Annotated in this window: 116 protein-coding genes (2 of these 116 only partly in view); 71 read left to right on the top strand and 45 right to left on the bottom strand. The window is 67.0% G+C overall.

Annotated features, from left to right (window positions below; genetic code table 11):
- Positions 1 to 2,514, top strand: the 3' portion of a protein-coding gene (locus ACTIEY_RS17795; RefSeq protein WP_439520481.1) for an LAGLIDADG family homing endonuclease. The gene continues 1,053 nt to the left of window position 1, outside the view; 2,514 of the gene's 3,567 nt are visible here — the last part of the coding sequence; the start codon falls outside the window, past its left edge; the stop codon is at positions 2,512 to 2,514.
- Between the two features lie 3 nt (positions 2,515 to 2,517).
- Here ACTIEY_RS17795 and ACTIEY_RS17790 read toward each other — a convergent pair whose 3' ends face one another.
- From ACTIEY_RS17790 to ACTIEY_RS17780, 3 genes are all read right to left on the bottom strand, one after another.
- Positions 2,518 to 3,219, bottom strand: a complete 702-nt coding sequence (locus ACTIEY_RS17790; protein WP_439520480.1) for a fumarylacetoacetate hydrolase family protein — start codon at positions 3,217 to 3,219, stop codon at positions 2,518 to 2,520.
- Between the two features lie 6 nt (positions 3,220 to 3,225).
- A complete protein-coding gene (locus ACTIEY_RS17785) occupies positions 3,226 to 4,284 on the bottom strand; it encodes a cupin domain-containing protein (RefSeq protein WP_439520479.1) in 1,059 nt (352 codons plus the stop codon).
- A 94-nt stretch (positions 4,285 to 4,378) separates the two neighbouring features.
- Positions 4,379 to 5,587: a 3-hydroxybenzoate 6-monooxygenase gene (locus ACTIEY_RS17780; RefSeq protein WP_439520478.1), complete on the bottom strand. Its 1,209-nt coding sequence runs from the start codon at positions 5,585 to 5,587 to the stop codon at positions 4,379 to 4,381.
- Positions 5,588 to 5,695: 108 nt separating this feature from the next.
- Between ACTIEY_RS17780 and ACTIEY_RS17775 the strand changes: the two genes are divergently transcribed.
- Genes ACTIEY_RS17775 through ACTIEY_RS17765 form a run of 3 tightly spaced genes read left to right on the top strand, consistent with a single transcriptional unit; the run spans position 5,696 to position 8,047 of the window.
- Positions 5,696 to 6,172 (top strand): MarR family winged helix-turn-helix transcriptional regulator, encoded by a 477-nt coding sequence (locus ACTIEY_RS17775; RefSeq protein WP_439520477.1) that lies wholly within the window; start codon positions 5,696 to 5,698, stop codon positions 6,170 to 6,172.
- Positions 6,173 to 6,197: 25 nt separating this feature from the next.
- On the top strand, positions 6,198 to 6,695 hold the full coding sequence (locus ACTIEY_RS17770) for a hypothetical protein (RefSeq protein ID WP_439520476.1): 498 nt from the start codon (positions 6,198 to 6,200) through the stop codon (positions 6,693 to 6,695).
- A complete protein-coding gene (locus ACTIEY_RS17765; protein ID WP_439520475.1) occupies positions 6,695 to 8,047 on the top strand; it encodes a GAF domain-containing protein in 1,353 nt (450 codons plus the stop codon). Before ACTIEY_RS17770 ends, ACTIEY_RS17765 begins: the two co-directional genes overlap by 1 nt.
- 9 nt (positions 8,048 to 8,056) lie before the next feature.
- Here ACTIEY_RS17765 and ACTIEY_RS17760 read toward each other — a convergent pair whose 3' ends face one another.
- From ACTIEY_RS17760 to ACTIEY_RS17745, 4 genes are all read right to left on the bottom strand, one after another.
- On the bottom strand, positions 8,057 to 8,800 hold the full coding sequence (locus ACTIEY_RS17760) for a hemerythrin domain-containing protein (protein ID WP_439520474.1): 744 nt from the start codon (positions 8,798 to 8,800) through the stop codon (positions 8,057 to 8,059).
- A gap of 169 nt (positions 8,801 to 8,969) precedes the next feature.
- Positions 8,970 to 9,374 carry an alternative ribosome rescue aminoacyl-tRNA hydrolase ArfB gene (gene arfB / locus ACTIEY_RS17755; RefSeq protein WP_439520473.1) on the bottom strand — a complete coding sequence of 135 codons (405 nt, stop codon included), beginning with the start codon at positions 9,372 to 9,374 and terminating at the stop codon, positions 8,970 to 8,972.
- A gap of 31 nt (positions 9,375 to 9,405) precedes the next feature.
- On the bottom strand, positions 9,406 to 9,942 hold the full coding sequence (locus tag ACTIEY_RS17750; RefSeq protein ID WP_439520472.1) for a cytochrome b/b6 domain-containing protein: 537 nt from the start codon (positions 9,940 to 9,942) through the stop codon (positions 9,406 to 9,408).
- Positions 9,939 to 10,196 (bottom strand): PepSY domain-containing protein, encoded by a 258-nt coding sequence (locus ACTIEY_RS17745; protein ID WP_439520471.1) that lies wholly within the window; start codon positions 10,194 to 10,196, stop codon positions 9,939 to 9,941. The genes ACTIEY_RS17750 and ACTIEY_RS17745 overlap by 4 nt, the downstream gene beginning before the upstream one ends.
- 136 nt (positions 10,197 to 10,332) lie before the next feature.
- Here ACTIEY_RS17745 and mnmA point away from each other — a divergent pair, with 136 nt between their 5' ends.
- The gene (gene mnmA / locus ACTIEY_RS17740; protein WP_439520470.1) at positions 10,333 to 11,484 is read left to right on the top strand and encodes a tRNA 2-thiouridine(34) synthase MnmA; all 1,152 of its coding nucleotides are present in this window, start codon (positions 10,333 to 10,335) and stop codon (positions 11,482 to 11,484) included.
- 90 nt (positions 11,485 to 11,574) lie between these two features.
- A complete protein-coding gene (locus ACTIEY_RS17735) occupies positions 11,575 to 12,003 on the top strand; it encodes a YciI family protein (protein ID WP_439520469.1) in 429 nt (142 codons plus the stop codon).
- Here ACTIEY_RS17735 and ACTIEY_RS17730 read toward each other — a convergent pair.
- Positions 12,000 to 13,358 (bottom strand): DUF3422 family protein, encoded by a 1,359-nt coding sequence (locus tag ACTIEY_RS17730; RefSeq protein ID WP_439520468.1) that lies wholly within the window; start codon positions 13,356 to 13,358, stop codon positions 12,000 to 12,002. The two genes, ACTIEY_RS17735 and ACTIEY_RS17730, sit on opposite strands and share 4 nt — an antisense overlap.
- Entirely contained in the window at positions 13,355 to 13,861 is a 507-nt protein-coding gene (locus ACTIEY_RS17725; RefSeq protein WP_439520467.1) for an NUDIX hydrolase, read from the bottom strand. The genes ACTIEY_RS17730 and ACTIEY_RS17725 overlap by 4 nt, the downstream gene beginning before the upstream one ends.
- A gap of 103 nt (positions 13,862 to 13,964) precedes the next feature.
- Here ACTIEY_RS17725 and ACTIEY_RS17720 point away from each other — a divergent pair, with 103 nt between their 5' ends.
- The 5 genes from ACTIEY_RS17720 to ACTIEY_RS17700 all read left to right on the top strand — a co-directional run bounded on the left by ACTIEY_RS17720 (position 13,965) and on the right by ACTIEY_RS17700 (position 19,349).
- Positions 13,965 to 15,098: an NAD(P) transhydrogenase subunit alpha gene (locus ACTIEY_RS17720; RefSeq protein WP_439520466.1), complete on the top strand. Its 1,134-nt coding sequence runs from the start codon at positions 13,965 to 13,967 to the stop codon at positions 15,096 to 15,098.
- 10 nt (positions 15,099 to 15,108) lie between these two features.
- Positions 15,109 to 15,432, top strand: coding sequence for an NAD(P) transhydrogenase subunit alpha (locus ACTIEY_RS17715; protein WP_439520465.1), 324 nt, complete (start codon positions 15,109 to 15,111; stop codon positions 15,430 to 15,432).
- Positions 15,429 to 16,853, top strand: a complete 1,425-nt coding sequence (locus tag ACTIEY_RS17710) for an NAD(P)(+) transhydrogenase (Re/Si-specific) subunit beta (RefSeq protein ID WP_439520464.1) — start codon at positions 15,429 to 15,431, stop codon at positions 16,851 to 16,853. The genes ACTIEY_RS17715 and ACTIEY_RS17710 overlap by 4 nt, the downstream gene beginning before the upstream one ends.
- Before the next feature lie 64 nt (positions 16,854 to 16,917).
- Positions 16,918 to 18,594, top strand: a complete 1,677-nt coding sequence (locus tag ACTIEY_RS17705; protein WP_439520800.1) for a long-chain-fatty-acid--CoA ligase — start codon at positions 16,918 to 16,920, stop codon at positions 18,592 to 18,594.
- Positions 18,594 to 19,349, top strand: a complete 756-nt coding sequence (locus ACTIEY_RS17700; protein WP_439520463.1) for a 5'-methylthioadenosine/adenosylhomocysteine nucleosidase — start codon at positions 18,594 to 18,596, stop codon at positions 19,347 to 19,349. The genes ACTIEY_RS17705 and ACTIEY_RS17700 overlap by 1 nt, the downstream gene beginning before the upstream one ends.
- Before the next feature lie 77 nt (positions 19,350 to 19,426).
- Here the strand turns inward: ACTIEY_RS17700 and corA are convergent, their stop codons facing one another.
- Both corA and ACTIEY_RS17690 read right to left on the bottom strand, forming a co-directional pair.
- Entirely contained in the window at positions 19,427 to 20,413 is a 987-nt protein-coding gene (gene corA / locus ACTIEY_RS17695; protein ID WP_439520462.1) for a magnesium/cobalt transporter CorA, read from the bottom strand.
- Between the two features lie 183 nt (positions 20,414 to 20,596).
- Entirely contained in the window at positions 20,597 to 21,877 is a 1,281-nt protein-coding gene (locus ACTIEY_RS17690) for a patatin-like phospholipase family protein (RefSeq protein WP_439520461.1), read from the bottom strand.
- A gap of 65 nt (positions 21,878 to 21,942) precedes the next feature.
- Between ACTIEY_RS17690 and ACTIEY_RS17685 the strand changes: the two genes are divergently transcribed.
- From ACTIEY_RS17685 to hprK, 4 genes are all read left to right on the top strand, one after another.
- The gene (locus tag ACTIEY_RS17685) at positions 21,943 to 23,166 is read left to right on the top strand and encodes an MFS transporter (protein WP_439520460.1); all 1,224 of its coding nucleotides are present in this window, start codon (positions 21,943 to 21,945) and stop codon (positions 23,164 to 23,166) included.
- Between the two features lie 182 nt (positions 23,167 to 23,348).
- The gene (hpf, locus tag ACTIEY_RS17680) at positions 23,349 to 23,678 is read left to right on the top strand and encodes a ribosome hibernation-promoting factor, HPF/YfiA family (RefSeq protein WP_086125741.1); all 330 of its coding nucleotides are present in this window, start codon (positions 23,349 to 23,351) and stop codon (positions 23,676 to 23,678) included.
- Positions 23,679 to 23,820: 142 nt separating this feature from the next.
- A complete protein-coding gene (locus ACTIEY_RS17675; protein WP_439520459.1) occupies positions 23,821 to 24,291 on the top strand; it encodes a PTS sugar transporter subunit IIA in 471 nt (156 codons plus the stop codon).
- A 6-nt stretch (positions 24,292 to 24,297) separates the two neighbouring features.
- Positions 24,298 to 25,248, top strand: a complete 951-nt coding sequence (gene hprK / locus ACTIEY_RS17670; protein ID WP_439520458.1) for an HPr(Ser) kinase/phosphatase — start codon at positions 24,298 to 24,300, stop codon at positions 25,246 to 25,248.
- 3 nt (positions 25,249 to 25,251) lie between these two features.
- Here the strand turns inward: hprK and fur are convergent, their stop codons facing one another.
- A complete protein-coding gene (gene fur, locus ACTIEY_RS17665; protein ID WP_439520457.1) occupies positions 25,252 to 25,692 on the bottom strand; it encodes a ferric iron uptake transcriptional regulator in 441 nt (146 codons plus the stop codon).
- A gap of 199 nt (positions 25,693 to 25,891) precedes the next feature.
- On the opposite strand from fur, the gene ACTIEY_RS17660 reads away from it, so the two are divergent.
- The 7 genes from ACTIEY_RS17660 (at position 25,892) to holA (ending at position 32,767) form a co-directional block, all read left to right on the top strand.
- A complete protein-coding gene (locus ACTIEY_RS17660) occupies positions 25,892 to 26,422 on the top strand; it encodes an outer membrane protein assembly factor BamE (protein ID WP_439520456.1) in 531 nt (176 codons plus the stop codon).
- Positions 26,419 to 27,231 carry a 4-hydroxy-tetrahydrodipicolinate reductase gene (dapB, locus tag ACTIEY_RS17655; protein WP_439520455.1) on the top strand — a complete coding sequence of 271 codons (813 nt, stop codon included), beginning with the start codon at positions 26,419 to 26,421 and terminating at the stop codon, positions 27,229 to 27,231. Before ACTIEY_RS17660 ends, dapB begins: the two co-directional genes overlap by 4 nt.
- Positions 27,228 to 27,905 carry a MotA/TolQ/ExbB proton channel family protein gene (locus ACTIEY_RS17650; RefSeq protein WP_439520454.1) on the top strand — a complete coding sequence of 226 codons (678 nt, stop codon included), beginning with the start codon at positions 27,228 to 27,230 and terminating at the stop codon, positions 27,903 to 27,905. Before dapB ends, ACTIEY_RS17650 begins: the two co-directional genes overlap by 4 nt.
- Positions 27,902 to 28,336: an ExbD/TolR family protein gene (locus ACTIEY_RS17645; RefSeq protein WP_439520453.1), complete on the top strand. Its 435-nt coding sequence runs from the start codon at positions 27,902 to 27,904 to the stop codon at positions 28,334 to 28,336. The genes ACTIEY_RS17650 and ACTIEY_RS17645 overlap by 4 nt, the downstream gene beginning before the upstream one ends.
- Positions 28,337 to 28,445: 109 nt before the next feature.
- Positions 28,446 to 31,151, top strand: a complete 2,706-nt coding sequence (gene leuS, locus ACTIEY_RS17640) for a leucine--tRNA ligase (protein WP_439520452.1) — start codon at positions 28,446 to 28,448, stop codon at positions 31,149 to 31,151.
- A 10-nt stretch (positions 31,152 to 31,161) separates the two neighbouring features.
- Complete coding sequence (locus ACTIEY_RS17635; RefSeq protein WP_439520451.1) at positions 31,162 to 31,701, top strand: LPS-assembly lipoprotein LptE; 540 nt, start codon at positions 31,162 to 31,164, stop codon at positions 31,699 to 31,701.
- A gap of 13 nt (positions 31,702 to 31,714) precedes the next feature.
- A complete protein-coding gene (gene holA / locus ACTIEY_RS17630; RefSeq protein WP_439520450.1) occupies positions 31,715 to 32,767 on the top strand; it encodes a DNA polymerase III subunit delta in 1,053 nt (350 codons plus the stop codon).
- A gap of 101 nt (positions 32,768 to 32,868) precedes the next feature.
- On the opposite strand, the gene ACTIEY_RS17625 is transcribed toward holA, so the two are convergent.
- On the bottom strand, positions 32,869 to 33,828 hold the full coding sequence (locus ACTIEY_RS17625; RefSeq protein WP_439520449.1) for a helix-turn-helix domain-containing protein: 960 nt from the start codon (positions 33,826 to 33,828) through the stop codon (positions 32,869 to 32,871).
- Between the two features lie 189 nt (positions 33,829 to 34,017).
- On the opposite strand from ACTIEY_RS17625, the gene ACTIEY_RS17620 reads away from it, so the two are divergent.
- The 6 genes from ACTIEY_RS17620 to ACTIEY_RS17595 all read left to right on the top strand — a co-directional run bounded on the left by ACTIEY_RS17620 (position 34,018) and on the right by ACTIEY_RS17595 (position 40,377).
- Positions 34,018 to 35,214 (top strand): amino acid ABC transporter substrate-binding protein, encoded by a 1,197-nt coding sequence (locus ACTIEY_RS17620; RefSeq protein ID WP_439520448.1) that lies wholly within the window; start codon positions 34,018 to 34,020, stop codon positions 35,212 to 35,214.
- A 148-nt stretch (positions 35,215 to 35,362) separates the two neighbouring features.
- The gene (locus tag ACTIEY_RS17615) at positions 35,363 to 36,265 is read left to right on the top strand and encodes a branched-chain amino acid ABC transporter permease (protein ID WP_439520447.1); all 903 of its coding nucleotides are present in this window, start codon (positions 35,363 to 35,365) and stop codon (positions 36,263 to 36,265) included.
- 1 nt (position 36,266) lies between these two features.
- Complete coding sequence (locus ACTIEY_RS17610) at positions 36,267 to 37,295, top strand: branched-chain amino acid ABC transporter permease (protein ID WP_439520446.1); 1,029 nt, start codon at positions 36,267 to 36,269, stop codon at positions 37,293 to 37,295.
- Positions 37,285 to 38,085 (top strand): ABC transporter ATP-binding protein, encoded by an 801-nt coding sequence (locus ACTIEY_RS17605; protein ID WP_439520445.1) that lies wholly within the window; start codon positions 37,285 to 37,287, stop codon positions 38,083 to 38,085. The genes ACTIEY_RS17610 and ACTIEY_RS17605 overlap by 11 nt, the downstream gene beginning before the upstream one ends.
- Positions 38,082 to 38,900: an ABC transporter ATP-binding protein gene (locus tag ACTIEY_RS17600; RefSeq protein WP_439520444.1), complete on the top strand. Its 819-nt coding sequence runs from the start codon at positions 38,082 to 38,084 to the stop codon at positions 38,898 to 38,900. Before ACTIEY_RS17605 ends, ACTIEY_RS17600 begins: the two co-directional genes overlap by 4 nt.
- 22 nt (positions 38,901 to 38,922) lie before the next feature.
- Positions 38,923 to 40,377 carry an aldehyde dehydrogenase gene (locus ACTIEY_RS17595; RefSeq protein WP_439520443.1) on the top strand — a complete coding sequence of 485 codons (1,455 nt, stop codon included), beginning with the start codon at positions 38,923 to 38,925 and terminating at the stop codon, positions 40,375 to 40,377.
- Positions 40,378 to 40,397: 20 nt separating this feature from the next.
- On the opposite strand, the gene ACTIEY_RS17590 is transcribed toward ACTIEY_RS17595, so the two are convergent.
- Positions 40,398 to 41,384, bottom strand: a complete 987-nt coding sequence (locus ACTIEY_RS17590; RefSeq protein WP_439520442.1) for a TraB/GumN family protein — start codon at positions 41,382 to 41,384, stop codon at positions 40,398 to 40,400.
- A 101-nt stretch (positions 41,385 to 41,485) separates the two neighbouring features.
- Between ACTIEY_RS17590 and ACTIEY_RS17585 the strand changes: the two genes are divergently transcribed.
- Positions 41,486 to 41,959 (top strand): CreA family protein, encoded by a 474-nt coding sequence (locus ACTIEY_RS17585; RefSeq protein ID WP_439520441.1) that lies wholly within the window; start codon positions 41,486 to 41,488, stop codon positions 41,957 to 41,959.
- Here the strand turns inward: ACTIEY_RS17585 and ACTIEY_RS17580 are convergent.
- Entirely contained in the window at positions 41,937 to 42,599 is a 663-nt protein-coding gene (locus ACTIEY_RS17580) for a glutathione S-transferase (protein WP_439520440.1), read from the bottom strand. The genes ACTIEY_RS17585 and ACTIEY_RS17580 overlap by 23 nt on opposite strands.
- Positions 42,600 to 42,650: 51 nt before the next feature.
- Between ACTIEY_RS17580 and ACTIEY_RS17575 the strand changes: the two genes are divergently transcribed.
- The 9 genes from ACTIEY_RS17575 to ACTIEY_RS17535 all read left to right on the top strand — a co-directional run bounded on the left by ACTIEY_RS17575 (position 42,651) and on the right by ACTIEY_RS17535 (position 51,384).
- Entirely contained in the window at positions 42,651 to 43,127 is a 477-nt protein-coding gene (locus ACTIEY_RS17575; protein WP_439520439.1) for a hypothetical protein, read from the top strand.
- A 21-nt stretch (positions 43,128 to 43,148) separates the two neighbouring features.
- On the top strand, positions 43,149 to 44,429 hold the full coding sequence (locus tag ACTIEY_RS17570) for a glutamate-5-semialdehyde dehydrogenase (RefSeq protein ID WP_439520438.1): 1,281 nt from the start codon (positions 43,149 to 43,151) through the stop codon (positions 44,427 to 44,429).
- A 24-nt stretch (positions 44,430 to 44,453) separates the two neighbouring features.
- Positions 44,454 to 44,729 (top strand): DUF2277 domain-containing protein, encoded by a 276-nt coding sequence (locus ACTIEY_RS17565; protein ID WP_439520437.1) that lies wholly within the window; start codon positions 44,454 to 44,456, stop codon positions 44,727 to 44,729.
- Between the two features lie 90 nt (positions 44,730 to 44,819).
- Positions 44,820 to 46,112 (top strand): glutamate--cysteine ligase, encoded by a 1,293-nt coding sequence (gshA, locus tag ACTIEY_RS17560; protein ID WP_439520436.1) that lies wholly within the window; start codon positions 44,820 to 44,822, stop codon positions 46,110 to 46,112.
- A gap of 132 nt (positions 46,113 to 46,244) precedes the next feature.
- Positions 46,245 to 48,113 carry a potassium transporter Kup gene (locus ACTIEY_RS17555; RefSeq protein WP_439520435.1) on the top strand — a complete coding sequence of 623 codons (1,869 nt, stop codon included), beginning with the start codon at positions 46,245 to 46,247 and terminating at the stop codon, positions 48,111 to 48,113.
- Positions 48,114 to 48,248: 135 nt separating this feature from the next.
- Positions 48,249 to 49,439 (top strand): benzoate/H(+) symporter BenE family transporter, encoded by a 1,191-nt coding sequence (locus ACTIEY_RS17550; RefSeq protein ID WP_439520434.1) that lies wholly within the window; start codon positions 48,249 to 48,251, stop codon positions 49,437 to 49,439.
- Positions 49,436 to 50,383, top strand: a complete 948-nt coding sequence (gene gshB, locus ACTIEY_RS17545; RefSeq protein ID WP_439520433.1) for a glutathione synthase — start codon at positions 49,436 to 49,438, stop codon at positions 50,381 to 50,383. Before ACTIEY_RS17550 ends, gshB begins: the two co-directional genes overlap by 4 nt.
- Entirely contained in the window at positions 50,380 to 50,721 is a 342-nt protein-coding gene (locus ACTIEY_RS17540; RefSeq protein WP_439520432.1) for a VF530 family DNA-binding protein, read from the top strand. Before gshB ends, ACTIEY_RS17540 begins: the two co-directional genes overlap by 4 nt.
- Positions 50,722 to 50,925: 204 nt before the next feature.
- Positions 50,926 to 51,384 (top strand): hypothetical protein, encoded by a 459-nt coding sequence (locus ACTIEY_RS17535; RefSeq protein WP_439520431.1) that lies wholly within the window; start codon positions 50,926 to 50,928, stop codon positions 51,382 to 51,384.
- Between the two features lie 45 nt (positions 51,385 to 51,429).
- Here ACTIEY_RS17535 and ACTIEY_RS17530 read toward each other — a convergent pair whose 3' ends face one another.
- Complete coding sequence (locus ACTIEY_RS17530) at positions 51,430 to 52,119, bottom strand: extensin-like domain-containing protein (protein ID WP_439520430.1); 690 nt, start codon at positions 52,117 to 52,119, stop codon at positions 51,430 to 51,432.
- 143 nt (positions 52,120 to 52,262) lie between these two features.
- On the opposite strand from ACTIEY_RS17530, the gene ACTIEY_RS17525 reads away from it, so the two are divergent.
- Both ACTIEY_RS17525 and ACTIEY_RS17520 read left to right on the top strand, forming a co-directional pair.
- The gene (locus ACTIEY_RS17525) at positions 52,263 to 52,820 is read left to right on the top strand and encodes a chlorite dismutase family protein (protein ID WP_439520429.1); all 558 of its coding nucleotides are present in this window, start codon (positions 52,263 to 52,265) and stop codon (positions 52,818 to 52,820) included.
- An 84-nt stretch (positions 52,821 to 52,904) separates the two neighbouring features.
- Positions 52,905 to 53,402, top strand: a complete 498-nt coding sequence (locus ACTIEY_RS17520) for a VOC family protein (protein ID WP_439520428.1) — start codon at positions 52,905 to 52,907, stop codon at positions 53,400 to 53,402.
- A 7-nt stretch (positions 53,403 to 53,409) separates the two neighbouring features.
- Here ACTIEY_RS17520 and ACTIEY_RS17515 read toward each other — a convergent pair whose 3' ends face one another.
- Together ACTIEY_RS17515 and ACTIEY_RS17510 are read right to left on the bottom strand one after the other, a co-directional pair.
- Positions 53,410 to 54,537, bottom strand: coding sequence for a sensor histidine kinase (locus ACTIEY_RS17515; RefSeq protein ID WP_439520427.1), 1,128 nt, complete (start codon positions 54,535 to 54,537; stop codon positions 53,410 to 53,412).
- 126 nt (positions 54,538 to 54,663) lie between these two features.
- On the bottom strand, positions 54,664 to 54,861 hold the full coding sequence (locus tag ACTIEY_RS17510; RefSeq protein ID WP_439520426.1) for a hypothetical protein: 198 nt from the start codon (positions 54,859 to 54,861) through the stop codon (positions 54,664 to 54,666).
- Between the two features lie 189 nt (positions 54,862 to 55,050).
- Between ACTIEY_RS17510 and ACTIEY_RS17505 the strand changes: the two genes are divergently transcribed.
- On the top strand, positions 55,051 to 55,311 hold the full coding sequence (locus ACTIEY_RS17505) for a hypothetical protein (protein ID WP_439520425.1): 261 nt from the start codon (positions 55,051 to 55,053) through the stop codon (positions 55,309 to 55,311).
- A 23-nt stretch (positions 55,312 to 55,334) separates the two neighbouring features.
- Here ACTIEY_RS17505 and ACTIEY_RS17500 read toward each other — a convergent pair whose 3' ends face one another.
- Positions 55,335 to 55,493 (bottom strand): hypothetical protein, encoded by a 159-nt coding sequence (locus ACTIEY_RS17500; RefSeq protein ID WP_439520424.1) that lies wholly within the window; start codon positions 55,491 to 55,493, stop codon positions 55,335 to 55,337.
- 453 nt (positions 55,494 to 55,946) lie between these two features.
- Here ACTIEY_RS17500 and ACTIEY_RS17495 point away from each other — a divergent pair, with 453 nt between their 5' ends.
- Entirely contained in the window at positions 55,947 to 56,201 is a 255-nt protein-coding gene (locus ACTIEY_RS17495; RefSeq protein ID WP_439520423.1) for a ParD-like family protein, read from the top strand.
- Positions 56,201 to 56,992: a type I methionyl aminopeptidase gene (gene map / locus ACTIEY_RS17490; protein WP_439520422.1), complete on the top strand. Its 792-nt coding sequence runs from the start codon at positions 56,201 to 56,203 to the stop codon at positions 56,990 to 56,992. The genes ACTIEY_RS17495 and map overlap by 1 nt, the downstream gene beginning before the upstream one ends.
- A gap of 21 nt (positions 56,993 to 57,013) precedes the next feature.
- On the opposite strand, the gene ACTIEY_RS17485 is transcribed toward map, so the two are convergent.
- Positions 57,014 to 57,895 carry a LysR family transcriptional regulator gene (locus ACTIEY_RS17485; RefSeq protein ID WP_439520421.1) on the bottom strand — a complete coding sequence of 294 codons (882 nt, stop codon included), beginning with the start codon at positions 57,893 to 57,895 and terminating at the stop codon, positions 57,014 to 57,016.
- Positions 57,896 to 57,999: 104 nt separating this feature from the next.
- Here ACTIEY_RS17485 and ACTIEY_RS17480 point away from each other — a divergent pair, with 104 nt between their 5' ends.
- Positions 58,000 to 58,896 carry an NmrA family NAD(P)-binding protein gene (locus ACTIEY_RS17480; RefSeq protein ID WP_439520420.1) on the top strand — a complete coding sequence of 299 codons (897 nt, stop codon included), beginning with the start codon at positions 58,000 to 58,002 and terminating at the stop codon, positions 58,894 to 58,896.
- A 44-nt stretch (positions 58,897 to 58,940) separates the two neighbouring features.
- Here ACTIEY_RS17480 and ACTIEY_RS17475 read toward each other — a convergent pair whose 3' ends face one another.
- Positions 58,941 to 59,342, bottom strand: coding sequence for a hypothetical protein (locus tag ACTIEY_RS17475; RefSeq protein WP_439520419.1), 402 nt, complete (start codon positions 59,340 to 59,342; stop codon positions 58,941 to 58,943).
- Between the two features lie 136 nt (positions 59,343 to 59,478).
- Here ACTIEY_RS17475 and ACTIEY_RS17470 point away from each other — a divergent pair, with 136 nt between their 5' ends.
- The 4 genes from ACTIEY_RS17470 to ACTIEY_RS17455 are packed head-to-tail and all read left to right on the top strand — an operon-like array spanning position 59,479 to position 65,502.
- Positions 59,479 to 62,904 carry a response regulator gene (locus ACTIEY_RS17470; RefSeq protein WP_439520418.1) on the top strand — a complete coding sequence of 1,142 codons (3,426 nt, stop codon included), beginning with the start codon at positions 59,479 to 59,481 and terminating at the stop codon, positions 62,902 to 62,904.
- Between the two features lie 15 nt (positions 62,905 to 62,919).
- Positions 62,920 to 63,756: a CheR family methyltransferase gene (locus ACTIEY_RS17465; RefSeq protein ID WP_439520417.1), complete on the top strand. Its 837-nt coding sequence runs from the start codon at positions 62,920 to 62,922 to the stop codon at positions 63,754 to 63,756.
- A complete protein-coding gene (locus ACTIEY_RS17460) occupies positions 63,753 to 64,334 on the top strand; it encodes a chemotaxis protein CheB (RefSeq protein ID WP_439520416.1) in 582 nt (193 codons plus the stop codon). The genes ACTIEY_RS17465 and ACTIEY_RS17460 overlap by 4 nt, the downstream gene beginning before the upstream one ends.
- A gap of 10 nt (positions 64,335 to 64,344) precedes the next feature.
- Complete coding sequence (locus ACTIEY_RS17455) at positions 64,345 to 65,502, top strand: hybrid sensor histidine kinase/response regulator (protein ID WP_439520415.1); 1,158 nt, start codon at positions 64,345 to 64,347, stop codon at positions 65,500 to 65,502.
- Here the strand turns inward: ACTIEY_RS17455 and ACTIEY_RS17450 are convergent.
- From ACTIEY_RS17450 to ACTIEY_RS17430, 5 genes are all read right to left on the bottom strand, one after another.
- The gene (locus ACTIEY_RS17450) at positions 65,499 to 65,882 is read right to left on the bottom strand and encodes a response regulator (protein ID WP_439520414.1); all 384 of its coding nucleotides are present in this window, start codon (positions 65,880 to 65,882) and stop codon (positions 65,499 to 65,501) included. The two genes, ACTIEY_RS17455 and ACTIEY_RS17450, sit on opposite strands and share 4 nt — an antisense overlap.
- 105 nt (positions 65,883 to 65,987) lie before the next feature.
- Positions 65,988 to 66,965, bottom strand: a complete 978-nt coding sequence (locus tag ACTIEY_RS17445; RefSeq protein WP_439520413.1) for a PDR/VanB family oxidoreductase — start codon at positions 66,963 to 66,965, stop codon at positions 65,988 to 65,990.
- Positions 66,966 to 66,973: 8 nt separating this feature from the next.
- Positions 66,974 to 67,978 (bottom strand): Bug family tripartite tricarboxylate transporter substrate binding protein, encoded by a 1,005-nt coding sequence (locus ACTIEY_RS17440; protein WP_439520412.1) that lies wholly within the window; start codon positions 67,976 to 67,978, stop codon positions 66,974 to 66,976.
- 27 nt (positions 67,979 to 68,005) lie between these two features.
- Complete coding sequence (locus tag ACTIEY_RS17435) at positions 68,006 to 68,917, bottom strand: TauD/TfdA dioxygenase family protein (RefSeq protein ID WP_439520411.1); 912 nt, start codon at positions 68,915 to 68,917, stop codon at positions 68,006 to 68,008.
- An 11-nt stretch (positions 68,918 to 68,928) separates the two neighbouring features.
- Positions 68,929 to 70,227 carry a Rieske 2Fe-2S domain-containing protein gene (locus ACTIEY_RS17430; protein ID WP_439520410.1) on the bottom strand — a complete coding sequence of 433 codons (1,299 nt, stop codon included), beginning with the start codon at positions 70,225 to 70,227 and terminating at the stop codon, positions 68,929 to 68,931.
- Positions 70,228 to 70,349: 122 nt separating this feature from the next.
- Here ACTIEY_RS17430 and ACTIEY_RS17425 point away from each other — a divergent pair, with 122 nt between their 5' ends.
- Positions 70,350 to 71,261: a LysR family transcriptional regulator gene (locus ACTIEY_RS17425; protein ID WP_439520409.1), complete on the top strand. Its 912-nt coding sequence runs from the start codon at positions 70,350 to 70,352 to the stop codon at positions 71,259 to 71,261.
- Between the two features lie 186 nt (positions 71,262 to 71,447).
- On the top strand, positions 71,448 to 71,798 hold the full coding sequence (locus ACTIEY_RS17420) for a cupin domain-containing protein (protein WP_439520408.1): 351 nt from the start codon (positions 71,448 to 71,450) through the stop codon (positions 71,796 to 71,798).
- Positions 71,799 to 72,034: 236 nt separating this feature from the next.
- Here ACTIEY_RS17420 and ACTIEY_RS17415 read toward each other — a convergent pair whose 3' ends face one another.
- The 6 genes from ACTIEY_RS17415 to ACTIEY_RS17390 form a co-directional block, all read right to left on the bottom strand.
- Positions 72,035 to 72,862 carry an ABC transporter permease gene (locus ACTIEY_RS17415; protein ID WP_439520407.1) on the bottom strand — a complete coding sequence of 276 codons (828 nt, stop codon included), beginning with the start codon at positions 72,860 to 72,862 and terminating at the stop codon, positions 72,035 to 72,037.
- A gap of 5 nt (positions 72,863 to 72,867) precedes the next feature.
- A complete protein-coding gene (locus tag ACTIEY_RS17410; RefSeq protein WP_439520406.1) occupies positions 72,868 to 73,683 on the bottom strand; it encodes an ABC transporter ATP-binding protein in 816 nt (271 codons plus the stop codon).
- 7 nt (positions 73,684 to 73,690) lie between these two features.
- Complete coding sequence (locus tag ACTIEY_RS17405; RefSeq protein ID WP_439520405.1) at positions 73,691 to 74,716, bottom strand: ABC transporter substrate-binding protein; 1,026 nt, start codon at positions 74,714 to 74,716, stop codon at positions 73,691 to 73,693.
- 128 nt (positions 74,717 to 74,844) lie between these two features.
- A complete protein-coding gene (locus ACTIEY_RS17400; protein ID WP_439520404.1) occupies positions 74,845 to 75,609 on the bottom strand; it encodes a class II glutamine amidotransferase in 765 nt (254 codons plus the stop codon).
- A 109-nt stretch (positions 75,610 to 75,718) separates the two neighbouring features.
- A complete protein-coding gene (locus tag ACTIEY_RS17395; RefSeq protein ID WP_439520403.1) occupies positions 75,719 to 77,167 on the bottom strand; it encodes an MFS transporter in 1,449 nt (482 codons plus the stop codon).
- Positions 77,160 to 77,390, bottom strand: a complete 231-nt coding sequence (locus tag ACTIEY_RS17390) for a cysteine-rich CWC family protein (RefSeq protein ID WP_439520402.1) — start codon at positions 77,388 to 77,390, stop codon at positions 77,160 to 77,162. Before ACTIEY_RS17390 ends, ACTIEY_RS17395 begins: the two co-directional genes overlap by 8 nt.
- Positions 77,391 to 77,446: 56 nt before the next feature.
- On the opposite strand from ACTIEY_RS17390, the gene ACTIEY_RS17385 reads away from it, so the two are divergent.
- On the top strand, positions 77,447 to 78,190 hold the full coding sequence (locus ACTIEY_RS17385) for an SGNH/GDSL hydrolase family protein (RefSeq protein WP_439520401.1): 744 nt from the start codon (positions 77,447 to 77,449) through the stop codon (positions 78,188 to 78,190).
- Here the strand turns inward: ACTIEY_RS17385 and ACTIEY_RS17380 are convergent.
- Positions 78,135 to 79,271: an acyltransferase family protein gene (locus ACTIEY_RS17380; protein WP_439520400.1), complete on the bottom strand. Its 1,137-nt coding sequence runs from the start codon at positions 79,269 to 79,271 to the stop codon at positions 78,135 to 78,137. The two genes, ACTIEY_RS17385 and ACTIEY_RS17380, sit on opposite strands and share 56 nt — an antisense overlap.
- A 32-nt stretch (positions 79,272 to 79,303) precedes the next feature.
- On the opposite strand from ACTIEY_RS17380, the gene ACTIEY_RS17375 reads away from it, so the two are divergent.
- Positions 79,304 to 80,113, top strand: a complete 810-nt coding sequence (locus tag ACTIEY_RS17375; RefSeq protein ID WP_439520399.1) for a crotonase/enoyl-CoA hydratase family protein — start codon at positions 79,304 to 79,306, stop codon at positions 80,111 to 80,113.
- Positions 80,114 to 80,120: 7 nt separating this feature from the next.
- Here ACTIEY_RS17375 and ACTIEY_RS17370 read toward each other — a convergent pair whose 3' ends face one another.
- The 6 genes from ACTIEY_RS17370 to ACTIEY_RS17345 all read right to left on the bottom strand — a co-directional run bounded on the left by ACTIEY_RS17370 (position 80,121) and on the right by ACTIEY_RS17345 (position 86,352).
- On the bottom strand, positions 80,121 to 81,707 hold the full coding sequence (locus tag ACTIEY_RS17370; protein WP_439520398.1) for a gamma-glutamyltransferase family protein: 1,587 nt from the start codon (positions 81,705 to 81,707) through the stop codon (positions 80,121 to 80,123).
- A 16-nt stretch (positions 81,708 to 81,723) separates the two neighbouring features.
- Complete coding sequence (locus ACTIEY_RS17365; RefSeq protein WP_439520397.1) at positions 81,724 to 82,560, bottom strand: sulfite exporter TauE/SafE family protein; 837 nt, start codon at positions 82,558 to 82,560, stop codon at positions 81,724 to 81,726.
- Between the two features lie 4 nt (positions 82,561 to 82,564).
- Positions 82,565 to 83,890 carry a TRAP transporter large permease gene (locus tag ACTIEY_RS17360; protein WP_439520396.1) on the bottom strand — a complete coding sequence of 442 codons (1,326 nt, stop codon included), beginning with the start codon at positions 83,888 to 83,890 and terminating at the stop codon, positions 82,565 to 82,567.
- Entirely contained in the window at positions 83,883 to 84,410 is a 528-nt protein-coding gene (locus ACTIEY_RS17355; protein ID WP_439520395.1) for a TRAP transporter small permease subunit, read from the bottom strand. Before ACTIEY_RS17355 ends, ACTIEY_RS17360 begins: the two co-directional genes overlap by 8 nt.
- 16 nt (positions 84,411 to 84,426) lie before the next feature.
- Positions 84,427 to 85,515: a TRAP transporter substrate-binding protein gene (locus ACTIEY_RS17350; RefSeq protein WP_439520394.1), complete on the bottom strand. Its 1,089-nt coding sequence runs from the start codon at positions 85,513 to 85,515 to the stop codon at positions 84,427 to 84,429.
- Positions 85,516 to 85,866: 351 nt separating this feature from the next.
- Complete coding sequence (locus tag ACTIEY_RS17345) at positions 85,867 to 86,352, bottom strand: Lrp/AsnC family transcriptional regulator (protein ID WP_439520393.1); 486 nt, start codon at positions 86,350 to 86,352, stop codon at positions 85,867 to 85,869.
- Positions 86,353 to 86,504: 152 nt separating this feature from the next.
- Between ACTIEY_RS17345 and ACTIEY_RS17340 the strand changes: the two genes are divergently transcribed.
- Entirely contained in the window at positions 86,505 to 87,296 is a 792-nt protein-coding gene (locus ACTIEY_RS17340; RefSeq protein WP_439520392.1) for a M48 family metallopeptidase, read from the top strand.
- Here the strand turns inward: ACTIEY_RS17340 and ACTIEY_RS17335 are convergent.
- From ACTIEY_RS17335 to ACTIEY_RS17320, 4 genes are all read right to left on the bottom strand, one after another.
- Positions 87,238 to 87,543: a hypothetical protein gene (locus ACTIEY_RS17335; RefSeq protein ID WP_439520391.1), complete on the bottom strand. Its 306-nt coding sequence runs from the start codon at positions 87,541 to 87,543 to the stop codon at positions 87,238 to 87,240. The genes ACTIEY_RS17340 and ACTIEY_RS17335 overlap by 59 nt on opposite strands.
- On the bottom strand, positions 87,540 to 88,460 hold the full coding sequence (locus ACTIEY_RS17330; protein ID WP_439520390.1) for a LysR substrate-binding domain-containing protein: 921 nt from the start codon (positions 88,458 to 88,460) through the stop codon (positions 87,540 to 87,542). The genes ACTIEY_RS17335 and ACTIEY_RS17330 overlap by 4 nt, the downstream gene beginning before the upstream one ends.
- 281 nt (positions 88,461 to 88,741) lie before the next feature.
- Entirely contained in the window at positions 88,742 to 90,958 is a 2,217-nt protein-coding gene (locus ACTIEY_RS17325) for a malate synthase G (RefSeq protein ID WP_439520389.1), read from the bottom strand.
- A 132-nt stretch (positions 90,959 to 91,090) separates the two neighbouring features.
- Entirely contained in the window at positions 91,091 to 91,333 is a 243-nt protein-coding gene (locus ACTIEY_RS17320; RefSeq protein WP_439520388.1) for a glutaredoxin family protein, read from the bottom strand.
- 82 nt (positions 91,334 to 91,415) lie between these two features.
- Here ACTIEY_RS17320 and ACTIEY_RS17315 point away from each other — a divergent pair, with 82 nt between their 5' ends.
- From ACTIEY_RS17315 to eutC, 3 genes are read left to right on the top strand one after another with little or no spacing between them, the layout of a single operon-like run.
- A complete protein-coding gene (locus ACTIEY_RS17315) occupies positions 91,416 to 92,231 on the top strand; it encodes a phosphodiesterase (protein WP_439520387.1) in 816 nt (271 codons plus the stop codon).
- On the top strand, positions 92,231 to 93,619 hold the full coding sequence (locus ACTIEY_RS17310; RefSeq protein ID WP_439520386.1) for an ethanolamine ammonia-lyase subunit EutB: 1,389 nt from the start codon (positions 92,231 to 92,233) through the stop codon (positions 93,617 to 93,619). The genes ACTIEY_RS17315 and ACTIEY_RS17310 overlap by 1 nt, the downstream gene beginning before the upstream one ends.
- A complete protein-coding gene (gene eutC, locus ACTIEY_RS17305) occupies positions 93,616 to 94,386 on the top strand; it encodes an ethanolamine ammonia-lyase subunit EutC (RefSeq protein ID WP_439520385.1) in 771 nt (256 codons plus the stop codon). The genes ACTIEY_RS17310 and eutC overlap by 4 nt, the downstream gene beginning before the upstream one ends.
- A gap of 26 nt (positions 94,387 to 94,412) precedes the next feature.
- Here the strand turns inward: eutC and ACTIEY_RS17300 are convergent, their stop codons facing one another.
- Positions 94,413 to 95,159, bottom strand: a complete 747-nt coding sequence (locus tag ACTIEY_RS17300) for an IclR family transcriptional regulator (protein ID WP_439520384.1) — start codon at positions 95,157 to 95,159, stop codon at positions 94,413 to 94,415.
- A 98-nt stretch (positions 95,160 to 95,257) separates the two neighbouring features.
- Here ACTIEY_RS17300 and ACTIEY_RS17295 point away from each other — a divergent pair, with 98 nt between their 5' ends.
- The 4 genes from ACTIEY_RS17295 (at position 95,258) to ACTIEY_RS17280 (ending at position 98,886) form a co-directional block, all read left to right on the top strand.
- Positions 95,258 to 96,178: a hydroxymethylglutaryl-CoA lyase gene (locus ACTIEY_RS17295; protein ID WP_439520383.1), complete on the top strand. Its 921-nt coding sequence runs from the start codon at positions 95,258 to 95,260 to the stop codon at positions 96,176 to 96,178.
- Entirely contained in the window at positions 96,175 to 97,365 is a 1,191-nt protein-coding gene (locus tag ACTIEY_RS17290; RefSeq protein ID WP_439520382.1) for a CaiB/BaiF CoA transferase family protein, read from the top strand. Before ACTIEY_RS17295 ends, ACTIEY_RS17290 begins: the two co-directional genes overlap by 4 nt.
- A 63-nt stretch (positions 97,366 to 97,428) precedes the next feature.
- A complete protein-coding gene (locus ACTIEY_RS17285) occupies positions 97,429 to 98,361 on the top strand; it encodes a LysR family transcriptional regulator (RefSeq protein ID WP_439520381.1) in 933 nt (310 codons plus the stop codon).
- Positions 98,362 to 98,364: 3 nt separating this feature from the next.
- Complete coding sequence (locus ACTIEY_RS17280; protein ID WP_439520380.1) at positions 98,365 to 98,886, top strand: GNAT family N-acetyltransferase; 522 nt, start codon at positions 98,365 to 98,367, stop codon at positions 98,884 to 98,886.
- Here the strand turns inward: ACTIEY_RS17280 and ACTIEY_RS17275 are convergent.
- A complete protein-coding gene (locus ACTIEY_RS17275) occupies positions 98,876 to 99,547 on the bottom strand; it encodes a phosphatase PAP2 family protein (protein ID WP_439520379.1) in 672 nt (223 codons plus the stop codon). The two genes, ACTIEY_RS17280 and ACTIEY_RS17275, sit on opposite strands and share 11 nt — an antisense overlap.
- A gap of 228 nt (positions 99,548 to 99,775) precedes the next feature.
- On the opposite strand from ACTIEY_RS17275, the gene ACTIEY_RS17270 reads away from it, so the two are divergent.
- The 11 genes from ACTIEY_RS17270 to ACTIEY_RS17220 form a co-directional block, all read left to right on the top strand.
- Positions 99,776 to 100,015 carry a phosphopantetheine-binding protein gene (locus tag ACTIEY_RS17270; RefSeq protein WP_439520378.1) on the top strand — a complete coding sequence of 80 codons (240 nt, stop codon included), beginning with the start codon at positions 99,776 to 99,778 and terminating at the stop codon, positions 100,013 to 100,015.
- A 3-nt stretch (positions 100,016 to 100,018) separates the two neighbouring features.
- Positions 100,019 to 101,281, top strand: a complete 1,263-nt coding sequence (locus ACTIEY_RS17265; protein ID WP_439520377.1) for a beta-ketoacyl-[acyl-carrier-protein] synthase family protein — start codon at positions 100,019 to 100,021, stop codon at positions 101,279 to 101,281.
- Between the two features lie 28 nt (positions 101,282 to 101,309).
- Positions 101,310 to 101,594, top strand: coding sequence for a phosphopantetheine-binding protein (locus tag ACTIEY_RS17260; RefSeq protein ID WP_439520376.1), 285 nt, complete (start codon positions 101,310 to 101,312; stop codon positions 101,592 to 101,594).
- The gene (locus ACTIEY_RS17255; RefSeq protein WP_439520375.1) at positions 101,591 to 102,256 is read left to right on the top strand and encodes a hypothetical protein; all 666 of its coding nucleotides are present in this window, start codon (positions 101,591 to 101,593) and stop codon (positions 102,254 to 102,256) included. The genes ACTIEY_RS17260 and ACTIEY_RS17255 overlap by 4 nt, the downstream gene beginning before the upstream one ends.
- Positions 102,257 to 102,318: 62 nt before the next feature.
- Positions 102,319 to 103,677: an AMP-binding protein gene (locus ACTIEY_RS17250; protein WP_439520374.1), complete on the top strand. Its 1,359-nt coding sequence runs from the start codon at positions 102,319 to 102,321 to the stop codon at positions 103,675 to 103,677.
- The gene (locus tag ACTIEY_RS17245) at positions 103,664 to 103,972 is read left to right on the top strand and encodes a 3-hydroxyacyl-ACP dehydratase FabZ family protein (RefSeq protein ID WP_439520373.1); all 309 of its coding nucleotides are present in this window, start codon (positions 103,664 to 103,666) and stop codon (positions 103,970 to 103,972) included. The genes ACTIEY_RS17250 and ACTIEY_RS17245 overlap by 14 nt, the downstream gene beginning before the upstream one ends.
- Entirely contained in the window at positions 103,969 to 104,874 is a 906-nt protein-coding gene (locus ACTIEY_RS17240) for an LpxL/LpxP family acyltransferase (protein WP_439520372.1), read from the top strand. Before ACTIEY_RS17245 ends, ACTIEY_RS17240 begins: the two co-directional genes overlap by 4 nt.
- Positions 104,871 to 105,440 (top strand): LolA-related protein, encoded by a 570-nt coding sequence (locus ACTIEY_RS17235; protein WP_439520371.1) that lies wholly within the window; start codon positions 104,871 to 104,873, stop codon positions 105,438 to 105,440. The genes ACTIEY_RS17240 and ACTIEY_RS17235 overlap by 4 nt, the downstream gene beginning before the upstream one ends.
- A complete protein-coding gene (locus tag ACTIEY_RS17230) occupies positions 105,437 to 107,767 on the top strand; it encodes an MMPL family transporter (RefSeq protein ID WP_439520370.1) in 2,331 nt (776 codons plus the stop codon). The genes ACTIEY_RS17235 and ACTIEY_RS17230 overlap by 4 nt, the downstream gene beginning before the upstream one ends.
- Positions 107,764 to 108,513: an alpha/beta hydrolase gene (locus ACTIEY_RS17225; RefSeq protein ID WP_439520369.1), complete on the top strand. Its 750-nt coding sequence runs from the start codon at positions 107,764 to 107,766 to the stop codon at positions 108,511 to 108,513. Before ACTIEY_RS17230 ends, ACTIEY_RS17225 begins: the two co-directional genes overlap by 4 nt.
- Before the next feature lies 1 nt (position 108,514).
- On the top strand, positions 108,515 to 108,767 hold the 5' portion of the coding sequence (locus ACTIEY_RS17220; protein WP_439520368.1) for a polysaccharide deacetylase family protein. The gene runs 548 nt beyond the window's last position; only the first 253 of its 801 coding nucleotides appear in the window; it begins with the start codon at positions 108,515 to 108,517; its stop codon lies off the right edge, out of view.

Raw genomic sequence — 108,767 nt, 5'->3', positions numbered from 1 at the left:
CGTGAGGGCCACGAGTTGCGCCTCACAGGCGATCACCGGGTTCGCCGGGTGGCCCGCAAGACCCGTTACGGTATAGAGCTGGACTGGACTGAGGCGGCGCGTCTGGCTCCTGGCGATGAAATCCTGATCAACGACCACCGCGCGCTGCGCGGCTGGTCGGGTGGGGGCACGCGCGCTGAGGGGTACCTTCTGGGACTGCTGATCGGCGACGGCACTCTCAAGCTTGACAAGGCCGTGCTGTCGGTCTGGGCACCCGAGTTGCGCGTGGTGGGACGGGACGCCGTGGCATTCGCCACCACCGGCGCGGCCGGCATTGTGAAGGCGGCTGAGGCGGCCGCAGCAACTCTCTCGCACCGAGCGGATTTTCGGGGCTTCCAGCGCCCTGTGGCGGGCCGGGGAGAAGCTCGCCTGGCCAGCGCCGCGTTGCGCGACCTGGCGTTTTCGCTGGGCATGGGCCCTCGCAACAAAGTGATCACGCCCGCCATGGAGCGGCAGTCCTCCGACTTCACAGAAGGCCTGCTGGGGGGTCTCTTCGATGCGGATGGCAGCGCACAGGGTTCGCAGGAAAAAGGTGTGAGCGTGCGCTTGTCGCAAAGCGATGAAGGTCTGCTCCGGACGGTGCAGCGCATGCTGCTGCGGCTGGGCATCGCGTCCCGCCTGTACCGCGAACGACGGCCCGCGGCGCTGCGCAGTCTGCCCGATGGACGAGGTGGCGCACGAGGCTACGCCACGCAGGCCCAGCATGAGCTGGTGATCAGCGGTGACAACCTGCACGTGTTCGCCGAGCGCATCGGTTTCCAGGATTCCGACAAGGCGAGCAAGCTGGAGCAGCTGCTGGCCTCCTACAAGCGAATGCCCAATCGGGAGCGCTTCGTCGCCACCGTGGACGCGTTGCTGGCGGACGGCGAAGAGACGGTCTACGACGTCACGGTGGACGACGTGCACGCCTTCGATGCCAACGGGCTGGTGGTTCACAACTGCGGCGAGCAGCCACTCCCACCCTACGGCTGCTGCGACCTGGGCCCGGTGATCCTCCCGCGCTTCGTGCGCCACCCCTTCGGCTTCGGCGGTCTGCCGGCCTTCGACTTCGAGGCTTTCGAGGCCGCCGTGGCGGTGCAGGTGCGGGCGCTCGACAACGTGCTGGACGTCACCTTCTGGCCGCTGCCGCAGCAGCGCGAGGAATCGGCGGCGAAGCGGCGCATCGGCGTGGGCTTCACCGGCATGGGCAATGCGCTGGCCATGCTGTGCCTTCGCTACGACCGCGCCGAGGGCCGCGCCATGGCAGCGAAGATCGCCGAACGGCTGCGCGATGCGGCGTATGCGGCGTCGGTGGCGCTGGCAAAGGAAAAAGGAGCGTTTCCGAAATTCGACGCCGACGGCTACCTGGCCCCAGGCAGCTTTGCCAGCCGCCTGCCGACGGCCTTGCAGGACGACATCCGCGCGCACGGCATCCGCAACAGCCACCTGCTGTCGATTGCGCCCACCGGCACGGTCAGCCTGGCGTTTGCCGACAACGCGTCCAACGGCATCGAGCCGCCGTTCTCGTGGACCTACCGGCGCAAGAAGCGCGAGGCCGATGGCAGCACCACCGACTACCTGGTGGAAGACCACGCGTGGCGGCTGTACCGCGAGCTCGGTGGCGATGTGGCGCAGCTGCCTGAGTATTTCGTGAACGCGCTGTCGATGCCAGCGTCGGACCACCTGGCCATGATGGAGGCGGTGCAGCCCTTCGTGGACACCGCGATCTCCAAGACCGTGAACGTGCCGGCCGACTACCCGTACGACGACTTCAAGGGCCTGTACCAGCAGGCGTGGCGCGCGAAGCTCAAGGGCCTGGCCACCTACCGGCCCAACCTGATCCTCGGTTCGGTGCTCGACACCGGCGCCACGCCAGAGGCCGCACCTGCCGTGAACTCCACGGTCGACCCGATGCGCACGGTGATCGAGAGCCGGCCCAAGGGTGCATTGCCGGCGGTGGCCGACAAGATCGAGTACTGGACGCAGGAGGGCCATCAGACGCTCTACCTGGTGGTGTCGTTCCTGCCGGTGCCGACGGCCGACGGCACCGGCACCGTGGAACGCGCGATCGAATTCTTCATGCCGGTGGGACAGAGTGGCGAGTCGCAGCAGTGGGTGACGTCCAGCATGCGCCTGCTCTCGCTGGCCGCGCGCGGTGGTTTCCTCGAGCGTGCCCTGCGCGACATGCGCAAGGTGGTGTGGGACCGCGGTCCGGTACGCATGGGCACGCACGAGAAGGCCGACGGCACGCGCGTGCCGATGTGGCACGACTCGGTGGTCGCGGCGATCGCCTATGGCGTGCAGACCCTGATCGCGCAACGGGCCGGCGTGATGTCAGCCGCGGTGCCGGCGTCTGTTTCCGAGCCGGCGGTGGAGGCGACCACGCCGGGAGTGATGCCCGGCAGGAAGTGCAGCGAGTGCGGCGCGCACGCCGTCATCCGCAAGGACGGCTGCGACCACTGCACCCAGTGCGGCCACCTGGGCTCGTGCGGCTGAACGTCAGGCCTTCGGGCCCACGGTCAGGGCGACCTCGCCCACACCTTCCACGCGGCCCGTGATGCGGTCGCCCGGCAGCACGGCGCCCACGCCCTCCGGCGTGCCGGTGTAGATGAGGTCGCCGGGTTGCAGGTGGTAGAAAAGCGAGAGGTCCGCAACGATCTCGCGGATGTTCCAGATCAGCTTGTCCACATCGGAGCGCTGCTTCACCGCGCCGTTGACCGAAAGTTCGATCGCGCCGCGCTCGATCACCACGCCCGGCAGGTGCACGATCTCGCTGCACACCGAGCTGTGTTCGACGTCTTTGCCCAGGTCCCAGGGGCGGCCTTTGTCGCGCGCCACCAGCTGCAGGTCGCGCCGGGTCATGTCCAGGCCCGCTGCATAGCCGTAGATGAGGTCTTGCGCGTCCTCGGCCCTGACGCGAAAACCCGGTTGGCCGATGGCCAGCACCAGTTCCATCTCGAAGTGGTAGTTGTCCGTTTCGCTGGGGTACGGCGTGGTCGCGCCTGAGAGCGTGAGGGTCTGCGGCGCCTTGGTGAAGTAGAACGGCCGCTCCACCGATTTGTCCACCGGCTTGCCCATTTCCACCGCGTGCGCGTGGTAGTTGCGGCCGACGAAGAACAGGCGATGAACGGGGAACAGGTCGGCCTTGCCCCGGACGGGCAGGGCAGCGACGGGGCTGGGTGGGAACAGGTAGGTGGTCATCGGCGGTCAGGGCATGTGGGGCTGGTTGTCGGGACGCACTTCGTAGACGCCGAGCTTGCGGTGCAAGGGTGACTCGTCGGCGATGAAGAGGAAGGCGGGCGAGGTGGCCGATGCGTTGGTGAGCGCGGTGCCGGTGTAGCCGGGAATGCAGCAGGTGTCGGCTTCCTCGAGATCGAACGTCTTTGCGTCCGTGGCCACGCGCGCGCCACCTTCGATCACGTGGAACACCACGGCGGGGGAGCGCGCGGGAAGCCTCAGTGTCTGGCCCGGGCGCAGCATCAACGCATGGAACCCCAGGATGTTCTCCACGTCCTCACCGGTCTCCGGGTTCACATAGGTCACCTGCACGGCATCGACGTCGGGTCGGTCGGTCGCCAGCGACTCCAGCGAGGCCTTTGCATCGGCCCACGGGTAACGCAACATGGGGTAGCGCCTGCCACTGCGCCCGAACACGGGCGTGGGCACCACGCCGCCGCGCGCGTAGGCACGCTCGCCGTGGCCCGGCTTCACGTCCTGGCGGGAGCCGTTCAGGTGGTAGCTGACCTCCAGGTAGTAGGCCAGCGGCAGGTCCAGCACGTCGAGCCAGATCACGGGTTCGGTGCCGTCGTGGCCATGCTCGTGCCACAGGCCCGTCGGCGTCAGGATGAGATCGCCGCGTTGCATGGGGCACTTCTCGCCGTCCACCGTGGTCCAGGCGCCCTTGCCCTCCACCACCATGCGCACCGCGTTGGGCGTGTGCCGGTGGCTGGGTGCCCACTCGCCGGGCATCAGCAACTGCATGCCGAGGTACATGGCGGCGCTGGCCTGCATCTTCTCCAGTGTGTGGCCCGGGTTGGCCAGCACCAGCACGCGGCGCTCGGCCTTTTCGATGGGCGTGAGTTCACCGGCTTTGAGCAGCAGGGGCTTTATGGTCTTGTAGGGCCAGTGCGTGGCCTGCGTCTGGCGCGTGGGGACCGTGGGCGGCAGCACGCCGCGCAGGCTCGGCCACAGCGGCACCAGGTTGAGCGCGCGCAGCTCGGCCACGTAGTCGGCCGGCAGGTCTTCGAGTCGTCCAAGGTCGTTCATGGTGAGTCTCCGGAGAGGGGGGTCTTTTCGAAAAGCGCCGCAGAACCGGCTTTGCCGGGCTGCTGGCGCTGCCCCCTTGAGGGGGTGGCGACCTTCAGGTCGACGCGGGGGTGAGACATGTTTCGACGTTCCAGCCGTACAACCATTCCATGGCGTCGTAAAAGCGCTCGGGCGTGCGTCCGCGCCAGAGGTCGTTGCGAACCAGCCTTTCCACGCCACTGGCGTGGTAGATGCGGCCCATTTCGCGCGAGCTCAACACGATGCGCGCGGTGCGCGCCACGCGCGAGCGCTGGTAGAGTTCGAAGGCCTTTTCGAACTGGTTCCCGTTGACGCGCAAGGCTTCGCCGAGGGTCACCGCATCCTCGATCGCCATGCAGGCGCCCTGCGCCATGTACTGCGTGGTGGGGTGCGCGGCATCGCCGAGCAGCGTGACGCGGCCAAAGCTCCACTGCCCAATGGGCTCGCGGTCGGCTGTGGCCCAGCGCTTCCAGCTTTTCGGCAGGTCGATGAGCTGGCGTGCGCGGGGACAGATACCCTGGAAGTAACTCTGCACTTCTTCCTTGCTGCCTTCGGTCACGCCCCATTCCTCAGTCTGCCGGCTGTGGAAGGTCACGACCACGTTGTACTGCTCGCCGCCGCGCAGCGGGTAGTGGACCAGGTGGCAGTTTGGACCCACCCAGATGCTCGCCGCGTTCCATTGCAGGTCTTCAGGGAAGTCGGCCTTGTCGACCACGGCGCGGTACACCACATGCCCGGTCACGCGTGCTTCATCGCCCACGTACCGATGGCGCACCACCGACTTCACACCATCGGCACCGATCAGCGCGAGACCCCGGTGGGCGTTCCCGTGCTGGTCGTGCACGGTCACGCCCTGCCCGTCCTGCTCGATGCGCACCACGCGTGTGGAGGTGAGGAACTCCACATGGTCGCTGGCCTGCACGCCTTCCAGGAGCGACAGGTGCGCGTCGGCCCGGTGGATCACCGCATAGGGGTTGCCAAAACGCTGACGGAAGGCTTCGCCGGTGGGAATGCGGCCCACCTGGTATTCGTCCAGTGCGTCGTGCATCACCATGAAGTCGGTGTAAACGGCACGCCTGCGGGCCTGCTCACCCACACCGAGCGCGTCAAAAGCATGGAAGGCGTTCGGGCCGAGCTGCATGCCCGCGCCGATCTCGCCGATCTCGGGCGACTGCTCCAGCACTTTGACGCGAAAACCCTGGCGCACTAGAGCCAGTGCCGCGGCGAGACCGCCGATGCCGCCGCCGGCCACCAGCACGGGCAGTCCCGATGCAGTCGAATTCATCCGTGTCTCCTTTATCAGCCGCATGCTAATGATCAGTGTACTGATTGTAGGTGCGGTGCTAGGATTCCGGCAAGTTCCGTTCGTCACCCGCCACGCCACCGTTCCACCATGAAACGCAGCCAGACCCCGGCCATCGATATCGACGACCAACCCGGCCACAACATCCGGCGCCTGCATCAGATCTCGGTGGGCATCTTCCTGCAGGAACTGGGTGAAATCGGCATCACACCCGTGCAGTACGCAGCACTGCAGACTGTCGCCAACCATCCCGGCATCGACCAGCGAACGCTGGCGCGCACCATCGCCCTGGACACGTCCACCACCGGCGGGGTGGTCGACCGTCTGGAAGCCCGCGACTGCCTGGAACGCAAGACATCCCCCGAGGACCGGCGCTCCAGGCAGCTCGTGCTGACGGACGCGGGTCATCGGCTGCTCGCCAATGCAGTTCCCGCCATGCTGCGTGCGCAGGACCAGATACTGGGCCCGCTCAGCGAACGACAGCGCAGCGAATTCATGAAGCTGCTGCGACTGCTCGTGAACACGAACAACGAGCACAGCCGCGCGCCCAGCGAAGCCATGAAGTGAACGCAGGCGCTTTGAATCACTCACCGTGACGCCACCCAGCACGCCCCCGCCATTGAACGCCGACTTCCTGGCCATGATGGTCCGGGGCGTTTCGGTGATCGTGAGCGCCAGCGACCGGGATCTGGTGCCCAGCGTGATGCGTGCCGTCGGCAGCCAGGTCAGCGGTGCGGGTCAACGCATCACGGTCTACCTGAACCGCTCGCAGTCGGTTCAACTGCTGCGCAACGTGGCGGCCACCGACCGCCTGGCCGTGGTCTTCAGTGAGCCCAGCACCCACCGCACGGTGCAGCTGAAGGCGCGCGGCGTGCGCATCCGCGAGGCGGGGAATGTTGATGAACCGGTGTTGCAGCGGTACCTGGCCTCGATGACCCTGGAACTGGGCCGGATCGGCATCGGTCCTGCGCTGGTGGCTGCCATGCTGTCGCACCGACTCGATGATGTGGTGGCCCTGGAATTCAGCCCGGAAGAGGCCTTCGACCAGACGCCAGGCCCGCGCGCTGGCCAACCCATGGCGAGGTCTTGATGGACACGGTGGACCTTGCCGAGGTGCGACCCTGCCTGGAGGGCGTCATCCCCGCCATCATGGCCACTTGCTCGGCCGATGGGACGCCCAACGTGGCCTATATCTCACAGGTGTTCTTCGTGGACGAGCGCCACGTGGCGCTGTCGTTCCAGTTCTTCAACAAGACGCGTCAGAACCTGATGGCCAAGCCGCGCTCCACGGTGCTGTTGTTGCACCCGTTGACCGCGCGGTTCTACAGGCTGCATCTGCGCTATCTGCGCACGGAAGAAACCGGCGCGGTGTTCGAAAGCATGAAGGCGCAGCTCGCCAGCATTGCCTCCCACAGCGGCATGAGCGGTGTGTTCCGGCTGCTGGGCTCGGACATCCACGAGGTGATCGAGGTGGAGCGCGTCGACGGCGATCCGCTGCCAGAACCGCTCGCCCGCCGTGGCATGCTGGGGCTGCTGCGCCGCAGCAGCGCCCGGCTGGCCCACTGTGATTCGCTGGAAAACCTGCTGGACGCGACCATGGCCACGCTGGGCCAGGACCTGGACATCGACCATGCGATGCTGCTCATTCTCGATCCTGCGACCGAGCGGCTCTACACGGTCGCCAGCCGCGGCTACCCGTGGTCGGGCGTGGGTTCGGAAATCGCGCTGGGCGATGGCGTCATCGGCGTGGCCGCCAGGGAGCGCACACCGGTGCGCATCATGCACATGACCAGCGCCTATCTCTACAGCCGCGCCATGCGCGAGAGCCTGCCCGGTGGCGCGGCGGCGCAGCCGGGCACCGACATTCCCTATCCAGGCCTGAGCGAGCCCCATAGCCAGCTCGCGGTGCCCCTGCTTTCGGGCGGACGGCTGCTGGGCGTGCTGTTTGTGGAAAGCCCGCAGGACATGCGCTTTGGTTTCGAAGACGAGGACCTGCTGGTCACGCTCGCCGGGCAACTCGCCGCTGCGATCAACCTGATGCAGGAAAGCGCCGACCCGCCCGCCATGCAGGCGCCGCAACCGGTGGATGCCGCGCCCGTGCCGAGCAGGGTGGGACCGGCTTTGCGCGTGCGCCACTACCGCAGCAACCACAGCGTGTTCGTCAACCACACCTACCTCATCAAGGGCGTGGCTGGCGCCATCCTTTGGAAACTGTTGCAGGACCGCCAGCGGGTTGGACGCAGCGAGTTCACCAACCGCGAACTGCGCCTGGACCCGGCCTTGCGCCTGCCCGATGTGGCCGACAACCTGGAGGCGCGCCTGCTCCTGCTGCAACGCCGCCTGGGCGAACAATGTCCCCAGCTTCGCATCCAGAAAACCGGGCGTGGCTGCTTTCGTTTCGAAGCCCTGGCCCCGGTCACGCTGGAGGACGGGGCCGCCTGAGAGCGTTGCTCAGGCGGTGGCCAGCCCGGGGACCGCAGGAATGGCCAGCCCGCGTGAGAGCTTCGCCCAGTCCCGATCGCTCAGGTGTGGGCGCACGGTGCCCAGCACCGCCTGGAAAGCTTCGGCGGGGGCGCCCTGGCGCATGCCGCCCAGCATGGACAGCCGTTCCTGCGCGTTCAGATGGGGCACCATCCAGCGTGCCACCAACATCGTTTCCGCGGGTGCGATGGAGGTCACCAGCGCCTCGTGCAGGGCCAGCAACTCGAGGTCCGTGTAGGCGTTCCAGAGCGCGCTGTTGTGCACGGTCTCCTCGACGTGCATGTGCTGGAAATTGTCGGCAACGAACAGCGACAGGGCCATGTACAGCGTCCTCAACGCGGTCTCGCGCTCATCGGCAGGGCAGGTGAGCAGGCCCTGGGTGGCGTCCCGCAAGTGCGCAATGTGGTGCAGGTGGCCAACATGGTCCTGGGCCACCTCGGCGCAGACGCCAGGGCAGCGGGCTTCGAGCGCCGGGTGCACGAAGTTGTTCTCGTGTGCCACGTGCGAGGCGCACAACACCAGCAACTCGTCGACAAGGGCCACAGTGCGCGCAATTTCACCGGCATCGTCAGGGTCGGTTCGGCCCAGTGTCAGCAACGCGTCGGTCATGAAGGCGCGCAGCGCCTTGTGAATGTCCGCATACATGTTGAAGCGGCCCTGTCCGGCGCGCGCGGCGGCGGCAACGTGGGCGATTTCGGTGGCGTGGGACTGCATGATGAGATTCCTTCATTTGCGGGTCGGACCCGCCTGTCTCATGGTTGGCGACAACGCCCCATGCGTTGCCTGCCATGAAGAGCAGTCTAGGAATCCAGGTGAGGATTCGCCGCTAAATAGCGCTTAAAGGAATCCTAAAAAAACCTTAAGCGCGCCAAAGCCGGCGGTATCAATCCAGATGGCGCACGCTGCCGCGCAATTGCTTCACCTGTGAACGCGTGGCCTTGCCTTCCAGCCGGCGCTGCTTCGATCCGAACGTGGGCCGGGTGGGTTTGCGCGCCTTGGGCAACGTGGCCACGCTGTCCACCAGCGCTTGCAAGCGCTCCAGTGCCTCCGCCTTGTTCTGCTCCAGGCTCCGGCTGGTCTGCGCCTTGATCACCACCACGCCCTCGGTGGTGATGCGCTGGTCGCTCAGCGCCAGCAGGCGTGCTCTCACGGCCTCGGGCAGCGAAGACCCGTGGATGGCAAAGCGCAGGTGCACCGCGTTGGAAACCTTGTTCACGTTCTGCCCACCCGCGCCCTGGGCGCGGATGGCGGTGAATTCCACCTCGGCGGGATCGACACGGACAGACATGGAGGCAGTGTGCCACGCATGTCAGGTCCGGTCAGTAGCGCTCCTTGGTCCCGGTGGCCATGGCCTTGATGAGGCGCGTGCGTTCGATGCGGCCCATCACCAGCGCCGCCGCCGCGTGCAGTCCGATCAGTGGAACGAGCCAGTCGGCCAGCCCTTCGTGGAGCTCTTGCACCCAACCCACACCCCAGAAGGCGTCGGTGGTCTGCAGCCAGCCCGTGAGACCCAGCGACAGCACCATGGCCATGAGGACCAGCACCATCAGGCCACCGAGCGGGTTGTGCCCCCAGTGATGCTCGGGCTCGCCCCGCAGCAACCCGCGCACATGCCTCGACAGGCGCGCTGGTGTGGGAAAGAAGTCGGCGAAGCGTGCGTACGGCGGACCGACAAAGCCCCAGAGGAAGCGCACCCCCACCCAGGCGGTGGCGGCGTAGCCCAGCCACTGGTGCAGTGCCTCGTCGTCGTCCACCACAAACAGATTGAGCAGCACGCAGGCCACCAGCGACCAGTGGAAGACCCGCACCAGCGGGTCCCACACCCGCCGCGATTCGATGACCCCGCCCTGGCTCACTTCTGTTCCAGGGTCTTGCCGGTGACAGGATCGAAATAGATCTCGACCTTCTTGCCGGCCTTGTCGGTGCCATAGATCTCGTAGCAGTTGCCCTTGGTCACTTTGAAGTTCCTGATCTGGTAGCCCTGGGCCTCCAGGTCCTTCTTGAATGCCGCTTCCGGCTTCCAGCTTTCCTTGGGTGCGCTGCAGGTGGGGGATGCCATGGCCGCACCGGCAACAGCCATCATCAGCGTGGAGAGAACGAGAGATTTCATGGGAAGGTTCCTGTGCAATGAACCCCGCGGAAAGTGCGGGTGAGGGCATTGGAGCGAGCCAACTTGAAGCCAGCCTTAAGCAGGGTTGTGAACCATGCAAGCAGCGGTAACAAGGTCGCGCTGGGATAATCGCGCGATGGCAAGCAAACAGCGCGTGGTGGTGGGATTGAGCGGAGGCGTGGACTCGGCGGTGAGCGCGCACCTGCTCAAACAGCAGGGCTTCGAGGTCATCGGCATCTTCATGAAGAACTGGGAAGACGACGACGACAGCGAATACTGCTCGACGCGCCAGGATTTCCTGGACGCCGCCAGCGTGGCCGACGTGCTGGGCATCGAGATCGAGCACGTGAACTTTGCCGCCGAGTACAAGGACCGCGTGTTTGCAGAGTTCCTGCGCGAGTACCAGGCCGGCCGCACGCCGAACCCCGACGTCCTCTGCAACGCCGAGATCAAGTTCAAGGCGTTCCTCGACCACGCCATGCGACTGGGCGCAGAAAAGATTGCCACCGGGCACTACGCCCGAGTGCACGAGCGCCACGGCGCGTTCGAGCTGCTCAAGGGCAAGGATCCATTGAAGGACCAGAGCTATTTCCTGCACCGCCTCAACCAGGCGCAATTGAGCAAGACCCTGTTCCCCGTGGGCGAGCTGCCCAAGACCGAGGTGCGCCGCATCGCCGCCGAGATCGGCCTGCCGAATGCGAAGAAGAAGGACTCCACCGGCATCTGCTTCATCGGCGAACGTCCGTTCCGCGATTTTCTGAACCGTTACATCGCGAAGGAGCCGGGGCCCATCAAGGACCACAAGGGCCGCGTGCTGGGCCAGCACGTGGGCCTGAGCTTCTACACGCTGGGTCAGCGCCAGGGCCTTGGGATCGGTGGCGTGCGCGAGAAGGGCGCGCAAAAGGGCGGCAACGACCACGCGCCCTGGTTCGTCGCGCGCAAGGACGTCGAGAACAACACGCTGTGGGTGGTGCAGGGCCACGAGCACCCCTGGCTGCTCACCCCGCATCTGCGCGCGCAGGATGCCAGCTGGGTGTCAGGGCGCGCGCCAGAGGCCGAGGCGCTGGCTGCCAAGACCCGCTACCGTCAGGCTGACGCGCCTTGCCACTTTCAGGCCGAGGGCGAATCCGGCTTTGCGCTGGACTTCGCCGATCCGCAGTGGGCGGTGACACCCGGCCAGAGTGCCGTGCTCTACGACGGCGAGGTGTGCCTGGGCGGTGGCGTGATCACCACCAGTTCGCATTCATCGCGCGAAACGGTTCGCAGCGGCTCGCTGTTGCAGGCCTAGGCATCGGCCTGTCGATTTCGGTGCTGCCTGTTCGTCGTGTCTGCAGAGCCGGCGAATGGTCGATCGGCTCCCTACTCAAGGAGAACCAGCATGCGAGTCATGGTCATGGTGAAAGCCACCCAGTCGTCCGAATCCGGCATCATGCCCAGCACCGCCGACATGGCGGCCATGGGCGAATTCAACGAAGCGCTCGTCAAGGCGGGCGTGATGCTCTCCGGCGACGGACTGCACCCCAGCTCACGCGGCAAGCGCGTGCATTTCTCAGGTCCTGGACGCACCGTGGTCGACGGTCCGTTTTCCGAAACCAAGGAGCTCGTGGCCGGCTTCTGGATCTGGCAGGTGAAATCTCTCGACGAAGCGGTGGAATGGGTCAAGCGCTGCCCGAACCCGATGCCGGAAGACTCCGAGATCGAGATTCGCCCGCTGTTCGAAGCCGAGGATTTCGGGGACGAGTACACGCCCGAACTGCGCGAGCAGGAAGACCGGCTGCGCGATGAATTGAAGCAGGCCAAGCGCTAGTCTGCGGGCCTGTCCGTCGGCGCATTCAGCCGGGCGTGGATCCGGCGCGTGGCACGCCACACAACCCAGAGCACCAGCGGAATCATGGCGCCCGCCGCGATCTCCGGGTGAATCGGCAGGCCGGCGGCCTTGCCCGCTTTTGCCAGGTACAGCAACAGGCTGATCACGTAGTACGAGATCGCCGCGATCGAGAGGCCTTCCACCGTGGTTTGCAGGTGCAGCTGCAGTTCCTGGCCGCGCGTGAGTTTGGCGAGCAGTTGCTGGTTCTGCGCTTCGGTGGCGATGTCGACCCGCGTGCGCAGCAGGGCGCTGGTGCGCGCCACGCGTTCCGACAGCGATGTGAGCCGCTGTTCGCTGGCCGCCACCGTGGCCATGGCGGGCGACAGGCGCCGTTGCATGAATTCGCCGATCGTCTGCGTGCCCGGTATGGGTTTCTCGCGCAGCTCGGCAATGCGTTGCGTCACCAGCGCGTCGTAGGCGCGCGTGGCGCCGAAGCGGTAAGTGTTTTCGGCCGTGGCCCGCTCCACGCGCGCGGCGAGCGAAATCAGCTGGTCCAGCAGCTCCTGCTCGGACGCTGCCTTGTTTTCCATCTGCGCGGTGATGCTGGCCAGTTGGCCTTCGGCTTGCGCCAGCGTGGGCGAGAGCGCCTTGGCCACGGGCAGGCCGCGCAGCGCCATGAGGCGGTAGGTCTCCAGCTCCAGCAAGCGCTGCGAGATGCGCCCAGCGCGCGTGTCGCTGGTGCCCGGTGGCGTGATCACCAGTAAGTGCTCGAAGCCAGAAGGCTGGAGCAGGAAGTCCGTGACGGCCCACGAATGACCGCCGCCGAGCTGCGAGGCCACCACCGTGCGACCCCCGAACCACTGCTGGGCGGGCGTCATGAGCGTGGCTTGCGCCGCGGGTGTGGGCTCGGGCAACGCCGCCTGCAGCATGGCCAGCTGGATGGCGGCCACCGTGCGACCTGGAATCTCGCCCAGCCAGCCAGGGGGTGTGGCCAGAAAGTCCTGCAACGGCGGATCGCTCGCACCCAGGCCACAGGCTGGGGGCAGGGGCTGCACGATGGAATAGCGCGTGAACTCGGTGTGGCGCTCCCACTTCAGCGTGCAGGCATCGAAGCGCAGCCGGAGAAAGTTGCCGCGCATCTGCTCAGGGGTGAGCGCCTGCTGGCCGGGCAGCCGGCGCAGGTGCTCGCATTCCTGCTCGCGGCTCACGCCGTCGTTGAGCACCGCCACGAACACCACCAGCGCGGGCAGGTGGATGCGCGCCGACGGCCGCGCGTGCACCTCGTTGTGCAGGTCCTCGCGCAGTGAGTCGTCGCTTGGCAGCAAACGCAGAGCGGACAGGGTGTTTGGCGTCACGGTTCGGCGCTCCTCGGTTGAAGAACCGAGGCGTCGGTCTGGATCAGCTCCAGGGGGAAGCGTTGCCCGGCCAGATGGTCTTCGATGCAGCGCAGCACCAGCGGGCTGCGGTGGCGGGCGGCGCTGGCACGAACCTCGTCGGCCGTCATCCACACCGTGCGCACGATGCCGGTGTCGAGCGTGCGCCCGGCCACCACATCACCCAGACAGCCGCAGAAGGCAAACCGCAAATAGGTGACGTCTTCTGCCGTCCGTCCTTCACGCGCCGGTCGCTCAAAGCGCGAGAGGTACACGCCCACCAGGGCGGTCGGCTCGAAGCGGTGGGTGGTTTCTTCCAGCGTTTCCCGCGCCACGCCTTCGGCCGGGCTTTCGCCAGGGTCCAGGTGGCCCGCCGGGTTGTTCAGGCGCAAGCCCTCGGGCGTGTGCTCCTCGACCAGCAGGAAGCGCCCGTCGCGCTCGATGACGGCGGCCACGGTGACGCTGGGTTTCCATCGGGTGTCCATCGGCGCATTATCCGTGCCGGCTGCGCAACCCATGGGCCGAAACGCGTGTTTCAGGTAAGCTCGCCCCGACTTTCATTCCAACCCCGTGAGTGAGGAGACCCTCATGCTGATAGGCGTTCCCGCTGAGACGACAGTGGGCGAAACCCGAGTGGCGGTCACGCCCGAGACGGCGAAGAAATACGTGGCGCAAGGCCACACGGTGCGTGTGCAAAGCGGTGCGGGGGTGGCCGCCAGCGCCACCGATGCGGCCTATGCGGCCGTGGGCGCCGAGATCACCGATGCGGCCGGCGCCCTGGGCTGCGACCTGGTCCTGAAGGTGCGCACCCCGTTCGACAATGAACTGGCCCAGATGAAACCCGGCGCCACCGTGGTGGGCATGCTCAACCCCTTTGATGCCGCTGGCCTGCAGCGCATGGCCAGCGCCGGGCTGACCGCCTTCGCGCTCGAAGCCGCGCCGCGCACCACCCGTGCGCAGAGCATGGACGTGCTCTCCAGCCAGGCGAACATCGCCGGTTACAAGGCCGTGATGATGGCGGCCGACAAATACCAGCGCTTCTTCCCCATGCTCATGACGGCGGCCGGCACCGTGAAGGCCGCCCGCGTCGTCATCCTGGGCGTGGGCGTGGCGGGGCTGCAGGCCATTGCCACCGCCAAGCGCCTGGGTGCGGTGATCGAAGCGTCCGACGTTCGGCCCAGCGTGAAGGAGCAGGTGGAATCGCTGGGCGGCAAGTTCATCGATGTGCCCTATGAGACGGCCGAAGAGAAAGAGGCGGCAGAGGGCGTGGGTGGTTATGCGCGGCCCATGCCGCCGTCCTGGCTGGAGCGCCAGAAGGCCGAGGTGGCCAAGCGCGTGGCGCTGGCCGACGTGGTGATCTCCACCGCCTTGATTCCCGGGCGCGCGGCACCGGTGCTCATCACCGAGGACATGGTGAAGTCCATGAAGCCGGGCTCGGTGATCGTCGACATCGCCGCCGGCAAGGGGGCCGAGGGTGTGGGCGGCAACTGCCCCCTCACCGAGACCGACCGCACGGTGGTCAAGCACGGCGTCACCCTCATCGGCGAGACCAATCTGGCCGCGCTGGTGGGTGCCGACGCCTCGGCGCTCTACGCGCGCAACGTGCTGGATTTCCTCAAGCTGGTGCTGCCCAAGGACGCCACGGCGGTGCAGGTGCCGATGGACGACGACATCGTGGCCGCCTGCCTCATGACCCAGAACGGCGAAGTCAAGCGCAAATAACGGAGACACCATGGAAGCCGTATCCCCCACCATCCTCAACCTCATCATCTTCGTGCTGGCCATCTACGTGGGCTACCACGTGGTCTGGAACGTCACCCCCGCGCTGCACACACCGCTGATGGCCGTGACCAACGCCATCTCGGCCATCGTCATCGTGGGTGCGATGCTGGCCGCCGCACTCACCGAGACGAACCTGGGCAAGACCATGGGTGTGCTGGCCGTGGCGCTGGCGGCCGTCAACGTCTTCGGCGGCTTCCTCGTCACGCGGCGCATGCTGGAGATGTTCAAGAAGAAGGAGCGCAAGGCGCCCGCGGCTGAGGGGACTCACCAATGAGCATGAACCTTGTCACGCTGCTGTACCTCGTTGCCAGCGTCTGTTTCATCCAGGCCTTGAAGGGCCTCTCGCACCCCACCACGTCCATCCGTGGCAATGTGTTTGGCATGACCGGCATGGCGATTGCCGTGCTGACCACCGCTGCGCTCATCGTCGAGCTCTCCGGGGGCAAGGCCCTGGGCATGGTCTGGGTGCTGGGCGGCCTGGTGGTGGGTGGCGCCATCGGCGCCATCATGGCCAACCGGGTCGAGATGACCAAGATGCCCGAGCTGGTCGCCTTCATGCACAGCATGATCGGCCTGGCCGCGGTCTGCATTGCGGTTGCCGTGGTGGCCGAACCCTGGGCCTTTGCCATCGTGGCGCGGGGCGACCCGATTCCGGGTGGCAACCGGATCGAACTGGCGCTGGGCGCCTTCATCGGCGCGGTCACCTTCAGCGGCTCCGTGATCGCCTTCGGCAAGCTCTCGGGCAAGTACAAGTTCCGCCTGTTCCAGGGCGCCCCGGTCACCTTCGCCGGCCAGCACAAGCTCAACCTCGCGCTGGGCCTGGCCACGGCGTTCTTCATCTTCGGCTTCTGGCATTCGCAGAGCTGGATCGACATCGTGCTGGTCATTGCCCTGGGCTTCCTGCTCGGCGTGCTCATCATCATCCCCATTGGCGGTGCCGACATGCCGGTGGTGGTGTCCATGCTCAACAGCTACTCCGGCTGGGCGGCCGCGGGCATCGGCTTCAGCCTGAACAACTCCATGCTGATCATCGCCGGCTCGCTGGTGGGCTCCTCCGGTGCGATCCTGAGCTACATCATGTGCAAGGCCATGAACCGCTCGTTCTTCAACGTGATCCTGGGCGGCTTCGGTGGGGATGCGGCCGCTGCAGGCGGTGCCAAGGCCGAGGCCCGGCCGGTCAAGAGCGGCAGCGCCGATGACGCCGCCTTCGTGCTGGGCAACGCCGAGACCGTGGTGATCGTGCCGGGTTATGGCCTGGCCGTGGCGCGCGCGCAGCATGCGGTGAAGGAGCTTGCCCACAAGCTCACCGAGAAGGGCATCACCGTGAAATACGCCATCCATCCGGTGGCCGGACGCATGCCCGGCCACATGAACGTGCTGCTGGCCGAAGCGGAGGTGCCGTACGACCAGGTGTTCGAGATGGAGGACATCAACGGCGAGTTCGGCCAGGCCGACGTGGCGATCATCCTGGGCGCCAATGACGTGGTGAACCCGGCCGCGCTGCAAAAGGGCAGTGCCATCTACGGCATGCCGATCCTGGAGGCCTACAAGGCCAAGACAGTGATCGTGAACAAGCGCAGCATGGCCGCAGGCTACGCAGGCCTGGACAACGAGCTGTTCTACATGGACAAGACCATGATGGTCTTTGGTGATGCCAAGAAGGTCGTCGAGGACATGACCAAGGCCATCGAGTGATTGCGGCGCAGCAGTTGCCGCCTGCTGGACCAGAACAAAGAGGAGACAAGGAATGACCGATCCGATGGCACAACGTCCGTGGCTGAGTGCGTACCCAGAGGGCGTGCCGGCTGACATTGACGTGGGCCAGTACGACTCGCTCGTGCATCTGATGGAAGAAAGCTTCCAGAAGCACGCCAGCCGCACCGCCTACAGCTTCATGGGCAAGGACGTGAGCTTTGCGCAGACCGACAGCCTGTCCCAGGCGTTCGCGGCCTACCTTCAGGGCAAAGGCCTGGTCAAGGGTGATCGGGTCGCGATCATGATGCCGAACGTGCCCCAGTACCCGGTCGCGGTGGCGGGCATCCTGCGTGCCGGCCTGGTGGTGGTCAACGTCAACCCATTGTACACACCACGCGAGCTGGAGCATCAGCTCAAGGACTCGGGTGCCAAGGCCATCGTGATCATCGAGAACTTCGCGCACACGCTGGAGCAGTGCATCGCCAACACGCCGGTCAAGCACGTGGTGCTCACCGCCATGGGCGACCAGCTCGGACTGCTCAAGGGCGCGCTGGTGAACTACGTGGTGCGCAGCGTCAAGAAAATGGTGCCCGCCTTCAACCTGCCGCAGGCCGTTCGCTTCAACGACGCCATGGCCAAGGGCGCGCGCGGCACCCTCAAGCGGCCGGAGATCAAGCCCGACGACATGGCCGTGCTGCAGTACACCGGCGGCACCACGGGTGTCTCCAAGGGAGCGGTGCTGCAGCACCGCAATGTGATCGCCAACGTGCTGCAGTCCGAAGCCTGGAACAACCCGGTGATGAAGAAGGTGCCTGCCGGCGAGCAGCCCACCAGCGTCTGCGCGCTGCCGCTGTACCACATCTTCGCGTTCACGGTGAACATGATGCTGGCCATGCGCACCGGCGGCAAGACCATTCTGATTCCCAATCCGCGCGACCTGCCCGCCGTGTTGAAAGAGCTCAGCAAGCACACCTTTCACAGCTTCCCGGCGGTGAACACGCTCTTCAACGGGCTCGCCAACCATCCGGATTTCAACACCGTCAACTGGCGCAACCTCAAGGTGTCCGTGGGGGGTGGCATGGCGGTGCAGAGCGCAGTGGCCAGACTCTGGCTGGAAAAAACCGGTTGCCCCATCTGTGAAGGCTATGGCCTCTCGGAGACCAGCCCCTCGGCCAGTTGCAATCCGACCACGAGCACCGAGTACAGCGGCACCATCGGCGTGCCGCTGCCCAACACCTGGATGAAATGCCTGGACGACGACGGCATCGAAGTGCCGCAAGGCCAGCCGGGCGAGATCGCCATCAAGGGCCCGCAGGTGATGGCGGGCTATTGGCAACGCCCGGACGAGACCGCCAAGGTCATGACGGCGGACGGGTACTTCAAGTCCGGCGACGTGGGCGTGATGGACGCGCGCGGCTACTTCCGCATCGTCGACCGCAAGAAGGACATGGTGCTGGTGAGTGGCTTCAACGTCTATCCCAATGAGGTGGAAGACGTGGTGGCCCAGCTCGAGGGCGTGATGGAGTGCGCCGTGGTCGGTGTGCCGGATGAAAAATCGGGCGAAGCGGTGAAACTCGTGATCGTCAAGAAGGACGACGGCCTCACCGAAGCCCAGGTTCGCGATTACTGCAAGAGCCATCTCACCGGCTACAAGCAGCCCAAGGTGGTGGAGTTCCGCACCGAACTTCCCAAGACCCCGGTGGGCAAGATCCTGCGGCGCGAGTTGCGCGACAAGAAGTAGTGGCAGGCCCCACCGCCCTTGTCAGCGCCCTGCACGAAGAGCTGGCGGCCGTCCTCGGGCTCATGCCCGACGAACAACAGCAGGTCTTCGGTGGGCGCAGCTTCTGGCGAGGGCACCTGCATGGCCACGACGTGGTGGCCGTGCTCTCGGGCATCGGCAAGGTGGCCGCCGCCACCACCGCCACCGCGCTCATCGAACGCTTTGGCGTGCAGCGCATCGTGTTCACCGGCGTGGCCGGTGGGTTGGCGCCTGGCGTGCGGGTGGGTGATGTGGTGGTGGCGCGGCAGTTCCTGCAGCACGACATGGACGCCTCGCCCATCTTTCCGCGCCACGAGGTGCCGGGCTATGGACGATCCACGTTCGATGCCGACACCGCGTTGACCGATGAACTGGTGCGCGCCAGCGAGCAGGTGCTGCGCGAGTTGCCAGCCACGCTGGGCCTGGACGTGACCAAGGCCTTCGGCCTGGATGCCCCCCGTTGCCACCAGGGCCTGCTGCTCAGTGGCGACCGCTTCGTGTCGACCACCGCCGAAAGCACCACGTTGCGCACGGTCTTGCCCGATGCGCTTGCGGTGGAAATGGAAGGCGCGGCTGTTGCCCAGGTCTGCCACGACTACGGCGTGCCGCTGGGCGTGTTGCGCACCATCTCGGACCGCGCCGATGACGCCGCACACGTGGACTTTCCGCACTTCCTGCGGGAGGTGGCGAGCCGCTACAGCGGCGCGATCGTGGAAGCCTTGCTGCGCCAGAAGTGATCTCAGCGAGAATGCCGCGGAGGCATTGCCCCCTTGAGGGTGTGACGGCCCGAGCATCGGGCCGGCGCGGGGGTGGACTACCTAAGCCAGCCTCTTTTCCTGAAATAGAGCATCGGCACCACCGCCGACAACACCATCAGCACGAGCGCCAGCGGATAGCCGTAGTGCCATTGCAGCTCGGGCATGAAAGCGAAGTTCATGCCGTAGCTGCTGGCCACCAGCGTCGGTGGCAGCAGGGAGACGCTGGCCACCGAGAAGATCTTGATGATCTTGTTCTGGTTGATGTTGATGAAACCCACCGTCGCATCCATCAGGAAGTTGATCTTGTCGAACAGGAAGGCGGTGTGGCTGTCCAGCGAATCCAGATCGCGCAGGATCTGGCGCGCGTCTTCGAACTGTTCGGCGCTCAGGAGGCGGCTGCGCATCATGAAGCTGACCGCGCGGCGCGTGTCCATCACATTGCGACGGATGCGCCCCGACATGTCCTCATGCCGCGCAATGGCCGACAGTGCCTCGCTCAGCAGGTTGTCCGAAGCGTTGCTGTTGAGCACCTTCTTGCTCACGGTCTCGATCTCGTCGTAGATGTCCTCCAGCGTGTCGGCGCAATATTCGGCGTCGGCATCGAAGAGCATCAGCAGCACATCCTTCGCGTCCTCGATCAGGCCGGGCATGCGGCGTGCACGCATGCGCAGCAGCCGGAACACCGGCACGTCTTCGTCGTGAATGGAGAACAGCACGCCCTGGCTCTTCAGGGTGTCGTTGTGCTCGTTGAGAATGAAGGCCACGCGGACCGCGCGTGGGTCCTCGTCGTCGTCGATCAGGAAGTCCGAGCGAACGTGCAGCTCGCCGTTGTCTTCCTCGAAGAAACGCGCGGATTCCTCGATGTCCTCGTCCATCGCGTCTTCCGGGATGGACAGGCCGAAGTGCTGCTTGACCCAGCGGCGTTCTTCGGGTGTGGGGTCTTCCAGGTCGACCCAGATGGGCTTGAATTGCGCGAGTTCCTCGAGCGATTCGATTTCTTCCTGGAACAGGCGGCCATTGGCCAGGGTGAAAACGTTGAGCATGGGGGCGCTCCCGGCGGTTGGGTGTTCTGACGAAGGGCTTGGCGGGCGGTGCTTTCAGCCGGCCGGCCGCCCAACCCAGGTGCCGCGCGGGGCGCGGCGGTCAGACGATCGCGGGGGCAGCTGAAAGCACACAACTGGGTGGCGTGCTTTCCATGAGGTGCTCCAAGTGAGGGACAGGGCGGATTATGGCACCGCGACCTGGGCGCCCAGGGGCGGCGGCGCACCCAGAAAGCCCATCAGTTCGTCCTTTTTGCGCCAGGCGTCGTGTTCACCCAACTCGATCAGGGCGTTCACAAAACCCGGTTCGAACAGCAGGTAGCTCGCCAGCGCAGCGGCACTGCCCGCCGCGCTGCGCGCGGTGTCGAGCGCACCCAGGCCCGCCAGCGTGTTTCGCGTGGGCGCGGGCAGTTCACGCAGGTGCTTGTGGGCCAGTTCGTCCAGTGAAAAACTCGGCTGGATGGCCATCACTTCCACGGGCCGGTAGGGCAGCGCGGCTGCCAGCGGCGGTGGCAGGCGCGCCAGCGTCTGGCTCACGCGCTGGGTCTGCTCCACGTCGGCCTGCAGCGTGTCGTGGAACACGCTGGCCATGGCGTGTCCGGCAATGGTGCCGGCGGTCGGATCTCCTGCGTTGCGCGCCGCCATGCCCGCGCGCTGGGGCTGGCCCACGCCGATCACCAGCACCCGCCTGGCGCCGAACTGGATGGCCGGCGACAACGGTGAGAGCTGGCGCATGGAGCCGTCGCCGAAATGCTCCTTGTGCCCGTCCACCCACAGCGGCACGGCAGGAAAAAGAAAGGGGATGGCGCTGGACGCCATCAGGTGTTCGATGGTGATGGGCTGGAAGTCGGCGCGGCGTCCCGGGCGGTGCCAGGGCTGCAGCGGGTGGTTGGGGCGCGTCTGGCAGAAGGTCCAGTGTTCACCCGTGGTGTAGCTGGACGCGGTGACGCCCAGCACATGGATGGTCCGCTGCGACAGCGCGCGCTCGAGCGCGTCCAGGTCGATGGCGCGGTGCAGCGTGTCCACCAGCGGCAGTGTGTCGAGCAGCGCGCGGTGTCGGCGCACCTGGCGCGCGAGGGTGAGGCCTGCCACGATGCGGTTGGCGCGCACCCAGCCCGGTGCCTCCAGCCGGTACACGCGCTCGGAGCGCAGCGCGCTCCAGAACGTGGCCAGGCGCGGCAGCGCTTCCAGGCCGTGCACGGCCTGGCTGGCAAGGTAGCTCGCGTTGAGCGCGCCAGCCGACGTGCCGAAGAGCCACTGGAACGGGAACGGCTGTGGTCGTGGTGTCGCCGAGGGTGTCGGGGCGGGCAGGCGGGCCGCCAGCATCGCGGCAATCGCCTTGAGCACACCCACCTGGTAGGCCGTGCGCGCACCGCCGCCCATGAGCACCAGGGCGCAGGCGTCGGGTTGCGCGTCTGGCGCAACGGGCTGCAGGGTGTTGTGCGTGATCAGGGTGTCGAGCGACAAGGGGATGACCTTCCGGGTGTGCCGGCTGCAGTGGCTGCGCTTACATTGGCGGGCTGCCCAAAATCATGACACATCCCACCCTCTCCGCTCGCCGCGAACTCTGGCTTCTGCTGACCATTGCCGGCATCCAGTTCACGCACATCCTGGACTTCATGATCATGATGCCGCTGGGGCCGCAGTTCACGCGGCTATTCGGCATCAGCGACGCGCAGTTCGGCCTGCTGGTCTCTGCCTACACGCTCTCTGCCGGAGTCTCAGGGCTGGCCGCGGCCACCTATGTCGATCGCTTCGATCGCAAGCTGCTGCTGCTGACGCTGTATGGGCTGTTCGCCTTGTCGACGCTGGCCTGCGGGCTGGCGCCGGGCTACGGCTTCCTCATGGCGGCGCGAGTGGCCGCTGGCATGTTCGGTGGCGTGCTCTCGGCGCTGTCGCAAACCATCGTGGCCGACGTGGTTCCCTTCGAACGCCGGGGGCGCGCCATGGGCATCGTGATGTCGTCCTTCTCGTTTTCCACGGTCGCGGGCGTGCCGATCGGCCTGTTCCTGGCGTCGCACCTGAGCTGGCAGGCGCCCTTCATCGGCATCGCTGCGCTCAGCGCTCTGTTTGCCGTGGGCGCCGGGCTCACCCTTCCGCGGCTGAACCATCATCTGTTGCAACGCGACCGGCCTTCCATCTGGCGCGGCATCCGCATGGTGCTGGCCGATCGCAATCACCTGCGCGCGTTCGGCTTCACCGCCTTGCTCATGCTCACCGGATTCACCATCATTCCCTTTGTCACCATCTACATGCAGGCCAACGTCGGGTTGGTGGACGCCCAGATTCCGTATCTCTATCTCTGCGGTGGGCTGGCCACGCTCGTGAGCGCGCGCCTTTTCGGGCGCATGACGGATCGATTCGGCAAGGTGCGCACCTTCAACTGGCTCGCCATTGCCGTGATGTTCCCCATCATGGCGACCACTCTGGCGCCGCGCCTGCCGTTGTGGGTCGTGCTGGTTGTCGCCACCTGCCTGTTCGTGTTCCTGAGCGGCCGCATGATCCCCGGCATGGCACTGGTCACTTCGGCGGCCTACCCACCACTGCGCGGTACCTTCATGGCGCTGAACGCCTCGGTGCAGTCTGGCGCGATGGGGCTCGCATCGCTGCTCGGCGGCTTCATCATCAGCCGGGATGCCGCGGGCCAGGTGCAGCACTACTGGGTCGCCGGCCTCTTCAGTGTGTGCGCCAGCTTCGCCACCATCCTCATGGCGCGGCGCCTGCATCTGCACGATGGCAAGTCACCACCGCCTTGAAACGCGCCTGAACCCGCGTTCCTCCCAGGGGTATGAACACCATTTTTTTACATTCTTTGTCCCGCAATCGGCTTGCGCCGAGTGGCGTTCATGGGCATAGTGGGTTCAAGACATCCCCGTGGCCGCAGGGGGTCTTGCCCCAGGCGGCTTTTGTCAACCCGGAGCAATTGGAGGTTCAAGTTATGAATTTGACGATCAGCGGTCACCACATCGATGTCACGCCCGCCATGCACGGCTACGTCACCGACAAACTCGCACGCATCTCCCGACACTTCGACCAGGTGGTCGACATCAAGGTGCTGCTTTCAGTCGACAAGCTCAAGGAGAAAGACCTGAGACAGAAGGCCGAGTGCAAGATCCACGTGAAAGGGCGCGACCTGTTTGCCGAGACCGTTCACGCGGACATGTACGCGGCGGTCGACAAACTGGCCGACATCATGGACCGCCAGGTGCTGACCTACAAAGGCAAGGCGCAGGACCACCACCACGAGACCGTCAAACGCGTCATGTGACCCATCTCACGGCCCTGACAGACGGGGCCGTGACGTATGTTGCAATGCAGCAAGCCGCTTGAGTTGTCAAGCGGCTTTTTTGTTCTCTCGGTCTATTCAAGTGAGCCCAACTCGGCATAATTTGCGGTCCGAAAGGGCTCACATGAACCGACTCTCTGCCATATTGCCCGCCGCGCAAGTGCTCGTCAGCGTGGATGCGACCAGCAAGAAGCGCGCATTTGAAGAAGCTGGGCTGCTTTTCGAAACCCTTCACGGACTCAACCGCGCCCTCATCACCGACAGCCTGTTCGCGCGCGAGCGCCTGGGCTCCACCGGTCTGGGTCATGGCGTTGCCATTCCCCACGGCCGCATCAAGGGCCTCAAACAGCCGCTGGCTGCCGTGTTCCAGCTCGCCAGCCCCATCGGCTTCGACGCTCCGGACGAACAGCCCGTGCAGCTCATGATCTTCCTGCTGGTGCCTGAAGCGGCGACACAGAAGCACCTGGAAATCCTTTCCGAGATTGCGGAGTTGTTGAGCGACAGCGCATTGCGCGAGCAGATGAAGACTTCCAGCGACGCAGCTGCATTGCACAAGCTCATCACTTCCTGGCAATCGGCCCACGCCGCAGCCTGACCCCGTTTGAAACCCACCGTCGTCAGCGCCGATGTCCTGTTCGAGGACCATCGGGACGCCCTGAAGTGGCAGTGGATCGCCGGCCTGGGGGCTTCCGAGCGGCGTTTTGACGAGGTCGCCATCCGCGCGGCCCGCTCCGGTGCCGACCTGGTCGGCTACCTCAACTACATCCACCCCTACCGCGTGCAGGTGTTCGGCGAGCGCGAGGTGGCCTACCTCACGAGCCCGAGCGAAGACGACAACAAGCGCCGCGTGGCCCGCATCGTGACGCTGGAGCCGCCGGTGCTGGTGGTTGCTGATGGCCAGACCGCGCCCGACGCACTGACCGCAATGTGCGAGCGTGCCCAGATTCCGATGTTTGCCACGCACGAGTCGGCCGCCTTTGTCATCGACGTGCTGCGCGCCTACCTCTCGCGTCATTTCGCCGACCGGGCTTCCATGCATGGCGTCTTCATGGACATCCTGGGCATGGGGGTGCTGATCACGGGCGAATCGGGGTTGGGCAAGAGCGAGCTCGGGCTTGAGCTGATTTCACGCGGTCACGGCCTCGTGGCCGACGACGCCGTGGACCTCTACCGCATCAACCAGACGAGCATCGAGGGCCGTTGCCCCGAGCTGTTGCAGAACCTGCTGGAGGTGCGCGGCATCGGCCTTCTCGACATCAAGGCCATCTTTGGCGAGACCGCGGTGCGGCGCAAGATGCGGCTCTCGCTCATCGTGCACCTGGTGCGGCGCGAGACCATGGAGCGGGACTACGAGCGCATGCCCCACGAACCGCTCTACCAGGACGTGCTGGGCGTGCCGGTGCGCAAGGCAGTCATTCAGGTGGTGGCAGGGCGCAACATCGCCGTGCTGGTGGAAGCCGCCGTGCGCAACACCATCCTGCAACTGCGCGGCATCGACACCTACCAGGAGTTCGTCTCGCGCCACCGCGCGGCCATGTCGCGCGGAGAGTGAACGTCAGGCCCTGTGCGAGTGCCCTTTGTGGGGGCAGTCGGTCTTGGTGCAATTCGCGTAGAGCGAAAGGGCGTGCTCCTGCAGCGCGAAGCCGCGCGTCTTGGCCACCATCTGCTGGCGTTTTTCAATTTCCGCGTCGTAGAACTCTTCCACACGGCCACAGTCCAGGCAGACCAGGTGGTCGTGGTGCTGACCTTCGTTGAGTTCAAAGACCGCCTTGCCCGATTCGAAATTGCTGCGCGTGAGCAGCCCCGCCTGCTCGAACTGCATCAGCACCCGGTAGACCGTGGCCAGGCCGATGTCGGAGCGCTCTTCGAGCAGCACGCGGAACACGTCTTCGGCCGTCATGTGGCGCTGCTTGGCGTTCTGGAACACCTCCAGAATCTTCAGCCGGGGAAGGGTGGCCTTGAGCCCCGTGCTCTTGAGTTCTTCGATGTTGGTCATGGCAGGGAACAGCGGGCGGTTGAAAGGGCCGATCCGGGGCGTGGAGGGCCCGGGACTACAATGAACGGATCATATCGCCAGCGCCCTGCGCACGCCGCAATTTCCGTCGGTCAGCGCGCAGGGCGCTGCGCTTAAAAGGCCCGTTCACATGCACGTATCCGGTCATCGCAGCACTGCTGCCCTGAATCGCTCCCGCCCGTTGCGGGCCCTCGTCTGTACGCTGGCGCTGGCGGGCCTGGGCGCCTGCTCGGGCTACGGCGATGGCACGTACGGCCTCACGAGCCTGGTCACCCCCTACAAGATCGACATCCTTCAGGGCAATGTGGTCACGCGCGAGCAGTCGCAACTGCTCAAGCCCGGCATGACGCGGCCCCAGGTGCGCGACGTGCTCGGCTCGCCGCTGCTCACCAGCGTGTTTCACGCCGATCGCTGGGACTACGTGTTCACCTTCAAGCGCCAGGGGCAGGAGCCGCAGCGCCGCAAGCTCACCGCGTTTTTCAAGGGCGACGTGCTGGAACGCGTGGAATCCGACGACCTGCCCAGCGAAACCGAATTCGTGGCCTCGCTGGATTCGCGGCGCAAGCCCGGCAAGGTGCTTCCGCTCGAAGCCACCCCCGAGCAGCTCAAGTCGTTCCAGGAGCGCAACCCCGGCACCCCGGTGACGCCGCCCCCCACCGCGCCTGCCAATGCCAACTATCCGCCCCTGGAGGGCGCGGGGCCGGCGCAATGAGCGCGCCCGCCCTGCGGATTTGCGTCGCAGGCGCCAGCGGGCGCATGGGTCAGATGCTGGTGGAGGCGGTCCGCTCCAGTGGCGACGGCGTGCTCTCGGGCGCGCTCGACATCCCGGGCAGCCCCGCCCTGGGTCAGGACGCGGGTGCCTTTGCCGGCCACGCCACAGGCGTGACCATCACCGCCGATCTGGCGCAAGGCCTCTCGGACAGCCAGTTCCTGATCGACTTCACCCGTCCCGAAGGCACCATGGCGCATCTGCGCGAGTGCGCGAGGCGGGGGGTGGCCGTGGTGATCGGCACCACTGGTTTTTCCGATGGGCAGAAGGCAGAGATCGCGCAGATCGCGAAACAGATTCCCATCGTCATGGCGCCGAACATGAGCGTGGGCGTCAACGTCACGCTCAAGCTGCTGCAGATGGCGGCCAAGGCCATGTCCACCGGGTACGACATCGAGATCATCGAAGCACACCACCGCCACAAGGTGGATGCGCCCAGCGGCACCGCGCTCAAGATGGGCGAGGTGATTGCCGACGCGCTGGGTCGCGACCTCAAGGATTGCGCGGTCTACGCCCGCGAAGGCGTGACCGGCGAGCGGGACCCTTCCAGCATCGGTTTCGCCACCATCCGCGGCGGCGATATCGTGGGCGACCACACGGTGCTGTTCGCCGGCACCGGTGAGCGCATCGAGATCACGCACAAGTCGAGCAGCCGCGCCACCTATGCGCAGGGCAGCCTGCGCGCCGTGCGGTTCCTGGCGGGCAAGCCGGCCGGGTTGTACGACATGTTCGACGTGCTTGCACTGAAATGACCGACGGCCCGGGCCAGGGGCTTTTGCAGACGCTGGCGCAGGCGGATGCGTTGGGTCGGGCGGTGGCCTTGCTGCTGCTGGCGATGTCGGTGTCGAGCTGGGTGGTGATTCTCTGGAAGGCCTGGTTGCTGCGCAGTGCCGCGAGGAACGCCGGGCTGAGCACCGCGGCGTTCTGGCAATCGGCCGACCTCGATGATGCGCAGCGCCGTCTGGAGCGTTTCGATGCGCAGCGCATCGTCCTGCCGCTTCTGCAGGCCGCGCGCGGTCTCGATGCCGCTGCCCCCGGCACCCTGGCCACGGCAGCCGACCGTTCGCAGCAGCTCACGCGCGTGCTGCGCGGTGCCCTGCACGGTGTGCTGCACCGGTTGCAGTTCGGGCAGGTGCTGCTGGCCACCGTGGGCTCCACCGCGCCCTTTGTCGGGCTGCTCGGCACGGTCTGGGGCATCTACCACGCGCTCGCCGGCATCGGCCAGGACGGCCCCTTTCGCATCGAACAGGTGTCCGGCCCGGTGGGCGAGGCGCTGGTCATGACGGCTGCCGGTCTGGCGGTGGCGATTCCTGCGGTGCTGGCCTACAACGTGCTCGGCCGACAGATCGCGCGCATCGAGGCCGATCTGGAGGGCTTCGCACGCGATCTGCGCGAACTGATGTTGCACCGGGAGCAGGCGCGATGAGCTTCGGTGGACTGGAAAAGCCGGTGGGTCACCAACCCATGAGCGACATCAACGTCACGCCGCTGGTGGACGTGATGCTGGTGCTGCTGGTGATCTTCATCATCGCCGCGCCGTTCATGGCCGGGCGCCTGGCACTGGACCTGCCGCGGGTCGAGATGCCGGGCTCGGGACCCGCGGGCGATGGCGCCTTCGTGGCTGTGGAAGTCGATGCCCGGGGCCAGATCCACTGGGATGGCCGGCCGGTCTCCCAGGACAGCCTGCGTGGACTTCTGCAGGAAACCGCGCGGCGCGACCCCGCGACCGAACTGCAGTTGCGCGCCGACGCCAGCGTGCCTTATGGCCAGGTGGTGCAGCTGATCGGGCTGGCGCAGTCCGCAGGGCTGTCGCGCATCGGCTTCGTGGCCGAAGCCCCGCCTCCCCCGCCGCGCTGAAGGCCGCTGCCGTGCGGCGCAGGCCCAAGGCCTAAAATCCGCCATCTTCCGCGCCGCTGCGCGCCGCCTTCCCCCACACACCGTCCCCGGCCCGTCCGGACCCTGGTTCATGCAAGAAAAGTACGCCCACCAAGATGTCGAGCGCGCCGCGCACGCCCACTGGAATGCCACAGACGCCTACCGGGTGACCGAGGTCGCTGGCAAGAAGAAGTTCTATGCCTGCTCGATGCTGCCCTATCCCAGTGGCAAGCTGCACATGGGCCATGTGCGCAACTACACCATCAACGACATGCTGGCGCGCCAGTTGCGCATGGCCGGACACAACGTGCTCATGCCCATGGGTTGGGACGCCTTCGGCCTGCCGGCGGAGAACGCGGCCATCAAGAACGGCGTGCCGCCCGCGAAGTGGACGTACGACAACATCGCCTACATGAAGCAGCAGATGCAGGCCATGGGCCTGGCCATCGACTGGAGTCGCGAGGTCACCACCTGCAATGCCGACTACTACAAGTGGAACCAGTGGCTGTTCCTGAAGATGCTGGAGAAGGGCATTGCCTACCGCAAGACCCAGGTCGTGAACTGGGATCCCGTGGACCAGACCGTGCTGGCCAACGAGCAGGTGATCGACGGCAAGGGGTGGCGCACGGGCGCGGTGGTGGAAAAGCGCGAGATCCCGGGCTACTACCTCAACATCACCGCCTACGCGGAAGAGCTGCTTGAACACGTGCAGATCGGCAACCCCAAGGCCACGCTCAACGGCTGGCCCGACAAGGTGCGCCTGATGCAGGAGAACTGGATCGGCAAGAGCGAGGGCGTGCGATTCGCCTTCCCGCACACGATCCAGGACGAAGGCGGCACGCCCATCGGCGGCGGCCGGATGTATGTGTTCACCACACGGGCCGACACCATCATGGGCGTGACCTTCTGCGCCGTGGCGCCCGAGCATCCGCTGGCGGCGCACGCCGCGGCCCGCAACCAGGCGCTGGCCACGTTCATCGAAGAGTGCAAGACCGGTGGCACCACCGAGGCCGAGCTCGCCACGCAGGAAAAGAAGGGCATGGCCACGGGCCTGACCGTGACGCACCCCCTTACCGGCGAGGAAGTGGACGTTTGGGTCGGCAACTACGTGCTCATGAGCTATGGCGACGGCGCGGTGATGGGCGTGCCGGCCCATGACGAGCGCGACTTTGCCTTTGCGAAGAAGTACGGCCTGAAGATCCAGCCGGTGGTTGCGCCCGACCCGGCGCTGGTGAAGCCGGAAGAGGCCTGCCAGTTCAGCGACGAATCCTGGCAGGACTGGTACAGCGACAAGCAGCACGGCGTGTGCGTGAACTCCGGCGTGCTCGACGGCCTGAGCTACAAGGCGGCGGTGGACAAGGTCGCCACGCTGCTGTCCGCCCGGGGCCTGGGGGAGAAGAAAACCACCTTCCGCCTGCGCGACTGGGGCGTGAGCCGCCAGCGCTACTGGGGCACGCCCATCCCCATCATCCACTGCACCGAACACGGTGCCGTCCCCGTGCCCGAGAAAGACCTGCCAGTGGTGTTGCCGCAGGACTGCATTCCAGACGGCTCAGGCAATCCGCTGAACCACCACGACGGCTTCCATGCCGGCGTGGTGTGCCCGGTGTGTGGCAAGGCCGCGCGGCGCGAGACCGACACCATGGACACTTTCGTGGACTCGGCGTGGTACTTCATGCGTTACTGCGATCCGGTCAACGAGGAACGCATGGTGGCCGATGGCGCCGACTACTGGATGCCGATGGACCAGTACATCGGCGGCATCGAGCACGCCATCCTTCACCTGCTCTACGCGCGTTTCTGGACCAAGGTCATGCGAGACCTCGGCCTGGTGAAGATCGACGAACCGTTCACCCACCTGCTCACGCAGGGCATGGTGCTCAACCACATCTACAGTCGCCGCACCGCCAAGGGCGGCAAGGACTACTTCTGGCCGCACGATGTGGAAAACGTGCTGGACGAGGCCGGCAAGGTGGTGGGCGCGAAACTGAAGAACCCGGCCACCAGCGGCGACGGCCAGTTGCCCGTGGGCACGCCGATCGACTACGAGGGCGTGGGCACCATGTCCAAGTCCAAGAACAACGGGGTCGATCCGCAGGACCTGATCGAGAAATACGGCGCCGACACGGCGCGTCTGTACACCATGTTCACCGCGCCGCCCGAGGCCACGCTGGAGTGGAACGATGCAGCGGTGGAAGGCAGCTACCGGTTCCTGCGCCGGGTGTGGGCGTTCGGCGTGAAGCTCTCGGACACGGGTGGCATGGGGGCGATGGCGGCGAGCATTTCGAAGCACGCGCTGTCCCGGTCCGCCAAGGCCTTGCGGCTGGAGATCCACACCGTGCTCAAGCAGGTGGACTACGACTACCAGCGCATGCAATACAACACCGTGGTCTCGGGCGCCATGAAGATGCTCAATGCGCTGGAGGATTTCAGGGGCGACGGCAGCGCGGGCGACGCGGCTGCGCAGGCCGAGGGTTTCGGCATCCTGCTGCGGGTGCTTTATCCGGCCACGCCGCACATCACGCACACGCTCTGGAGCGAGCTCGGCTACGGCGGCGAACTGCTCGATGCCGCATGGCCCAGGTCCGACGAGTCGGCGCTGCAGCGCGACGAACTCGAACTGGTGCTGCAGATCAATGGCAAGCTGCGCGGCAGCGTGACCGTGCCCGCCGGTGCGGACAAGGCGGCCATCGAAGCCGCCGCCCTCGCCAGTGAAGCCTTTATCAAGCAGGCCGCAGGTGCCGCGCCCAAGAAAGTGGTCGTGGTACCGGGCCGGCTGGTCAATATCGTTGTGTGAGGTCCGATCCATGAATGCCGCTGCCCGCTCCGAGTTCCTGTCACGCCGTCGCGTCCTGCGCAGCGCATCCGTGGGTTTCGCCTCGCTGGTCCTGTCGGGCTGCGGCTTCGCGTTGCGCCAGGCGCCCACCTTCGCTTTCCAGACGGTTCGTCTGCAGGGCAGCGAGGGCACGGGGGTGGCGCGCGATCTGCGTGAAGGATTGCAGGCCAATGGCCTTCAGGTGCTCACCTCGGCCACGGCGGCGCCGAACCAGGCTGCCCAGGTGGTGCTCACGGTGCTGACCGACCAGCGCGAGCGCGTGGTGGTGGGCCAGACCGCCGCAGGCCAGGTGCGAGAACTGCAGTTGCGCACGCGCTTCGTTTTCCGGCTGCGCGGGGCCAACGACAGAGACCTGATCCAGGACACCGAGCTGCTGCTCGAACGCGACATCAGCTTCACGGAAACGGCGGTGCTGTCCAAGGAATACGAAGAGGCCCTGCTGTTCCGCGACATGCAGGCCGACATCGTGCAACAGGTGGTCCGCCGGCTGGCGGCGGTGAAGTCGCTCTGAGCACGCGGCGTCCATGCAGATCGCCGCACCGCAACTCGCTGCCCACCTGCAGAAGGGGCTGAGGAGCCTCTACACCCTGCATGGCGACGAACCGCTGCTGGTGCAGGAAGCGGGCGACACCATTCGCGCTGCCGCGCGCGCGCAGGGCTACACCGAGCGCACCGTGCACACGGTGGCCGGCGCGCATTTCGACTGGGGCGAGGTGCTGGCCAGCGGCGGCTCCATGAGCCTGTTCGCCGACAAGCAGCTCATCGAGGTTCGCATCCCCTCCGGCAAGCCGGGCAAGGACGGCTCTCAGGCCTTGCAGCGCATCGCCGAGAACGCGAAGGACAACGACAGCACGCTCACGCTGGTGATCCTGCCGCGTCTGGACATGGCCACGCAGAAGGGGGCGTGGTTCGGTGCGCTGGAGAGTTTCGGTGCCACCATCAAATTCGATGCGGTGGACCGCAGGGCGCTGCCTTCGTGGATTGCGCAGCGCCTGCAACACCAGGGCCAGCGCGTGGCAGCGGGCGAGGAAGGACAGCGCACGCTGCAGTTCTTCGCCGACCGGGTCGAGGGCAACCTGCTGGCCGCACACCAGGAGATCCAGAAGCTGGCGTTGTTGCACCCACAAGGTGAACTCTCGTTCGACCAGGTGGAGGCGGCGGTGCTGAACGTGGCGCGCTACGACGCTTTCAAGCTGGCCGAGGCGGTGCTGGGTGGACAGGTGCAGCGCGTGCAGCGCATGCTGGCCGGGCTGCAGGCCGAGGGCGAGGCGCCGGTGCTGGTGCACTGGGCGCTGTCGGAAGACATCCGCACCCTGCACCGCGTGCGCACGGCGCTGGACGCGGGCCGGCCGTTGCCGATGGCGCTGCGGGAAAACCGGGTTTGGGGGGTGAAAGAGAAGCTCATGGAGCGGGCCCTGCCTTTGCTGAACATGGCCACGTTGTCTCGCTGGCTGGACGATGCGCACACGGTGGATGGGATCGTGAAGGGTCTCAAGGTGCCTACCTGGCCTGCGGATCCCTGGCAGGCTTTGCAGCAGTTGGCTCTCAAGGTTTCCCTGGCCTGCTCGGTTCGCTGATTTCTGATTTCGCTCGTCTGTAGTTGGCGAGGGCGGATGGGCCGGAGAACGCGGGCACTGCAACCCCGCTGGCGCGAAGTCGAAGAGCGAAACACAAAAGACTAGGAACGACGCAAAGCAGCTTCCCGGAAATCACTGGGCGACTGCCCCGTGTGCTCCCGGAACACCCGGCTGAAATGCGCCCCGTTGTTGAAGCCCCAGGAGAACGCAATCTCCGTGATCGTGCGCTGCGAGCGCGACGGGTTGGAGAGCTCCCGCATGCACGCCTGGATGCGCTGGCGCTGGATGTAGTGGGCCAGCGTGTCGTCTTCCGCGCTGAAGGCGTTGTGCAGGTGGCGCTTGCTGCAGTTCAGCGCCTGGGCGATGTGGTCCAGCGACAGTGAAGGGTCGCGCAGGTGCTGGCCGATGTGCTCGCGGATGCGGTCGCGGAAGGCTTCGAGCTGCGTGGTGGCGTTGCCCTTGCCGGCCAGTTCCTGCAGCGACAGCCGCACCAGTTCCACGATGAGCTCGCCCGCGCCCCGCGCCGCGTTCTCGCTCATGCCCGGCAGTTCCTGGTAGGTCGTGCGCATGGTCTCCAGCGCCACGCGGGCGATGCCGCTCACGCCACCCACGTGTCGCGCCATCAGCGGCTCCAACCGCAGCCCGCGCTCGGTCAGCTGGTCCTTGGGCAGCATCACGATCAAATGCTCCACCCGCTCGGGGTTGGCAATTTCGTAGCTGCCCGTGGTGTCGTAGATCGCCCAGCCGCCCGGACGCACCCAGGCCTCGCGCCCCTGCTGCTGCACCGCCGCGCTGCCTTGCCAGGGTGCCACGATCTTGAGATAGGCGCGCTCGCTGCCGCGCGCCAGCTGGGGGCTGCGCAACACGCGGTGGCGGTTGGCCTCCAGCTTGGTCAGCACCACGTCGCCCGCGTGAGAGGCCGACATGTGGCCATCGAACAGCGTGTCGCCATACAGGTCGGACTCCAGTCCGCCGAAATGCGTCCACACCCAGTCGCGCCAGATCGCCGCGCGTTCGCCCGGCGCGACGATGTCGGTGCTCATCACGGAGGAGGGAGTCATGTGGGTACCTGCAAGGGGGACGCCAAATTATCGACGGCGGGATCGCGTCCCGTGGTGGGCGATTTTGAGGGTTAACCCGCACCGCCGTGCACGCAGCGACAAGCCCCCAGTGCACCGACGGCATAGCGTGCGGCGCCCGTTCTGCTTAGCATGAGGGTTCGGTCAACCCACAACGCCAGGAGACAACCCATGGTCCATCCCACTCGACGTCTGGTCATCAAGAGCGCCGCTGCCACGGTGGGCGCCATGTCCATTGCCCCGCAGCTGTTGGCGCAGTCGGCGCCGGTTCGCATCGGCTATTCCATGTCGCGCACGGGCCCGTGGACCGGTGGCGCACAGGTGAGCCAGGAGCCCAATTACCTGCTCTGGGCCGAGCAGCAGAACGCGGCAGGTGGCCTGGATGTGAAGGGTGTTCGCCGCAAGATCGAGCTGATCAGCAGCGACGACCGCAGCGACATGGAAACCGTGGTGCGCACCTACGAGAAGCTCATGGGCAGCGACAAGGTCGATCTGGTGCTGCCACCCTGGGGCAGCAACGCCAATTTCGGCGTGGCGCCTCTCGCCAACCGTTTCGGCTATCCCTTCCTCGCACCCACCGCGCTCTCGCGCCGCCTGGCCGAGATGAAGCTGCCCTACTTCTTCCTGCTGTTGCAGCAGCCCAAGCCCATGTGCGACGCGCTGGTCGACATGCTCAAGGCCAACGGTGCCAAGAGCCTGGCCGTGGTGTACGTGGACGATCTTTTCGGCCTGGAGAACTACGCCGCGCTCAAGGTGGCGCTGCAGGGCAGCGGCATCAGCCTGGTGCAGGAAACCAGCTACCCCGGCGGCGTGAAAGACCTGGGTCCCACGCTGCGCAGCATCAAGGACAAGAACCCCGACGCGTTCGTGGGCTTCACCTACCCGCCCGATACCATCCTGGCCAGCCGCCAGAGCAAGGAGATCGGTTTCAACCCGAAATTCTTCTACGCCTCGGTGGGCACCGCGTTCCCGCTCTACAAGAACGTCATGACGCCGGCCGGCGCCGAGGGCGTGCTCGGCATGGGCTCGTGGAACGGCAAGACCAGCCCGGGTGCCAAGGCCTACTTCGACGCCCACGTGGCGAGCCAGAAGAAAGAGCCCGACCGCTGGGCCAGTGGCGCCTGCTGGGCGGGCCTGGAAATCCTCACCGCGGCGGTGAAGACCCAGGGCCTGGACCGCAAGGCGATCCGCGACTACGTGGCCGGCACCACGCACAAGACCATCATCGGCGACATCAAGTTCAGCGGCAGCGAGAACGTGGGCACGCCGGGCACGGTGGGGCAGTGGCAGAACGGGGAATTCGAGGTGGTGTGGCCGCAGAAGGTGGCGACAGCGAAACTCAACGCCGCGAAGCCCATGTGGAAATAAGGTCGCACTGACCGCTGCAGCCTTTCGGGCTGAGCCGATGTTCCGTTCGGGCTGAGCTTGTCGAAGCTTTCGCCAGCCCCTGTGCCTGGTGAACCTTTCGACAGGCTCAGGGCGAACGGAGTTGTTTGTTCCCGGTGACTGAATCCGCATGTCCTTCTCCTCCTGGCTCGAACTCATCGCCTCCGGCCTCATCACCGGCGGCATCTATGCGCTGGTGGCGCTCGGGCTGAACCTGCAGTACGGGTTGATGCGCATCCTCAACATCGCGCACGGTGAATTCCTGATGGTGGGTGCGTTCGTCACCTGGATGGTGCAGACCTCGTTTGGCCTGTCGCCGCTCTGGATGATTCCGGTCTCGTTCGGGCTCCTCATGGCGCTGGGCGTGGCGGTGCACTGGCTGTGTTTCCGCCGGCTCACCGCCACGTCGCCCAACCTCGATGTGTTCGAGGCGCGTGGCCTCATGGTCGCCTTCGGCCTCATGTTCCTGGTGCAGAACTTCATCTCCTATGTGTGGGGTGGTGATCTGCGCGGCTACGACTTCCTCACGCAACCGCTGGCCATTCCCCTGCCTGGCGGCAGCGCGCAGTTCGCGGTCAACAAGCTCGTGGTGTTTGCGCTGGCGCTGCTGTTCTCCGGTGCGCTGATCGTGCTGCTGCGCATGACGCTGCTGGGCAAGGGCGTGCGTGCGCTGATGCAGTCGCCCACTGGCGCGCAGCTCGTGGGCATCGACACCAAGCGCTTGCACCCGCTCATGTTCGGCATCGGCCTGGGCCTCTCGGGCGTGGCCGGTTGCCTGCTGTCCATGGCCTACACCATCAGCCCGTCCATGGGCGAGCCCTACACCGTCACTGCGCTCATCGTCATCACCCTCGGCGGTTTCGGCAGCATGGGTGGCGCACTGGCGGGCGGCCTGTTGCTGGGGGTGATCGAAGCCATCGGCATGCACTTCACCAATCCTTCGCTCAAGGCGCTGTTGAGCTACGTGGTCTTCATCGGCGTGCTGCTGCTGCGCCCTGAAGGCCTGTTCGCCAGAAAAACAAGAAAAGCCTGAGATGAACTCGCGCCAATTCCTCATTCGCGACCTGCTGGTCCTCTTCGGCTTCACGGGCTGGTGCATCGCGTTGCCGGGTTTCGCCAGCGAGTTCGTGGTGTCCATGGCACTCACCTGCCTGATGTACGTGGCGCTGTCGTCAAGCTGGGCGCTGTTCTGCGGCACCACGCGCTATCTGTCGCTGGCCACCTCGGCGTTCTTCGGCATCGGCGCCTACACCAGCGCGCTGCTGCTGGAGACCGTGCCCTGGGTGCAGGCCATCGCGCTGGGGGCGCTCATCGCCGCCGCCGTGGCGGTGGTCATGGGCGCGGCCGTTCTGCACCTGCGCGGCACCTACTTTGCGGTGCTCACCTTCGGCATGACCGAGCTGATCCGCCATGCCATCAGCTACTTCGAGAAGAGCGTCACCGGCACCGTGGGCCGCGTGCTCATGGTGGTGCCCGACCGCGACACGATCTACTTCACCGTGCTCACGCTGGCCGTGGTCACCGTGGCCCTGTCCATCGGCATCCGCGGCACGCGCTTTGGCCTGGCCATGCTCGGCATCGGCGCCGACGAGCAGCGCGCGCAGACCCTGGGCGTGAACACGCGACTGGTGAAGATCGCCGGCTTCGCGCTCACAGCGGCGGTGGCTGGCGCTGTGGGCGCGGCCATGTCGGTGCGCTGGACCTACATCGACCCGCACACCGTGTTCAACCCCTTCATCGGTTTCCAGACCGTGCTGATCGCGCTGATTGGCGGCGCCATGACGCTCTGGGGCCCGCTGATCGCGGCCATCGTGTTCAGTGTGCTGGCCGAGACGCTGCGCCTGCAGGTGCCGCAGATCTACATGATGTCGCTCGGCCTGTTGCTGATTCTTTCGGTGCTGTACCTGCCCGGTGGTCTGGCCTCGCTGCGCACCGAGACCTTCCGCGCGTGGCGCGACAGCTTCAAGCTCTGGTGGAAAGACATCCGCGACGACCTGAGCGGCGAGACGAAGCGCAAGAAGCAGCGCGAAAAAGAGCAACGGGAGCGTCGTCATGTCTACTGAAGCCCTGCCTTTGCTCGACGCCCACGAAGTCACCGTGCGCTTCGGTGGTCTCACCGCCGTGGACGCGGTCAGCGCACGCTTCATGCCCGGTGAACTCGTCGGCATCATCGGTCCCAACGGTGCGGGCAAGACCACCTTCTTCAACGCCATCTCGGGCGTGACCAAGCCCACCAGCGGCACGATGAAGGTGCAGGGCCGCGAGCTGGCCGGCAAGGCGCCGCACCGCTTTGCCGCCAATGGCCTGGCGCGCACCTTCCAGACGCCCCGCACCTTTGGCGACATGCTCGTGCGAGACAACATCGCCTTCGGCCTCAAGTTTGCGGGCCGCCGACCGCGCAAGTACGTCTTCTGGGGCGAGGAAACCACGGTGCCCTGGGTGCTTCGCACGCCCGAGAGCATCCTGAACCTCATCGGCCTGTCCGCGCAGGCCGACCTGCCTGCCGCCGCCATCACGCCCTCGCAGCAGCGCCTGCTGGAGATCGGCATGGCGCTGGCCACGCGCCCGCGCTTGCTGCTGCTCGACGAAGTGGCTGCAGGCCTGACCGAATTCGAGCTGGAAGAGATGGCGCGCCTCATCCGCCGGCTGCGCGACGAGCTGGATCTCACCGTGGTCTGGATCGAACACGCGGTGACCACGCTGCTGCGACATGTCGAGCGCGTCATCGTGCTGCACCAGGGCCGCAAGATCGCGGACGGCACCCCGGCCGAGGTGGTGCGAAACGCCGAAGTGATCGAAGCCTATCTGGGCGACGAGATGAATGAATCCGAACCAGAGGGGGCCACCGCATGATGTGGTACCGCCAGACCCCGTTCGAGCTGGGCGGTGGCGCCCGCGCCCGCCTCAAGGTGGATGGCCTCTCGGCCGGCTACGGGGCGTTTCTCGTGCTGCGCGATGTGAAGCTCGACATCCAGCCCGGCCTGACCGTGGTGCTGGGCCCCAACGGAGCCGGCAAGACCACGCTGCTCAAGGCGCTCAACGGTTTGATCCCGCGCATGGGCACCGTGCTGCTCGACGGCGAGGAACTGGCCGAGAAGACGCACGAGATCGTGCAGGCTGGCGTGGCGCTGGTGCCCGAGGGCCGGCAGCTGTTTCCGCAGATGACGGTGGCCGAAAACCTCGAACTCGGCGGCTGGCTGGTGCCCAAAGCCGAGCGCGCGCGCCGGCTGGAACAGGCCTTCACCGACTTTCCCAAGCTCAAGGAACGCGCCTCGCAGATGGCCGGCACCATGAGCGGCGGCGAGCAGCAGATGGTGGCGGTGGCGCGCGCCATGATGTGCGCGCCGCGCCTGCTCATGCTCGACGAACCCTCACTGGGACTCGCGCCGCGCATGGTGGACGAGCTGCTGGCGATTGCCCGGCGCATCGCCGACGCCGGCACCACCGTGCTCATGGTGGAGCAGAACGTGAAGAAGGCACTCGCCGTGGCCGACCGCGGCTATGTGCTCGAACGCGGCACGCTGGTGGCCAGCGGCCCGGCCAGGCTGCTCGCCCGCTCCACCGTGATCCGCGAGGCTTACCTCGGCGCCGACAAGGACCCCGCCACCGGCACCACCAGCGCGGCCGATGCCGTGAATCGACGCAAAGCTTTGGCCACCACGGCCTGAACACCCTCAAGGAGAAAATCCCATGTCCGACATGTCCATGCTCATCAACGGCCTCAAGGTCACCGCCGAAAAAGGCGCGACTTTCGAACGCCGCAACCCGCTCGACGGCAGCGTGGCCACGCGCGCGCCCGCTGCTTCGCCGGCCGACGCCGTGATGGCGGTGGAAGCCGCCGCCGAAGCTTTCCGCACCTGGAGCGAGACGGGGCCCGGCGAGCGCCGCGCGCTGTTGCTGAAAGCGGCCGACGCGCTGGAAGCCAAGACGCCGGCGTTCATCGAAGCCGTGTCTGCCGAGACCGGTGCCACCGGCATGTGGGGTGGCTTCAACGTGTTCCTGGCTGCCGGCATGATCCGCGAGGCCGCGGCGCTCACCACGCAGGTGGCCGGCGAAGTGATTCCATCCGACGTGCCGGGCTCGCTGGCCATGGGCGTGCGCCAGCCGGCTGGCGTGGTGCTGGGCATTGCGCCGTGGAACGCGCCCATCATCCTGGGCGTGCGCGCCATCTGCGTGCCGCTGGCCTGCGGCAACACGGTCATCCTCAAGGGCAGCGAGAACTGCCCGCGCACGCACCAGCTCATCATCGAAGCGTTCCAGGAGGCGGGCTTTCCGCCCGGCGTGGTGAACTACATCACCAACGCCCCGGCCGATGCCGGCGCCGTGGTGGAAGCCATGGTGGCCCACCCGGCCGTGCGCCGCGTGAACTTCACCGGCTCCACCAAGGTCGGCAAGATCATCGCCATGACCTGCGCCAAGTACCTCAAGCCCGTGGTGCTCGAGCTCGGCGGCAAGGCGCCCATGGTCATCCTGGACGACGCCAACATCGAAGACGCCGTCAACGGCGCGGCCTTTGGCTGCTTTGCCAACAGCGGCCAGATCTGCATGAGCACCGAACGCCTCATCGTCGACGAGAAGATCGCCGACGAGTTCGTGAGGAAGTTCAGCGACAAGGCCAAGGCCCTGCCACTCGGCGACCCGCGCAAGCCAGAACCCGTGGTGCTCGGCTCGGTGATCGGCATGGGCACGGTGGATCACTGCAACGCGCTGATCGACGACGCGCTGGCCAAGGGCGCCAAGCTGGTGTGCGGCGGCAAGGCCGACACCACGCTCATGCCGGCCACCGTGCTCGATCATGTGACGCCCGCCATGCGCATCTACCACGAAGAAACTTTCGGCCCGGTGAAATGCGTGGTGCGCGTCAAAGGCGTGGAAGAAGCCATTGCCTGCGCCAACGACAACGAGTATGGCTTGTCTGCCGCCGTGTTTGGCGGCGACATCGCCCGAGCCTTCAACGTCGCCCGCAAGATCGACAGCGGCATCTGCCATGTGAACGGTCCCACCGTGCACGACGAAGCGCAGATGCCGTTTGGCGGCGTCAAGGGCTCGGGCATCGGCCGCTTCGGCGGCAAGGCCGGCATCGCCGAGTTCACCGAACTGCGCTGGATCACGCTGCAGACGACGCCGCGGCACTATCCGTTCTGAATCCGGGATGCCGGCCCAGCTTACTGAAGCGACACGCGTTCCACCGTGAATCCCCGCTGCGCCAGCAGCGTGGTCAGGCTTTGCGGTCCCGTCATGTGCAACAGGCCCACCGCCGCGAAAAGGCGTTGTCCTTGCGCATGCAGATGTTCGATGCGCTCACTCAGGTAGGGGTTGCGGTCGTCATTGATCCGGCGAACGGCGGCGCGGTCGTCGGCGGTGCTGATGCATTCGCACCAGTCCTCATACCGCGCAACCGTTTCCAGGTCGCCTTCAGCCCATGCCTGCGCAAGTCGGCCAATGACACGTCGCGTCAAACCCGATTCCAGCTGGGTCAGTGATTGGTCCACCAGGCGCGCCATCTCGCTGGGCTCTGCCGGTATCAGCGCTTGAAGTTGGATTTCAGGCGTTTCCAGAGCGATCACCGGCAACTTCCTGGCCCGCGCAAAACCCGTGAGCACGTGTTCGATGCCGAAGCCCGGATCCAGCCCGACCCATCGCGCGTCCATGCCTCCGAGCGCCGTGACCTGGAGCACTGGGTGCAGGGCCGTCAGGGATTCGGGCGGTAGGCAGGCCGCGACGATCTGCTTCAATAGCCGTGCCTGCAGTTCGACAGGGGTTGGCGACTGCACCGCTTGCAACTTCGCCAGGGTCGCCGGGTCACTGATGTCCAGTTCGAGCGCCAGCGCGTCCACCTCGAGCAGGGCCTGCCTCAGCTTCACACCAGGAACAGCCCATTCCAGCTTGCCGAGGTGCAGGGTGCCGTACAGCCAGGAAGTCCGACCATCGCGGCTGATGCGCCACAGCACGCCTCGGTCCCTTGCCCGATCCCGGGCCGACTGGAGTTGTTGGGCGGTGGGGACCGTGGCCTGCGGAGGACAGTTGGCCTGTGCTGACCCGGGTGCCAAGTTTTGTGCACTGAGCGTGAGGATCGGAGAAAGCAGCGTCAACGCGATCAGGCGGCGGCAGAAGGCCAGGAAACTGGCCTCGGGCAAGGGGAGCGGTTTCATGAAGGTTCGAGGCGGAGTGGCGTTGCGAGCGAAGATGGCGAGCTTACCTGCGGCGCACCAGCACCCGCGACAATGGGGCCCCACTTGTTTGAAGGATTTCCATGCGACATCTTTTCCGTCTCGTGCTTTCGGTGTCGCTGCTTCTGGCCGCCACCGCCCACGCCGAAGAAATCGGCTCCGTCGACACCGTCTTCAAGTTCATCGGCCCGGACCACAAGATCGTGGTCGAGGCCTACGACGATCCGGGCGTGACCGGCGTCACTTGTTTCATCTCGCGCGCCAAGACTGGGGGCATCAAGGGCGCCTTCGGCCTGGCCGAAGACAAATCGGAGGCGTCGATTGCCTGCCGGCAGGTGGGCCCCATTGCCATTGCCAAGCCGGTCAAGGAGCAGGAAGAAATCTTCAGCGAGCGCACCAGCCTGATCTTCAAGCGGTTGCGCATCGTGCGCATGGTCGATGCAAAACGCCACACGCTGGTCTACCTCACGTATTCCGACCGGGTGATCGAAGGTTCGCCGCAGAACTCGGTGACGGCCGTGCCGGTGGACCGCGCTACGCCGATTCCGCTGCGTTGAAGCGCGGAAACTTCGTGGCCTTGCCGGCGGGCAGCTTGACCATGGTCGTTTCGAACAAGGGCTGAGACAGCCAGTTTGAAAGCCAGGTCCTCAGGGCTGGCAAGGGCAGTGCGCCAAACCAGTCGGGCTCTACCGCCGCGAACTGGCGCACGAACGGGAAGACGGCGATGTCCGTTGCGCAAGGGATCTCGCCGCCCAGCTGGGGCGAGATTTGCAACCGCGCTTCGATGGGGACCAGAAGGGCTTGCACCGCCGCATCGCGCTGCAGCGTCCGGTCTGTTTCGTCGAAGCGCTCGGGGTATATGTAGCGGTCCAGGTGGTGCTTGAAGCGGCCATCGCATGCGGTCAGCAGCTCCTGGTGGGCCGGGCTTTGCGACCGCATCCACCACTGGTCCGGGTCGTTCACGCCGAACGCCCATTGCATGATCTCCAGACTTTGTTCCAGCACGCTGCCATCGGCGAGGGCAAGCACGGGCACCGTGCCCTTGGGCGACAGTGCCAGCATCGCGGCCGGCTTGTCGCGCAAGACAATTTCATGCGCGTCGAATTCGATGCCCGCCACCAGCAACGCCATGCGCGCACGCATGGCGTACGGGCAGCGCCGGTAGCTGTAGAGCAGGGGTGCGGTCATCGAGGTCATGACAGGTCATTACATCGCAATGGTGCTGTTCTGCCTGTAACCTCGACACCCATGACATCCGAAACTCAAGAACCCATTCACGAAGACCGTCTCTGGAGCGACGGATCCTGGACCGCCCGCGTCATCAAGAACGATGACGACGATGGCTGGGCCGTGGCCATGCACCTGGACGGCGCCACCGAGCCCGCGCTGGTCGGGCCCTGGACCATGGGCCGCGACAAGAAGAACCCCAAGCCGCTGGACACGGCGGCCTTCAATACCCTGGTGAAGACCGCGAAGGAAGTGATCCGCCGTTCCGAACAGCAGCTGCACGCGCAGTTGAACAAGAACGTGACGGTGACGACCGATGGGCGGCGCGTCCGCGTGGCGCTGGCGATCGTGCCCGATGAAGAGGGCGCCACCGCCACGCTGAGTGCCCATGACGAGTTCGATGCGGAACTCGCCCGTGTGCCGGTGCCGCCCACCTACAAGCTGACCGTGGACAACGCCCAGGCGTGGATTGCCGCCGGCTTCGAGCGCCCGCGCTGAACCTCTGCGAAAATCTCCGGCATGAACGCGACCAACACCACCGAACTCATGCACACCCTGGGCCAGCAGGCCAAGGTGGCGTCGGCGCTCATGGCCAAGGCCAGCGCGTCCACCAAGCTGGCGGCGCTGCGCGGCCTGGCCGCCCTGCTGCGCGCCAACGTCGACGCCTTGCAGGTGGACAACGCCAAAGACCTCGAGCGCGCCCGCGCCAACGGCCTGTCCGAACCCATGGTGGATCGCCTCAAGCTCACGCCCAAGGTCATCGAGACCTGCGCCCAGGGCTGCGAGCAGCTCGCGGCCATGCCCGACATCATTGGCGACATCACCGGCATGAAGCAGATGCCCAGCGGGATCCGTGTGGGGCAGATGCGGGTGCCCATCGGTGTGTTCGGCATGGTCTATGAAAGCCGCCCCAACGTGACCATCGAGGCGGCTTCGCTGTCCATCAAGAGCGGCAATGCCGCCATCCTGCGCGGCGGCTCGGAGGCCATCGAGTCCAACCGCGCGCTCAGCCGCCTGGTGCAACGCGCCCTGACCGACGCCGGCCTGCCCGCCGACGCGGTGCAGCTCGTGCCCACCACCGACCGCGCTGCCGTGGGCCAGCTCATCACCATGCCGCAGTACGTGGACGTGATCATCCCGCGCGGCGGCAAGGGGCTGATCGAACGCATCAGCGCCGAGGCCAAGGTGCCGGTGATCAAGCACCTGGATGGCAACTGCCACACCTACGTGGACGACCCCTGCGACATCGCCATGGCGGTGAAGGTGGCCGACAACGCCAAGACCCAGAAGTACAGCCCCTGCAACGCGACCGAGAGCCTGCTGGTGGCGCGCGGCGTGGCGGCTGATTTCCTGCCGAAGATCGGCGCGATCTATGCGGACAAGGGCGTGGAGATGCGCGTGTGCGCTGCCTCGCGCGAGCTGCTGGCGGGGCTGAAAGGTGCCAAGCTGAAGGACGCGACCGAAGCCGACTGGTCCGAGGAATACCTGGCACCCGTGATCAGCATCAAGGTGGTCGAGGGCGTGGACGAAGCCATTGCCCACATCAACCACTACAGCAGCCACCACACCGACGCCATCCTCACCATCGACCACGTGCACGCCCAGCGTTTCCTGCGCGAGGTCGATTCGGCCAGCGTGATGGTGAATGCGAGCACCCGCTTCGCTGATGGATTCGAGTTCGGGCTGGGTGCCGAGATCGGCATTTCCACCGACAAATTCCACGCGCGCGGCCCCGTGGGCGTGGAAGGCCTGACCTCGCTGAAGTACGTCGTGCTGGGCGAGGGTGAAGTGCGCGGCTGATTCCAGACCGGGAGGATCTTGGCCATGTGCCGGAACATCAAGACCCTGTTCAACTTCGAGCCGCCGGCCACCGAGCTGGAAATCCGCGACGCGGCGTTGCAGTTCGTGCGCAAGCTCAGCGGTTTCAACGTGCCGTCCCAGGCGAACGAGGCTGCGTTCGACCGCGCGGTGGAGCAGGTGGCGGACTCGGCGCGTGAACTCATTCAGTCGCTGCGCACCAACGCGGAGCCGCGCAACCGCGATGTGGAAGCGACCAAGGCCCGGGCCCGATCAGCGGCCCGATTCGGCACGCCGGGCTGACGCCGGTTTTGCCGGGTGACGCCTTGAAATGGCCGTCATCCGGCCCCATTACACTGACTGCCTCCCCCAGCAGTCCTACCCCACCCTACTATGGTTCCGCACCTCGTCACCGCCCTCACGGGCCCCATCAACGAGCTCGAACAGCGCATCCTCGAGTCCACGCCCGTGATCGAGCGCTGGTTCCGACTGGAGTGGATGGAGCACACGCCGCCGTTCTACAGCTCGGTGGATGTGCGCAACGCTGGCTTCAAGCTGGCGCCGGTGGACACGAATCTGTATCCCGGCGGCTGGAACCACCTCACGCCCGAGATGCTGCCGCTGGCGGTGCAGGCGGCCATGGCCGCCATCGAGAAGATCTGTCCGGAAGCCAAGAACCTGCTGCTGGTGCCGGAGAACACGAAGGACATCTTCTACCTGAGCAACCTGGCCCAACTGCAGCGCATCTTCTACATGGCCGGGCTCAACGTGCGCCTGGGGTCCATCTCCAACGACATCAAGGCGCCCACCACGATCGAGCTGCCCGGCGGCGAAAAGGTGGTGCTGGAGCCGTTGATCCGCAGCAAGCGTCGCCTGGGGCTGAAGAACTTCGATCCCTGCACCATCCTGCTCAACAACGACCTGAGCGCGGGCGTGCCGGGCATTCTGGAAGACCTGCACGAGCAGTACCTGCTGCCGCCGCTGCACGGCGGCTGGGGCACACGCCGCAAGAGCCACCACTTCAAGGCCTATGAGGAAGTGTCCAAGCGCTTCGGCAAGCTGCTCGGCATGGATCACTGGCTGATCAACCCCATGTTCAACCAGTGCGGACAGGTCGACTTCAACACCGACGCCGGACTGGATTGCCTGCGCACCAACACCGACGCGCTGCTCGGCAAGATCCGCCGCAAGTACAAGGAATACGGCATCAACGAGAAGCCGTTCGTGGTGGTCAAGGCCGACAACGGCACCGGTGGCATGGGCATCCTGACCGTGCGAGACGCCAAGGACATCGACAACCTCTCTGCCAAGACCAAGGCCCGCATGGCCGAGACCAAGGGCGGACAGGAAGTGCACGAGGTCATCATCCAGGAAGGTGTGCTGACCAACGAGCGCATCAACAGCGCCGTGGCCGAGCCGGTGGTCTACATGATGGACCGCTACGTGGTGGGCGGCTTCTACCGCGTGCACGCCGACCGGGGCGTGGACGAGAACCTGAACGCGCCGGGCTCGAGCTACGTGCCGCTGGCGTTCGAGCAAAGCGCGCAGTTGCCCCAGCCCGGCGTGAAGCCCGGCGCCAGCGTGCCCAACCGCTTCTACATGTACGGCGTGATCGGCCGCCTGGCCATGCTGGCCGCCAGCTACGAACTGGAAGCCACCGACCCCGACGCCGAGGTCTACGAGTAAGTTGCTGCGGCGCAACATTTCCGCCGACGCTCCGTTTTAGACCACTGAGCCCACAGACAAGCCGGGGTGGGCGGGCGCAAAATCGCGTTCCCCCGACAACCGAACCCCGTGCCGACAGGCCGGGGTTGTTTTGTGTCAGCTTCCAAGTCGTCACTGGCGGCGCTCACCCTGGGCGCCATTGGCGTGGTCTACGGCGATATCGGCACCAGCGTGCTGTATGCCGTCAAAGAGGTGTTTGGCTCCGGCCACGTCCCTTTCACCCACGCCAACGTCTACGGCGTCCTCTCCATCCTGTTCTGGACGCTGACGGTCATCGTCTCGCTCAAGTACGTCTCGCTCGTGCTGCGCGCCGACAACAACGGCGAGGGTGGACTCATCGCCATGCTGGCACTGGCTTCCACGGCGGTGAAGGACCGGCCGGCGCTGCGCCAGGGCCTGCTGGCCGTGGGCATCTTCGGCACCGCCCTGTTCTATGGAGACGGCGTCATCACCCCCGCCATCTCGGTGCTTTCGGCGGTCGAGGGCCTGGAAGTGATCTCTCCGCACTTCAAGCACTACGTGGTGCCCATCACCCTGCTGGTGCTGTTTGCCCTGTTTGCCGTGCAGAAGCGCGGTACCACCGGCATCGGCCGATTCTTCGGTCCCATCACCCTGACCTGGTTTGTCACCATCGCTGCGCTGGGCGTGGTGCAGATCATCGACCACCCCGAGATCCTGGGTGCCCTGAGCCCGCTGCACGCGCTGCGCTTCATGTGGGAACAGCCTGGCACCACCTTCATCATCCTGGGCGCCGTGGTGCTGTGCGTGACCGGCGCGGAAGCGCTGTACGCCGACCTGGGCCACTTTGGCAAACGCCCCATCCGGCTGGCCTGGTTCCTGGTGGTCATGCCGTGCCTCACGCTGAACTACTTCGGCCAGGGCGCGCTGCTGCTGGCGCGGCCGGATGCCGTGAAGAACCCCTTCTTCAACATGGCGCCCGAGTGGATGCTGCTGCCTCTGGTGATCCTGGCCACCATGGCCACGGTGATTGCCTCGCAGGCACTCATCACGGGCGCGTTCAGCGTCACCAAGCAGGCCATCCAGCTCGGCTACCTGCCGCGCCTGAAGGTGCAACACACCAGCGTGCGGCACACCGGCCAGATCTACATGCCGTTCGTGAACTGGGGCCTGTTCGTGGCCATCGTGCTCGCCGTCGTCATGTTCAGGTCGTCCACCAACCTCGCCGCGGCCTACGGCATCGCGGTCACGCTGGACATGCTCATCACGACGGTGCTCACGTTCTATGTGATCCGCTACAGCTGGAAATATCCGTTGTGGATGTGTCTGGCCGCCACCGGATTCTTCTTCCTGGTCGATCTGGCCTTCTTCAGCTCCAACCTGCTCAAGCTCTTTGCCGGTGGCTGGTTCCCCCTGCTGATTGGCGGAGCGGTGTTCACGCTCATGATGACCTGGAAGCGCGGCCGCGCGCTCATGACCGAAAAGCAGCACGCCGAGTCCATCGAACTCGAGAGCTTCCTGGATGCGCTGTTCATGGCCCCGCCTGTGCGCGTCGAGGGCACGGCGGTGTTTCTCACCGCCGACATCGGCACCGTGCCCAACGCCATGCTGCACAACCTCAAGCACAACAAGGTGCTGCACGAGCAAAACCTGTTCGTGACCGTGCGCAGCCACGAGGTGCCCTGGATCGGGCTGGAGAAACGCCTGCAGATCGAGCCCTTGGGCCACGACTGCTGGCAGGTGGTGGTGAACTACGGCTTCAAGAACGACCAGGACCTGCCCGAGGCGCTCTCTGCCATGCGCGGCCGCGGCTGCGAGGTCGGCCCCATGACCACCAGCTACTTCCTCTCGCGCGACGTGGTGGTGCCCACCATCGGCAGCGGCATGGCGCCGTGGCGCGAGAAACTGTTTGCGCAGATGCACCACAACGCCAGTGGCGCGGCGGAGTTCCTGAATCTGCCGAGCAATGCGGTGATCGAGCTGGGATCGAAAGTCGAGATTTAGACCCCCCGCGCCGCCTGCGGCGTCACCCCCCAGGGGGCGTCACCTGCGGCCTGGCGAAGCCAGTTCCGCGGTGACACTGGAACAGACCCCGCGCGCAGCGAAGCGAGGGGAATCCCCCCGCGGCACAATCGCGCGATGTCTTTTTTTCGCGATGTCAACCTCTCCGCCGCCACCGCCGGCTTTGTCGCCGTGCTGGTCGGGTTCACCAGTTCGGTGGCCATCGTCTTCCAGGCCGCGCAGGCCTTTGGTGCCACGCCCGAGCAGATCACCTCGTGGATGTGGGCGCTGGGGCTGGGCATGGGACTGTGTTCGGCCGTCCCTTCGCTGATCCTGCGCCAGCCGGTGATGGTGGCGTGGAGCACGCCGGGTGCGGCGGTGCTCGCCACAGCCGGGCTGGCCGGGGGCTTCACCATGGCCGATGCCGTGGGCGCCTTCCTGATCAGCGCCGCGCTGATCGTGCTGGTCGGTGCCACCGGCTGGTTCGAGCGCGTGATGAACCGCATCCCCATGGCCATCGCCGCCGCGTTGCTGGCCGGCGTGCTCGCGCGCTTCGGCCTGCAGGCATTCGACGCAGCCAAGACCGAGCTCGCCCTGGTGGTGCTCATGCTGCTGGCCTACCTGCTGGGGCGGCGCCTGCTGCCGCGTTACGCCGTGCCCATCACGCTGCTGGTGGGCGTGGCCTGGGTAGTGGCCCATGGGCAGTTCAACGCCAGCGCGGTCACTTTCGAACTCGCGGTGCCCGTGTTCACCGCGCCGGCCTTCAGCCTGGCCGCCTTCACCAGCCTGGCGCTGCCGCTGTTCGTGGTCACCATGGCATCGCAGAACCTGCCCGGCGTGGCCGCCATCCGCGCCGCCGGCTACGACATGCCGATCTCCCGCATCATCACCCTCAGCGGCGCGGCCACGCTGGTGCTCGCGCCCTTCGGTGCCTTCGCGCTCAACCTGAGTGCCATCACCGCCGCCATCTGCATGGGGCCGGAGGCGCACGCCGACCGCGACAAGCGCTACACCGCCGCCGTGGTCTGCGGCGCGCTGTATGTGCTCATCGGCCTGTTCGGCGCGGCCATCACCGGTTTGCTCATCGCATTCCCGCGCGAGCTCGTCATGGCCATTGCCGGCATTGCGCTGCTGGGCAGCATTGGCGGCGGGCTGCATGCGGCGCTGAAGGACGAAGCACACCGCGAGGCCGCGCTCATCACCTTCCTTGTCACGCTCAGCGGCGTGGTGATTGCCGGCATTGGCTCGGCCTTCTGGGGTGTGGTGGCCGGCGCGGTTGCGCTGTTTGTGCAACAGTACGGGCTCAAAACCTCGAAGCCACCTGAATGAAAAAGATCCTCATCGTTGCCGACCCGCTCGAGTCCTTCAAGATCTACAAGGACACCACCTTCGCCATGATGCGCGAGCTGCAGAGGCGCGGCCACACACTGGCCACCTGCGAGCCCGAGCAGATGCAATGGCAGAGTGGCCACCCGGTCACCGCGCTGGCGCGCCATGTCACGCTCACGGGCGATGCGCACGCCTGGTTCAAGACCACCGCCGAGGTGCGCGATCCGCTGCACAGCTTTGACGCCGTGCTCATGCGCAAGGACCCGCCCTTCGACAGCGAGTTCTTCTACGCCACCCATCTTCTGGAACAGGCCGAGCGCGAAGGCGCGCGGGTGTTCAACAGCCCCCGCGCATTGCGCGACCACCCTGAAAAACTCGCGCTCATGGAGTTCGCTTCGTTCGCGCCGCCCACGCTGGTGACGCGACTGCCGGCCGCCATCCGGGCCTTCCACGCCGAGCACAGGGACATCATCCTCAAGCCGCTGGACGGCATGGGCGGCATGGGCATCTTCCGCGTCGGAGCGGATGGCATGAACCTGGGTTCCATCATCGAGACCCTGAACCAGGGGGGCAGCACCAGCGTGATGGTGCAGCGCTACCTGCCGCAGATCGTGGACGGTGACAAGCGCCTGCTGGTCATCGGTGGCGTGGCCGCGCCGTTCTGCCTGGCCCGCATTCCGCAGGGCAGCGAGATCCGCGGCAACCTTGCCGCCGGGGGCAAGGGCGTGGCCATGCCGCTGACGGACAGCGACTGGGCGATCGCCAGGGCCATCGGTCCCCAGCTCGCCGAGCGTGGGCTGTTGCTGGTGGGGCTGGACGTGATCGGTGACAAGGTGACCGAGATCAACGTCACCAGTCCCACCTGCTTCCAGGAAATCCAGCAGCAGACCGGCTTCGATGTGCCCGCGATGTTCGTGGACGCGCTGGAGAAGGCGCTGGCATGACCGAAGAGGACGACCGATCGGCCGCCGCGCCGGGCCGCCCCCAGCAAGGCCAGCCCCCATCGGGGGCAGCGACCCGCGAAGCGGCGGAGCGTGGGGGCGCCGATGTTCAGCCGCGCAACCCGTTGCACGGGATCACGCTGGAAGCGATCGTCACCGCGCTGGTCGACCACTACGGCTGGGACGGACTGGGTGAGCGCATCCCGGTACGTTGCTTCAACATTGATCCCAGCGTGCCGTCGAGCCTGCGATTCCTTCGCAAGACGCCGTGGGCGCGCGAGAAGGTGGAGGGGCTGTACCTGTTCATGCTGCGCGAGGAACGGCGCGCTGGCCGCGGTTGAGTCTCGGTGTTGCATTAGCCGCGCTACACAGAGGCGAATTGAACTAACTCAACGCTGCAGAAGCGCGAATCGGGAAGGCCTGAAGCGGGTGAAGCGTGGTTCGGCTGTAAGCTCCGGCCGCCTTCCGAAAGACGCGACCTGCTCGCGACACAGGGCCCTGCGCCACAAGCGCCTGGCCGACCTTCCCTGAATCAACTCTCTGCCATGCCCACCTGCAAACTCGTCCTGATTTCTGTCGTCGCGTTCCTCACGGCCTGTGCCGCCCACCAGGCCCCATCGCCCGCTTCTCCGCCCGCTGCGACACCGGCCGCATCCGGCGCTGCGGCCTCCTCCGATTCCAGGACCGTCCCGTCGCGCGACGGTTCATACCAGGGTGAGATCACCGGCCAGGCTCGCCCCGGCAGCAAGTTCGCCCGACTGCAGGTCGGCATGAACATGGAAGAAGTTCAGACCGTGCTGGGGCGCGCGCCCGACCGGCTGCACACCTACGAATCCGGCAAGCGCTGGATTCCTTTCTATTTCGGCAACGACGCGCGCCGCATGCAGGTGCTCTACAAGGGCGAGGGTTGTCTCATCCTCACGGGGGGCAACGTCTGGGGTGGGGCTGGTGGTGACCTCGTCAGCATCCACCACGACGCCACGGGCGCCTGCTACCAGCCCTGAGGCTCACCGATCCACTCACCGGTGGCGCGGGGCCCGGGCCGCCACTCAGCGGCAGATTCGGTAGGGCCCCTGGTCCAGGTGAAAGTGGTCGCGGTGCGCCGCGTTGTAGTCGGGCCCCAGGGTTCCCCGGAAGAACCGGCAGGCACCGTCGCGCACCTCGCGCAGAAAAGCGGCCTCGGGGCCGTCGGCCGTCCAGTGGTTCACCAGGGTGATCTGCCGCCCATTGCGCAAACGGAACCCGGCCACGTCGAAGGCGTTGGCGCTGGCGTGCTGGCTGCGCCGCTCGCCCTCGCCGCGTGCGCTGCGCACATTTCGGCAGGCGTAGCTGCCGAAGTGTTCAACCCGCGCCACCGGCTGACCGAAATGCGCCTGCGCAGCGGGTTGCAGCGCATGTCGCTCCCACATCACGAGCGACAACGCCGCGCTGCAGGTGAGTGTGAACGTGGGCGCGAAGCGCTCGTCCGACACGCGCACCGCCCCTTGCCAGCCGCAACCGTCGCCGGTGTCGTCCACGCCGATGTGCGCCAGTGTGGACGCAGCCAGCGCGGCGCGGCACAGCGCGGGTTCGGACGACGCGCGCTGCAGTTTGTGACCGGTGAGCCAGTTCGGTGCTTCGGCCACGTTCAGAGGCGCCCACGGATTCCAGTGCGGTGGCACCACGACGCGGCCACTGTGAACGGCCCAGGCCGCGACACCTGCGGCGAACAACAACAAGGCCAGCAGGAGTCGGGTCACTCGGACTTTCTATGGAGGGATGGAAGGGAAGCGACGGCACAGGGCCACTGGACGCTGGAGCCCCGCGGCCGGCGGAAAGTTCACCTGACGTGGCACGAATCCCGCTTGCCGGTTTGGAAACTGTTCCACCCAGGATGCTGCCCATGCCCCCTCCGCTTCTCGTGAGTTTCATTGCCGGCGATGCCGGCGCCTGGACCATCGACCAACTCACGCCCGTCAGGGGCGAAGCGCTGGCCCTGGCTGCGCGGCTCGACGTGTTGGAGGGTGCCGGGTCCGCGCCCGCACCGGACGCGATCTGGCAATTGCGCGGCACCACCAGCAACCTGCGCTACACGCTCCGCAAGGAAGCGGCGGCGCTGGCGGCGGTGCAGGAAGGCCTGGGCCGCGCCCAGGCCACGTGCGCGGCTCTCATTCCCATTCGCAAGAACGAGGCGTGGTGGGCGCTGGCGCAGGACGAGCGACGCGCGATCCTGGAAGAACAGTCGCGCCATGTTGCCCTGGGCATGGACTACCTGCCCGCCGTGGCCCGGCGCTTGCACCACTGCAGGGACATCGGCGAGCCTTTCGATTTCCTGACGTGGTTCGAGTACGCCCCGCAGGACGCGAACCGGTTCGACGATCTGGTGGGAGCGCTTCGCGAAACGCCTGAGTGGAACTATGTGGACCGTGAGGTGGACATCCGGCTGAGCCGGGCAGCCTGAAGGCGGCTGGTCGTCGGCGGCCTCCTACAGACGGGCATGGAACACGCTGCGTACCATGGAAGCGTCCGAAATCAGGAGACGCCCATGGCCACTGCCATCCCCCGCAACACCATCTGCCTCTGGTACGACGGCGCGGCGCTCGACGCTGCGCGGTTCTATGCCGCCACGTTTCCCGACAGCACGGTCGGTTCGGTCCATCTCGCGCCAAGCGACTATCCGGCGGGCAAACAGGGCGACGTACTCACGGTGCAGTTCACCGTGGCCGGCATTCCCTGCATCGGGCTCAACGGTGGAGACACCTTTGCGCACAACGAAGCCTTCTCCTTCCAGATAGCCACCGACGACCAGGCCGAGACCGACCGCCTGTGGAATGCCATCGTGGGCAACGGGGGGCAGGAGAGTGCGTGTGGCTGGTGCAAGGACCGCTGGGGTGTGAACTGGCAGATCACCCCGCGCGTGCTCACCGAGGGCATGGCCGATCCCGATCCCGCCGTGGCCCGGCGGGTGTTCGAAGCGATGATGACCATGCGCAGGATCGACATTGCCACGATCGAGGCGGCGCGACGCGGCGCCAGCGCTTAACGGGTGGCTAGAGCGTGTGGCGCGGCAGGCGCATCGTGAACACGCAGCCTTCGCCGGGCACGTCACGCACCGTCAGGCTGCCACCGTGGGCCTGCACCGTTCGCCGCGAAATGGACAGCCCCAGCCCCAGGCCGCTGCGGTCAAAGCCACCTTGCGTGAACGGCTTGAACATCGACTCGGCGAAGCCCTTGAGCAACCCGCCGCAGTGGTCCTTGACGTCGATGGCCACGTGGTCGCCGTCGGCGTAGGCGTGCAGCGTCACGCTGGTCCCTGCGTGGGTGAACTTGAAGGCGTTCATCAACAGGTTGGTCAAGGCGGCGAGCAGGTGGTCGCGATTGCCGGTGATGCCTAGGCTGGCGTCCACGTCGGGTACCTCAAAAGTGCAACCCCGGGCGTCTGCACCGAGGGTGCCCACGTGCCGGGCGTCCGCAATGAACGCCGCCAGCGAGAACACGTGGGTGGGCCCTGGATCGACGGCGTTGGCCCGCACGTCACCCAGCGCGCGCTCCAGCAGGTCCGACATGTTCACCATGCTGCGCTTGACCAGCGCGCCGGTGGAACCCCCCACGGGCACCACGCCGCATTCGATCGCGGTGAAGCCAAGCACGGTCACGTGCAGGAAATTCCGCAACTCGTGCACCAGCACGCCCAGACGTTCGTTTTCTTCGGCCTGGAACCGCTGCGTCGTGGAAGCCTCCCGCAGGGCGCTGAACGCCGTCATGGCATCGGCGATGGCGTTGTCAAGGCACCGGTTGAGGGTGCGGAACTGGTCAATGGAAAAAGGCGCATCCCTCTCCACGGCCAGATCGGTGATGGCCTGGCACAGATCGCCGTAGTCGTGCACCACCTCGTCCACCGAATAGCCCAGTCGCAACAGTTCCTTGCCATGGGCTGCCGCGCTCACCCCGATCTCTGACAACGCAAGGGCATCGCCCCCCGTCGCTCCGGAAATGCGTTCGCCTTCGGCGAGGTCGCCTGCCGCTTCGGCCTCCAGGGTGCTGGTCAGCTGCTGCAGGAAGAGCGGGATGCCGTTCGCGAGTTGTTCACTCGTCGCGCCCCTTCTCGGACGCTGGGCCACCTTGGCCTTGCAGCGCTCAATGAGCTCTTCGCGGTTGTTGGTCAGGAAACGATGCATGGCCGGGCGTTCTCTCGGTTGGACCCGCGTGCCCAGGCACGCTGGAAGGAAAGAAACATCAGCCCAGTTTCGCCCTCCTGCCAGCGTCGCGATGTACGTTACCGAACATAGCCACTCTCCGGTGCTTCAATCCGGCGTCTTTTCTCCGCTGGGCACCGGTGCCGCTTCGTCGGGCACCTTCGGTGTGTCGGACGCGTGGTGCTCCTTCACCGTCTTCTTGCCCAGTTGCGGCGTCTTGTCGGCGCCGGGGGCGATTTCCTCGCCGCGCTTGTTCTTGTCGTGGCGCACCTTCTTGTCGTGCGCAATGTCGCGAGGGTCGGTCATGTCATGGGTCCTTGGTGATGAAGATTCATGGTCGGGCAAAGGGCTCGCTCGGTTGGTAGGACAACAGGCCGTTGGGCCACCGGTCATCCGGCGGCCTCGGCATCCGGCTGTTTCTGTGATCGAGCGCACAGTCCTGCGTGCTCGTCCCGCCTAGGCTGGAGCCTCTGTTTTGCAGAAGGAGCTCCACCCATGTCCACCGACCTGACCCACTGGTTCACGATCGATGCCAACGGCACACCCTCGCGGGAGGGTGTTTACGAAACCACCGGCCTGGGCATCCCTGGCGAGAGCCACAGCGTGCTGCAGCACGGTTATCGGTACTGGGCCGAGGCGGGCGGATGGGGCGACCTGGGCTCAACGCCCGATGCGGCCGAGTCCGCACGGGACCACAAGCCCGTGTTCCCGTTCACCGTGCGCCACTGGCGGGGCCGCACGCTGCCACCCGCCTGAGCGAGCGACAGGTCCGGGCAGGTTCAAGCGTCACCGCCGCGAACCTTGCGGTCCACGTCGGCAATGGGGCGCTCGGGCCGGTTGCCGGCTCGGGGACGCCCGGTGCTTGGCGGCACCGCAGGCTTCTTGCCGGGATGCTCAGCGGGTTTGACCGCAGGCTTGGCCTGATTCTGGCTGGCCATGCGCTTACAGCGCGTCGCGCCGCGGATTGGGCGTGCGCATCAGTTCGATGATGCCGGCCAGCAATCCAGCGCCGAGGATCCAGAGGGGAATGAGCGCACCTGCTAGGGAAAATGTTTCCATGGAAGTCTCCTTGATGACCGATGGTGGTCGATGGGTGAATGAGGCCCATCCAGGGGCAAGCTGCGTGCCTGCGTGGGCGCCCGCGTCGTCCCTGTCCTACACCCGGCTGTCGCCACGGCTGACGCGCTGGGGCGAGCCGCGCAGCTACGATGAGTTCACAGCCAAGCACCAAGGAGTAACACCATGAACACCATCATCTACATCGTCGGCCTCGTCGTGGTCATCGGCTTCATCCTGAGCTTCTTCGGTCTGGGCTGATCTCACCGGCCAGATGGCTGGCCCGCGGCCTCTGAGCGTAAACAATACGTATACGTTTCATATAGAGGTCTGCCATGGGCATTGTGAAGATATCCGACCTGATGCACGAGAACCTGCGGGTCGCAGGTGCGGCGTTGAGCCGTTCCATCAACTCGCAGGCCGAGCACTGGATGCGGGTGGGGATGCTCGCCGAATTGCACCCGGAACTTGATCACCGGGAAATCTGCCAGATGCTCGTGCGAGCCGAGTTGGCGGGTGGCGTCGAGATTGCCATGGCGGTCACGCCTGCCAACGGCAAAGCACGACTGCCCGCCACCGGCAGACGCTAGTGGCGAAGGGCGTTGCCATCCGGTCGGCGGCCGAGATCGAGATGGCAGGACGGGCAGGCCGCCTGGCTGCAGAAGTGCTCAGCGTCGTTGCCCCGCATGTGGCGCCCGGTGTGAGCACCGAAACGTTGGACCGCATCTGCCACGACCATATCGTGAATGTGCAGGGGGCCATCCCGGCCAACCTCGGCTACCACGGCTATCCCCGCACCATCCTCACCTCGGTGAACCACGTGGTCTGCCACGGCATTCCCTCGCCCGACCGCATCCTCAAGAAGGGTGACATCGTCAACATCGACGTCGCCGTCAACAAGGACGGCTGGTTTGGGGACACCAGCCGGATGTTCGTGGTGGGCGAAACCAGCGTTCTCGCGCGTCGACTGGTGGACACGACCTACGAGGCCATGGTCGCGGGCATCCGGCAGGTGAAACCCGGTGCCACGCTGGGTGACATTGGCCACGCCATCCAGACCGTCGCGCATCGCGAGCACTTCAGTGTGGTGCGCGACTACTGCGGCCACGGCATCGGTCAGACTTACCACGACAAGCCGGATGTGCTGCACTACGGTCAACGTGGCGAAGGGATGACGCTTGAGGCCGGAATGGTGTTCACCATTGAACCCATGCTCAATGCAGGCAAGCGCGACACCCGGACACTGGCTGACGGCTGGACCGTGGTCACCAGGGACCGGTCGCTGTCGGCCCAGTGGGAGCACATGGTGGCGGTGACGCCCACCGGGTATGAGGTGCTGACACCGTGGCCGGACGACGCCGGTGCGTATGTGATGCCTTGAGGGCGCTGCCTCAACCTGCCTTCAGCGCGCCTTGGGGCGCAGGCGTGCCTTGGCCAGCTCGATGAACGCCCTCGTCTTGAGCGGCGGTTCGTGCCTGCCGGGCCACGCGGCGTAGAGAAATACCTGCGGCAGTTTGACGTGCGGCAGCACGCGCACCAGTTGACCGCTGGCGACTTCGTTTTCGACCACCAGGCTGGGCGCACCGAACACCCCGGCGCCAGCCAGCGCCAGCGCACGACCGCCCGTGGTGCTGGAGGTGCTGAGTGAGCGCTGCAGGTGCACCGATTGCTGGCCGTCGCGCGTGCGCACCGTCCAGGGCTGCGGAATCGGTGTGAAGGCGATCCACTGGTGCTGTGCCAGTGCCGCGAGTTGCTTCGGCGTACCGTGCTCCCGCAGGTAGTCTGGCGAGGCCACGCACCACACGTCGAAGGTCGCCAGGGGCGCGGCGCGAAGGCTGGAATCGCGCCGACCGGTGGCGCGCACGCTCAGGTCCATGCCCTCGGCGACCAGGTCCACCAGGTGGTCGCTGGGTCGGTATTCCACCTGCATGCCCGGATGCAGGCGCACGTATTCCGCGATCACGGGCGCCACCCAGGTGGCCGTGATGTCGGAGGAGGTGAGCCGCAACACACCCGTGAGCTGTGCCGCCTGGCCGCGGGTCTTCTCGGCCAGGCGCTGCGCCTGGTCCAGCAGCGCTCGCGCATCGACCAGCAGCGCTTCGCCGCTCTCGGTCAGGGTCTGCCGGCGGGTGGAACGGTGCAGCAGCTGGACGCCGAGCTCGCGTTCCAGGGAGGCCACGTGCTGGCTCGCGGCGGACTTTGTGATGGCCAGGTGTTCGGCCGCGCGCGTGAAGCTGCCGGTGGTGCACACGGCCACAAACGCCTCAAGGTGGGTCAGTTTCATTTGTCCAGTTTCGCTGAACAATCAATTCCCGTAAAGGTGGTTTTTCCGAACTTCGAAGAGCGGCACCATGCCCTCACCCCCTCACAACTTCGAAAGGAATTGCCATGTTTGTCCTCCTCGGCTCCAGCGGCCAGATCACCTCTCAACTCGCCCGCCAGCTTCTGGGCGGCGGCCACGCCGTGCGCGTTGTCGGTCGCAACCGGAGCGCCATGTCCGCACTGGGCGAGGCCGGTGCCGAACTGGCGGTGGGCGACCCGGCGGACGCCGCGTTCCTCGAACGCGCATTCACCGGCGCGACCGCCGCCTACACCATGACGCCACCCTGCTACGCAGAACCGGACATGCGCGCCGCACAGGACCGCGTGGGAGCGGCCATCGCCCAGGCTCTGCGCAAGGCTCGCGTGCCGCGTGTGGTGAACCTCTCCAGCGTGGGTGCCGAACTGGCCGAAGGGACCGGGCCCATTGAAGGTCTGCATGCGCAGGAGCAGCGGCTCGCGGGCATGGCGAACGTGCTGCACCTGCGGCCCGGGTCGTTCATGGAGAACTACCTGGCCGCCCTGCACCCGGTGGCCACCGCCGGGGTGTTGCCCGGACTCGAGACCGCGGATGCCACGGTGCCGCTGGTGGCCACGCGCGACATCGCAGCCGTGGCGGCGCGCGAACTCACCCGGCCCCGGCACGATGGCGTGCTGATCCTGCACACGGCCCAGCTGCCGACGCCGCGCGATGTGGCGGCCGCGCTGGGCGAGGCGATCGGGCGCCCCGAGTTGCCCTACGTGCAGGCGGAGGCTGAAGACATGAAGGCGGTGCTGCGAGAGCAGGGTTTCTCGCGCGACGCCGCCAACCAGCTCGAAGCGCTGGCCCGCTGGCTCTCGACGTCTCCGCTCGCGTCGGTGTCTGCCGCGCCCGCCGAGATGCAGCCCACCACGCTGCAGGCGTTTGCCCGCGAGGTCTTTGCCCCCGCCTACCGAGCGACCCAGGGCTCTCCCGTCCAGGCATGAAAAAACCGCCCCGAGGGGCGGTCTTCATCCAGGCTTGAGAAGACTCAGGCCTTGCCTTTGGCGGCCTTCATGGCGCGTTCGTGGGCGGCCTTGGCATCGGCCTTGCAGACCTTCTCGGCGTCGCCCTTCTGGTCTTCGCATTTCTCTTCGGCGATCTCGTAGGCAGCATCTGCCTTGGCCTCGTCGACCTTGCGGGCGTTGTCGGCCGTGGGCTTGTACTTGTGCTCAAGTTCGGCCTTCTCGACCTTTTCCTTGCCTTCCGCTTCTTCTTCGCACACGTCCTTGGCATTGTCGCGCAGGGCGTCACACGCCTTCTTGGCGTTCTTGTAGTTCATCTCGATGCGGTCCTTGGCGGCGTCGTGCTCGGCCTTGGTCATGGCCGTCTGGGCCATGGCGAAGGTGGATGCGGCGCAAAGGGTGATGGCGGTCAGGGTCTTCATGTACATGGTGTGTCCTCCGGGTGGTTTCGAGAGCCCAGATCTTCGCCCTGCCGGGATGCAGGGACCGTAGGAAAAGCGCGTCGGGCCCTGTAGGAGAAGAGGCAGCTATTGGATAATGCGCCACCCCTCTGGAAGCGAATCCATGCCCCCACCTCAACACCCCACCGCAGCACGCCGGTTCCGTGTCCCGCTGCCGATCCTGGCCGGCTTCCTGGTGGCCTTCTTCGCCACGTTCGTCATCACGTATGTGAACTACGTGTCGTCGGAGACGCGAAGTGTTGCGGTGCAAGAGATGGAACGCACCACGCAGGCGATCCGGGCGCTCAACGAGGTGCTGGCCGCGGTGAAGGACGCGGAAACCGGGCAGCGTGGGTTCCTGATCACCGGCGACTCCAATTACCTCCAGCCCTACCAGACCGCCATCGGCTCCCTGGACCGCCGGTTGTCCACGCTCAAGGCCCTGATGGGCAACGCGCCGCAGGACCAGGAGCTCACGCAGCGGCTGGACCAGATGGTGCGCCAGAAGCTGGAGGAGCTGGAGCGCACCATCGAGCTCTACAAGTCGGGCCGCAACGAGGCCGCCATTGCCAGCGTGCGAATGGACACCGGCAAGACCATCATGGACAACATCCGCCAGCTCTCCAGCGACATGCTGGAGCGCCAGGACCAGTTGTTCGAGGCGCGTCGCCGCGCCTGGGTGGACGCGGCCACCGCCTCCACGCGCTACTCCTGGATCGGCTCGGCCGTGCTGCTGGTGCTGATCTGCATCTCCGGCGGGCTGGCCATTCGCAGCCTTCGCGTGAAGGCGGAGGAGGCGTGGATCTCGGCCGGGCTGGCGGGGCTGGGTGTGCAGCTCCAGGGCGAACAACGTATCGATGAACTGGGCCCGCGCGCCCTGAATTTTCTGGGGAGCTACCTCGGCGCCACGGTCGGTGCGGGTTATGCCGTTCAAGCGGGCGGTCGGGGGCTGGCGCTGTTCGGTGGTTACGCCCTCCCGCGCGAGCGCCTGCAGCAGCAGTTGCTGCCGGGCGAGGGCCTGGTCGGGCAGGCGCTGTCGACGCGCCAGCTCCTGCACGTGCGCGATGTGCCCGCCGGCCACCTTCAGGTGTCCTCGGCCACCGGCGAATCGCGCCCGGCCGAGCTGCTGGTGGCGCCCGCCATGGAAAACGGCGACGTGCTGGCAGTGATCGAACTCGGTTTCCTGCGCCCCGTCGGGCAACCCGAGCGCAGCCTGATGGAGCGCGCCAGCCAGACGCTGGCCGTGGCGGTCCGCCTGGGCACGGACCGCCAGCGCCTCGAAGCGTTGCTGGAAGAGACCCGTCGCCAGGCGGAGGAACTGCAGACGCAGCAGGAAGAGCTGCGAGTGACCAACGAGGAACTCGAACAACAAAGCCGCGTGCTGCAGGAATCGCAGGCGCAGATGGAGGTGCAGCAGACCGAACTGGAGCAGACCAACGCGCACCTGGAGGAGCAGACCCAGCAGCTCGAGCACCAGCGCGAACAGCTCATGAAGGCGCAGGAGGCGCTGACCACCAAGGCGCGCGAACTCGAACTCGCGAGCCAGTACAAGAGCGAGTTCCTGGCGAACATGAGCCACGAACTTCGCACGCCGCTGAACTCCACCCTGATCCTGGCCAAGCTGCTGGCCGACAACAAGCCCGGCAACCTGAACCCGGACCAGGTGAAATACGCCCGCACCATCTCGGCGGCGGGCAACGACCTGCTGGCCCTCATCAACGACATCCTGGACCTGTCCAAGATCGAAGCCGGGCAGACGCACATCTCGGTGGAGTCCATCTCCATTGCCCGCACCGTGCAGGCACTGGTGGATCCCTTGCGACCGCTGGCGCGAGAAAAGGGACTTGCCCTCACCGCCACGGTGGAACCCGATGTGCCGGCCACGTTCGACACCGATCCGCTGAGGCTGGGCCAGGTCATCAAGAACCTGTTGTCCAATGCGCTCAAGTTCACCGAGAAGGGATCGGTCTCGCTGCATGTGTCCCGCAGCCCGGGCGACATGCTGAGCTTCCGCGTCAAGGACACCGGCATCGGCATTCCGCAACAACAGCAGGCCTTGATCTTCGAAGCGTTTCGCCAGGCCGATGGCAGCACGCACCGGAAGTACGGTGGCACGGGGCTCGGGCTGTCGATCTCGCGCGACCTTGCCCACTTGCTGGGCGGCGAAATCGCGGTGCACAGCACGCCCGGCGAAGGCAGCACGTTCACCCTGCACCTGCCCCTGCACCGCGAGCCCGCAGACGCGGGCCAGGTGGTGCCCGCGGCGTTGCCCGCCACCACCAGCGTGGCTGAGTCCCTGCCCACGCGCCTGACCGCCGAAGTGCCTTCCACAGCAGTGCCCGCCGACGCACCGCGCGCTGGCGGGCGCAGCATCCTGGTGATCGAGGACGACGAGAACTTCGCCCGCATCCTGTGCGACCTGGCCTCGGACATGGATTTTGAATGCCACCTGGCCCACAACGCTTCGGACGGCATGGCCATGGCGATGCGGCTGCTGCCCAGCGCGATCGTGCTGGACGTGAACCTGCCCGATTTCTCGGGCCTGGGTGTGCTGGAGCAACTCAAGCGCAACCCGGCCACGCGGCACATCCCGGTGCACATCGTCTCGGTGGCCGACTACTCGCAGGAGGCGATGGGTCTGGGTGCGGTGGGCTACGCGCTCAAGCCCATCGAGCTGAGCGCACTGACGCAGGCCCTGCAAAGGCTCGAAGCCAAGTTCACCCAGGACATGCGCCGCGTGCTGGTGGTGGAAGACGACGAGCGCCAGCGCGAAAGCGTGCGGGATCTCCTCAGCAGGGACGACGTGGACGTGGTGTGCGTGGGCACCGCCGCCGCGGCGCTGGATCAACTGCGCAGCGCCACGTTCGACTGCATGGTCATGGACCTGAACCTGCCGGACCTGACCGGCTTCGAGCTGCTCAAGAAGATGAGCGATCAGGACGGCGTGTCGTTCCCGCCCGTCATCGTGTACACCGGCCGCGCGCTCTCTCGCGACGAAGAGCAGCAGCTTCGGCGCTTCTCCAAGTCCATCATCATCAAGGACGCGCGTTCGCCCGAGCGGCTGCTCGACGAGGTCACGCTGTTCCTGCACCAGGTGGAGTCGGAGCTGTCGCCCGTGCACCGGCGCATGCTGGAAGCCGCGCGCAGCCGCGACACCGCGCTGGAGGGCCGCACCGTGCTGGTGGTGGAAGACGACGTGCGCAACGTGTTCGCGCTCACGAGCATCCTGGAATCCACCGGCATCCGGCTGGAGATCGCGCGCAACGGGCGCGAGGCGCTGGACACGCTCGAGCGCCTCGAGAAGGCAGGCGGCCCGGCGGTCGACCTCGTGCTGATGGACATCATGATGCCGGAGATGGACGGCTACACCGCGATGCGCGAGATCCGCAACCGTCCGGCGTGGCGGCGTCTGCCCATCATCGCACTCACGGCCCGTGCCATGAAGGACGACCAGGAGAAGTGCCTGGCGGCGGGCGCGAACGACTACATCTCCAAGCCACTCGATGTCGAGAAGCTGCTGTCGCTGGTGCGCGTCTGGATGCCCAAGTAACCGCCGGAGCGCGCCATGCCCCACCGCAAAGCCCGCACGGCCGACATCGAGCAGCGCCTGCTGATCGATGCCATCTTCCACCGTTACCACTACGACTTCCGCGGGTACGCGCAAGCGTCGCTCAAGCGGCGCCTGGGCACGGCGCTGCACCAGTTCGGCTGCAAGACCCTGTCGCAACTGCAGGACCGCGTGCTGCACGAGCCCGGCGTCTTTCCGGCGTTGCTGGAATACCTCACGGTGCAGGTCAGCGACATGTTCCGCGACCCGAGCTACTTCCGCGCGCTTCGCGAAGAGGTGGTGCCTCTGTTGCGCACCTACCCGTCGCTCAAGATCTGGGTGGCTGGCTGCAGCGCAGGTGAAGAGGTCTATTCGCTCGCCATCCTGCTGCGTGAAGAAGGCCTGCTCGAACGCACGTTGATCTACGCCACCGACATCAATCCCCACGCCTTGCGCGCGGCCGAGGCAGGGGTGTTCGACATGGAGCGCGTGGCCGCGTTCACGGCGAACCATGCACGTTCCGGCGCGCGCACCTCGCTGTCCGACTACTACACGGCGCTCTACGGGCGCGTGGTGCTCGACAAATCGCTGCGCCAGCACATCGTGTTCTCGGACCACAGCCTGGCCACCGACAACGTCTTCGCCGAGGTCCACCTGGTGTCGTGCCGCAACGTGCTGATCTATTTCGAGCGCGACCTGCAGAACCGCGCCCTGGGGCTGTTCCGGGAGGCCCTGTGCCACCGCGGCTTCCTGGGCCTTGGCTCGAAGGAGTCGTTGCGTTTCTCGGCGGAGTCGGGGTCCTTCGATGATTTCGTGGCAGAGGACCGCATCTTCCGCAAGAAGGCCGGGCTGTGAGCCTGCCCTACGCCGCCCTGGTGATTGGCGGGTCGTCAGGTGCCATCGACGCACTCCTCACACTCCTGCCTGCGCTGCCGTCCACGCTGCGCGCTTCGGTGCTGGTGGTGCTGCACATGCCCCGCGATCCCCGCAGCCGGCTGCTGGAGATTTTCAGGCCGCACTGCGCCCTGCCGCTGCAGGAGGCGCAGGACCAGATCCTCATCGAGCCGGGCATGGTGTATTTCTCTCCGCCCGACTACCACCTCCTCATCGACCAGGGGCCGCGCGTCGCGCTGTCGGTGGACGCGCCGGTGCACTACTCGCGCCCATCGATCGATGTGCTGTTCGAATCGGCCGCGGATTTCTATGGCGATCAGCTCGTGGGCATCCTCCTCTCGGGCGCCAATGAAGACGGCGCCCGCGGCCTGCAGGCCATCCAGGCCGCGGGTGGCCTCGTCATCGTGCAGGACCCCGCGAGCGCCGCCGTGTCCGCCATGCCCCGTGCCGCGCTCGCGCGGCTCGCCGCTCAACATGTCCTTGCGCCGGCCGGCATGGCCGCGCTGATCACCGACCTGCACCAGCAGGGCCGGATCTGAACCACAAGAAATGAACCCCACGAAAGCTGCCTGCCCATCCGTTCGCGCCACCGGCCGCATCAAGTGCCTGGTGGTCGACGACACGCCCGAAAACCTGGTGGCCCTGCAAGCCCTGCTCCAGCGCGACGACATCGAGATCCTCACCGCCAGTTCCGGCCGCGAGGCGCTGGAGATCCTGCTGCTTGAGAGTGACATTGCGCTGGCGCTTCTGGACGTGCAGATGCCCGAGATGGACGGCTTTGAGCTCGCCGCGCTGATCCGGGGCAGCGAACGCACCCAGCACATCCCACTGATCTTCCTGACCGCCAGCTCGCGCGAGCAGAACTGGCAGTTCCGCGGCTATGAGAGTGGCGCCGTGGACTTTCTTTACAAGCCCATCGACCCGCAGATGCTGGTCTGCAAGGCCAACGTCTTCTTCGAGCTGCACCGGCAGAAGCAGGCGCTGGCCCTGGAACTGCAGCAGCGCACCGAGGCGCTGCAGATCAACGAGATGTTCATGGCCGTGCTGAGCCACGACCTGCGCACGCCGCTGATGTCGATCATGGCGGCGGCCGAAGTGCTCAGGCGTCCGCTCCCGCCCGAGCGGGTGGCTGCCGTGGCGGACCGGATCACACGCAGCAGCAAGCGAATGGCCGGCATGGTCGAGGACCTGCTCGACGTCACCCGCATCCGCCAGGCGCAGGGGCTCGGTCTGCACCCCGCACCCGCCCGCATGGACTTGCTGGTGCAACGCGCGCTCGACGAAATGCAGACCGGATTCCCGGATCGGTCCCTGACGTCGGCCACCGATGGCGACCTGGCGGGCGTGTGGGACGCGGAGCGCATCGGGCAGGTGCTGTCCAACCTCATCGGCAATGCGGTGCACCACGGCGATGCTGCGCAGCCTGTGCAGGTGAGCGTCGATGGCACCCGGGCGGACACGGTCATGGTGACGGTGGTCAATGGGGGCACCATTCCCGTTGAACTGCTGCCTCACCTGTTCGTCCCGTTCCGTCGGCAGGCGCGGCAGCCGGGACGTCACCAGGGTCTGGGTTTGGGCCTCTTCATTGCCGACAAGATCGTGCGCCAGCATGGTGGAAGCATCGAGGTGCAGTCGGCGGGCCATTCCACCCGCTTCGTGGTGCAGGTGCCCCGCATCGCGCCGCGGGGCGTTGACGGCGAGGCCTAAGACCTGCTGCTGGCTGCGTCGTCGCTGCCCAGCGCCGCGCTCACGGTGCTCAGCAACTGCTCCAGCTCTTCGAGCTCGAAGGGCTTGAGCAGCGTGCGCACATGGGGACCCCATTCGTGGGGATAGCTGCCCAGCTCATAGCCGGAACACAACACCACCCAGCGCTGTGGGTCCACCGCCAGCAGCCGGCGGGCGAGCTCGGTGCCCGAGATGCCCGGCAGGCTCGCGTCCGACACCACCAGGTCGAAGGGCTGCTGGGCATCCAGCACCAGGGCGCCCTCGGCGGTGCTGCAGGACGTCACCGCGTGGCCATCTGCCTCCATGATCATGGAGATGGTCTCGCGCAGTTCCAGGTTGTCTTCAACGTACAGGATTCGCATGCGGGTCTGACGGGGTGACTGGCAGCAGAAAGCCCCGATTGTCGCGGCAAACGGAAAACGGGCCTCCGCAGACGCCTTGCCACCCATCTCCGGCGATGCCGCCTTTCAGATATCCAGCACCAGCACGTCGGATTTCGCCCCGGAGCAGCAAGCCATCATGGTCTTGCCGGCGTCTCTTTCCTGCTGCGACAGCACGGCATCGCGGTGGTCGGGCGTGCCTTCCAGTACCCCCACTTCGCAGCTCCCGCAGATGCCTTCCTCACACGCGAACGGAACCTGCACGCCGTGCTCCAGCAGCGCATGCAGAACACTCTGCCCGGGCCGGACCTGCACGTGGGTGGCGGACCGTGCGCAACGCACTTCGAAACCTCCCGCCGTGTCGGCCTTCTCACGGGCGGCGAAGTACTCCAGGTGGACCCGGGACGGCGCAATGCCATCGGTGGCGGTGGTGAATGCGTCGAGCATGCCCGCCGGGCCGCAGCAATACAGGTGCGCATCGGCCGGCGCCTGCGCCACGATGCGCTGGAGGTCCAGCATCTCTGCGCCGGGTTCGCCATCCAGCGCCAGGGTCAACCGGCCATGTCCGCTGAGGCAAAGCTCGCGCACATCGTCCAGGAAACCTGCCTGCGCGCGCGTCCTTGCGGCGTAGTGCAGCTCCCACGGGCGCGCCAGTTCATTGAGCCTGCGCATCATGGACAGCAGCGGCGTGATGCCGATGCCGCCGGCGATGAAAACCGAATGCGGTGCGTCCTCGGCGAGCTGGAAATGGTTGCGGGGTCCGGCCATCGAAATGACGTCGCCAGGCCGCATGGCCGTGTGCACGTGGCGCGACCCGCCGCGACTGGCGGGGTGCAGATGGACACCGATCACATAGCGCGACGCGTCGCCCGGCTGGTTCACCAGCGAATAGCTGCGCACCGGTCCTGAGGGCAGGTGCAGGTCGATGTGCGCGCCGGCGGTGAACGGGGGCAGCCGCCCATCGGGCAGGTGTGGCTCCAGCGGCACGAGCTCGACGCTGCACACGCCCTGCGCCTCATGCCGCATGGCCTTGACGAGAACCTGCCGGGTGGGCACCCCTGACACTGGCGACTTCACTTGGTTGAGAGCCCTGCGTCGCGGATGATGGTGGTGAACTTGCGGACTTCGTCCTCCAGCCATTTCTGCGTCTCGCGGCTGCCCATGAAGAGCGACTGGACTTCCAGGTCCTCGAGCTTCTTGCGCACGGTGGCGTCCTGCATGGTTTTCTGCAGCGCGCTTTCCAGGCGGGCCACCACCGCTTCAGGTGTGCCTTTGGGCGCTGCGATGTTGATGAAGGAGTCGTTGCCGTCCATGTCGGGGAAGCCCTGCTGCCCCGTCGTGGGCACATCGGGCAACCAGGGCAGCCGGTTCTTGCTTTGAACGGCCAGCACGTTCAGGTCCTTGCCATTGAGGTTCTTCACCAGGGCGGTGTAGGGCAGCATGCAGGCCTGCACGCTGCCGTCGCGGATGCCGGTCAGCGCTGGCGCCAGGCCGTTGTACGGCACGTGGGTGACGTCGTACGCCTTGCCCGTCTTGTTCTTCACGACGCTGCGAAACATCTCCAGCTGCAGGTGGTTCAGGCCACCCGCGCCCGTGCTGCAGAAGTTGATCTCGGCCGGATTGGCAAAGCCCGCGAGTTCGGTCACCGACTTCACCGGAAACCTGGCGCTGGCCACGATCACCGCCGGGTTGGACGCGACAGCGGCGATGGGCGCGAAGTCCTGCAGTTTCAGCTCCATGTTGGGGACGAGCTGGTTCACGAAGGCGAAGGCCGAACCCGAGGTGAAGAACAGCGTGTGACCGTCGGCCGGCGCTGCGGCCACCACACGGGCACCCACCGAGCTGCCGGCGCCCGGCCGGTTCAGGATCAGCACCGGTTGGCCCAGCTCGTCCTTGAGGCGTTCACCGATGATGCGGGCCGTCACGTCCAGCCCGCCACCGGCGGCGAATGGGACCACCAGCGTCACCGGCTTCGTGGGGAAATCGGCCGCCAGGGCGGGCAGCCCCGCTGCGGTGGTGAGCAGGCCTGCCGCGAGGCCCTGGGTGAGGCGGCGCCGTGAGAATCGTGGGGTCTGCATGTCGTTGTCTCCTGTGGTGGTTGAAGTTCAGCGCGCCGGCCGCTGTCCGGCGATGGTGACGCGCGTCATGAGCCGGTTCTGTCCGGTGTAATCGGGAATGGCGCGGTGCATGGTGCAGCGGTTGTCCCAGACCAGGATCTGGTCGTTGCGCCACCGCGCGCGGCAGGTGAAGTCGAACCGCGCACAGTGCTCATGAAGGTAGGTGAGGATGGGCGCGCTCTCTTCGTTGGTCAGTCCTTCGATGCGCTGCGAGTAGGTCCTGTTCAGGTACAGGAACTTGCGCCCGCTCACCTCATGCGTGCAGACCATGGGATGTGCCACTTCGCGGTCGCCCAGCTCGACATCCAGGTCGGTCCGGGTGGTCGATGCGTTGTACCGCCGACCCTGCGCCAGGTAGGCCGATCCGAAGATGCGCGTGGCGCTGTGCACGACGTTGAGCGGCTCGATGAGCGCCTTGTACGCGGGAGAGAGGGCTTCGTAAGCGGCGTACATGCTGAGGAAACCGGTGTCGCCGCCGTACGGTGGCACGTCCACCGCGCGCATCACCACCGCCAGCGGAGGTTCATCGAGGTAGGTGCTGTCGGCGTGCCAGTTCTCGCCCACCACGCGGCCCGTGTCAGTGGCCAGTCGGCGGATGATCTGCACGTCAGGGTGGCCCTCCACGCTGTGCAGTTGCGGCAGGCGGATGACTTCTCCAAAGCCGCGTCCAAACGCCACGTGCTGTTCGTGAGAAAGCTTCTGGTCAGGGAACAGGATCACCTGGTGATCGGCAAAGGCGTCGCGGATCTCGGCCCAGACCTCCGGCGTCAGCGTTTCGCGCAGGTCCACGCCACGGATGTCGGCCCCCAGCACGCCGGTGAGGGGTTGGACGTCGATGTGCCGGTAGCTGCGTGGGCGCACCAGCACCGGGTGCGCGTCCATGGACGAAATGGCCTGCATGCGAGTTCCTTTCAGGCGACGTCGGTGGCCGGCGCACCCACGGGCGGTGTGGCACGCGCAGGCGCCAGGAATTCATCCGCCGAGGCCACGTCCTGGTCGCCAGGCAGCACGGTCTGCACCGCGCGCACTGCGTACAGCCAGGCGTTGGCCGCTGCCGGGTGCGGCTGGCCGGTGGCCGCGCACTGGGTGGCGCCCTCCATGAGGGTGCGGCGCATGGCCACCACCGCCATGTCGCTGGAGCCCAGGTGTTCACGCGTCCGGTCCGCGATGGGCCCTGCGGTCTCGGTCACCATCGCGTCCTGCGCGCGAATGCCCTTGATGCCGGTGAAGGACACGGTCTTCTGCTCCTGGCGGTCGATCAGGTAGTCGTTGTCCAGCCGTTCCACCGGCGTGGTGGTCCCGGGAATCACCTTGCGGTGCGAGTTCTCGCCGTTGCGCCACGCGGTCAGTTCCTGCTCGTTGAGCGGGGCGTCCGGCCGCCAGCTCACGCAGATCACCCAGCAGCGTTCGTCGGTCATGGGCACCCACATGCGCACCAACTGGGCGTCGCCCGGACGCGGCGGGATCATGGTGAAGAAAGGCAGCAGGAACTGGTTCAGGCGCCAGTAGCGCTTGTCGCCGTCCACCCGCCGTCCGTTGCAGGCCAGAAAGCCGGCTTCGCTGGGCAGGATCTTCCAGGCGGGCGCGGTGTCTTCCTGGAAATACTTGCCCGTCAGCGCCTGGTTGTCCGGGTCGGTCTTGTTCACCATCTGGTGCAGAAAGCCCACGTGGGCGCTGTCCAGCTCGCCCTCCATCGCCTGCGCGTAGTTGCACTCCTGGTGCCAGCGGGAAGCATAGAGATGGTCGTCGGGCAGACCCATGAAACCGAAAGCCGGCAGGTCGGGCACCGGCTGCGCGTCGCCCATGTAGACCCACAGCACGCTGCCCGCCAGGCGGGCGGGGTAGGCGCGTGCCTTGACGTTCTGGCACATGCGGCTGGTCGACGGCTCCGTGGGCATCTGCATGCAGTTGCCCTGCACGTCGAACTTCCAGCCGTGGTAGACGCAGCGAATGCCGCCTTCCTCATTGCGGCCGAAGAACAGGCTCGCACCCCGGTGCGGACAGTTCTCTTCCAGCACCCCCACGCGGCCTTCGGAATCCCGAAACACCACCAGACGTTCGCTCAGCAGCGTCAGGCGAACGGGAGCCTCATCCGCGGCGGGCACCTGCGCAGCGGTCATCGCCGGGATCCAGAACGAACGCATGAGCTGGCCCATGGGCGTACCAGGACCGCATTGAGTGAGGAGGGCGTTTTTTTCGTGGGTCAGCATCGGGCAGGCGTCGTGGGTGATGGAAACGCCCTTCAGTCTAGAACTGGATCCCATCTTTGATTCAGATCAATAGAATCTGATTTTGCGATGCTGGAAGGCAGCATTCGAAGTGAGGGACACCCATGAACGGCAACCTGAACCTGCAGACGATGAAGATTTTTCTGGCTGTGCTCGACCACCGCAGCGTGGGCGTTGCCGCAGCCAGCCTGGGCATGAGTCAATCGGGCCTGAGCACCGCGCTGGCGCGCTTGCGCGTCACCTTGGGCGATGCGCTGTTCGTCGGTACGGCCAACGGCATGCAGCCCACCACGCGTGCGAAGCAACTGGCCGTGCCCATGCGGGAAGCGGTGCAGTGCATCGAGCAGCGCATCCTGAACAAGGCGTCCTTCGATCCCGCCTTCGACGAGCGGGAGTTCCGCGTGGCGGCGTCGGACACCGCCGAGGCCATGTACATGCCGCGCGCACTCAATGTGCTGACGCGCGCGGCCCCGGGTGTGCGGCTGCGCGTGATGGCCACAGCGCAGCCGCAACTGCAGCGCGCATTGTCCGAGGGCCAGGTGGACCTGGCGCTCGGTTATTTCCCCGACCTGATGTCCGCCGAGTTCGTGCGCAGACGCATCGGCCAGCACGGCTTCGTGTGCATCTGCAGCGCCGACCACCGCGAACTGATCCGCGACTTCACCCTGAAACGGTATGTGGAGGCGCGCCATGTGGTGGTGGAGGCGCCCACCCGGACGCATGGTCTGCTGGAGACCTACGTTCAGAAGCGCGGCATCCGCCGGCGTGCGGCCCTCACCACACCGCACTTCATGAGCCTGCCGGAGATCATTGCCAACACCGAACTGATTGCAACGGTGCCCGATGCGATCGCCGACGCGTTTGCCGACAACAGGCGCCTCGTGCGCCTGCCTCTGCCGTTCCGCTCACCGGTGTTCGATGCGCACCTGCACTGGAGCAAGAGCGTGAACAACGATCCCGCGCATCGCTGGTTGCGCGGATTGATGTTTGATGCGTTTGTCGGGCGGGTGGGGTAGTGAACACACAGGCCTTGCCGGAAAAATCTGGAGATAGCCGTAGCCAGAAACTCTCGCGGTGTCTTGCCGCTCCTCCATGCTCTGCCGGATATATTGCGCAAGGCGGCACGAGATCAATTGGGATCACGCGCCATTTCTAATCGATGCTTTGTCAGACGTTCCTCACACCCCACCCACTGGACACAGATGAAGTCAATCAACCTGGCCGAGAAGCTCGAAACATTTTCTGAACACTACAAGCCAAGAACTGTCGGGCAGTTCAACGGCCACGACCTCATGGTCGTCAAGGTCAAGGGCCCGTTCAACTGGCACAAACACGACGACACCGATGACTTTTTCCTGGTTCTCAAGGGAGAGCTGACCATCCTGCTGCGCGACGGCAGCGTGACGCTGAAACCGGGAGAGATGTATGTCGTGCCCAAGGGCGTGGAGCATTGTCCCGTCGCAGAAGAGGAGGCGCACATTCTGCTCATCGAGCCGCAAGGCACACCGAACACCGGCAACGTCGCCACTGCTGCGGCCAAGGTCGTCATCTGATTGATCGGTGCCGGGCGTCGCCCAACCCCCGCTTCGCCATCTCCCACCGCGACCCGGTTAGCTCGAACGCCAGGCCTCAGAAAGAAGGATCGACATGCTCCCCCGCATCCTTGTCGCCTCAAGCTCCGTGATCATGCGGCGTTTTTGCCGCACGGTTCGAACTTGATTCAGAGCTCGATGAGCTTCAAAGCCGCGGGGTTCACGATGGCTGTCGTCCCGGTCTGCGAGAGCAAGCCTCACAGCTTCTCCGTCTCCCCCACCTTCGGCTGCCACTTCATCAAGCGCCTCTCGATCTTGCCCACCACGGCGTCGAGCACCAGCGCAAACATGGTGAGCACCACGATGCCGGCCATGACGGTGTTGATGTCGAAGCTGCCCTCTGCCTGGAGGATGAGGTAGCCCACGCCCTGGCTGGAGCCGAGGTATTCGCCGACCACTGCGCCCACGAAGGCCAGGCCCACGCTGGTGTGCAGGGAGCTGAACACCCAGCTCGTGGCGCTGGGCAGGTACACGTGCCGCAGCAACTGGCGCTGGCTGGCGCCGAGCATGCGGGCGTTGGCCAGGATCACGGGGCTCACTTCCTTCACGCCCTGGTAGACGTTGAAGAACACGATGAAGAACACCAGCGTCACGCCCAGCGCCACCTTGCTGGCGATGCCCAGCCCGAACCACACCGCGAAGATGGGCGCCAGGATGATGCGGGGCATGGAGTTCATGGCCTTGATGTAGGGCTCCAGAATCGCCGACGCCATGGGGCTGAGCGCGAGCCACAGGCCGCCAAGCAGGCCGCCGATGGCGCCAATCGCGAACGCCAGCAGCGTTTCCGTGAGCGTCACGCCCAGGTGCTGGTAGATGTCGGCGTCGGTGACGAACCAGGTCCAGATGCGTTCGGCCACGCGCACCGGTTCGCCGAAGAAGAAGGCGGCCTGGCGGTCGTTGTCGAACATGAAGGGCGGGATGAGCCCTGGCGTGGTCATCACGTACCAGAAGACGATGAGAGCCACGAGCAGGCCCAGTTGCCACAGGCGCAGCGTGCTGGGCTGCGGTTTGATCAGCTTCCACATCGTGTTCAGGCCGCTTTCTGCAATTGCTGCTGGTAACCCTTGAGCACTTCTTCCCGCATCACGGCCCAGATGGCGGCGTGCAGTTCGACGAAGCGGCGGGTGGTCTTGATCTCGGCCACGTCGCGCGGGCGCGGGATGTCGATGGCGAATTCACCGATCGGGTGGCTCGCTGGCCCGGCGCTCAGGATCACCACGCGGTCGCTCATGGCAATGGCTTCGTCCAGGTCGTGCGTGATGAACAGCACCGCCTTCTTCTTGGCGGCCCAGAGGTCCAGCACCTCGTTCTCCATCAGCTGGCGCGTCTGGATGTCCAGTGCCGAGAAGGGTTCGTCCATCAGGATGATGTCGGGGTCGAGCACCAGGGTCTGCGCCAGGCTGGCGCGCTTGCGCATGCCGCCGCTCATCTGGTGCGGGTAGCGGTCGCCAAAGCCGCCCAGTCCCACGCGGCGCAGCCATTCCTCGGCCTGCGCTTTCGCATCGGCCTCGGCCACGCCGCGAAACGACAGGCCCGCCATCACGTTGCCCAGCGCGGTGCGCCAGGGCATGAGGCTTTCTGTCTGAAACATGTAGCCGGCGCGGGTGTTGATGCCGCTCAGCGTTTCGCCGAACACCTTCACCGTGCCGGTGCTGGGCGCCAGCAGCCCGGCGGCCACGTTCAGCAGCGTGCTCTTGCCGCAGCCCGTGGGGCCGACCACGCTGACGAACTCGCCCGCGCCCACGGTCAGCGTCACGTCGCTCACGGCGGTGTAGCGCTGACCGGGGTCGTCCTTGCTGATGAAAGTGCAGGCCACGCCCTGCAGGTCGATCGCGGGACTGGTCATCGGATCATCAGCCTTTCGGGTACTTGGCGTTCGCCTTCTGGGCAAAGCTGTTGGTGTAGACCGCGTTCAGGTCCAGCTTGGCCTTGGCGAGGTCGGCGTCCACGCTGGCCAGGGCCTTGTAGGCGGTGTCCGCGCCCTTGGCGGGGAAGGTGCCGTCCTTGGAGAGCGCACCCTTGGCGGCCATGAAGGCGTCGATGTACACCGCGCGGTCGCCGAGCAGGTAGCTCTCGGGCACGGCCTTGATGATGTCCGTGGGACCGGCGGCCTGGATCCACTTGTTGGCCCGCACGATGGCGTTGGCCATGGCCTGCGCGGTGTTGGGGTTCTTGTCCAGGAAGGACTGCGGCGCGTACAGGCAGCCGGCGGGCATGGGGCCGCCGAACACCTTCTCGGCCTCGCTCACGATGCGCGTGTCGGTCACGATCTTCAGGTCGCCCGAACGCATGAGCAGTGTGATCACCGGATCCAGGTTGCTGATGGCGTCGATCTGGCCCGAGCGCATGGCCGCCACCGCGCCGTTGCCAGCGCCCACACCCACGATGCTCACGTCGCTGGGTTTGAGTCCTGCCTTGGCCAGCACGAAGTTCACCAGCACGTTGGTGGAACTGCCCGGCGCGGTCACGCCGATCTTCTTGCCCTTGAGGTCGGCCACGGTCTTGAAGTTGGCCATGGTCTTGGGGTTCACGCCCAGCACGATCTGCGGCGCCAGGCCCTGCAGTGCAAACGCGCGCATGGGCTGGCCCTTGAACTGCATGTTCACGGTGTGCTCGAACGCGCCAGAGACCACGTCGGCACTGCCTCCCACCACGGCAGCGAGTGCGCGCGAGCCACCCGCGAAATCGACGATGGTGAGGTCCAGCCCTTCGGCCTTGAAGTAGCCCAGCTGCTCGGCAATGGTGAGCGGCAGGTAATAAAGCAGGTTCTTGCCGCCCACCGCGATGGTGGCCTTGGGCTTTTCCAGGGTCTGCGCGAACGTGAAGCCGGGCAGCGTGGCCGCGGCCAGGCCGCCTGCGATGAGGTGTCGTCTCTGCATGGTGTTGTCTCCTGAGGTGAGGGTGGAAATCGGGCGCGGCGCTTCGGTGGCGCCAACGCGGGCCATGATAGTAGGCCCTGACTTGTCGCCTGTTGCCACCCGGGACATCCCCGAGAGCGGGCACGCACTCAGGCCAGCGGCAGACCGTCCACGAACACCTTGAGCTCGTCAGGCTCGAAGGCGGTCCACTGCTCGTTGCTGGTCAGCGGCGTCGTCACCACCACCGCGGCGCGGTCGCCGGGCTGGTTGAGGTCGGCAAAGTTCACGGTCCAGTCGCGGTCCATCAGCGTGGCCTGGGCGAACGGATGCTGTCGCACCAGCCAGTGCAGCCGCGTGCTGCAATGCGCCCACAGCGCTTCGCCGTTGGACAGCAGGAAGTTGAAGGTGCCGAACTTGCGCACCTGCGGCAACAGCTCCTGCAGCGTCAGGGTGAGTTCGTTCACGTCGGGCAGGCTGGCGTGCGATTTCGCCAGTTCCTGCATCAGCCAGCAGAAGGCGCGCTCGCTGTCGGTGGTGCCCACCGGGCGGAACAGGCTGTGCAGCGGCGGGTGGTAGTCCTTGAGGTCGCCGTTGTGGGCGAACACCCATTGCCGGCCCCAGAGCTGGCGCACGAAGGGGTGGGCGTTCTCCAGCGCCACTTCGCCAATGGTGGCCTTGCGCACGTGGGCAATGATGTTGCGGCTCTTGAGCGGGTAGCCCTGCAGGAATTCGGCCATCGGCGAATCGGCGGCGCTGGCGTGGTCCACGAACAGGCGCAGGCCCTTGCCCTCGAAGAAGGCGATGCCCCAGCCGTCGGCGTGGTGGTCTGTCTTGCCGCCGCGCTGGCAGAAGCCGGTGAAGCTGAACGAGGCGTCGGTGGGGGTGGCGCAGTTGAGGCCGAGCAGTTGGCACATGAATCTATTGTGCCCCCACGCTCCACCGCTTTGCGGGTCGCTGCCCCCCAAGGGGCTGTTTCGCCTTGGGGCGGCCCAGCGGCGAAACGGTTTGCGCGCCGACATGCGATCAGCGCTCGCGCAACTTGAGAGCCGCGATGATCGCCAGTGCGCACACCGCCGCCAGCATGAGGAAAGTCTCGTCGAACGCGGCCATGCGGTCGGTGCCGTGCGCGGCCAGTCGCCATTCCAGCACGATGCCGCACAGGCTGACACCGGCCGCACCGCCGAGCATGCGCAGGAAATTGATGACGCTCGCCCCCTGCGGAATGTGCATGCGGTGCAGCCCGCGCATGGCGCCGATGTTGAGCGAAGGGAGGATGAAACCCAGGCCGATGCGCCCGAGCACCGCCCAGATCACCAGCAGGGGAATCACCTGCGCCGGCCGCTCCGGATTCACGGTGACCATGAGCGCGAACGAGGCCGCCAGCAGCGCGAGGCCGATGGTGACCAGCCGGTGCGTGGGCTGCCGGTCCGCCAGGCGCCCGACCACCGCGATGCACACCGCCAGCACAATGCCCGCCGGCAGGAGGATGGTGCCCACATACGACGGCGAGAGGCCCAGCCCCATCTGCATGTACACCGGCAGCAGGTACGTGGAGCCGAAGAGCGCGATGCCGTAGATGAAGGCGACGATGCTGCCCATGGCGAAGCGCCGGTCGGTGAACAGCGAGAGGTTCATCAGCGGGTCGATGCCGTGACCGTGGCTGCGCTTCTTCAGGGTGCGCCGCTGCAGCCACACGAACACCAGCAGCAGTGCGGCCGCCGAGCCCAGCAATGACGTGGCAGCCAGTGCCGTGCCGCCGTGCAGTTCCACCAGGCCATTGAGCAGGCACAGCGTGCCGGCGGTGGCCAGCATCAGCCCGCGCCAGTCCAGCGCGGCGCCGGTGCGGTTGGCCGCCACGCCGCCCGGCGCGCTGGTGGGCACATAGCGCTTCGCCAGCCAGAGCGACACCAGGCAGAACGGCACCACCATGAAGAAGATGGATCGCCAGCCGAAGCCGTCGACCAGCAGGCCGCCGATGCTGGGGCCGAGTGCCGGCGCCAGCACCACGCCCATGCCGAACACGCCGCTCGCGCGGCCTTGCTCGTTCGATTCGAAGGCGCGCAGGATGATGATGGCGGGAATCGGTTGCACCACGCCCGCTGCCAGGCCTTCGACCACGCGCGCGGCCAGGACCAGCGGGTAGTAATTGGCAAAGCCCCCCACCACGCCCCCCACCAGCAGCATCCACATGCAGCCCATGTAGGTGCGGCGGTACCCGTAGCGGGAAAGCAGCCAGGGCGTGGTGAGCATGGAGACCGTCATGGCGGCCATGAAGCCGGAAGACACCCACTGCGCGCGCTCCTGGCCCAGCGCGAAGTGGCGGCTCAGGTCGGGAATGGCCACGTTGATGATGGTCGATGACATGATCGAAGCCACGGTGCCCACCATCACCACGAAGAGCAGCAGCCAGCGGTAGCGCGGGCCGTGGCGCGCCTGCAGCGCGGGCAGGGCGTTGTCGCGCTCCTCAGCCACGGCCCGCTTCCAGCGCGGCGGCCACGCAGCCCGCGCACAGGCAGGCCTGGCCACGGGCCGCCTCGGGCAGGCTCTCCAGCAGGCCGGGCGCAAAGGTGGCGTTCACGCACCAGCAGGGTGGTTGCGCCTGGCCGGTCTCGCGCTCGATTTCCATGGCGCAGCGGTTGTCGGCGCCGCAGAGCGGGCAGCGCGTCGGGTCCAGGGGGTTCGGGGTGGTGGGCATGGGGGCTTTTGCGGCGTGGCACGGCGCACGCCGAAGGCTATGTTAGTTTGCGCCACATGACCACCCCTTCTACCTGGCCCTGGACCCTGCTGCTCGCTGGCCTGGTGGCGCTCGCTTTGTTGGGCCTGTCCGGCTGCACCGTCTGGCGCATCGGCCAGGCCAGCGATCTGGCCAAACGCAGCGAACCCTTCCAGCACACCCCCGCCAGCCCGGCGCTGCGCCTGCTGATCGTGGGGGACAGCACGGCGGTGGGCACCGGCGCGAGTTCAGCGCAGACCAGCCTGGCCGGCCTGCTGGCGCGCGAGTACCCGCGGCTGCGCATCGACAACCGCGCGCGCGACGGCGCGAAGTTCGATGACGTGGCGCTCCAGCTGGGCGGCTCCGATCGCTACGATCTCGTGCTGATCCAGGCTGGTGGCAACGACGTGATCCGCTTGCGCAACATGGACACGGTGGGCGCCGACATCGAACGCGTGCTCACGCTGGCGAAGGCGCGGGCCGACCGCGTGATCCTCATGCCCGCGGGCAATGTGGGCAACGCGCCGTTCTTCTACCCACCGGTGTCGTGGTTCATGAGTTCGCGCGCCCGCACGCTGCATGGCCTGGTGCGCGAAGCCACCCAGCGCCACGGGGCCACTTACGTGAACCTGTACAAGGACAAGGCCACCGACCCGTTTGCGCAGCAACCCGAACTGAACGCTGCGGACGGCCTGCACCCCAGCGACGCGGGCTACCGCGTGTGGTTCACGGAGCTGATGACGCAGGCGGCACTGGCACCGGTGCTGGCGCCGGCACGCTGACGGGCTTCTGCCGGCGGCCCAGGCGGCCCAGTGGCGCCTCCACCCCGTGGTGAAAGGCTGCGCCCGCCACGTTGCAGGCCAGCCAGGCCAGCAGCACGCCCAGCGTCTGCACCACTGGGTCGAGGGTCCCGTAGCGCGTGAACAGCGCGTTGACCACCAGCGCCACCGGGAAGTTGAGCAGGAACACCGAATAGGAGATGCGGCCGAGGTAGGCCACCACGCGGCTGCGGGGCCAGGTGGTGAGCCAGCCGTGCAGCTGCGCCGCCGCCAGCACCCCGCAGACCAGCAGCGCCAGCGCGATGCGGGCCCGGAAATCGAGCGCCAGTGACAGGAACACCAGCGCCAGCAGCGCGGCCATGGGCCAGCGGCCCCTGCGCCAGGCGAGTGCGTCGCGCGTGGCCCACGCCGTGAGCACGCCCATGCCATAGGCGCCAAAGAAGTACAGCGCCCAGGCATCCCAGTCGGCATCCAGATTGAAGTGGTACAGCGAGGCCAGCACCACCACCGCCACCAGCACCTGAGGCCAGGGGCCGCGCACGCCGCGCGCCACCCACAGCAGGCCCAGCAGCAGCGCATAGAGCTGGAAGTCGATGGCCACGTACCACACGCCGGCCGAGAGCGAGTCCGCATCCAGCAGCGTGTGCAGCAGCAGCGCGTGCGAGACGAACTGCCAGAAGCCGGGCGCATCCGGCAGCGAGTCGTGTGCCATCCACTGGCGGGCCAGCTCGGTGCACACCATCGTCACGAGCAGCGCCGCGATGTAGGGCAGTGCGATGCGCACGTACCGCTGACCGATCAGGCGCAGCGGCACCTGGGTGTCGGCCAGCGCGCCGGTGGGCGCCAGGCTGCGCGCCGCCAGGAAACCCGCCACCACCAGAAACACCTGCACCGCCATGCGCGCGTCCTGGCTGAACCAGGCCACCAGATCGGGCGCGATGCGGTGCGTGAAGTCGGACATGGGGCCGTAGAAGGCCAGGTGGTGCAGCACGATGAACTGCGAGGCCACGGCCTTGAAGGCATCGATCAGCATCAGGCGCTGGGGCGCGCTTTCGGGGGGGCTGGTCGGCAAAGTGGGGGACATGAGGGCTTGCGGGTTGGCGGTATGGTAGCGGCATGAACGCCACCTCCACCCCCGCCGAAGGCCGCATCCTCACCGAGGTGCGTGGTCACATCCTGCTGATGGGCATCGACCGGCCCGCCAAGCGCAACGGCTTCACGCCGGCCATGCTGCAGGCCCTGGCCGAGGCCTACACCCGGCTCGACGACGACCCCGCCCTGCGCGTGGGCGTGCTCCATGCCATGGGCGACCACTTCACCGGCGGGCTCGACCTGCCCACCTTCGCGCCCTACATGCAGCGCGGCGAACGCGCCATCACGCCCGGCCTGGTGGACCCCACCGATGTGGGACGCGCCGGCTACCGGCGGCGCAACAAGCCGGTGGTGGTGGCGGTCAAGGGGATCACCTACACCATCGGCATCGAACTCATGCTGGCGGCCGACATCGTGGTGGCTGCCGACGATGGCCGCTTCTCGCAGCTCGAGGTGCAGCGCGGCATCATGGCCACGGGCGGCGCCACGCTGCGCATGGCCGAACGCTCGGGCCTGGGCAACGCCATGCTGCACCTGCTCACGGCCGACGTGTTCGACAGCGCCGAGGCCTTGCGTCTGAACTTTGTGCAGCGCGTGGTGCCGGCCGGCAACGAACTCGACGAAGCCTTGCGCATCGCCGACGAGATCGCACTGCAGGCGCCACTGGCCGTGGTGGCCACGCGCCTGAACGCGCGCAAGGCGGTGGAGGAAGGGCCGATGGCCGCAGCGGCGGAGTTTGAGGCCACGCAGCAGCGGCTCTCGAGAAGCGACGACGCGCGCGAGGGTGTGCTGTCGTTCCAGGAACGGCGCGCGGCCCGCTTCAAGGGGCGCTAGGGCCGGTTCAGACGCCGGCCACCGAGCCGTCGCTGCGCGGATCCGCTGCGCCTTCGATCACGCCGCTGGCGTGGCGCACCAGCGCACCGGCATGGCCCATGGTGTCGCTGAAAGCCTCGGGCAGCACCACCACTTCGTGGCCTGCCCCGCGCAGTGCGGCCACCAGCCCGGGATCGAAACGGCTCTCCAGCTTGAGCGTGGTGCTTTCATCGCCCCAGGTGCGGCCCAGCAGCCCGCGCGGCGCGCTCACCGCCTGTTGCAGCGGCTGGCCAAAGCGTGCGTACCGGGTGAACACGGCGGCCTGCGTCTGCGGCTGTCCCTCGCCGCCCATGGTGCCGAAGGGCATGACGCGGCCATCGTGGAACACGGCGAGCGACGGGTTGAGCGTGTGGAAGGGCTTGAGTCCGGGCTGCAGGCTGTTGAGCGCGTTAGGGTCGAGCGAGAAGCTGGTGCCGCGGTTCTGCCAGCACACGCCGGTGTCCTGCAGCACGGTGCCCGAACCGAACTCCCAGTACACGCTCTGGATGAAGCTGACCGCGCGGCCCTGCGCGTCGATCGCCCCCATCCAGATCGTGTCGCCCGGAGCGGCGGGATCGGGCCACGGCAGCGCCTGGCGCGGATCGATCTGGGCCGCCAGGGCATCCAGCGCGGCGGCCTCCAGCAGGGTTTGTGGGTCGGCCGGCAGGCGGCTGCGGTCGGTCACCACGCGCTCGCGCACGCGAAACGCGCGCTTGGTGGCTTCCACCAGGCCATGCAGGTGGGCAAAGCCTTCGCCCTCGGTCACGCCCAGGCGATCGAACAGGCCGATGATCATGAGCGCCGCCAGACCCTGGGTGGGTGGCGGCAGGTTGTAGACCGTGCAGTCGTGCAGCTGCACGGCCAGGGGCTCGACGAGTTGCGCCGTGTAGGCCGCGAGGTCGCTGGTGCGCAAGGGGCTGCCCAGGCGTTCCAGCTCGGCGCCCATGCTGGCCGCCAGCGTGCCGCGGTAGAAATCGTCCAGTCCGCGTTCGGCCAGCGTGGCCAGGGTCTGGCCCAGTGCGGGCTGCCTGAGCACGTGGCCGGGTGGTGGTGGCTCTCCGTCTACGAGGTAGGCCTGCGCAAAACCGGGCGCGTCCTTCAGGCCGGCGAGCTTGTCGCGTGTGAGCTGGGCCTGGCTGGTGGTCACCGCCACGCCATCGCGCGCGTGGCGGATGCCGTCGGCCAGCAGGCGCGAAAGCGGCAGCGGCGGGCCCCAGGGCGCCGCCACTTCCAGCGCCTTCGCCCAGCCGCCGATGGTGCCGGCCACGGTGAGCGCGGCGGTGGGACCGCGCGCGGGAATCGCATCCAGGCCGGCGTAGAAATCGCTCGAGGCGAGCGCGGCGGCTGGGCCGCAGGCATCGATGGCCACCATGGGCTTGCCCGGTTCGTGTATCAGCCAGAAGCCGTCGCCGCCGATGGCGTTCATGTGTGGGTACACCACCGCGATGGCGGCGGCGGCCGCCACCATCGCCTCCACCGCATTGCCGCCTTCGCGCAGCACATCGCGCCCGGCCTGCGCGGCCAGGTGGTGCGGGGCGACCTGCATGCCGCCCAGGGCCTTGAGGGTGTGGATCATGGTGTGGGTCTCTTCTTCAGGTGAGCAGTCCGTGGAACATGCGGATGGCCGTGAGTGCGAGGAACGCCGCGAACACCTGTCGAAGGCGCCTGGCGTCGATGCGGTGCGCGAGTTTCGCACCCCAGCCGGTGGTGAGCAGCGTGGCCGGCACGATGATGGCCATGCCCAGCAGGTTCACATAGCCCAAACTGAACGGCGGGCGCAGCGGCACGTCGAGGCCATTGAGCAGGAAGGCCACCGCGCCCGGAATGCTGATGACCATGCCGAGCATGGCGCCGGTGCCCACGGCGGTGTGCATGGGCACGCGCAAGGCGTTGAGGATCGGCACGCTGAGCGTGCCGCCGCCGATGCCCATGAGCGTGGACACGCCGCCGATGCCGCTGCCGATGGCCGCCGTGCCCAGCGTGCCGGGCAGCCCGTCGCGCAACGCGAAGCCATCGCGCTTGAACGCCATGTTCACCGCCACCACCAGCGCCACCGACGCGAACACGGCGGTGAGCGACAGGCCGCTGAGGAAGCGGCTCGCCACCGATCCCACGAGCACGCCGGCCACCACCCAAGGCATCAGACGACGAATCAGGTTCATGTCCAGGCTGCCGCGCTGGCGGTGCGCGCGACTGGACATGATGGAGGTGGGCACGATCGTGGCGAGCGACGTGCCCACGGTCACGTGCATGCGCACCGATTCGTCGATGCCCAGCAGCGTGAACAGGTGGTAGAGCACCGGCACGATGACGATGCCGCCGCCCACCCCGAGCAGCCCCGCGAGCACGCCCGCCACCAGGCCGGTGGCCAGCAGGGCCGTGGCCAGGCCCAGCAGCCAGAAGGTGCTGTATTGATGGAAGAAGTCCATGGCGCTACCAGCCGATCGCCTTGGGCAGCCAGAGCGCGATCTGCGGGAACAGGAACACCAGCACGAGCGCGACGAACTGCAGGCCGATGAAGGGCACCACGCCCTTGTAGATGTCTTTGATGCTCACCTCCGGTGGCGCCACGCCCTTGAGGTAGAACAAGGCCCAGCCGAACGGCGGGGTGAGGAAGCTCGACTGCAGGTTCACGGTGATCAGCATCGCCAGCCAGACCGGGTCCACTCCCAGGTTGATGAGGATGGGCAGGAACAGCGGCACGGCGATGTAGCTGATCTCGATCCACTCGACGAAGAAGCCGAGCACAAAGATGATGAGCATCATGAACCAGATGGCGGTGTTGGTGCCGCCCGGCAGCGCCTCGAACATGCCGGCGATCAGGTCCTCGCCATGCAGGCCCCGGAACGAGAGCGCGAACACCTGCGCGGTCATGAGGATGAACATCATGATGGCGGTGATCTTGCTGGTGTCCAGGGCGGTGTCCTTGAGCGTCTTCCAGGTGAAACGGCCCGAGAGCGCGGTGATCAGCACCGCACCAACCGCACCCATGCTGGCGGCCTCGGTGGGCGCGGCGATGCCGCCCACGATGGAGCCGAGCACCGCCACCACCAGCATGACCGGCGGCACCAGCACCTTGAAGAATCGCACCCAGAGCTGGCGCCGCGACACCGCGTCGCGCTCGGCCACGGGAAGCGGCGGCATGGTGCCCGGTCGCAGCCAGCCCATGATGACCAGGTAGACGATGTACACGCCGGCCAGCAGCATGCCCGGGCCCACCGCGGCAGCGAACAGCGTGCCCACCGAGAGCTGCATGATGTCCGAGAGCAGGATGAGGATGAGGCTGGGTGGAATGATCTGGCCCAGCGTGCCCGAGGCGCAGATCACGCCGCAGGCCACGCTCTTGTCGTAGCCGCGCCGGATCAGCGTGGGCAGGGTCAGCAGGCCGAGCGTGATGATGGTCGCGCCCACGATGCCGGTGGTGGCCCCCATGAGCACGCCGAACAGCACGATGCCGATGGCCATGCCGCCCTTGAGTCCGCCCGCGATGTGGCCCATCACATCCAGCAGGTCGTCGGCAAGCCTCGATTTCTCCAGCATCACGCCCATGAACACAAAGAGCGGGATCGCCATCCACTGGTAGCCACTGACGATGCCGTAGAAGCGCGCAGGGATCAGGTTGAACAGCGTCTCGCCAAAGCCCAGCCAGCCGAACACGAAGCCGGTGACGGCCAGGCTGATGGCCACGGGGATGCCGATCATCAGCATCACGAAGAAGCCGACCAGCATGAACACCGCGTAGGTCGACATCTCAAACATGGCTCGACTCCGTGGGCGTCTGCAGCGGCGAATCGAGCAGGCGCAGCAACTGCGCGAGTTGCTGCAGCACCAGCAGGCCGTAGCCCAGCGGAATCAGCGCCTTCACGAGCCAGCGCAGCGGAATGCCGCCGGGGTCGGGCGAGGCCTCGCTGATGGAGCGCGACTGCTCCACATAGCCCAGCGACAGCCAGATGAACAGCAGGCTCACGGTGATGAGCAGCAGGGCCGAGATCACATCGACCACGCGCTTGGTGCGCGGCGAGTAGCGGTTGTAGAACAGGTCCACGCGCACGTTCTCGCCGCGCTGCAGCGCGTGGGCCATGCCCAGCAGGATGAGGGCCGCAAGCAGGTGCCATTCCAGCTCCTGAGCCCACACCGAGCCGAAGCTGAAGGCGTAGCGCAGGAGCACGTTGGTGGCGACCAGGCCGATCATCACCAGCGCGATCCAGGCGGTGAGCCCGCCGATGCGGTCGATGGCCCCTTCGATGAGCGTGGCCAGCGGCCGCAGTGCCTTCAGCATGTGGGTGCGCTCCGCTTCAGCCGCGAACCTTGAGGTGGTAGGCCTCTTCGCTGATCTCGCTCCAGCGGTCGTACTTGGCCTTGAAGGCGAAATAGGAGTCGTGCACCTTCTTCGTCAGCGGGTCCTTGATGGCCTCGGTCAGCACCTTGTCGGTCTCGGTCTTGAGCGCCTTGATCACGTCGTCGGGCAAGGGGCGTGCGATCACGCCCTGGTTCTTGATCAGGTCTTCCATGGCGTCGGAGTTGGCTTTCTGGCACCAGCCTTCGCTGATCACGTTGCAGGCGGCCGACGCGTTGGTGACGATGGCCTGCAGGTCCTTGGGCAGTTTGTCCCAGGCCGCCTTGTTGATCAGCAGTTCCGAGACGGTGGACGACTCGTGCCAGCCGGTCGTGTAGTAGAACTTCGCGGCCTTCTGCAGTCCCAGGCGGCGGTCCTGGAACGGGCCCACGAACTCCGCCGCGTCGATCACGCCACGCTCCAGCGCGGGGAAGATCTCTCCACCCGGCAGCACCTTCACGTCCACGCCCAGGTTGGCGTACACCTTGCCGGCCAGGCCGGGGATGCGCATCTTCAGGCCCTTGAGGTCCGCCACGGTCTTGATCTCTTTCTTGAACCAGCCCGTCATCTGCACGCCGGTGTTGCCACAGGGCAGGGCCACCATGCCGAAGGGCGCGTAAACCTCGTTCCACAGGTCGATGCCGCCGCCGTCGTACAGCCAGCCGTTCATGCCCTGGAAGTTCATGCCGAAGGGCACGGCGGTGAAGTACTGGGCGGCGGCGGTCTTGCCGGTCCAGAAATAGGCGTTGGCGTGGTTCATTTCCACCGTGCCGGCGCGCACGGCGTCGAAGCCCTCGAAAGCGGGGATGAGCTCACCGGCGCCGAACACCTGGATGTTCAGTCGGCCATCGGACATCTCGCGGATGCGCTTGGCCAGGTCGGTGGCGCTGCCAGGGCCATCCATATAGAAGGGCGAGCCCTTGCCGTAGGCGCTGGTCATCTTCCAGTTGATTTTGCTGGCCGACTGGGCCTGTGCGAGCGCGGGCGCGCCCAGCACGGAGGTGGCGAGGGCAGCGCGTGAGAGGAACTGGCGGCGGATCAGGGACATGGCGGCACTCCTGTGGGTGAGGGATTGGGTGGAAACGGCTGCCGTTTGTAAGGCGACATCCAGGCCTGTTCGCAAGCGCCATGCCATGCGTTCGGTGCGCCCAAGTGCTTGATTTGCCAGCGTTTCCCGCCGCTGGGGGCGGCATGCTTCCGAGTTGGTGCATGTCCGGAGGGCTGGGCCACGCGGCCCGTCGTGCCGAATGTTCAGTGATTCGCGCCTGAGGTGCCGTTTGTCAAGTGAATGGTGCGAACCAGCCGCGCATGGAAACCATGCCCGCCCTCGGGTGAACCCCCGGTGCACAAACGGTCGTTTCGCACGCTGGCGGTGCGTGCGCACCAATCCGGGCGGGTGCTACAGGCGCGCGCCGCCGCGCCGGTTCTTGACCCGTGTGAGCAGGGTCTTGCAATCGACCGAGAGGATTTCGGGGCGGTTGAAGATGTGGCGGCGCACGAAGGCCTCGAAGGTCTCGGGGCTCTCGGTGAGTGCGTGCACATGCAGGCTCTTGAGGTCGCTCATGATGTACAGGCTCACCACCTCGGCGCAGTCGGCCAGCTCCTGCGCGATGCGTTCGATGGCCGCGGGCGCGACCACGATGTCGAGGAACGTGGAGTTCACCTGCCCCAGTTTCTCGGGGTTGATCACCGCGGCAAAGAGCTCGATCACCCCGTTGGCCTGCAGGGTCTGCACACGGGCACGTGCGTGCGCGCGAGAAATGCCGAGCTGGCGCGCGATGTCGGCAAACGAGGCGCGGCCGTCTTTCACCAGGATGTTGAGCAGCGCGCTGTCGAGCTTGCTCAGGGCAACGTCGGCGGCCTGGGGTGGGGGATTCTGGCTCATGCATCCTGGAAAGCAACCACCGGGCCAGCCCGGGCAGCCGCATGGCGCGTGCGCTGTGCCGTTCATCGCATCGGTGACGCAGGCGCGACGCAGGAGGCTGGCGTGCTCCGCGCCACAGGCGTACAAGGAGGGCAGGAAACGGTATGAACGGTATGGCTCGTTTTTTCCATGGCGCCTCGCGCCTGCTGCTGGTGTGCCTGATGGCCCCGGTGGCGGTGCACAGCGCCTGCCTGGACGATCCCGCCCGGGCCCACGAGTTGCGCGTGCTCGACGAAGCCCAGGTCATCGACCTGATGGACCAGCACCCGGTGGTGGCCGCGCCGCAGAAGCTGCACCGCATCATGGCCAGTCTGATCGCCGCCTCGCCCCGCTTGCGCGCGGGTCCCAGCATCCACCTGCTGGCCTATGAGGATGACGAACTCAACGCCTATGCGGCCGACCACGGCATGGTCATCCTCACCAGTGCCATGTGGAGCGAGAGGCAGGCGCTGTCGGACGATGAGGTCGCCGCCGTCATCGCGCATGAGCTCGCGCACATCGAAGGCCGCGATTCGATGGTGGAGGCCTGCGCGAACCTGCAGCGCCTGGGCGATCCGGCCCTGCGGATCGAAGACGCCCGCGACCGCATGGCGCTGGAGATGTTCAATCCCCGCTCGCCCGCCGCCCGCGCGGCCCGCGAGGAACTGCACGCGCAGGAACACGCTGCCGATGTGCGCGGCATCGAACTGCTGCGCCGTGTGGGCCGCGATCCGGCGGCCATGGTCAGCGTGCTGGCGAAGATCCACGGCACCGAGGCCACGGGCCTGAACCTGCTGATGGGGTCGTCGCACCCGGATGTGAAGGAGAGGCTGGCGAAGGCGCGGGAGGCGGCCCAAGCCGTGGGTTTCAATCGGGGCGATCGAGCTTCGCCAACAGCGCCTCACCCCACTCCCAAGGCCCGGTGAGCGTCAGCGTCACGGTCGTCCAGTCGCCGTCGACTTGAACCGACTGGTCGGCGTCCCACGCGCCGCCTTCTTCCAGCGGGCCGCGCGGCCCGGGCGCATGGGCTTCGGCCCGGAGCAGCACGGCCTGAACTTCTTTCATCACTTCGGGCAACTGCGCATCACGCACGCTGGCCATCGCCTCCCAGGTGCCCGTGCTTTCCCCGTCGTCGCTGGCGTCGAACACAAGGTACTGCAAAAGCGTGCTCACGGCGCCCTCACCGAAGCCTGCCTGTCCTGCGCAATCCACTCCACCCAGAAATCGATGCAGGCCTGGATCTTCGGCAGCCGTTGGCGCGCCGTGGAGGTGACGGCAAACAGCGGTACAGGCTGGTCATCCACGAATTCGGCCAGCACCGGCACCAGAATCCCCTGGTGCACCAGCGGTTCCGCCGCCAGCGTGGCAAGCCTTCCGATGCCCAGGCCCTGCGTCACCATGCTGGCCGCCATGCCGGTGCTGTTGGTGCGCCAGAAACCTTCCACTGGCAGCTTGAGCGCGCGCCCGTCCACCACGAAGGGCCACTGGTTGAGGTGCGGCGCGGCGGTGTTGGTGATGAGTCGGTGCAGGTGAAGCTCGGAAGGGTGCTGCGGCAGGCCCGCGCGCTGCGCGTAGGCGGGCGCCGCGTACAGGGCGCGGCCCAGGTGGCCGAGTGCGCGCGCCACCTGCGTATCGGGCAGGTGCGATCCGCTGCGGATCGCGATGTCGACGCCATCTCGCACGAGGTCGGTCAGCCGATCGTTCACATCCAGCTCGACGCGCAGCCCGGGGTGCTGCCGGTGCAGCTCGCTCAGGCTCGGCAGAAGGATGTATTGCGCGATCACCGTGCTGGCCGCCACGCGCACCAGGCCGCTGGCACCACCCGTCTGCTGGGCGAATTCGCCCTGGAGCTCATCGAGCGCGCCGGTAATGCGCAGGCAGTAGCCCAGAAAGGTTTCGCCCTCGGCGGTGAGCGACAGCCCATGCGTGGACCGGTGCAGCAGGCGCACGCCGGTGGTCTTTTCGATGCGCGCCAGCGTCCTGGAAACCTGACTCACCGGCACATCTCGCTCGCGAGCCGCCGCCGACAGGCTGCCCAGCGCCGCCACGCGCGCAAAGAGCTTCAGGTCGTCAAAAGCCAGGTCGTCCATGCGTGCGATGGTAGGGACTTCTGCCTTGCACGCGCTTCAAAACCGTTTTGAACGGCACGGCGTTTCCGCTTGCGGGGCGGCTGACTAGAGTGCAGCGACCCCAGTGACGGAGCACAGCATGAACCCTGAAAGCGACTACGCCACCCTGTCACCCGAGGCCTACGCAGCCCTGATCGATGGCATTCGCAGTCAAGCTGCACGCGAACGCCGTGTGGCGATCCAGACCTGCGACCTCTTCGGTTTGAATGGGTTGAGGCGTGTGTGGAAGAGGAAGAGCCCCCTCAGCCCGCTGCCTTCACCTTCAACCGCCACGCATGCAGCAGCGGCTCGGTGTAGCCGCTCGGCTGTTCCTTGCCCTTGAACACCAGGTCCAGCGCTGCGAGGTATGCCTTGCTGGTCTTGAAGTTGCCCGCCATCTTCTGGTACAGCGGGTCACCGGCGTTCTGCTGGTCGACCACGGCGGCCATGCGCTCGAAGGTCTTGGTCACCTGCGCTTCGGTCACGATGCCGTGGTGCAGCCAGTTGGCCAGGTGCTGGCTGGAAATGCGCAGCGTGGCGCGGTCTTCCATCAGGCCCACGTTGTGGATGTCGGGCACCTTGGAGCAGCCCACGCCCTGGTCGATCCAGCGCACCACGTAGCCCAGGATGCCCTGCGCGTTGTTGTCCAGCTCCTGCTGTTTCTCGGCGTCGCTCCAGTTCGGGTTGCTGCTCACGGGAATGGTGAGCAGGCCGGTGAGCAGGTTGTCGCGCTCGGCGGTGGCATCGATCTTTTCCAGCCCCTTCTGCACGTCGCTCACCAGCACCTGGTGGTAGTGCAGCGCGTGCAGCGTGGCGCCGGTGGGGCTGGGCACCCAGGCGGTGTTGGCGCCGGCCTTGGGATGCGCGATCTTCTGTTCCAGCATGGCCTTCATGAGGTCGGGCATGGCCCACATGCCCTTGCCGATCTGCGCCTTGCCGCGCAGGCCGCACGAGAGGCCCACGAGCACGTTGTTCTTCTCGTAGGCCTGGATCCAGGCGCTGGCCTTCATGTCGCCCTTGCGCACCATCGGGCCGGCCAGCATGGCGGTGTGCATCTCGTCGCCGGTGCGGTCCAGGAAGCCGGTGTTGATGAAGGCCACGCGGCTCGCGGCCGCAGCGATGCAGGCCTTGAGGTTGACGGACGTGCGGCGTTCCTCGTCCATGATGCCGAGCTTGACCGTGCTGTCCTTCAGCCCCAGCAACTGCTCCACGCGGCCGAACAGCTCGGCGGCAAACGCCACCTCGCGCGGGCCGTGCATCTTGGGCTTGACGATGTAGACCGAGCCCTTGCGCGAGTTGCGGATGGCATCCTTCTTCGAGCGCTTCAGGTCGTGCAGTGCGATGGTGGTGGTGACCACCGCGTCCATGATGCCCTCGGGAATCTCCTTGCCGTCGGCGCCCCACAGGATGGCCGGGTTGGTCATGAGGTGGCCCACATTGCGCAGGAACATGAGCGAGCGGCCATGCAGGCGAACCGCGTTCTTCTTGCCGTTGGGCGCGGTGTATTCGCGGTCGGCGTTCAGGCCGCGCGTGAAGGTCTTGCCACCCTTGCTCACCGACTCGGTCAGCGTGCCCTGCAGGATGCCGAGCCAGTTGCTGTAGGCCAGCACCTTGTCTTCGGCGTCCACGGCGGCGATCGAATCCTCCAGGTCGAGGATGGTGGAGAGCGCGGCTTCGACCACCAGGTCGCTCACACCGGCGGCGTCGCTCTGGCCAATGGGCGTGCGGCGATCGATCTGGATGTCCAGATGCAGGCCGTTGTGCACCAGCAGCACCGCGCTCGGCGCTTTCGCCTCACCCTGGTAGCCCACCAGCTGCGACTTGTCGGCCAGCTTGCTGGTGCCACCATCGGCCAGCGTCACCACCAGGTCGCCGTCCTTGTTGATGCGGTAACCGGCGGAGCCCACGTGCGAGCCCTTCTTCAGCGGCGCGGTGCGGTCCAGCACGTGGCGCGCGTATTCGATGACCTTCGCGCCGCGCTTGGGGTTGTAGCCACCCTTGGGCCCGACCTTGCCGCAGCCCTTGTCTTCAGAGATGACGTCCGTGCCGTAGAGCGCGTCATAAAGCGAACCCCAGCGCGCGTTGGCGGCATTGAGCGCGTAGCGCGCGTTCAGGATCGGCACCACCAGTTGCGGGCCGGCCTGCACCGCCAGTTCGTCGTCCACGTTCTTCGTCGTGGCGCGTGCGTTCTTGGGCTCGGGCACCAGGTAGCCGATCGTCTCCAGGTATTTGCGGTACCCGGCCATGTCCCGGATGGGGCCTGGGTTGGCGGCGTGCCAGGTGTCCAGCTCGGTCTGCAGGCGGTCCCGCTCGCCCAGCAGCGCGGCGTTCTTCGGCGCCAGGTCGGCCACGATGGCGTCGAAACCCTTCCAGAACTTCGCCTCGTCCACACCCGTGCCGGGCAGTACCCGCTGGTTGATGAAATCGAACAGTTCGGTGGCGACCTGGAGGCCGTGGATGTGGGTGCGTGCTGTCGTCATGGGGTGCTCCATCGGGCGGAAGAACATCGAAGCATGCACTGTATTCCACACCCGGGCCGCTATTAAATCGGTTTCCTGCGATTTATCTGTGACCTTGATGGAGGTAATGCGCGCCCGGCGCGCGCGAGTGCTTCAGCGGCCGAGCTGCGCCAGCGCTGCCTGCAGCCCCGCCAGGCCGCCGACGCGCTGGTCGTTGATGAAAATCTGCGGCATCTGGCGCACGGAAGGACCGCACTTTTCGTAGAAGGTCATGCGCTCGGCCTCGTCGTCGATCTTGATCTCCTTGAAATCGAGCGACCGGGACTTGAGCAGCATCTTGGCCGACTCGCATTGCGGGCAGGCGGACTTGGAATAGACGGTGATCTGGAGTGACATGGACGGAAGTTTACGTCCCGCGCGCCTGCGGACGTGATCGTCAGGCGCTCACAGCGGGCTTCGGGATCGTAGACTCCAGCCCATGAGCGCGTCCCTGCTGATCGCCCAATTGTCCGACCCGCACGTCGGCACCGGGCCTGCCTTCCTGGGCGGGCGCATGGACACCGAACACGCGTTGCGCCAGGCGGTGGCCCACGTGGCGGCCATGGAGCCGGCGCCCGATCTGGTGTTGCTCACGGGCGACCTCACCGAACATGGCAGCGCTGCCGAATACACGCGGGTGGCGGATGCCCTGGCCCCGCTGCCGATGCCGGTGTACGCCGTGCCGGGCAACCACGACGACCCCGGCGTGGCGCGCGCCGGCCTGCACCGATGCATGCCCGTGGCGCCCGATGCGCCGCCCGATGCCTGCTGCTACCACCGCGTCCAAGGCGGCCTGCACCTGGTGGCGCTGGACACCGTGGTGCCCCGGCAGTCGCACGGCGCCCTGGAGCCACCACAGCTCGCCTGGCTGTCGCGCACGCTGGATGCGTGCCGGGACGAGCCGGTGCTGATCTTCATGCACCACCCACCGCTGCCCACCGGCATCGAGGCCATGGACGCCTGCAGCCTCATGACCGGTGGCGACGCGCTGGCCGCGCTGGTCCGCCGGCACGGCGGGGTGCAAGGCGTGCTGTGCGGTCACCTGCACCGCCCGGTGCAGATGCAGTTCGGCGGCGCGCCGCTGCACGTGGCGCCTTCGGTGGCGCACCAGATCACGCTCGACCTTCGGCCCGGCGCGCCGCTGCGTGCGCAACTTGAACCGCCCAAGATCTCGCTGCACCGCTGGTCGCCCCAGCTGGGGCTGTGCACCCACCTGAGCTACGTCGAGGCCTTCGGTCCGGCGTTGGTGTTCTGATGCAGGCGCAGGCCGGCCTGGAGCGGCACCACTTTGCCGACCTGCGCGCGCTGCTGGCCTGCGCTTCGCCACCGCGCTCGGGCGACGAGTTGGCCGGCCTGGCCGCGCAGAGCGCGCAGCAGCGCGTGGCCGCGCGCGAGGTGCTGGCCGACCTGCCCTTGAAGCAGTTCCTGCACGACGCCGTGGTGCCCTACGAAGACGACGAGATCACGCGACTGATCATCGACGGCCACGATGCCGCCGCGTTCGCACCGGTCGCCCATCTCACCGTGGGCGGCTTTCGCGACTGGCTGCTGTCCGATGCGGCGGACACCACCACCTTGCAGGCACTCGCCAGCGGCCTCACGCCCGAAATGGTGGCCGCGGTGAGCAAGCTCATGCGCAACCAGGACCTGATCCTGGTGGCCAGCCGCTGCCACGTGGTCACGCGCTTTCGCAACACGCTGGGCCTGCCGGGCCACCTCGCGGTGCGCCTGCAGCCCAACCACCCGGCCGACAGCCCGGCGGGCATCCTCGCCAGCATGCTCGACGGGCTCATGTACGGCGCAGGCGATGCCTGCATCGGCGTGAACCCGGTGAGCGACAGCGTGCCCGAGCTGGTGCGCCTGCTGCACCTGTTCGACGAGCTCGTGCAGCGCCACGGCCTGCCCACGCAATGCTGCGTGCTCACGCACGTCACCAACACGCTCCAGGCCATCGAACAGGGCGCGCCGGTGGACCTGGTGTTCCAGAGCATTGGCGGCACCGAGGCCACCAACCGCAGCTTCGGCGTTCATCTGGCCCTGCTCGACGAGGCGCACGCCGCCGCGCAGGCCCTGCGGCGCGGCACGGTCGGACAGAACCTCATGTACTTCGAGACCGGTCAGGGCAGTGCGCTGTCGGCCGGCGCGCACCGCGGTGTGGACCAGCAGACCATCGAAGCCCGCGCGTACGCCGTGGCGCGGCGTTACCAGCCCCTGTTGGTGAACACCGTGGTCGGCTTCATCGGGCCGGAGTACCTCTACGACGGCAAGCAGATCATCCGCGCCGGACTGGAAGACCACTTCTGCGGCAAGCTGCTGGGACTGCCCATGGGCTGCGACATCTGCTACACCAACCACGCGGAAGCCGACCAGGACGACATGGACAACCTGCTCGTGCTGCTGGCCAGCGCGGGCCTGAATTTCATGATGGGCGTGCCCGGCGCCGACGACGTGATGCTCAACTACCAGAGCACCTCGTTCCACGACGCGCTCTTCGTGCGCGAACTGCTGGGCAAACGCCGCGCACCCGAGTTCGAGGCCTGGCTGCAGGCGCAAGGCATCACCGACGCACAAGGTCGTCTCTGCCCGGCGCCGGTGGCGAGCGCGCTGGCGCGGGGCTTCAGTCCCTTGCTGGGGGCGCCATGAACGAGCCGGTGGTACAGGACCCGTGGAGCGAACTGCGCCGCCACACGCCCGCCCGCATCGCGCTGGGCCGCGCCGGCAACAGCCTGCCCACGGCGGAACTGCTGCGGTTCTCCGCGGCCCATGCGCGGGCGCGCGACGCGGTGCACGTGCCCCTGGACGCAGAGGCTCTGGCGCAAGCCGCCGCGCAGGCAGGCTGGCCGCCGATCCTTGTGGCCAGCGAAGCCCCCACGCGGGTGGACTACCTGCGCCGGCCCGACCTGGGCCGCCGCTTGCGCGCTGAAGACCGGCAGCATCTGCGCGACGTCTCCAGCGGCCCGGTGGACCTGGCGGTGGTGCTGGGCGACGGCCTCTCTGCGCTGGCCGTGCAGTCGCATGCGCTCGCGGTGCTGGCGTCCCTGCACCGCGCGCTCGCCGCGTCGCCCGGTGCGGCGCCGCTGGCTTGCGCCCCGCTCGTGGTGGCCACGCAGGCGCGCGTGGCACTGGCCGACGACGTGGGGGCGGCCCTGCAGGCGCGGCTGGCGTTGATCCTGATCGGCGAGCGCCCCGGCCTGAGCGCGGCCGACAGCCTGGGTGCCTATCTCACCCACGGGCCCGGTCCCGGGCGCACCGATGCCGACCGCAATTGCGTGAGCAACATCCGACCCGAAGGCCTGGCGCCGGATGCCGCGGGACCACGCCTGGCCTGGCTGGTCCGTCAGGCGCTGCGCCGCGGGCTGACGGGCATCGGCCTGAAAGACAACAGCGCGATCGAATCCCTTCCCGGGTGAGGGGCCGACGACGGTGCCCCGCGCATTCAGCCTACCCGGCCACTCAGTTGCCGCGCGGCCGCCAGCACCTTGCCCACGTGCCGCTCGTCGAAGCGGTGCGCCGGCATCGTGAGTGTGAGCGATGCCGCAATCGACCCATCCGCCTGGAAGACCGGCGCCGAAATGCCCGCCACTTCGGCCAGTCGGTCGCCCACGGCGGTCATGAAACCGTCGGCACGGATGCGCGCATGCACGCGTTTCTCGGCCGGGCTGATCTTTCGGCCGTCGTCGCCCGCGCCGAAGGCCGAGAGCACGCGCCCGCCCGTGCCCTGGTGCAGCGGCAACACGTCGCCCGCCCGGATGTGGTCGCGCACGGGGTGCGGCGAGTCCACGCGGTAAAGGCACAGGCGCGTCTGGTTCGGCGCCTGGCCCTGGCGCACGTGATATGCCGCGCTCTCGCCGGTGGCGGCGACCAGTTGCCGCAACACCGGCATGACCACGCGGTCGAGCGAGAACGAGGCCGCGTAGATGCCGTGCAGCCGCGCCACTTCGCCGCCCACGGCATAGCGCCCGTCGTCCAGCCTTTGCAGCAGGTGCGCGTGTTCGAGCGAAGCCAGCAGACGCAGCGCGGTGCTCTTGTAGAGCTGCGTGCGCCCGGCCAGCTCGGCCAGCGAGAGCGCGGCATCGCCAGCGCGGAACGCGCCGAGGAGGGACAGCGCGCGGTCCACGGCGGCGGTGCCGCCGGTCGCGGCATGGGTATCGGCAACGGAAGGGGTCTGCGCCTTGCGGGGCATGGGAAGGCCTCGGGTTGACAGCGGCAGGGCGATCTGCCATTCTTTCAACAGTAAGAATACCGTTCTGTCAGACAGAACGCAAGCGTCCCGATCATTTCATGTCCTCCACCACCGAAGTCCTCATCAGCGAAGTGGGCCCGCGCGACGGCCTGCAGTCCGTCCAGGCCACCATGCCCACGGCGGACAAACTGCGCTGGATCGACGCGCTGGTGGCCGCCGGCCTGCGCGAGATCGAGGTCGGCTCCTTCGTGCCGGCCAGGCTCCTGCCGCAGATGGCCGATGTGGCGGAGGTGGTGCAGCACGCGCTGCGGCACCGGGGCGTCACCGTCATGGCGCTGGTGCCCAACCGGCGCGGCGCGCAGGCCGCACTGGCCGCCGGCGCACACAAGATCACCCTGCCGGTCTCCGCCAGCGAAGCCCATTCGCTGGCCAATGTGCGCAAGACGCGAGAGCAGATGCTGGTCGAGCTGCGCGAAGTGCACGCGCTGCGGCACGACACCGCGCCCGACGTAGCCATGGAGGTGGGTCTGTCCACCGCCTTCGGTTGCACGCTGCAAGGCGTGGTGGCTGAAGACGATGTGATCCGGCTCGCCGTGGCCTGCGTGCAGGCGGGTGCCGACGAAGTGGGTCTGTCCGACACCACCGGCATGGCCAACCCGGCGCAGGTGCGCCGCCTGTTCACGCGGCTGCGCGCCGAACTCGGTGAGCGGGCGGGCGCGGCCCACATGCACAACACGCGCGGCCTGGGCCTGGCCAACTGCCTGGCGGCGTTCGATGTCGGCGTGCGCACCTTTGATGCCTCGCTCGGCGGCCTCGGTGGTTGCCCCTATGCGCCCGGCGCATCGGGCAACGTGGTCACCGAAGACCTCGTGTTCATGTTCGAAGCCATGGGTGTGCGCACCGGCATCGACCTCTCCAGACTCATCGCCGCGCGCGATCCCCTCAAGGCCGGCCTGCCCGGTGAACCGGTGTACGGCATGACGCCCGAAGCCGGGCTGCCCAAGAATTTCTTCCCATGACACAACTCCCTTACGAAGGTCTGCGCGTCGTCGAGTTCACCCACATGGTCATGGGCCCCACCTGCGGCATGGTGCTGGGGGACCTGGGCGCCGAGATCATCAAGGTCGAACCTCCCATGGGCGACAACACGCGCCGCCTGCTCGGTTCGGGCGCGGGCTTCTACCCGCTGTTCAACCGCAACAAGAAGAGCCTGGTGCTCGACCTTCAGTCACCCGAGGGCCGGGAGGCGGTGCTCCGGCTGATCGCCACCGCCGACGTGGTCAGCGAGAACTTCAAGCCCGGCACCATGAAGAAGCTGGGGCTGGACTTTGAGAGCCTGAAGAAGCTCAACCCGCGCCTCATCCACGTCAGCCACAAGGGCTTCCTGCCCGGGCCCTACGACCACCGCACCGCGCTGGACGAGGTGGTGCAGATGATGGGTGGCCTGGCCTACATGACCGGGCGCCCCGGCGACCCGTTGCGCGCAGGCTCCTCGGTGAACGACATCATGGGCGGCCTGTTCGGCGCCATCGGCGTCATGGCCGCGCTCAGCGCGCGCGAGAAAACCGGCGAAGGTTGCGAGGTGCAGAGCTCGCTGTTCGAGAACAACGTCTTCCTCGTGGCCCAGCACATGATGCAGTTCGCCGTCACCGGCAAGCCCGCCGCGCCCATGCCGGACCGCATCTCCTCCTGGGGGATCTACGACGTGTTCCAGGTCGACGGGGGTGAGCAGATCTTTCTGGCGGTGGTGAGCGACACGCAGTGGTCCATCTTCTGCGAGGCCTTCGGCTACCAGGACCTCAAGGCCGATGCGCGGCTGATGGGCAACAACCACCGCGTGCGCGCGCGAGACTGGCTCATTCCATTGTTGCGCGAGCGCCTGGCGACCCAGAAGGCGGCCGACCTGGCGGAACTTTTCGAACGCCACGGCCTGCCGTTCGCGCCCATCACGAAACCCCACGAGCTGCTGGAGGACCCGCACCTGTGCGCCACCGGCGGCCTGGCGCCCATCACGCTGCCCGATGGCGAGCGAGCGGGTGAGACGGCGCAGACCGTGCTGCTGCCGCTGGCGCTGGGTGGTGAACGCCTGGGCGTGCGTCGCAGCCCGCCGAGGCTCGGCGAACACAGCGACGAGTTGCTGACCTCGCTGGGCTACACGCCGCAAGAGGCCGCGCAATTGAGCCGCACCGTGCTGAAAGCAGACTGAAAAGTCACTAATCCCGTCGAATCCGTCATGGGTCCGCGCCTGAAAGTGGGGTAATCTGCCCCGGTGGACAAACTCAAACAACTCGAAACCTTCGTGGCGGTGGCCACGCGTGGCAGCCTCACGGCCGCTGCCCGGGCCGAGGGCGTGGCCCCGGCCATCATCGGTCGCCGGCTTGATGCCCTGGAAGCGCGGCTGGGTGTCAAGCTCATGGTGCGCACCACGCGGCGCATCACGCTCACCCACGAAGGCAGCGCCTTCCTGGAAGACTGCCAGCGCCTGCTGGTGGACATGGCGAATGCCGAAGCCAGCGTGAGCGCGGGCGGTGTCAAGGCCAGCGGCCACTTGCGAATCACCGCGCCGGCGGGCTTCGGGCGGCGGCACGTGGCGCCGCTGGTGCCGCGTTTTCGCGAGCTGCACCCGGAGGTGACGATCTCGCTCAACCTCAGCGACCGCGTGGTCGATGTCGCCGGCGAAGCCTACGACTGCGCCGTGCGGGTCGGTGATCTGCCCGATTCTTCGCTGGTGAGCGTGCGCCTGGCCGACAACCGGCGACTGTGCGTGGCCACGCCGCGCTACCTGCAGCAGCACGGTCGCCCCGGTACGCCGGCCGATCTGGCGCGTTTCGATTGCCTCACGCTCTCCAGCGATGCGTCGCAGACCCGGGGCTGGGCCTTTGCCGTGCCGGTCGACGGCGGCGAGAAGGAAATCGTTCACCTGCGCCCGGGCGGGCCGCTGGACTGCACCGACGGGCAGGTGCTGCGCGAATGGTGCCTGGCCGGTTACGGCATTGCCTGGCGCAGCACCTGGGAAGTGGAAGGCGACATCGCCGCGGGTCGGCTGGAGAGCGTGCTCGACGACTTTGCCGCGCCGCCCAACGGCATCTTCGCGCTGTTCCCGCAGCGCAAGCACCTGGCGCTGCGGGTGCGCCTGTGGATCGATTTCCTCAAGCACGAGTACGCACGGCCCGAGTTCTGGGCCGGCACCGGCGCGCGCTGACTCATGCTGCTCACGCTGGACACCCCCCGCCTGCGCCTGCGGCCGCTCACCGAGGCGGACGCGCCTTTCATCTTCGAGCTCGTCAATGACGCCGCCTGGCTGGCCTACATCGGCGACAAGGCGGTGCGATCGCTCGATGACGCGAAGCGCTACCTGCTCGAAGGCCCCCTGGCGATGTACGCCGCCCTGGGCATCGGCCTTTGCGCCATGGAACTGAAGGCGCCTTCGCCGAAGGTGGTCGGCCTGTGTGGCCTGTTGGTCCGGGAAGGCTCGCCCGATGTGGAGCTGGGCTATGCGCTGCTGCCCGAGGCGCGCGCCCAGGGTCTGGTGCGCGAAGCGGCCCGCGCCTGGATCGAATTCGCCGAACGCCATCTGAAGCTGCGCGAAGTCCATGCGTGGACGCACGCCGACAACGGCGCCTCGCACGCCGTGCTCTCCGACCTGGGCTTCGAGCTGCTGCCGCTGCTGCCCGGCGCTGAAGCGGGCGCGTCCCGCCGCCACTGGCGCCTGTCGTTCAGCGTGTGAAGCCTCCCGCGCGGCTGGCGCGCCGCAGCGAAAGCCAGGCGAACAGCCAGCCCACCAGCGCACCGGCCAGCACGTCCAGGAAGACGTGCTGGCGGATCGCCATGGTCGACCAGACGATCACCACGCACTGCACCACGCTCAGCATCTGAAGGAAAGACGGTGCCCCCACCTGCGACAGGATGCGATGCAACCAGAAGGCCGTGTACACCGCCGAGGCCACATGCAGCGATGGGCAGGCATTGCCCGAAGCGTCGATGCCCTTCATGAACGCCAGCTGGGGGTGCAGCGACCAGTCGATGTCGGGCACCGGCGCCAGCGTGGGAAACAGCCAGAACACCAGCAGGCAGGAGCCGCACAGCGCCGCCGTCCACAGTCCGTAGCGCAGCAGTTCGCGGAAGTCTGGCAGCAGGGCCGACGGCAGGGACACGTACACCCAGAGCGAGACGTAGGCCGCGAATCCGCCGGGCGTGAACGGCACCCAGTCGTCGATGGGCAGGGTCGGCATGGGCCAGGGTTCGCGCGAAGGATTGCGCAGCACCCAGAAGTAGCCCATGAAGAACAGCACCATGAAGGCGGTGGTGCCGGCGGCCTTCAGGTACCAGAGCGTGACGAAACGGGCCAGCAGTTGCCGGGTCCAGGCGCGATCGGAAGGGCTTGTCATGGGTGGATGGAGACGACCGGCGTGGGCGCCGCGCTAATGTACGACAGACACTTCGCTGTGTAGGGTCATTTGTATAATCTGTCGCCCTTCGAAGCACGGGCGGCCAGTGCACATACCCGGCCTACAACAACAAGGCAGTTGCTTCCAGGGACTCCCCCCGCATCCTCCGTCCACCGCCAGGGCTCTCGCCCCGGCCCCACCTTGCCGGTCAACATTCGGGCTTCTTCCATGAACTCTGCCGACCTGATTCGCACTTTCCTGACCGACCGGCTGGGCGTCGAGCCCGCGCAGGTCCAGCCGGCTTCGCTGCTGGCCGATCTCGGTGTGGATTCGCTGATGCTGGCCGAACTCATGTTTGAGGCCGAGGACCGGCTGGGCATCGAGATCCCGTCCGATCTTCCGTTGCCCAGCACGGTGGGCGACATGCAGGCCTCACTGGACTTCCTGACCACCGCGAAGACCGGCTGACGCATGCAGGCCCGCCGCGTCGCGATCACCGGCCTGGGGGTGATCAGCCCCTACGGTGGCGACACCGCCGATTTCTTCGATCGCCTGGTCGAGGGCGAATCGGCGGTGCGCCATCTTCATACCGACGACCTGCCACGCCCGCTGTCCACGCCGTTCGTGAGTTGCGCCGGGTTCGACCCGATCGCCGCGCTGGGCAAGCCCCTCTCGCTCATGATGGAACGCTTCGCCCAGCTCGGCATGGCGGCGGCTTTCCAGGCGTGGGCTCAGGCCGGTCTGCCGCGCAGGCCCCCGGAGGAGCTGGCCGCAGACAGAGACCAGTGGGGCTGCATCTGGGGCACCGCGTTGGGTGGCCTGGCGGCGCACGAACGTGGCAGCCGGGAAATGTGGCAGATGGGCCGCGAACGTCTGTCGCCACTTTCGGTCGTACAGGGCATGAACAACGCGGTCAACGCACACATTTCCATACAACTGGGCCTGGGCGGCGTGAGCACCAGTCACACCGCGGCCTGCGCGTCCTCGGGCATGGCCATTGGCGAAGCGTTCCGGCGCGTGCGCAGCGGGGAGGCCGACGTGATGGTGACCGGCGGCTCCGATGTGTGCCAGTCCTACGGGGTGGTCCGGGCGTGGGAAGCCATGCGCGTCCTCTCGCCGGGCGATGCCACCACCGCGCCCGCTGCCTGCCGGCCCTTCGCCGCCGACCGCGCTGGCCTGGTGCTCGGCGAAGGCGCCGCAGCGCTGGTGCTGGAGTCGTGGGACCATGCCGTGGCGCGCGGAGCCACCATCCATGGTGAAATCGCTGGCTATGGAACCAGTTGCGATCACAGTCACCTGGTCCGTCCGCAGCGCGAAGGCCAGGTTCGTGCGATGCGCTCTGCGCTCGCCGATGGTGGCCTTTCGGCCCGCGACATCCACTACGTCAACGCGCATGGCACAGCCACGGCCGAAGGCGATCCGGTCGAGATCTCGGCCATCCGGGAAGTGTTCGGCGATGCTGCGCGGGAGTTGCCCGTGAGCGCCACGAAGTCCATGCATGGCCACCTGCTGGGTGCTGCCGGCGCCATCGAGGCCGTGGTCACGGCGCTGGCGCTGCGTGAGCAGGCCGTGCCACCCACCGCCCATCTCGAGGGCCGCATCGATCCGGCCTGCGAGGGCGTCGATCACGTACTGCAGGGCCGCCGTGGCGTGCCCTTGCAGGCCGCGTTGTCCAGTTCCTTCGCCTTCGGCGGCAGCAACGCCGTGCTGGCGTTTCGCGCGCCGCCCCGTTGACGCTCCTTTCTGAACCTGACTGACTCCCATGACCCAACCTGTCTCCCCCGAAACCGTCGACGCCCTGTGGCCTGAGGTCGTGGCCCTCATCATCGAAGCACTCAACATGGACATCGCAGCCGCCGACGTGGATCCCGACGGGCCGCTGTACGGCGATGGCATGGGGCTGGACTCCATCGACATGCTCGAGATCTCGCTCGTCATTTCCAAACGCTATGGCTTCCAGATGCGCTCGGACAACGAGGACAACGAGAAGATCTTTGCCTCGCCGCGTGCACTGGCGGCCCACATCGCCAGCCAGCGCACGCAATGACGCTGCTGCGCAACCTGGGCGCGCTGCTGCTGATGGCGGCCTGGGTGGTGGCGGCGCATGTGGGCAGCGCCGGCTGGGGCAACGCCGACTTCAATGCCGTCGTGGCCGTGCTGCCCGTGGTGGCGGCATTGTTCATGGCGCTGTGGCGCGTGCCGCCGTGGGCAGCCCGGGTGGCCGGCGTGCTCGTGGTCCTGGGCCTGCTGGCGTGGCTGTGGCCCCAGCTCCGAAGCAATGTGCCCTTGCTCTATTACCTGCAGCACCTGGGCATCCACGTGGCGCTGGGCGTGTTCTTCGGCCGGTCGCTGCTGGGGCCGGGTGAAGCGCTCATCACCCGCATGGCGCGGCGCATCTTCAGTCACGAGCTCTCTGCGCGCAAGGTGCGCTACACGCGCAACGTGACGCTGGCCTGGACCGTCTTCTTCTTTGCCAATGCGCTGGTGTCCACCGTGCTTTTCATCTTCGCGCCGCCGGCCATCTGGTCGGTGCATGCCAACCTGCTCACCGGCCCGCTGATCGGTCTGATGTTCGTGGTCGAGCACATCTGGCGCCTGTGCGTGCTGGCGCCGCACGAACGTCCCGGGCTGGCCGACATCGTGAAGGCGTACCGCCGCGAGTCGGCGGCGGCTTCACCGGTTTCCACCACGCCTCCGCCCGCGGCATGAGCGCAGCGCCGGGCCGTTCCCAAGCAAGCTCGCCCTGCAGCCCGCAGGGCGAAGGTACCCCGGTGACCTCCGCTTCCGCACTCATCAGCGACCGCCAGCTCGACGATGTGCTGGCCTGGCGCGCCCAGGGGCCGGTGCGGGTGCGAGAGTTTCTCGCCGACGCACACGCGCTCGCGGCGACGCTGCCGGGCGGCCAGTGGCTGCTCAACCTGTGCGAGGACCGCTACCACTTTGCGGTCGGTTTTGCGGCCGGCCTGCTGGCCGGCAAGGTCAGCCTGCAGCCGTCTTCTCATTCGCCCGAGACGCTGCAGCGCCTGGCGGCCGACCACGATGGCATCTGCTGGATCAGCGACCAGGCCGACGCCGTGCCCGGCGTGCCAGGCGGCCCGTTTCCCGATCTGGCCTCCCTGGCGCGCGCCGAGGTGCATGAGGTGCCGCAGATCGACGACGAGCGCCTGGTGGCCATCCTGTTCACCTCGGGTTCCACCGGCCTGCCGCAACCGCACCGCAAGACCTGGGGCAAGCTGGTTCGCAACGGGCGCGCCGAGGCCGCAGCCCTCGGCTTGCTGCAGCGACCGCAGACCATCGTGGGCACGGTGCCCATCCAGCACAGCTACGGCTTCGAATCCACCTTGCTCATCGCCCTGCACGGCGGCTGCCAGTTCGCCAGTGGCAAGCCGTTCTACCCGCAGGACATCGTGGAGGCGATCGAGGCCGTGCCGCGGCCGCGCATGCTGGTCACCACACCGTTCCACCTGTCCACGCTGATGGCATCCGGCCTGCCGGTGCCGCCACTGGACCTGGTGCTGTCTGCCACCGCGCCGCTCAGCCCCGAACTCGCGCGCCGTGTCGAAGACCATTGCGGCGCGCCGGTGCACGAGATCTACGGCTCCACCGAATCGTCCGCCCTGGCCAGCCGGCGCACGCTCGATGGCGCGGCCTGGCAGCCGATGCAGGCGGTGCGGCTGGAGCACGAGGGGGACACCACGCACGCCAGCGGCGGGCATGTCGAAGGACGCGTGCCGCTGTCCGACCTCATCGAGACCTGCGCCGACGGCCGTTTCCTGCTGCACGGTCGCCACGCGGACCTCGTCAACATCGCCGGCAAACGCACCTCGCTCGCCTACCTCAACCACCAGCTCGGCGCCTTGCCCGGCGTCGTCGATGTCGCTTTCTTCCTGCCCGACGAGACCGAGGGCAGCGAAGCGGCGACCAGCGTGACGCGCCTGGTGGCCTTCGTGGTCGCGCCCACGCTGGACGCGCGCACCATCATGGCGGGCCTGCGCCCGCGCCTGGACGCCATCTTCCTGCCGCGACCGCTGGTGCTCGTGGATGCGCTGCCGCGCAACAGCACGGGCAAGCTCACGCGCCAGGCGCTTCAGGTGCTCTATGCCGAACAGGTGGGCCATGGACCGCGCTGAGTTCACCTGGACCGTGCCGGTGGACCATCCCGCCTTCCCCGGCCACTTCCCCACCCGACCCATCGTGCCGGGCGTGGTGCTGCTCGACCAGGCGCTGCGGTTCGCGGCGCAACTGCATGGCGCGGGCTCCACCGAGGGCTGGCAGGTCGCTCAGGCCAAGTTCTTCGTGCCCGTGGGGCCTGGCGCCGTGCTGCAGTTCGTGCTGCAGGTCACCGCGCGCGGCGGCATCGGCTTTCGGGTGATCGGCGACGGGCGCGACGTGGCCAGCGGCAGCTTTCTGCCCCCTGCGCCATGACCCACGGTCCCACCCCCGAATGGATGCGTGAGCAGGAGCGCAGCCACCTGGGCGCGCTGCGGCTCATGGTGTGGATCTCTCTGCGCCTGGGGCGTCCCATCGGCCGCCTGGTGCTGCGCGGCATTGCGCTGTACTTCGTGCTGTTCTCGCCCAAGGCGCGCCGCAACGGCCGCGCCTATCTGGCGCGCGCGCTCGGTCGCACACCCACCTGGGCCGATGGCTACCGCCATGTGTTCAGCTTTGCCAGCACCGTGCACGACCGCGTCTACCTGCTCAACGACCGCTTCGACCTGTTCGACATCCGCATCGTCGGCGGCGAGCTGGTGAGCGAGGCGCTGCGGCGCCAGCCCGGCGCCCTGCTGATGGGTGCGCACCTGGGCAGCTTCGAAGTGCTGCGCGCCGTGGGCCACACGCACGCTCATGCGCCGGTGGCCATGCTCATGTACGAGGAAAACGCGCGCAAGATCAACGCCATCCTGCACGCCATCAACCCCGCTGCCCGCCACGACGTGGTCGGACTCGGCCATCCCGACTCCATGCTCAAGGCGCGCGACCGACTGGAGGCCGGCAGCCTGGTGGGCATGCTGGCCGACCGCTCGCTGGCGAACGACTCCACGGCAGAATGCATGTTCCTGGGCGCCCCCGCGCGCTTTCCCATCGGCCCCTGGCGCATGGCGGCCATGTTGCGCCGGCCTGTGTTCTTCATGGCCGGCATCTACCTCGGTGGCAATCGTTACGAACTGCATTTCGAACCCCTGGCCGACTTTTCCCACACCGAACGCGGAACCCGGGACGCCGCCATGAACTCGGCCATGCAGGCCTATGCCGACCGGCTCGGCGAGTTCTGCCGCCGCGCGCCGTACAACTGGTTCAATTTCTTCGATTTCTGGGACCGCTCATGATCCGACGACTCTTCACCGCCCTGCTGCTGCTGGGCACCACCGCCCTGGTCCACGCGGCGTTCGACATCGACCAGCTCATGACCGAGCTCGCGCGCAACCCCGGCGGGCAGGCCACGTTCATCGAAAAGCGCCACCTGGCCCTGCTCGACAAACCCGTGGTGGCCACCGGCGAGATGACCTACACCGCGCCCGACCGGCTGGAAAAGCGCACGCTCACGCCCAAGCCGGAGACCATGCTGCTGGACAAGGACACGCTCAGCCTGGAGCGCGACCGTCGCAGGATGTCGATCCAGCTCGGCCAGCGGCCCGAAGTGGCGGCCTTCGTCGAGAGCATCCGCAGCACGCTCTCGGGCAACCGCGCCTCGCTCGAACGCAGCTACCAGCTCGCGCTCACCGGGAACATCGACGCCTGGGTGCTCACGCTGGTGCCCAGCGACGCCCGCATCGGCAAGCTGCTGCAGCGCATCACGCTCAGCGGCGTGCGCGAGCAGGTGCTGGGCATCGAATACCTGCAGACCGACGGCGACCGCACTGAAATGAGCATCCAGCCGGTGAAGGCGCCATGATCCGGAGCGCCTGGCAGGCCCTCGGGGTCTGGCTCGTGGCCATGGCGATCGGGGTGGTGCTGCTTCTGAACACCCGCTTCTCGGCCGACGTCTCCTTCTTCCTGCCCTCGCGCCCCACCGCCGAACAGGCGGTGATGGTCGACCAGTTGCGCGAAGGCGCGGTGTCGCGCCTCCTGATGATGTCCATCCAGGGTGGCGACGCGCAGCAGCGCGCCGACGCCTCGCGCGCGCTGCGCGCCGCACTGGCGCGCAACGAGGCCTTTGCCACGGTGCAGAACGGCGAAGCCGATGCGGTGGATGCCGCGCGCGATTTCCTGCTGGAGCACCGCTACCTGCTCAGCAACGCGGTCACGCCCGAACGCTTCGGTGTTGAAGGCCTGCGCAACGCGGTGAACACCAGCATCGACCTGCTGAGCTCCTCGGCCGGCATGCTGTTCAAGCCGTTCCTGGCGCGCGATCCCACCGGTGAACTGGTGGAACTCGTGGCGGGCCTGGGCGCGGGCGTGCAGCCGAACGAGGTGGAAGGGGTGTGGGCCTCGCGCGATGGCGAGCGCGCCATGCTGCTCCTGCAGACCCACGCGCTGGGGTCGGACACCGACGGCCAGTCGGCGGCCGTCGACCTGATCCGCAACGCCTTCGAACAGGTCCGGAGCCAGCCCGGCCTGGACGCGCTCTCGATGGAGATGTCCGGGCCTGGGCTGTTTGCCGTGCGGGCGCGCGCCACCATTCAGGAGGAAGTGACACGGCTGTCCATCATGAGTTCGGTGATCCTGGCGATCCTGCTCGGTTTCGTCTACCGCCGTGGGCGCCTGCTGCTGCTCACGCTGGTGCCGGTGCTCAGCGGCACGCTGGCAGCCATCGTCACGGTCGGGCTGGTGCACGGGACGGTCTTCGGCATCACCGTGGGGTTCGGCGCCGCGCTCATTGGCGAAGCGGTCGACTACGCCATCTACTACTTCGTGCAGTCCGGCCGCATGGGCGTGGGGTCCTGGCGCGAGCAGTACTGGCCCACCATCCGCCTGGGCGTGCTCACGTCCCTGCTGGGGTTCGGCGCACTGCTCTTCTCGGGTTTCCCTGGCCTGGCGCAGCTGGGGCTGTACGCCATCACGGGGGTGCTCACGGCCGCGCTGGTCACGCGCTACCTGCTGCCCCATCTGGCCGGCCCTGGCGTGCACCTGCACGACGGCGCGCGCCAGGGCCGTCTGTTGCGCCCGCTGGTGGATCGCGCGGGGATCTTCCGCTGGCCGCTGCTGGTGGCCGTGCTCGTGGCGGGCGTCTACCTGGCGCAGAACCGCAACGAACTCTGGTATCCCAACCTCTCGGCGCTCTCCACGGTGACGCAGGCCGAAGGCGAACTCGATGCCCGCCTGCGCGGCGACCTGGGCGCGCCCGACGCGCGCTACATGGCGGTGATCACCGCGCCCGACCGCGAGAGCGCCTTGCAGGCGGCCGAGCGCGCGGGCGCGCCGCTGCGTGGGCTGGTGGAGGCCGGACGCATCGGCGGATTCGACACGCCGGCGCGTTTCCTGCCGAGCGAGGCCAAACAGAATGCGCGGCGTGCCAGCCTGCCCACACCTGAAGAACTCGATGCCCGCCTGCGCGTGGCACTGGCCGATGCGCCGATCTCGGCCGATCGCCTGCAGCCGTTCCTGGACGACGTTCGTGCCGCGCGCGCGTCCGCCAACCTCACGCGGCAGGACCTGGACGGCACGGGCCTGGGCCTGGCGGTGGACGCCCTGCTGCTGCAGCGCCCGCAGGGCTGGAGCGTGCTGCTGCCGCTGCGCCCGGCGCCCGACACCGACATCCCGGTGGAGGAAGTGCGCGCTGCGCTGGCCGGAAGCGGCGCGATTTTCGTCGACCTCAAGGGCGAGTTCGACACGCTCTACGGTGACTACATCAACGAGGCGATCGTGCTCTCGCTCGCGGGCTTTGCCGCCATCGTCGTGGTGCTAGGTTTCGTGCTGCGTAGCCCCCGGCGCCTGCTGGGGGTCATGCTCCCGCTGGTGATGGCGGTGATGCTGGTGGTGGCGGGCCTGCACTTCAGCGGCGTGCGGCTGCACCTGCTGCATTTGGTGGGCCTGCTGCTCACAGTGGCCGTGGGGTCGAACTATTCGCTCTTCTTCGACCGTCTGGCGCTGGGGGAAACGCTCGACGACGAGACCCTGCTGTCCATTGGCGTGGCCAGCACCACCACCGCCATCGGCTTTGGCGTGCTGGCATGGTCGTCGGTGCCGGTGCTGCATGCGCTGGGCGTCACGGTGGGGCCGGGTGCCGTGCTGGCGCTGGTGCTCTCGGCGGCATTCGCCGTCAGGAAGCCTGCGCCGTGAGCGCGTTGCGCACGGTGGGCGCGGCCGGTGCGGCACCTCAGCTCGTGGTCATGCTGCCCGGCGCGGCCATGAGCCCCGAGGCCCTCTTCGAGGCGGGCTTCGCCAGCGCCATCGAACGACGTCACCTGCCGCTGGATTTTCTGAGCGTGGACATGGAGGGCATGGGGCTCGATGCCGTGGACCGGTGGGACCGCCTGCAGCGCGAGGTGATCGAGCCCGCACGGACCCGAGGGGCGCGGGTGTGGCTGGGCGGGATCTCGCTCGGCGGCATGGTGGCCATGGCCCATGTGGCCGCGCGGCCCGGCGCGGTGGCGGGCCTGTGCCTGCTCGCCCCCTATCCGGGCAGCCGGCCCAGCACCAATGTGATCGAGCGTGCCGGCGGCCCGGACCGCTGGCAACCCAGCGAAGCCGACCTGCGTGACCCCGAGCTGCGCGTGTGGCAATGGCTCAAGCGCCCGCCAGCAGACTTGCCGGTGTTCATCGGCCACGGCAGCGAAGACCGCTTCGCCGGTCGCATCCAGCAGGTAGCCGAGCGGTTCCCGGTGGCTGCGCGCCATGTCGTCCCGGGCGGGCACGACTGGTCTGCCTGGCTGCCGCTGTGGGAAAAGTTCCTGGACACCCCCGGCGTCGCCTTTGGCGCCTCCCCCCTGCAAGGGGGGCGACACCAGAGGCCCGGCAAAGCCGGTTCCTCGGTGGCTCTGGATGAAGGCACTTCTGACGTGGTCGGTCACGATCCGGGAGACTGATATGGACGCGCGCTGGACACCTTCCCCTTTTCTGCGCGCCAGCGCCGCCGTGCACGGTGCGGCCGCGCTGGGTCTGGTGGCAACGCCTGCCGCCTGGCCCTGGGCCGTGGGCGCGCTGGTGGCCAACCACGCGCTGCTCGCCGGTGCCGGCCTGTGGCCAAGTTCGCGCCTGCTGGGCCCCAACCTGGTCCGCCTGCCCGACGCGGCCGCTCAGCGGCGCGAGATCGCACTCACCATCGACGACGGCCCCGATC

Origin of the sequence: Hydrogenophaga sp. (assembly GCF_051858985.1) — a bacterium.
Taxonomy (GTDB): Bacteria; Pseudomonadota; Gammaproteobacteria; order Burkholderiales; family Burkholderiaceae_C; genus Hydrogenophaga.
This window is presented reverse-complemented; position numbering and strand designations above follow the sequence as displayed.

Bases quoted from the DNA above. Each gene is read 5' to 3' on its own strand.
- holA (WP_439520450.1), top strand. From the start codon at position 31,715: ATGCAGATCGCCGCACCGCAACTCGCTGCCCACCTGCAGAAGGGGCTG.
- ACTIEY_RS17500 (WP_439520424.1), bottom strand. From the start codon at position 55,493: ATGGCCAGCCAGAATCAGGCCAAGCCTGCGGTCAAACCCGCTGAGCAT.
- ACTIEY_RS17325 (WP_439520389.1), bottom strand. From the start codon at position 90,958: ATGACGACAGCACGCACCCACATCCACGGCCTCCAGGTCGCCACCGAA.
- ACTIEY_RS17575 (WP_439520439.1), top strand. From the start codon at position 42,651: ATGACATCCGAAACTCAAGAACCCATTCACGAAGACCGTCTCTGGAGC.
- ACTIEY_RS17365 (WP_439520397.1), bottom strand. From the start codon at position 82,560: ATGGACTTCTTCCATCAATACAGCACCTTCTGGCTGCTGGGCCTGGCC.
- ACTIEY_RS17540 (WP_439520432.1), top strand. From the start codon at position 50,380: ATGACCGAAGAGGACGACCGATCGGCCGCCGCGCCGGGCCGCCCCCAG.
- corA (WP_439520462.1), bottom strand. From the start codon at position 20,413: ATGCTCAACGTTTTCACCCTGGCCAATGGCCGCCTGTTCCAGGAAGAA.
- ACTIEY_RS17375 (WP_439520399.1), top strand. From the start codon at position 79,304: ATGAACGCCACCTCCACCCCCGCCGAAGGCCGCATCCTCACCGAGGTG.
- ACTIEY_RS17595 (WP_439520443.1), top strand. From the start codon at position 38,923: ATGTCCGACATGTCCATGCTCATCAACGGCCTCAAGGTCACCGCCGAA.
- ACTIEY_RS17355 (WP_439520395.1), bottom strand. From the start codon at position 84,410: ATGCTGAAGGCACTGCGGCCGCTGGCCACGCTCATCGAAGGGGCCATC.
- ACTIEY_RS17745 (WP_439520471.1), bottom strand. From the start codon at position 10,196: ATGAAATCTCTCGTTCTCTCCACGCTGATGATGGCTGTTGCCGGTGCG.
- dapB (WP_439520455.1), top strand. From the start codon at position 26,419: ATGAGCGCGCCCGCCCTGCGGATTTGCGTCGCAGGCGCCAGCGGGCGC.
- ACTIEY_RS17650 (WP_439520454.1), top strand. From the start codon at position 27,228: ATGACCGACGGCCCGGGCCAGGGGCTTTTGCAGACGCTGGCGCAGGCG.
- ACTIEY_RS17435 (WP_439520411.1), bottom strand. From the start codon at position 68,917: ATGCAGGCCATTTCGTCCATGGACGCGCACCCGGTGCTGGTGCGCCCA.
- ACTIEY_RS17425 (WP_439520409.1), top strand. From the start codon at position 70,350: ATGAACGGCAACCTGAACCTGCAGACGATGAAGATTTTTCTGGCTGTG.
- ACTIEY_RS17510 (WP_439520426.1), bottom strand. From the start codon at position 54,861: ATGACCGACCCTCGCGACATTGCGCACGACAAGAAGGTGCGCCACGAC.
- ACTIEY_RS17415 (WP_439520407.1), bottom strand. From the start codon at position 72,862: ATGTGGAAGCTGATCAAACCGCAGCCCAGCACGCTGCGCCTGTGGCAA.
- ACTIEY_RS17370 (WP_439520398.1), bottom strand. From the start codon at position 81,707: ATGATCCACACCCTCAAGGCCCTGGGCGGCATGCAGGTCGCCCCGCAC.
- ACTIEY_RS17790 (WP_439520480.1), bottom strand. From the start codon at position 3,219: ATGACCACCTACCTGTTCCCACCCAGCCCCGTCGCTGCCCTGCCCGTC.
- ACTIEY_RS17705 (WP_439520800.1), top strand. From the start codon at position 16,918: ATGGCACAACGTCCGTGGCTGAGTGCGTACCCAGAGGGCGTGCCGGCT.
- ACTIEY_RS17410 (WP_439520406.1), bottom strand. From the start codon at position 73,683: ATGACCAGTCCCGCGATCGACCTGCAGGGCGTGGCCTGCACTTTCATC.
- mnmA (WP_439520470.1), top strand. From the start codon at position 10,333: ATGGCAAGCAAACAGCGCGTGGTGGTGGGATTGAGCGGAGGCGTGGAC.
- ACTIEY_RS17270 (WP_439520378.1), top strand. From the start codon at position 99,776: ATGAACTCTGCCGACCTGATTCGCACTTTCCTGACCGACCGGCTGGGC.
- hpf (WP_086125741.1), top strand. From the start codon at position 23,349: ATGAATTTGACGATCAGCGGTCACCACATCGATGTCACGCCCGCCATG.
- ACTIEY_RS17515 (WP_439520427.1), bottom strand. From the start codon at position 54,537: ATGCATCGTTTCCTGACCAACAACCGCGAAGAGCTCATTGAGCGCTGC.
- ACTIEY_RS17485 (WP_439520421.1), bottom strand. From the start codon at position 57,895: ATGAAACTGACCCACCTTGAGGCGTTTGTGGCCGTGTGCACCACCGGC.
- ACTIEY_RS17465 (WP_439520417.1), top strand. From the start codon at position 62,920: ATGCCCCACCGCAAAGCCCGCACGGCCGACATCGAGCAGCGCCTGCTG.
- ACTIEY_RS17260 (WP_439520376.1), top strand. From the start codon at position 101,310: ATGACCCAACCTGTCTCCCCCGAAACCGTCGACGCCCTGTGGCCTGAG.
- ACTIEY_RS17505 (WP_439520425.1), top strand. From the start codon at position 55,051: ATGTCCACCGACCTGACCCACTGGTTCACGATCGATGCCAACGGCACA.
- ACTIEY_RS17675 (WP_439520459.1), top strand. From the start codon at position 23,821: ATGAACCGACTCTCTGCCATATTGCCCGCCGCGCAAGTGCTCGTCAGC.
- ACTIEY_RS17765 (WP_439520475.1), top strand. From the start codon at position 6,695: ATGGACACGGTGGACCTTGCCGAGGTGCGACCCTGCCTGGAGGGCGTC.
- ACTIEY_RS17535 (WP_439520431.1), top strand. From the start codon at position 50,926: ATGCCCACCTGCAAACTCGTCCTGATTTCTGTCGTCGCGTTCCTCACG.
- ACTIEY_RS17385 (WP_439520401.1), top strand. From the start codon at position 77,447: ATGACCACCCCTTCTACCTGGCCCTGGACCCTGCTGCTCGCTGGCCTG.
- ACTIEY_RS17340 (WP_439520392.1), top strand. From the start codon at position 86,505: ATGGCTCGTTTTTTCCATGGCGCCTCGCGCCTGCTGCTGGTGTGCCTG.
- ACTIEY_RS17475 (WP_439520419.1), bottom strand. From the start codon at position 59,342: ATGTACATGAAGACCCTGACCGCCATCACCCTTTGCGCCGCATCCACC.
- ACTIEY_RS17600 (WP_439520444.1), top strand. From the start codon at position 38,082: ATGATGTGGTACCGCCAGACCCCGTTCGAGCTGGGCGGTGGCGCCCGC.
- ACTIEY_RS17295 (WP_439520383.1), top strand. From the start codon at position 95,258: ATGTCCTCCACCACCGAAGTCCTCATCAGCGAAGTGGGCCCGCGCGAC.
- ACTIEY_RS17570 (WP_439520438.1), top strand. From the start codon at position 43,149: ATGAACGCGACCAACACCACCGAACTCATGCACACCCTGGGCCAGCAG.
- ACTIEY_RS17245 (WP_439520373.1), top strand. From the start codon at position 103,664: ATGGACCGCGCTGAGTTCACCTGGACCGTGCCGGTGGACCATCCCGCC.
- ACTIEY_RS17785 (WP_439520479.1), bottom strand. From the start codon at position 4,284: ATGAACGACCTTGGACGACTCGAAGACCTGCCGGCCGACTACGTGGCC.
- leuS (WP_439520452.1), top strand. From the start codon at position 28,446: ATGCAAGAAAAGTACGCCCACCAAGATGTCGAGCGCGCCGCGCACGCC.
- ACTIEY_RS17760 (WP_439520474.1), bottom strand. From the start codon at position 8,800: ATGCAGTCCCACGCCACCGAAATCGCCCACGTTGCCGCCGCCGCGCGC.
- ACTIEY_RS17605 (WP_439520445.1), top strand. From the start codon at position 37,285: ATGTCTACTGAAGCCCTGCCTTTGCTCGACGCCCACGAAGTCACCGTG.
- ACTIEY_RS17405 (WP_439520405.1), bottom strand. From the start codon at position 74,716: ATGCAGAGACGACACCTCATCGCAGGCGGCCTGGCCGCGGCCACGCTG.
- ACTIEY_RS17420 (WP_439520408.1), top strand. From the start codon at position 71,448: ATGAAGTCAATCAACCTGGCCGAGAAGCTCGAAACATTTTCTGAACAC.
- ACTIEY_RS17275 (WP_439520379.1), bottom strand. From the start codon at position 99,547: ATGACAAGCCCTTCCGATCGCGCCTGGACCCGGCAACTGCTGGCCCGT.
- ACTIEY_RS17645 (WP_439520453.1), top strand. From the start codon at position 27,902: ATGAGCTTCGGTGGACTGGAAAAGCCGGTGGGTCACCAACCCATGAGC.
- ACTIEY_RS17525 (WP_439520429.1), top strand. From the start codon at position 52,263: ATGCCCCCTCCGCTTCTCGTGAGTTTCATTGCCGGCGATGCCGGCGCC.
- ACTIEY_RS17565 (WP_439520437.1), top strand. From the start codon at position 44,454: ATGTGCCGGAACATCAAGACCCTGTTCAACTTCGAGCCGCCGGCCACC.
- ACTIEY_RS17390 (WP_439520402.1), bottom strand. From the start codon at position 77,390: ATGCCCACCACCCCGAACCCCCTGGACCCGACGCGCTGCCCGCTCTGC.
- ACTIEY_RS17280 (WP_439520380.1), top strand. From the start codon at position 98,365: ATGCTGCTCACGCTGGACACCCCCCGCCTGCGCCTGCGGCCGCTCACC.
- ACTIEY_RS17520 (WP_439520428.1), top strand. From the start codon at position 52,905: ATGGCCACTGCCATCCCCCGCAACACCATCTGCCTCTGGTACGACGGC.
- ACTIEY_RS17590 (WP_439520442.1), bottom strand. From the start codon at position 41,384: ATGAAACCGCTCCCCTTGCCCGAGGCCAGTTTCCTGGCCTTCTGCCGC.
- ACTIEY_RS17635 (WP_439520451.1), top strand. From the start codon at position 31,162: ATGAATGCCGCTGCCCGCTCCGAGTTCCTGTCACGCCGTCGCGTCCTG.
- ACTIEY_RS17330 (WP_439520390.1), bottom strand. From the start codon at position 88,460: ATGGACGACCTGGCTTTTGACGACCTGAAGCTCTTTGCGCGCGTGGCG.
- ACTIEY_RS17345 (WP_439520393.1), bottom strand. From the start codon at position 86,352: ATGAGCCAGAATCCCCCACCCCAGGCCGCCGACGTTGCCCTGAGCAAG.
- ACTIEY_RS17240 (WP_439520372.1), top strand. From the start codon at position 103,969: ATGACCCACGGTCCCACCCCCGAATGGATGCGTGAGCAGGAGCGCAGC.
- gshA (WP_439520436.1), top strand. From the start codon at position 44,820: ATGGTTCCGCACCTCGTCACCGCCCTCACGGGCCCCATCAACGAGCTC.
- ACTIEY_RS17735 (WP_439520469.1), top strand. From the start codon at position 11,575: ATGCGAGTCATGGTCATGGTGAAAGCCACCCAGTCGTCCGAATCCGGC.
- ACTIEY_RS17610 (WP_439520446.1), top strand. From the start codon at position 36,267: ATGAACTCGCGCCAATTCCTCATTCGCGACCTGCTGGTCCTCTTCGGC.
- ACTIEY_RS17780 (WP_439520478.1), bottom strand. From the start codon at position 5,587: ATGAATTCGACTGCATCGGGACTGCCCGTGCTGGTGGCCGGCGGCGGC.
- ACTIEY_RS17265 (WP_439520377.1), top strand. From the start codon at position 100,019: ATGCAGGCCCGCCGCGTCGCGATCACCGGCCTGGGGGTGATCAGCCCC.
- ACTIEY_RS17315 (WP_439520387.1), top strand. From the start codon at position 91,416: ATGAGCGCGTCCCTGCTGATCGCCCAATTGTCCGACCCGCACGTCGGC.
- eutC (WP_439520385.1), top strand. From the start codon at position 93,616: ATGAACGAGCCGGTGGTACAGGACCCGTGGAGCGAACTGCGCCGCCAC.
- ACTIEY_RS17430 (WP_439520410.1), bottom strand. From the start codon at position 70,227: ATGCTGACCCACGAAAAAAACGCCCTCCTCACTCAATGCGGTCCTGGT.
- ACTIEY_RS17290 (WP_439520382.1), top strand. From the start codon at position 96,175: ATGACACAACTCCCTTACGAAGGTCTGCGCGTCGTCGAGTTCACCCAC.
- ACTIEY_RS17360 (WP_439520396.1), bottom strand. From the start codon at position 83,890: ATGTTTGAGATGTCGACCTACGCGGTGTTCATGCTGGTCGGCTTCTTC.
- ACTIEY_RS17255 (WP_439520375.1), top strand. From the start codon at position 101,591: ATGACGCTGCTGCGCAACCTGGGCGCGCTGCTGCTGATGGCGGCCTGG.
- ACTIEY_RS17620 (WP_439520448.1), top strand. From the start codon at position 34,018: ATGGTCCATCCCACTCGACGTCTGGTCATCAAGAGCGCCGCTGCCACG.
- ACTIEY_RS17440 (WP_439520412.1), bottom strand. From the start codon at position 67,978: ATGCAGACCCCACGATTCTCACGGCGCCGCCTCACCCAGGGCCTCGCG.
- ACTIEY_RS17400 (WP_439520404.1), bottom strand. From the start codon at position 75,609: ATGTGCCAACTGCTCGGCCTCAACTGCGCCACCCCCACCGACGCCTCG.
- ACTIEY_RS17625 (WP_439520449.1), bottom strand. From the start codon at position 33,828: ATGACTCCCTCCTCCGTGATGAGCACCGACATCGTCGCGCCGGGCGAA.
- ACTIEY_RS17230 (WP_439520370.1), top strand. From the start codon at position 105,437: ATGATCCGGAGCGCCTGGCAGGCCCTCGGGGTCTGGCTCGTGGCCATG.
- ACTIEY_RS17350 (WP_439520394.1), bottom strand. From the start codon at position 85,515: ATGTCCCTGATCCGCCGCCAGTTCCTCTCACGCGCTGCCCTCGCCACC.
- ACTIEY_RS17310 (WP_439520386.1), top strand. From the start codon at position 92,231: ATGCAGGCGCAGGCCGGCCTGGAGCGGCACCACTTTGCCGACCTGCGC.
- ACTIEY_RS17710 (WP_439520464.1), top strand. From the start codon at position 15,429: ATGAGCATGAACCTTGTCACGCTGCTGTACCTCGTTGCCAGCGTCTGT.
- ACTIEY_RS17775 (WP_439520477.1), top strand. From the start codon at position 5,696: ATGAAACGCAGCCAGACCCCGGCCATCGATATCGACGACCAACCCGGC.
- arfB (WP_439520473.1), bottom strand. From the start codon at position 9,374: ATGTCTGTCCGTGTCGATCCCGCCGAGGTGGAATTCACCGCCATCCGC.
- ACTIEY_RS17580 (WP_439520440.1), bottom strand. From the start codon at position 42,599: ATGACCTCGATGACCGCACCCCTGCTCTACAGCTACCGGCGCTGCCCG.
- ACTIEY_RS17585 (WP_439520441.1), top strand. From the start codon at position 41,486: ATGCGACATCTTTTCCGTCTCGTGCTTTCGGTGTCGCTGCTTCTGGCC.
- gshB (WP_439520433.1), top strand. From the start codon at position 49,436: ATGAAAAAGATCCTCATCGTTGCCGACCCGCTCGAGTCCTTCAAGATC.
- ACTIEY_RS17720 (WP_439520466.1), top strand. From the start codon at position 13,965: ATGCTGATAGGCGTTCCCGCTGAGACGACAGTGGGCGAAACCCGAGTG.
- ACTIEY_RS17300 (WP_439520384.1), bottom strand. From the start codon at position 95,159: ATGCCCCGCAAGGCGCAGACCCCTTCCGTTGCCGATACCCATGCCGCG.
- ACTIEY_RS17480 (WP_439520420.1), top strand. From the start codon at position 58,000: ATGTTTGTCCTCCTCGGCTCCAGCGGCCAGATCACCTCTCAACTCGCC.
- fur (WP_439520457.1), bottom strand. From the start codon at position 25,692: ATGACCAACATCGAAGAACTCAAGAGCACGGGGCTCAAGGCCACCCTT.
- ACTIEY_RS17235 (WP_439520371.1), top strand. From the start codon at position 104,871: ATGATCCGACGACTCTTCACCGCCCTGCTGCTGCTGGGCACCACCGCC.
- ACTIEY_RS17320 (WP_439520388.1), bottom strand. From the start codon at position 91,333: ATGTCACTCCAGATCACCGTCTATTCCAAGTCCGCCTGCCCGCAATGC.
- ACTIEY_RS17450 (WP_439520414.1), bottom strand. From the start codon at position 65,882: ATGCGAATCCTGTACGTTGAAGACAACCTGGAACTGCGCGAGACCATC.
- ACTIEY_RS17715 (WP_439520465.1), top strand. From the start codon at position 15,109: ATGGAAGCCGTATCCCCCACCATCCTCAACCTCATCATCTTCGTGCTG.
- ACTIEY_RS17685 (WP_439520460.1), top strand. From the start codon at position 21,943: ATGACACATCCCACCCTCTCCGCTCGCCGCGAACTCTGGCTTCTGCTG.
- ACTIEY_RS17495 (WP_439520423.1), top strand. From the start codon at position 55,947: ATGGGCATTGTGAAGATATCCGACCTGATGCACGAGAACCTGCGGGTC.
- ACTIEY_RS17550 (WP_439520434.1), top strand. From the start codon at position 48,249: ATGTCTTTTTTTCGCGATGTCAACCTCTCCGCCGCCACCGCCGGCTTT.
- ACTIEY_RS17470 (WP_439520418.1), top strand. From the start codon at position 59,479: ATGCCCCCACCTCAACACCCCACCGCAGCACGCCGGTTCCGTGTCCCG.
- ACTIEY_RS17455 (WP_439520415.1), top strand. From the start codon at position 64,345: ATGAACCCCACGAAAGCTGCCTGCCCATCCGTTCGCGCCACCGGCCGC.
- ACTIEY_RS17725 (WP_439520467.1), bottom strand. From the start codon at position 13,861: ATGGACACCCGATGGAAACCCAGCGTCACCGTGGCCGCCGTCATCGAG.
- ACTIEY_RS17380 (WP_439520400.1), bottom strand. From the start codon at position 79,271: ATGTCCCCCACTTTGCCGACCAGCCCCCCCGAAAGCGCGCCCCAGCGC.
- ACTIEY_RS17615 (WP_439520447.1), top strand. From the start codon at position 35,363: ATGTCCTTCTCCTCCTGGCTCGAACTCATCGCCTCCGGCCTCATCACC.